This is a genomic window from Aquabacterium sp. T101 (assembly GCF_057219775.1).
Genome location: NZ_JBXVVZ010000006.1, coordinates 56442 through 169806, shown reverse-complemented (window position 1 = coordinate 169806; position 113365 = coordinate 56442). Strand labels below are relative to the sequence as shown.

Genomic DNA, 113365 nt, shown 5'->3' with positions numbered 1-113365 from the left:
CGGCGTCGCGCAGCACCGGCACCACCAGCCCGTTGGGCGTGTCGGCGGCGAAGCCGATATGGAAGTACTGCTTGTAGACGAGCTGGTCGCCGTCGAGGCTGGCGTTGAACTCGGGGAACTTCTTCAGCGCCGAGACCACCGCCTTGATCACGAAGGCCAGCATCGTGACCTTGACGCCGCTCTTCTCGTTGTCCTTGTTGGTCTGGACGCGGAACGCCTCCAGCTCGGTGATGTCGGCCTCGTCGTTGTTGGTGACGTGCGGGATCATCACCCAGTTGCGATGCAGGTTGGCGCCGCTGATCTTCTTGATGCGCGACAGGTCCTTGCGCTCGACCGGACCGAACTTGGTGAAGTCCACCTGCGGCCAGGGCAGCAGGCCGGGGATGCCGCCACCGGCGGCAGCCGGCGCGGGTGCCGGGGCCTTGGCCTTCTGCGCGGCGGTCTGCACGCTGCCGGCCATGACGCCCTTGACGAAGGCCTCGAGGTCGCCCTGCGTGATGCGTCCCTTGGGGCCGGTGCCCTGCACCTCGGCCAGCGGCACGCCCAGCTCGCGCGCGAAGCGCCGGATCGACGGCGACGCGTGCGGCAGCTTGCCGGCGGCGGCGGTGGGCTCGTGTGCGGGCATCGGCGCGCTGGCCGCTGCGGCCGGCGCAGCTGCTGCCACCGGCGCGGTTGCCGCCGGGGATGCGGCCGCGACGGGTGCCGCCGCGGGCGCGGCCGCCGGGGCGCCGGCGCCCTGGAGCAGCACCACCAGCGAGCCCTGGTTGACCTTGTCGCCGACCTTGACCTTGACCTCCTTCACCACGCCCGCGTGCGACGCCGGGATCTCCATCGACGCCTTGTCGCTCTCGACCGTGATCAGCGACTGCTCCACCTTGACGGTGTCGCCGGGCTTGACGAAGACCTCGATCACCGCGACGTCCTTGAAGTCGCCGATGTCGGGCACGCGCACCTCGACGGCCGCGCCGCCCGCGGCGGCGGGTGCCACGGCGGGCGCCGGTGCCGCAGGCGCGGCCGCGGGCGCGGGTGCCGCGGCCGCCGGTGCAGGCGCCGCAGCGGCCGCGCCGGCGGCCTCCAGCAGCAGCACCACCGAGCCTTCCTTGACCTTGTCGCCGAGCTTGACCTTCAGTTCCTTCACGACGCCGGCGGCCGACGAGGGGATCTCCATCGACGCCTTGTCGCTTTCCACCGTGATCAGGCTCTGTTCCGCGGCCACCGTGTCGCCGGGCTTGACCAGCAGCTCGATCACCGCGACCTCGCTGAAGTCGCCGATGTCCGGGACCTTGACTTCGACCAACGCCATGTTGCTTGTCTCCGTTCCTGTGGTGCTTATGCGTACAGCGGGTTGGTCTTGTCGGCGTCGATGCCGTACTTCTTGATCGCCTCGCCCACCTTGGTGGCGGGCAGCGTGCCCTCCTCGGCCAGCGCCTTGAGCGCGGCGACCACGATGTAGTGCCGGTTGATCTCGAAGTGCTCGCGCAGGCGGTTGCGGAAGTCGCTGCGCCCGAAGCCGTCGGTGCCCAGCACCTTGTAGGTGCGGCCCTTGGGCACGAAGGCGCGGATCTGCTCGGCGTAGTTCTTCATGTAGTCGGTGGACGCGATCACCGGGCCGTGGTGCTTGTCGAGCTGCTGCGCGACGAAGGGCACGCGCGGCTCGGCCTGCGGGTGCAGCAGGTTCCAGCGCTCGCAGTCCTGGCCGTCGCGCGCCAGTTCGTTGAAGCTCGGGCAGCTCCACACGTTGGCGGCCACGCCCCATTCCTTCTCGAGCAGTTCCTTGGCAGCCATGCTCTCGCGCAGGATGGTGCCGCTGCCCAGCAGGTTCACGCGCGGCGTCTTCTTGGCGCCTTCCTGCAGCAGGTACATGCCCTTGAGGATCTGCTCCTCGGTGCCGGTCTTCAGGCCGGGCATCGCGTAGTTCTCGTTGAGCAGCGTCAGGTAGAAGAAGACGTTCTCCTGCTTTTCCACCATGCGCTTGAGGCCGTGGTGCAGGATCACGCCCACCTCGTGCGCGAAGGTCGGGTCGTAGCTGATGCAGTTGGGGATCGTGCCGGCCAGGATGTGGCTGTGGCCGTCCTCGTGCTGCAGGCCCTCGCCATTGAGCGTGGTGCGGCCGGAGGTGCCGCCGAGCAGGAAGCCGCGCGCCTGCATGTCGCCGGCGGCCCAGGCCAGGTCGCCGATGCGCTGGAACCCGAACATCGAGTAGTAGATGTAGAACGGGATCATGATGCGGTTGTTCGTCGAGTACGACGTCGCCGCGGCGATCCAGCTCGCCATGCCACCGGCCTCGTTGATGCCTTCCTGCAGGATCTGGCCGGCCTTGTCCTCCTTGTAGTACATGACCTGGTCCTTGTCGACCGGCGTGTACTTCTGCCCCTCGGGGTTGTAGATGCCGATCTGGCGGAACAGGCCTTCCATGCCGAAGGTGCGTGCCTCGTCGACCAGGATCGGCACCACGCGCGGGCCCACTTCCTTGTCGCGCAGCAACTGGGTGAGGAAGCGCACGTAGGCCTGCGTCGTGCTGATCTCGCGGCCCTCGGCCGTGGGCTCGAGCACGGCCTTGAAGGTGTCCAGCGGCGGCACGGTGAACGACTCTTCCGCCTTCGGGCGCCGCTTGGGCAGGTAGCCGCCGAGGGCCTTGCGGCGCTCGTGCAGGTACTTCATCTCGGGCGTGTCGTCGGCCGGCTTGTAGAACGGGATCTTCGGCAGGTCGTGGTCGGGGATCGGGATGTTGAAGCGGTCGCGGATGTAGCGGATGTCGTCGTCCGTGAGCTTCTTGGTCTGGTGCGCGGTGTTCTTGCCTTCGCCGGCACCGCCCATGCCCCAGCCCTTGACCGTCTTGACCAGCAGCACGGTGGGCTGGCCCTGGTGGCCGTTGGCGGCGTGGAAGGCGGCGTACACCTTGGCGGCGTCATGGCCGCCGCGGCGCAGGGCCCAGATGTCGTCGTCGCTCATCTTGGACACCATCTCCAGCGTGCGCGGGTCGCGGCCGAAGAAGTTCTTGCGGACGAAGGCGCCGTCGTTGGCCTTGAAGGCCTGGTAGTCGCCGTCCAGCGTGTCCATCATGATCTTGCGCAGCGCGCCGTCCTTGTCGCGCGCCAGCAGGCCGTCCCAGTTGCTGCCCCAGATCAGCTTGAGGACGTTCCAGCCCGCGCCGCGGAACTCGCCTTCGAGCTCCTGGATGATCTTGCCGTTGCCGCGCACCGGGCCGTCCAGGCGCTGCAGGTTGCAGTTGACGACGAACACCAGGTTGTCGAGCTTCTCGCGGGCGGCCAGGCCGATCGCGCCCAGGCTCTCGGGCTCGTCCATCTCGCCGTCGCCGCAGAAGACCCACACCTTGCGCTTGGCCGTGTCGGCGATGCCGCGCGCGTGCAGGTACTTCAGGAAGCGCGCCTGGTAGATCGCCATCAGCGGGCCCAGGCCCATGCTCACCGTGGGGAACTGCCAGAACTCGGGCATCAGCTTCGGGTGCGGATAGCTCGACAGGCCCTTGCCGCCCACTTCCTGGCGGAAGTTGAGCATCTGCTCCTCGGTGATGCGGCCCTCGAGGAAGGCGCGGGCGTAGATGCCGGGCGCGCTGTGGCCCTGGATGTAGAGCAGGTCGCCGCCATGCTCCGGGCTGTCGGCGTGCCAGAAGTGGTTGAAGCCCGCGGCGAACATGTGCGCGAGCGATGCGAACGAGCTGATGTGGCCGCCGAGGTCGCCGCCGTCTTCCGGGTTGAGGCGGTTGGCCTTGACCACCATCGCCATCGCGTTCCAGCGCATGTAGGCGCGCAGGCGGCCTTCGAGTTCGAGGTTGCCGGGGCTCTTGGCCTCGTCGGCGGGCTCGATGGTGTTGACGTAGCCCGTGTTGGCCGAGAACGGCCGGTCCACCCCGTGCTGGCGCGCTTCCTCGAGCAGGTGGTCGAGCAGGAAATGCGCGCGATCCTTGCCTTCGGCTTCGATCACCGCGGCGAGGGCGTCGAGCCACTCGCGGGTTTCCTGATGGTCGGTGTCGCCGCGGTCGGCGTCGGATTGGGGCAATGCGGACATCGTCGTCTCCTGGTTTTTCGGCCGGTCTCCGGCGCCGGCGCGCAGTGTCGCATCAATCCTCGATTTTTTCAAATCATGATTGGCCGTATCGCATAATGAAATTCAGAGGGTTCCGGAGGCCGCTCGCCCTCGATAATCCGCGTCCATGCAACCGCGTCCCGAGCCGTCCGGCGCCAGCGAAGCCACCCTGCCCCGCGCCCAGCGGCTGTTCGGCCGCTGGTGGCGGCGCCAGTCGCCGACCCGCCAGGACCGGTTCGCGACGATCGGGCCGCTGATCTCCGTGCTGCTGTTTCTCGCGGCGATCATCGCGGCCTTCTGGTACCTGCGCAACGAGGAAATCGAGCGCGAGGCGGACGCGGTCCAGCGCGACACCGAGATCTCGCAGCAGCAGGTGCGGCTGTACCTGTCGGACGACCTCGAGCAGCTGCTGCGCCTGGCGCGCGACATCAGCGACCGCTCGGTGGACGCCTCGTCGTTCGCCGCCGTGGCCGCCGACTTCGCGCGCGAGCGCACGGCCATCACGCACGTGTCGTGGATCGGGGCCAACCGGGCGCTGCGCGCCGGCCATGCCGCGGCGGTGTTCCATCCGGAAGTCAACCCCAGCGGCGGCGCGCTCGCGCCCAACCTGCCGGTGGCCAACCAGGACTCGCAGGCCGAGCGGGCCTTCATCAATGCGCGCACCCTGCGGACGCCGAACTACTCCGGCGCCTTCCGCACGGCCAACGGCACGGCGGTGTTCCAGCTCTATGTGCCGCTGTTCGACTCCGGCAGCTTCAACGGCGCCCTGGTGGTCGAGTACTCCATCGAGTCGATGCTGCGCCAGATGGTGCCGCCCGAGGTGACGCAGCGGCACACCGTGGCCGTGGTCGACGCCGACGGGCACGAACTCGCCGGCAGCGTGCTGCAGATGCCGGGCCAGACCACCAGCCGGCCCACGATCGTGGTCGACCTGCCGCTGGCACCGGCGGCCAACGGGCTGGCCCTGCGCGGCATGGGCTGGCGCACGTCGGTGGGCCTGGTCAGCAACACCCTGTTCTGGATGGTGCTGGCGCTGTCGGTGCTGACGGTGTGGATGCTGCTGGGGACGTGGCGCCACATGCGGCGGCGCGGCCAGATGCAGAACGCCCTGGTCCAGGAGACGAACTTCCGGCGCGCGATGGAGAACTCCATGCTCACCGGCATGCGCGCGATGGACACCGAAGGCCGCATCACCTACGTCAACCCCGCCTTCTGCGCCATGACGGGCTTCGCCGAGGCCGAACTCGTCGGCCGGCTGCCGCCCTTCCCCTACTGGCCGCTCGACCGCATCGAGGAGAACACGCGGCTGCTGCAGCAGGAACTGCAGGGCCGCAGCCCGGCCGGCGGCATCGAGGTCAAGGTGATGCGCAAGGACGGCGGCGTGTTCGACGCCCGCATGTATGTGTCGCCGCTGGTGGACTCGCGCGGCCAGCAGACGGGCTGGATGACGTCGATGACCAACATCACCGAGGCCAAGCGCATCCGCGACCAGCTCTCGGCGTCGCACGAGCGCTTCACCACCGTGCTGGAGGGCCTGGACGCGGCGGTGTCGGTGCTGTCGGTGCAGCAGGGCGAGCTGCTGTTCGCCAACCGCAGCTACCGGCTCTGGTTCGGCGCCGACCCCAAGGGCCATGCGCAGCTGGCCGGCCAGTCGCTGGCGCTGCCCTACCTGGCCGCGGGCGACGAGGGCGACGACGTCGACAGCCTGTCGGGCATGCCCGCCGAGTCGCTGACGGCGTCGGGGGCCGACCCGCGCGAGGTCTACATCGAGCCGCTGAAGAAGTGGTTCGACGTGCGCTCGCGCTATCTGCAGTGGACCGACGGCCGCCTGGCGCAGATGCTGATCGCCACCGACATCACGTCGCGCCGGCGCATCGAGGAGCAGGCCGCGCGCCAGGCCGAGCGCGCGCAGGTCACCAGCCGCCTGATGACGATGGGCGAGATGGCCAGTTCGGTGGCGCACGAGCTGAACCAGCCGCTGGCGGCGATCACCAACTACTGCAACGGCATGGTCTCGCGCGTGCGCGCCGAGTCGATCGGCAAGGACGACCTGATCGAGGCGCTGAACAAGACCTCGCGCCAGGCCGAGCGCGCGGCGCAGATCATCCAGCGCATCCGCAGCTTCGTGAAGCGCAGCGAGCCGCAGCGCCAGCAGGCCCAGGCGCGCGCCATCGTCGACGACGTGCTCGAACTGGCCGGCATCGAGCTGCGGCGCCGCAACGTGGCGCTGACCACCTACGTCGCGCAGCGCCTGCCGATGCTGTCGTGCGACCCGATCCTGATCCAGCAGGTGGTGCTCAACCTGCTGAAGAACGCCGCCGAGGCGATCGACGCCGCGCAGTTGCCGCCGTCGCGGCGCCACGTCGAGCTGCGCGTCGTGCCGCGGCACACGCCCGAGGAGGGCGGCGTGATCGAGTTCTCGGTCACCGACCAGGGCCCCGGCGTGCGCGAGGACGTGCTGGCCCGGCTCTACGAGGCCTTCTTCTCGACCAAGGCCGAGGGCCTGGGCATCGGCCTGGCGCTGTGCCGGTCGATCATCGAGTCGCACCGGGGCCGGATGAAGGCCCAGAACCTCTACAATGGAACCACTGTCGTGGGGTGCCGTTTCGCCTTCACGCTGCCGGTCGAACTGACCAGCCGCAGCGAGGCCCCGGGCCCCGCCCAACCCTCGCCCGCGCTCCTCGAGCGCGATGCCGCACCCGCCAACCCCACCACACCATGAGCCTGATCCCCAAGAAGGGCACCGTCTATGTCGTCGACGACGACGAGGCCGTGCGCGATTCGCTGCAGTGGCTGCTCGAAGGCAAGGACTACCGGGTCAAGTGCTTCGACTCGGCCGAATCCTTCCTGTCGCGCTTCGACCCGCGCGAGGTGGCCTGCCTGCTGGTGGACATCCGCATGGACGGCATGAGCGGCCTCGAACTGCAGGACCGCCTGATCGAGCGCAAGAGCCCGCTGCCCATCGTGTTCATCACCGGCCACGGCGACGTGCCGATGGCGGTCACCACGATGAAGAAGGGCGCGATGGACTTCATCGAGAAGCCGTTCAAGGAAGACGAGTTGCTCGGCCTGGTGGAGAAGATGCTCGACCAGGCTCGCAGCGCCTTCACGCACCACCAGGAGCAGGCCAGCCGCGACGCGCTGCTGTCGCGCCTGACCACGCGCGAGGCCCAGGTGCTGGAGCGCATCGTCGCCGGCCGGCTGAACAAGCAGATCGCCGACGACCTGGGCATCAGCATCAAGACGGTGGAGGCGCACCGCGCCAACATCATGGAAAAGCTCAACGCCAACACCGTGGCCGACCTGCTCAAGATCGCGCTCGGCGCGCAGACCGCCAAGGCTTGAGCGTCCGACGCCCTCCCGCCCAAGGCCGCCGCGAGCGGCCTTGTTCGCTCCAGGGCCCCGCCCTAGCCGCCGCACCGCTCACCCGGAGACCCGCTTGACAGCCCAGATCATCGACGGCGCCGCCATCGCGCGCCAGGTCCGTGCCGACGCCGCCCAGGCCGCCGCCCGCATGCTCGCCGACACCGGCCGGCGCCCCGGGCTGGCGGTGATCCTCGTCGGCGACGACCCCGCCAGCGCCGTGTACGTGCGCAACAAGGTCAAGGCCTGCGAGGAGGCCGGCTTCCACTCGGTGCTCGAGCGCTACGACGCGTCGATGTCGCAGACGGACCTGCTGGCGCGCGTCGCCGCCCTGAACGGGGACCCGGCCATCCACGGCATCCTGGTGCAGATGCCGCTGCCGCGCCACCTCGACCCCACCGCGGTGATCGAGGCCATCGTCCCGGCCAAGGACGTCGACGGCTTCTCGATCGCCAGCGCGGGCGAGCTGATGACCGGCCTGCCGGGCCTGCGGCCGGCCACGCCCTTCGGCTGCATGAAGCTGATCGAGTCCACCGGCGTGCCGCTGCGCGGCCGGCATGCGGTGGTCATCGGCCGCAGCAACACGGTGGGCAAGCCGATGGCCCTGCTGCTGCTGCAGGCGCATGCCACGGTCACCGTCTGCCACAGCGCCACCCCCGACCTCGCCGTGCACACCCGCCAGGCGGACGTGGTCGTGGCCGCCGTGGGGCGGCGCGGCACCCTTACCGCGGACATGGTCAAGCCCGGAGCCATCGTCGTCGACGTGGGCATCAATCGGGGCGACGACGGGAAACTCTGCGGCGATGTCGACTTCCAAGGCGTGCGCGAGGTCGCGGGCTGGATCACGCCGGTGCCCGGCGGCGTCGGCCCGATGACCATCGCAATGCTGCTGATGAACACCCTGCAGGCGGCGCAGCAAGCCGCCAAGGACCACCCATGACCAATCCCCTGCTCCAGTTCGACGCCCTGCCCGACTTCCGCGCCATCGGCCCGGACCACGTCACGCCCGCCATCGACACCCTGCTGCAGCAGGCCGAACAGGCGCTCGAGCGCGCCGTCGGCCCCGACGTGGCGCCCGACTACGACGCGATGTCGGCCGTGCTGGACGTGGCCACCGAACGCCTGGGCCGCGCCTGGGGCGTGGTGTCGCACCTGAATGCGGTGGCCGACACGCCGGCGATGCGCGAGGCCTACAACGCCAACCTGCCGCGCGTCACGGCCTTCCTGACCCGGCTCGGCGCCGACGAGCGTCTGTACGCCAAGTACAAGGCCATCGCGGCAAGCCCGTCCGCCGCCACGCTGAGCGCGCCGCGGCGCAAGGCGCTGTCCAACGCGCTGCGCGACTTCGTGCTGTCGGGGGCGGAGCTCACCGGCGCGGCCAAGACGCGCTTCGCCGAGATCCAGGAGCGCCAGGCCGAGCTGGGGCAGAAGTACCACGAGCATGTGCTCGACGCGACCGACGGCTTCGAGCTGTACGTTGACGCGGCCCAGCTCGACGGCGTGCCCGAGGACGTGCGCCAGGCCACGCTCGAGGCGGCGCAGGCCCAGGGCCGCAGCGACGGCACGCACCGGCTCACGCTGCACCAGCCCGTGTACCGGCCGGTGATCGAGTACGCGAGCCACCGCCCGCTGCGCGAGGCGCTCTACAAGGCCTACGTCACGCGGGCCAGCGAGTTCGGCCCGCCCGAGCGCGACAACGGCCCGCTGATGCGCGAGCTGGTGGAGCTGCGCCAGGAGGCCGCCGCGCTGCTGGGGCATCCCACCTTCGCCGACATGTCGCTGGTGCCCAAGATGGCGCGCTCACCGGCCGAGGTGGACGCCTTCCTGCAGAACCTGGCGGCCCGCGCCCGGCCCTTCGCCGAGCGCGACATGGCCGAGCTGCGCGAGTTCGCGGCCGCCGAACTGGGCCTGCCCCAGCTCGAGGCCTGGGACGTGGCCTATGCCAGCGAACGCCTGAAGGAGGTGCGCTACGCCTTCAGCGAGCAGGAGGTCAAGCGCTACTTCACCGAGCCCAAGGTGCTGGCCGGCCTGTTCGACATCGTGCAGACCGTGTTCGAGGTGCAGATCCGCCCCGACACCGCGCCGGTGTGGCACGACAGCGTGCGCTTCTACCGCGTCGAACGCGACGGCCGCCTGCTGGCGCAGTTCTACCTCGACGCCTACGCGCGCCCGGGCAAGCAGCCCGGCGCCTGGATGGGCGGCGTGCGCGAGCGCTGGGCGCGGCCGGACGGCACGCTGCAGACGCCCGTGGCGACGCTGCAGTGCAACTACGCCCCACCGGTGGGCGACGCGCCCTCGCTGCTGATGCACGACGACGTGATCACGCTGTTCCACGAGTTCGGCCACGGCCTGCACCTGATGCTCACGCAGGTGAACGACATGGGCGTGTCGGGCCTGCAGGGCGTGGAGTGGGACGCGGTGGAACTGCCCAGCCAGTTCATGGAGAACTTCTGCTGGGAATGGGACGTGCTGCAGCGCATGACCGCCCACGTGGACACCGGCGCCACGCTGCCGCGCGAGCTGTTCGACAAGATGGTCGCCGCCCGCAACTTCCAGAGCGGCATGGCGATGGTGCGCCAGCTCGAGTTCGGCCTGTTCGACATGCGCATCCACAGCGAGCCCGGCGCCAGCAGCCGGATGCAGCGCGTGCTCGACGAGGTGCGCTCGCAGGTCGCCGTGGTGCAGCCGCCGTCCTACAACCGCTTCGCGCACAGCTTCTCGCACATCTTCGGCGGCGGCTACGCCGCGGGCTACTACAGCTACAAGTGGGCCGAGGTGCTGTCGGCCGACGCCTGGAGCGCGTTCGAGGAGACCGGGACGCTGTCGGTGGCCACCGGGCGCCGGCTTCGTGAACAAGTTCTCGAAGCGGGGGGCAGCCGCACCGCGCTCGAGAACTTCGTCGCCTTCCGCGGTCGTGAACCCCGTATCGATGCGCTGCTGCGCCATCAAGGCATGGCTTGAGCCGCGCCGCGTCAGGCGGTAGATTCGGGTCGATGAAATCCCATCGCCTCGTCCCTGCCCTGGCCGCCACGCTCGCGCTGGCCGCCACGAGCGCGCATGCGCTGTTCAAGGTGGTGGAACCCGACGGCCGCGTCACCTACACCGACCGCCCGCCGCAGGCCAGCGGCGGCAAGGTGGTGCCGGTCAACCGCGACGGCACCAGCACCGGCGACACCGCCGCACTGCCCTTCGCGCTGCGCCAGGTGGCCACGCGGTTTCCGGTCACGCTGTACACGGCCACCAACTGCAACCCCTGCACCCTGGCGCGCCAGATGCTCGTGCGCCGCGGCGTGCCGTTTTCCGAGCGCGTGGCCGACACGGCCGAGGACCGCGAGGCCTGGGAGCGCATCGTCGGCGGCCCGGAGGCGCCCGCGCTGCGCGTCGGCGGCCAGATGCTGCGCGGCTTCAACGCGGTGAACTGGGAAGAAACGCTCGACATCGCGGGCTACCCGCGACAGTCGGTGCTGCCGGCCAGCTACCAGGCCCCGGCCGCCGCGCCCCTGGTGGAGCGGCGGGCCGCCCCCGCCGCAGCGCCGCGCGACGAAACCCCGCAGGCCGCGCCGCAGGACACCGGCTCGCGGCCGTCCGGCTTCCGGTTCTGACCGGAACGGGCAGCGCGGGCCCCGGCGGCCCCGCGCGCTTCGCTAGCGGCCCAGCCGGTGCGCCGGCACCAGCGCCAGCAGCAGCGCCGCGCCCATCAGCCACATCGGCGCGGCACTCGACGTGGCCGCAGCCAGGAAGCCGAAGCCCAGCGGCATCGCGATCGTGGCCGCGTTGGTGAACAGCATGCGCAGGCCCAGCGCCTGCCCCTGACGGCCCTCGGGCGCGGCCTGGTGCAGCATCGACAGCACCATCGGCTGCACCGAGCCGAGCGCCAGCCCCAGCAGCGCCGACCCGGCCATCATGCCGGCCACCCCGGGCAGCCACGCATAGGCCAGCAGCGCCACGCTGGCCACCGCGATGGCGCTCAGCAGGGAGCGCCGCTCGTCGATGCGGTGCGCCAGGCTCGTGATCACGAGGCGGATCACCGTGGCCGCCACCGCGAACGACCCGAGCACCAGGCCGATGGCCGAGGCGCTGTACTCGCGTGCATGGCCCACCACCGGCACGGTAAAGCTGTGCGCGTCCCATGACGCGGCCATCGCCACGTTGACCAGCAGCAGGTTGCGCAGCGTGGGGATGCGCCACAGGTCCATCACGCTGCCGCCCACCGGCGCCTCGCGCAGCGTCGAGTCGCCCGGCGGCACGGCCCGCGGCACGCGCGCCGCGCAGGCTACCGCCAACAGCGGCAGCAGCGCACCGAAGGCGAAGGCCGCGCGGTAGCCGGCATGGTCGATCAGCAGCCCGGTGATCACCGGCGCGAACGTGTTGGACAGCGCCGGGCCGAGCGCCACCCAGCTGAACACGCGCTTGAGGTCGTCGGGGTCGCGCGCCATCTGGCCCGCCTCGCGCTGGATCGCCACCGCCGCGAACGCCACCGCCCCGCCGGTGAGCAGGCCCGACATCGCCAGGGCCGCGATGTGCTGCGTGATCACCGGCAGCACCGCACCGGACAGCGCCGCGATCACGGCCCAGCGCACCGGCCGGTGGAAACCGTAGCGGTCGGCCATGCGGCCCGCCCACATCGAGATGACGATCGGCGCCAGCCCGTACAGGCTGAGCAGCGCGCCCACGGTCCATTCCGGAAAGCCCTGCGCCAGCACCGCCAGCATCGCCGCCACGCGCGTGGCCGCCATGCAGGCATGCAGGCCCACCAGGGTGCTGACCACGAGCCAGAAGGCGCCGCGCGGCGTGACGCGGCCGGCAACGCTCATCGGGGACGCGACTCCTCGTCGTCGGGCAGGTCCAGGCCGAGCAGGTCCGGTACGCGCTCGGCCGGCAGCGCCTCGACGCTGCGCAGCTGCCGCGCCATCGCGCGCGTGCGCACCTCGGCCGCCTCGATCGACTTGCTCACCGCGTCGATCTTGTCCTTGGTGCGGGCCAGCACGTCGCCGAACTTGCCGAACTCGGTCTTCACCGCGCCCAGCACCTGCCACACCTCGGCGCTGCGCTTTTCCAGCGCCAGCGTGCGAAAGCCCATCTGCAGGCTGTTGAGCATGGCCATCAGCGTGGTCGGGCCGGCCAGCACCACGCGGTGCTCGCGCTGCAGCGCGTCCACCAGCCCGGGCCGGCGCAGCGCCTCGGCGTACAGGCCCTCGGTGGGCACGAACAGGATGCCGAAGTCGGTGGTGTGCGGCGCGGCGATGTACTTGTCGCGGATCGTGCGCGCCTCGGCCCGCAGCCGCGTCTCGATGGCCTTGCCGGCGGCGTCGGCGCCGTCCTTGTCGGCACGCTCCTGCGCGTCGAGAAGGCGCTCGTAGTCCTCGCGCGGGAACTTGGCGTCGATCGGCAGCCACAGCGGCGCCTCGCCGTCGCCCGGGCCGCCGCGGCCGGGCAGGCGCACGGCGAACTCCACGCGCTCGCGGCTGCCGGGCACCGTCTCCACGTTGGTGGCGTACTGGTCGGGCGTGAACACGTCGGCCAGCAGCGCGCCGAGCTGCACCTCGCCGAACACGCCGCGGTTCTTCACGCCGGCCAGCGTGCGGCTGAGCGAGCCCACGTCGCGCGCCAGCGTCTGCATCTCGCCCAGGCCCTTGTGCACCTGCTCCAGCCGCTCGGCCACCTGCTTGAAGCTCTCGCCCAGGCGCTGCTCCAGCGTGGCCGACAGCTTCTCGTCGACGGTGGCGCGCATCTGCTCCAGGCGCTGGCCGTTGTCGGCCTGGATCTGCGTCAGCCGCGCTTCCACCACCTGCCGCACCTCGGCCAGGCGCTTGTCGTTGGCGTCACCGAGCGCGCGCAGCTGCTCGGCCTGCGCCTGCCCGAACCGGTGCAGCGCCGCGTCCTGCGCCTCGCGCGCGGCACGCGTGTCGTCCGACACCCGCTGCTGCATCGCGGCCAGCTGGGTGCGGAAGGAATCGATCTGCTCGTTCTGCGTGCGCGCCACGTCGCCGCTCTGGGCCAGCAGCGACTGCTGGAACGCCGCCAGCGTGGCGGTCAGCTCCTGCCGCGTCGCCCGCGCGCTGTCCTGCACGTCCGCGCGCAGGTTGCGCTCCAGGTCCTCCACCCCCCGCCCGTCCCGCCGCAGCGCCAGCCACAGCAGCAGCACGACCACCACGACAAGCAGCCCAAGCTGCGCGATATCCGACCAAGACGCCATGCCCCCATTCTCGCCGCACCAAGCAAGACGGCCCCCAGGGGGCCGTCGAGCGCAGTTCAGCAGGCGCCGCGGGACCGGCTCCGCCGGCCCGCCGGCGCCGCCCCCCTGGGGGGAGCGCCGAAGGCGCAACGGGGGGGGGCCTATGACGGCAGGAAGTCCACCGGCCAGGTCACGACCATCGTGTCCACGTCCTTGGCCCCGAAGTCGAAGCCGCGGATGCGGGCCACGAGCTTGGTCTCCAGGTCGGGCGTCTTCAGCTCGGTGGAGACCACGCGGCAGCCGACCACCTCGCCCGACGGCGCGATCTTCAGCTCCACCACCACCTTGCCCTGCAGCGACGGGTCCTCGCGCAGCGCGCGGTTGTACAGCGCGTAGATCGCACCCTTGTTGCGCTCGAAGACGAGCTTGATCTCCTCGATCGAGCGCGACGCCTTGCCGCTGCCGCCCTTGGTGAGCACGCCGCCCTTGGCGCCCTTGACGCCGTCGCCGCTGCCCAGGCCGGTGCCGTCGCCCTTGCCGCCGCCACCGCCGCCGCCCGGGCCGCCACCGCCGCCACCCCCGGCGGCGCCGGCCACGAGTGTCGTGGCGCGGCCCGCCAGACCGCCGCCGCCGGTGTAGTTGCTGTAGGACGCGGTGTTGATGCCGCCGCTGCCGCCCTGGGCGTTGGACGTGATCATCGAGCGGATCGGGATGCCCTGCTCGTTGCCCGCGCCGACACCCACGCCGACGCCGGTGCCCACGCCGGGGCCCTGCTTGATGTCGGTGCGCAGCTGCACCGCCACCGGGGCGCCGCGCAGCTCGTTGAGGTCCTTGCTGTTGGCCAGCAGGCCGATGCCGGCCACGCGCCGGCGCGCCGCGTCGATCTCGCCCGGCGGACGCCCGGCGATCGGGTTGCGTGCCTCGGGCACCGGGGCGCCCTTGGCGGCCTCGCGCTTGGGCTCGGGCCGCTTGGGCTCGGGCGTCGCGGTGCTGTCGTTCTCGGCCTTGCGCTGCTGCGCCGGGTCGGCCTTGGGCGGCACCGGCTTGACGGCCGGCGGCGGCACGTTGTCGCGCTCGAGCAGCAGCTTGGCCAGCCGCGGCGGCACCTCCTGCACGACGCGCTCCTCCTTGGGCCGCGGCAGCAGCGTGAAGGCCACGCAGGCGATCAGCGCACCCAGGAGGATGCGCCCCAGCACCTTGCGGAATCGCTGCTCGTCCTGCGGCGCATACGACCACGCGAGGTACGGCGTGCGGAACGAGACGCCGCCGGCACCGGCGGCCATCGCTGCAGCGCTCATCGGACAACCCTCCGCGCGTTGCGCTTCGGGGCGAGCGCTTGGGAACGGCCCGGCGCGCTCATGCTTTCGCCTTCTTCGTGACCGCGAAGGACACGTCGCTGAAGTCGGCGCGGGCCGCGGTGGCCATCACCTTGCGCAGCAGGCGGTAGGGGATGTCCTTGTCGCCCATGATGGTGACGGCCTTGCCCTGCGCCTTGTTCTCGGCGCGCACCACCTGCTTGGCCGAGTGCAGCGCCAGCTCGGCCTTCAGCGGCGCGATCTCGTCGCCCGCGGTGGCCAGGGCCTCGTCCACGGTGGTGACCTTGCGGCCCTCGACCAGGATGTCCTGCCCCGCCACCACGATGACCACCGTCTCGCGCGGCATCTTGTCGGTGTGCGACTGCGGCAGCTGCACGGCCTTGCTGGTGCTGAGCACCTCGACGCCGGCGGCGCTGGTCATCAGGAAGAAGATCAGGATGGTGAAGATGTCGATCAGGGACACGAGGTTCATGTCCAGACCCATCTTGTTGCGCTCCTTGCGTTCGGCGCGCTTCTGGATGCCGGTGAGCTTGCTCATGTCTTCTTCGCCAGAGGCGCGTCGCCGATGGAGATGTCCGGGAACAGCGGCACCGCGTCACCCTTGCCCGACGGCGGCACGGGCCGCTCGCGCACAGCATCCATCACCTGGATCAGCGCGTCGTAGGACGTGTCGGGCAGCGCCAGCACGGTGGCGTTGGCCTGGGTCGGGAAACGGGCCTTGAGCTGCTCGATCACCTGGGCCAGCGCCACGGTGTCGTGGCCGGTGGGCGTGTTGGGGATGCGAGAGATCAGGCCGCCGATCTTGTCGCCGACCTCGATCGAGTCTGGACGGATCACGACCTCGAGCTTGAGGTCGTCGACCTTGAGCTGCTCGACGCCAGAGTTCTGCGCCGGCAGCGACAGGTCGATGACCGACAGGCGCGTGAACACCGCGGTCGACAGCAGGAACGGCACCAGCACCACGATCAGGTTGATGAAGGCCGTGACGTCGAGCTCGGCCGCCTGGCGGCGGATGCGACTGGAGCGCATGTGGGAAGTCCTCCCTGGACTCTTGTTCTCAGCGCGCGGCGGCGGCCGACTCGGCCTTCAGTCGCTGGGTCGCGTTCAGGAAGCTGATCTTGGCGGCTTCGAGGCCGTCGACGATCTCGCTGGTGCGCGCCTGCAGGAAGGCGTGGATCAGCAGGAACGGGATCGCGACCGTCAGCGCGAAGGCGGTGTTGTTCATCGCGATCGAGATCGACGCCGACAGCATCTCGGCCTTCTCGGCCGGGTTCACCGCGGACACCGCCGTGAAGCCCTTGATCAGGCCGATGATGGTGCCCAGCAGGCCCACCAGGGTGATCACGTTGGCGAAGGTGGCGATGTAGTGCGTGCGCTTCTCCAGGCGCGGCACGATCTCCATCATGCCCTCCTCCATCGCGGCGTCCACGTCTTCGCGGCGGCCGGGGCTCTGCATGCGCTGCAGGCCGTAGGCGACGATCTTGCCGACGGCGGCGTCGGAGTTGCTCGCGATCTGGTGCACTTCCTTGAGCTTGCCGCTCTGCAGCTGGGGCTGGATCTTGTCCCACAGCGCGCGGTTCGCGGCCCGGGCCTTGGCCAGGAACACGAAGCGCTCCACCGCGATCGCCATGCCGATGGCCATGATCAGGATGCTGGGGTAGATGGCCAGGCCGCTGTCCTGGAAGAACTTGATCGCGAACTCGATGATGCTCATGGGGCTTCTCCTTCGATCGGGGCACCTGCGAGGGCGGCAGGCACGGGGGTCTCTAGCGTGATGACGTTTCGGATGGGGGGAATCAGGGCTGCTTGCCTGCCGGGGCGACCTTCGCGGCGACCTGTCCGTGGTAGTTCACCTGGCGGCGAAACACGTCCCGGTCGACCGGCGCAAGCGCCTCGTCGAGCACACTCACCAATGGTCGTCCTGCCAGATCCCCGGGCAAGGGCTTTTTCCACGGCACGATGTAGAGTACTTTTGGTAACTCGCGATTGCCGAGGATCTGCGTGCGGTCGATGTCGGCGCGGTCCTGCGCCACGGCCTGCAGCGATGCGGCAGCGAGCACGACGGCAATGAGTCGCTTCATCGTCATGGCACCTTCTTCGTGTTCTTGGCGTCGGCCTGCGCGACGCTCGCGGTCTTGCGAGTCTTGAGGTCGGCCACCCACTTGCCCACGCCGGCGTCGCCGCCCGGCACGAGCGCGAGATAGCGTTCGTAGTGCACCAGCGCGAGCGCAGGCTCGGCCATGTACAGGTCCAGCAGCACGCCCAGGTTCAGGTGCGCGTCGGCATAGCCGGGGTCGAGCGCGATCGCCGCCTCGTAGGCTTCGCGCGCCTTGGCGAACTTGCCTGCATGGCGCAGGCTCAGGCCGAGCTGGTTCTGGAACACCGGCTGCGACGGGCTGGCCTTCACGGCCTTTTCCATCGCAGCCACCGACTCGTCGTGCTTGCCGGCATTGCGCAGGATCAGCCCGAGATTGGCATGTGCGCCGCCGAGCTCCGGATGGCGCGTGGCCAGGTCGCGGAACGCGCGCTCGGCGTCCGCGGTGCGGCCGGCGCGCAGCGCGGCCTTGGCGGTTTCGAAGGCGCGCTGGGCGTCGGCGCTCACCGCCACCGGGGCTGGCGCCGCCTTCGCGGGCGGCGCCGCCGGGGCCGATGCGGCCGCGGCCGGCGCTGCAGCGATCGCCTGCTGCACCGCCTCCACCGGCTTCTTCACCACTTCGGTGACGCTGGCGCAGCCGGACAGCGCCAGCAGCGCCAGGGCGGCCAGCAGCGCCGATCCGCGCGACTCAACGGATCTCATTGACGACTCCTTCGCTGCGCTCGACGCGCGCGTAGCGGCCCGGCTTGAGCGTGCGCAGCGCGGTGAAGCTCTTCTGCACCCATTCGTCGTACACACCCTGCGCGGTGCGGCGGGCGTTCACCTCGTGCAGCTCGATGGCCTTCTCCTCGAACGGGAAGGCCTGCTCCTCCAGCAGCACGTTGTACTGCTCCAGCTCGAGCTTCTTGAGGCCACGCGGGCGCTGCGAGGCCATCATGGCCTTGCCGAAGTCCTGGTACAGCGCGGCGGTGTGGAAGGTGGCCGCGGTGATCGCGTCGGCCACGCCGTAGTCGGCCACCGCCGAGAAGCCCTTGAGCGCCGTCTCGAACTTCGCCTTCTTGTTCTTCATGCTGCGCGCCAGCGGTTCCACCAGTGCCACCTTGCGGTAGTCGTCCACCGCGGGCTGCGCCATCGCCAGCGCCGCCATCGCGCCGAGGTAGCGCGTGCGGTCGGTGCGCGCCGCGCCGCCACGCTGGTCGGCGGCCAGGATCTCGCGCTGCAGCTCGAACTCGCGCTTGGCGTTGCCGTCGGCCCTGGCGATCAAGGCCAGGCGGTGACGCGTTTCCACGGCACGCTCGAACGGCTCGGGGTACTGCTTCAGGTAGCGCTCGTAGGCCCTGGCCGACGCCACGCGGTTGTTGCCCTTGCCGTGCAGCTCGGCCGCCTGCCACAGCGCTTCCTGCGCGAGCTTGGGGTCCTTGCCCGACGCGGCCACGCGCTCGAACTCGCCGGCGGCCTCGCTCCAGCGGCCGCGCTCCAGGTAGGCCACCGCCAGCTTGGCCGACGCGTCGTCCACCAGGGGGTGCTTCGGGAAGCGCTGGCGGAAGTCCTCCAGCGTGCGGGCGGCGGCGTCCCAGTCCTTGATGCCGATCAGCGCCGCGGCGGCGTCGTACTGCGCCGTGGCATGGATGGTGGACTGCGGCGCCACGGCCGCCACACGGCTGAAGTGCCCCACCGCGTCGCGCGCGTTGCCGGCCTTCTGCGCCGCCTCGCCCTGCTTGTAGATCGCCGCGGCCTGGCGCTCGACCAGGTCCTTGCGCGCGGTGTCGCGCTCGGGCACCAGGGCCAGCACCTCGCCATAGCGCTTCTCGGCGCGGGCGAAGTCGCCGGCCTCGAACGCGGTGTGCGCGATCACGGTCGTGGCCACGCGGCGCTGCTCGGCGGTGGCCGGCGGGTCCAGCGCCAGCACGCGCTCGGCCACGCTCTGCGCCTGCTCCGGGTCCTTCAGCGCATACAGGCGGTCGGCGGCGTTGGTCAGCACCGGTGCGACGCGCGGGTCCTTGTCGAAGGCCTTGGCGAAGCGCAGCGAGCTGTCCACGCCCTGGCGCTGCAGCGCGGGCTTGTCGGTCGCGGCGGCGCGCTTGTCCAGCTCGGCATAGGCCAGCAGCGCGGCGTAGCCGGCGTCGGCGCTCTTGTCGTGCTTGGCGTAGCCGTAGGCCACCTTCTCGTACTCGACCGCGGCCTCGCTCCAGCGCGAATCCTCGTACAGCAGTTCGCCGAGCAGGAAGTGGTTGCGCGCGGTGTCGGGCTCGCCGGGGAAGCCGGTGATGATGTCGCGGTACCAGCGCACCGCCTCCTGGTAGTCGGCGCTGGCCTTGGTCTTCTGGGCGCTGGCGTGGTAGTGGCGCGCCAGCTCGGCCAGACGCGTCTTCACCAGCGGCTGGGCCTTGTTCCAGCCCTCGGGGTTGGCCTTGCGGAAGTCGCTGTTCACGCCGTAGCGGCCGACGTACTCGCGCTTGGCGTCCAGCGCCAGCGTGGGCAGGCCGCCGGCCTCGTAGATGTCGATCACCTTGGCCTGCAGCACCGGCGCCTGCGCATGCATCGGGTTGCGCTTGACGAAGGCGGCGTAGGTGTCGGCCGCGTCCTTGACGCGGTCCTGCTTGATGTAGAGCTCGCCCAGCTGCTCGTAGACGCGGAATTCGTAGCCCTTGCGGCGCTCGTCCTTCACGTAGGCGGGGATCGCATCGGCGCCCTGCAGGTTGGTCAGCGAGATGCTCATCACGCGGAAGGTGTCTTCCACCAGCTCGCGGTCGCCGCGCGTCAGGCCGGGCAGCGTCTCCAGCGGCTGGTCGCCGCGGCCGGCGAGCTTGCCGTCGAGCACGCCGAAGAAGGACTGCAGGCCCTCTTCCAGCTTGCCCTGCTTGAAGCGGGCCCAGCCCTGCATGTAGAGCGCCCGATCCTTGAACACCGTGCCGGCGTTCTGCGCCAGCACGGCGTCGTAGGCCTGTTCGGACGCCGGATAGCTGCGCAGCGTGAACAGCAGTTCGCCGCGGCGGAACTGCGCCTCCTCGCGGTAGGCCGTGTTCGGGTACGTGGCCACGAGCTGGTCGAGCGTCTTCAGCGCGGTCTCCAGCTCGCCGCCCTGCTCCTGGGCACGGGCCAGCTGGTACAGCACGCGGTCGTTGCCGGGGTCCTTCGGGAAGTTGCGCAGGAACTCCTGGTAGCGAGCGACGGCGGCCTTGTAGTCCGGCGCGCCGGCATTGGCGCCGGTGACGCTGCGGTTGTCGGCGACGTCCATCTCCAGGTCGCCCAGGCGGCGCATCGCCTCGGCGCGCTGCGGTGCGTCCTTGGCCTGCGGCGCGGTGTCGAGGAAGCGGCGGTAGGCGGCGATGGCCTGCGTCTCGTCGGACGCGACGCGGCGCTCCTTGTCCACCGCCACGCTGCGCGAACCCAGGCTGGCCAGCGTGGGTGCATCGTCGCCCGGCGGGGCCTTGGGGCTGCTGCCGCAGCCCGCCAGCACCAGGGCGCAGGCGGCTGCGACGAGCGAGGGACGACTAACGACGCGGCGCATCGCCCGTCTCCTTGGTGGTGGCGTTGGTGGCGAGGCTGGCCCGGTCGTAGAGCTGGGCCAGCGCGAAGCGGGCCTGCGTCTGGTACTCGGCCAGGCGCTGCTGGGCGCGCGTGAGCTCGGCCACGGCGATGCCCTGCACCGCCTGCTGCTGCTCGGTGGTGAGCGCCGCCACGCGCGGGATCAGTGCGTTCAGGCTCGCTTCGAGCGCGTCGATGCGGCGCGCGAAGGCGTCGAACTTTGCCGGCTCCTCGGTGCGCGCGCGCGCCAGCGTCTGGTCATGCGCCTCGGCCTCGACCAGCGTGGCGTCGGCGTCGCGCAGCGCCTTCTGCGCTGTCCACACGCGGCCCGGGAAGTCCTGCGCAAGGTCCCAGGCCAGGCGGCCCGCCATCAGTCGCACGCGGTCGGCATGACGCGCCAGCTCCGGGTCCTTGTCGTTGGCCTTGAGCGCGGCCTGCACCGAGGCCAGGCGCTGCAGCAGGTCGTCCTGCTTCGCGTCGGCGAACGCCACCACGTCCGTCTCGCGCTGCGCGCGGTCCAGTTCGGCGGCCAGCGTGGTACGGCGCTGCTTCAGCGCGGCCAGCGCGGCACTGCGGTCTTGCGCACCGGTCTGCGTGGCGGGCAGGCGCTCGGCGAAGGCCTTGCGGCGCTCGGCCAGCATGTCGCGGAAGGCGCCCAGGCTGTCGCGCCACTGCGCCAGGTTGCGGCCCAGGAACAGCAGGTCGCGGTAGTTCTTGAACGACTCCTGGAACTCGTGCTGTGCCAGCACCTGGGTCAGGTGGCCGGCATGCGGCATCTCGGGCAGCGACTGCAGCGCCCAGAACCAGCCCATCTCCTCGCCGGGGTTGGCCTTGTCCAGCCCTTCCACCAGCTTGCCGCCGCGGATCGCCTCGATCGACTCGCGCAGCGCACCCTGCTCGGTGTCGAACTGGCTCACCGCGCTCTCGTAGCCTTCGAGCGACTGGCCGTAGGCGCCCAGTTCGGCATAGGCGTAGGGCAGCGCGATCTTGGCTTCCAGCACGGCGGCGTCGCCGACGCTGCGGCCGGCGAGTTCGGTCCAGGGCACGAGGGCCTTGTCCGGCTGCTTCGCCGCCGCGGCGGCCCAGCCGAAGCCCAGCAGCGCCTTGTTGGCATGCAGGCCCTGCAGCCGCACGCGCTCCAGCACGCGGCGCGCGTCGGCGGCGCGGTTGTCCTGCAGCGCGGCGAAGCCCAGCGCCACGTTGGCGCGGTCGCGCAGGCTGCGCTGCTCCTCGGTGGCCGACGGCATGCGGCCCACCTCGTCCAGCAGCGCGCTGCCGCCGGCCACGTCGCCGGCCTTCACCAGGGCCACGCCCAGGTTGTAGCGGGCGAAGTAGCTCACCTGCGACGGATTCTTGACGTCGGTCATGCCGCGCAGCACCTCGGCCGCGCCGGCGAACTCGCCGCGCGCCATCAGCAGATTGGCCTGCAGCAGCCCGCGGTCCTCTTCCAGCGGCGCCGGCAGCTTGCCGGCGATGCGCCCGATGGCCTCCTCGGCCTCGGCCTGCAGCCCGCGCTGCCAGCGGATCTTGGCCAGGAAGTACCACGCCCGGTCGCGCACGGAAGGCGGCGCGCCGCGCTCGATCAGCTGCGCGAAGATCTGCCCCGCCTCGCGGTGCATGCCGTACGACAGCAGCAGGCCGCCGCGCAGGATCTCGCTGTCGTCGTCGTGCGGCGACACCCGCTTGAAGTGCTGCGACACCATCAGCCCGGTGACCGCGCTGAAGTACTTGTCCTGGTAGAAGTGGAACAGCGTGTCGCCATAGTGAGGCGCCATCACCGGCCGCTTGACCTCGGGAGCACCGGACGCAGACGGCGCCGCGCCCGAAGCCGAGGACTGCGCCGAAGGCGAAGCCGAGGACTGCGCCGACGCGCCGCCCACAGCCAATGCACACGCCAACGCCACCAGGCCAGGCACGGCACACAAGCGCCCAAGCAGGCGCAGCGGACCCGGCTCCGCCGGTCCGCCTGCGCCGCCCCCCTGGGGGGGAGCGGCGAAGCCGCAACGGGGGGGGGTCACCATACCTTCACATCGAACTCAGGTTGCAGCTTGCCCGCGGAGTCCTTGATGCGCAGCTCGATGTACTTCGGCTCGGCGCCCTTGTCGAACTTGATCGTCGTGGCGCGCTTGTAGTCGCGCACGTGCGGGCCCTTGCCGGTGAAGAACGCGGTGACCTCGTGCGTGCCGCTCTTGAGGTTGCCCACGTAGGCGCGCTGCACGCCGCCGCGGTGCAGTGCCTGCACCTCGTTGGGCGTGTAGAGGTAGTTCGTGACCAGCTTGTCGTTGAGCTTGATCTGCACCGAGTCCAGCTCGAACAGCTTGCCCACGTCCATCGACACGAACAGCGCCACCTGCGTGTTGGCCGGGAACAGCAGTTCCTCCTCCAGCACCAGCAGGTCGCGGTTGAGCTTGATGACGTCGGACTTGAGGTCCTGCACGCGGCTGTCCAGGCTGGCGGCCGGAGCGGCGGGCGCCGCCGGCGCCGCAGGGGCCGCGGCGGCCACGGCCGGCTGCGCGGCCTGGGCCGACGGGGGAGCGGCCGGCGCGGCGGGGGCGCTCTGCGCCCGCGCGGCCAGGGTGGCCAGGGCGATCGCGGCGCCGAGCGCCAGGTGGCGAAGGAGGGCTTGCATGGTCATGCTCGCTTCTAGTAGTTGGCCGTGACGTAGAGCTGGAGCACCGTGGCCGACAGGCTGTAGGGGCGCCCGGTGCGCAGGTCGGTGTAGTCGCTGTACTGGTATCGCAGCACCTCGAGGGCGCCGTTGAACTTGATCTCGTATTGCCCCGGCACCTTGCGCCAGCTGTAGGTCACCTTGCCGCCCAGCGTGTTGCCGTCGTAGGTGCCGAGCTGGCGGTTGCGCGTGACGTAGGTGGCCTGGCTCTGCGCGTTGTCGCTGTAGAACGACGCGCCGTCCTGCCGGTAGTGGCGCAGAAAACCGTCGAGCAGGAAAGACTCGCCGACGTAACGGCTGTATCCCCCTTCGATCGTGTGCGACTTGACCTGCCAGTTGTCCCAGAAGTAGCGGTACGAGCCGCGCACCGCGTCGCGGCTGCCCAGGTCGCCGATGGCGCGCAGGTTGATCGCCCGCGAGCTGCGCGTGCGCGGCAGGTTCTCCGGCACGGCGGCGCCGAACACGCGCGCGGCGCGGTACGGGTTGCCGAGATAGCCGCTGTCGGAGATGGCCTCGAGGTTGAGGCTGGCCAGCCACTTGGGCGTCAGGATCTGCGTCACGCCGACGCGGTACTGCCAGTGCTTGGCCTGGTCGAAGAAGCCCAGGTTCTTCGCGCCCACCTTGTCGGCCGCACGCGTGAAGCCCAGGTTCACGGTGGTCATGCCGCCGAAGGTCTCCTGCGACACGTCCACCGACAGCGCGTCGGCCTTGTAGTCGGGCTCGTCGCTGCGCGACAGGCCGAGCGTGAGGTTGGAGTCGCGCACCACGTAGTCCAGCCCGAGGCTCAGCTCGTTGCGGCGCTCCTTGTAGGGGCTGGCGGTGGTGACCACGTCGACCGACGCATTGCTCACCGCGTCCACGTAGACCTGCCCCGACAGCGAGATGCGGTCGCCCAGGCTCTTGCGCAGGAACAGCGCCGGCCCGTCGGAGGTGAGGCCGCCGCCGCTGTAGCGGTGGTACATGGCTTCGGCGCGGTCGGCGGGCAGCGGCGCGGCCTTGGCGCTGCCGCCCACGGCCAGGCTGCCGCCCAGCAGCGCGCCCACGGCGCGCAGCCAGCGCGCGAGCAGGTTCCTACTTGCAGCCACAGCCGCCTCCCTGCACGCCGTTGGCGCCGCGCGCACCCTCGCGGATGTCGCGCACGTGCTGGCTGTTCTTGGACGCCAGCACGTCGCCCTGCCATTGCATGATCGGGTCGGCCAGGCGCTCTCGCTCGTGCGGCTTGACCCAGGGCTGCGGCATCGCGCAGCCGCCCAGCGTGCCCGCCAGCGCGAGCATCACCCAGAGGAATCGGCGTTGCATGGCGTCTACTCCCGAAGCAGTTCGCGGACCTGCTGCTCGTAGGTCTGCTCCACGCCTTCGCGATAGCCGCGGTGCAGGTAACGCACGCGGCCATCCTTGTCGATCAGCACGGTGGCCGGCATGGCGTTGAGGTCGTAGCTGCCGACCACCTTCTTGTCGGTGTCCAGCAGCACCGGGAACTTCAGGCCCATCTTGCCCACCAGGGCGCGCGCGGCGTTCGGGTCCTCGTCGATGTTGACGCCCAGCAGCGTGAAGCCCGAGCCGCGGTACTTGTCGTGCAGGCGCGCCAGATGCGGCAGCTCGACACGGCACGGGCCGCACCACGTGGCCCAGAAGTTCACCATCACCACGCGGCCGCGCTGCTCGCCCAGGCGCAGGTTGGGGCCGTCGATCTGGCGCAGCGTGAAGTCGGGCGCCATCGCGCGCGGTGACACGGACGCGCCGGCGGCATGCGCCGCGGCCAGCAGGGCCAGGCCGAGCAACGAGCGGCGCGGCAGGCGGTGCGGGTGGGTCATGAAGGGTCCTTCCTCTTTCGGATCCATCGGTCAGAAATAGAAGCCGAAGCCGCCGGTCAGCTCCACGTTGTGCGTGCTCTGCTTCGGACCGAGCAGGTCGGTGGAGAACACGTGGTCACGCAGCTCGACGTGCACGCCCCAGCGGTCGGCCAGCAGCATGCGCAGGCCGATGCCGAAGTTGATCGTCTGGCGGCGCCGCTCCACCAGCTTGGTGCTGCCCACGCCGGCCAGCACGTACAGCGCCGTGGCCTTGGCGCGGTTGGCGCCGATGAAGCCCTCGCCCGGCAGCAGGTTCCAGCCCGCGCTCAGGTTGTAGTAGGACAGCGTCTCCTTCGGGTTCGGGAAGATGCCCCCACCCGGCAGCAGCTGGCGGAAGGCCTCGTCCCTGACCTTCGTCTGCGCCAGGTTGCCCTGCACGAAGAAGTCCTCGGTGATGTGGTAGCCCACGCGCAGGCCGGCGATGCCGCTGGCGCCGAAGTTCTCGGTGGAGTAGATGCCGCCGAAGGCGCCGACCTCGAAGTCCTTGGACGGGAACTTCGGCAGCTTCACGTCGCGCCGCTCCACCTGCGGTACCACCACCTGCTCGTTGGACGGGCGGGGCTGCTGCGTGGACGGCGCGGTCTGCGCGAAGGCGGGGGCGGCCAGGGCCAGGGTCAGGAGCGCAAGGGTCTTGTTCATGTTGTGGACCTCGGGGCGGTTTCAGTAGAAGAAGAACGAGATGCCGGCGGTGACGGCGCGGAACTCCTGGCTGCGCTGGTCCGACACGAAGGCCGTGTACAGGCTGTAGTCGGCGCGCACGACGAAGCGCTCGGTGAGGTACCAGCGCACGCCGATCGTCGCGTTGGACAGGTTGGCGTTGGTGTCGGTGGCGCCCACCAGGGTCTGGTTGGGGAAGTTGTTGAAGCGGCCCACGCCCACGCCGAGGAAGGGCGACAGGCGCTGGTCGCTCCAGGGCTCGGCCAGCAGGTTCACGTGCCAGAAGTCGGTGCCGGAGAACACGCCCTGCACCTGGCCGATCGTGCCTTCCAGGCTCAGCGTGTCGGACAGGCGGTAGCTCGACCACACCTTGAGCATCGGCTCGGACTTGAACCGGCCCACCGCCGCGCCGAGCTGCACGCGCCGCGTCAGGTAGTCGTCCAGCGCGATGTCGCGGAAGGTCTTGGGCACGCCCGCCACGGTGAGCGTGGCTTCGAGCTGGCGCCGGTGCACCCAGCCGATCTTGGAGTTGCCGGTGTCGCTGTCGGTGCGTACCTTGTACCAGTCGGTCGACCGCATCTCGATCGTCACCCACTCGTCGCGCGCGGCGACGTGGTGCACCGGGAAGCCGCGACCGGGGCCGGTGCGCATCTCCAGATAGGGGTCGGCCACCTTCACGCGTTCGGTGACCTGGGCGCGCGCGGGCGCCTGGGCGAACAGCAGCAGGGCGATCAGGACGAGCAGCGTGGAGCAGGCTCGCAGGGCATTCTTTATTGCGTGTTGCATGTACCGGTTTGAGGGTCGGCAGGCGTGAACATCGATGCCGCCGCGCTACTGAACTCGTCCTGCCCCTGGGGCATGGGACGACTGATCCAGTACTGCAGCAGCCGGACATTGGGATCGTTGGTGTCCGCGAAGATCAGCCCGCCACCGTGCAGGGTGCCCTGCACCAGCGGCTTGTTGAGCAGCCGGCTCGACGACGGGGCACCGATCACGGTGGAACCCTGCGCCGAGAAGAAATTCCGGTACATCTCGGTCTGACGGATCACGTCCGGCGTGTTGGCCGGGTTGGTCAGGTCGACCGCGGCAGCCGTGCCCACGGTGCGGAACGCGCCGCCGGTGCCGTTGGTGTTGTCGTGGCAGCCCGCGCTGGCGCAGCTGCCGGTGCCGCCACCGGGCAGGCTCAGCTGCGCCACCATCACCGGGTTGATGCAGCGCTGGTAGTACACGAAGGACAGCGACTGCCCGCTGCCCCCCGGAGGGTTCAGCACGTCGGGCGGATTGCCCAGCGGGTTGTCGCCGCCCCCGCCGCAGGCCGCGACGAGCGCGGTCACCACGGCGGCGGCCGCGCCGCCCCGCCATCCGCCCGCGCGCAACCTCATGGCGTGCACCCCGCGCTGATCCAGTTCAGGATCGCCTGGTAGCCCGAGCTGCCCACCGGCAGCGGCGGTGTCGTCTGGCCCGTGGCACCGGTCGGATGCGGCGCGGTGGACGGCCGTGCCAGCAGCGCGTTGGACGCTGCGGCGCAGGTGTTGGACACCATCGTCAGGCTCACGTTGTAGTCCCCCTCGGGGCTGCCGGTCAGGATGAAGCGGTTGCCGGTGAAGCCCAGGCCCGGCTGGTGGCAGGCCACGCACTGGTTGCGCAGCACCGGCAGCACGGTGTTGTTGAACACCGTCTCCGACAGCGCGGTCGCGCGCCGGGCCGGGCTGTTGCTGGCCATCACGTTGTTGAAGTACTGGCCACCCAGGTCCATCCACTCGCTGACCAGGCGCTTCTCCGCCGCGTTGAGCAGCGTGGCGTGGTTGGGCGCCGTGCTCGGCGGGTTCGGGTGCGCGGTGCGCGCCGCCGAGCCGGCCTTGAGGGTCTCGCCGAACAGGATCTCGCCCAGGCGGCTCGACCGCGTCAGGCCCTCGGCGCCGCCGGCCATGGTTTCCACCAGCGCCGGGCCGCGCACCACCTCGGGCACGCCGTCGCGGATGCGGGTGACGGGCTGGCCGTTGCCGTCCAGCACCGGGTCGCCGAGCAGCAGCTCCTGGTACGACGTCAGGCGGCCGGCGCCCGAGATCGTGGCCCGCAGGTCCAGGCGCGTCGGGTCGGTGTGGCAGGCGGTGCAGGTGTTGGCGCCGCGGTCACGGCTCCAGATCGGCTGGATGTGGTCCGGGTAGTTGATGATGCCGTTGACCGGTGCCGGCGTGGCCAGGTCGTCGGCCGGGTTGGCATTGCCGGTGTAGCGCACCGCGATCGCCGGACGCGCGGTGACGCCGTTGCGGCTGGTGTCGGCCCAGATGTCGGAGAACATCATGTCCGACAGCAGGTTCAGCGCCGCCGGGTCCACGCGGGTGCGCAGCGACGCCATCGTCTCGCCCTGCTGGTGCTGGCCGGCCAGCGCCGGCTGCAGCGCGGCGGGCATGGTGTTGACCGTGGAGCCGGCGTTGATCGACGCGCCACGGCGCGGGCTGTGGCAGCCGTCGCAGGTGCGGCGCTCGCCCGGGCGCACCTGGATCCAGTTCAGGTGGGTCTGCAGCGCGCGGCCCTTGTGGTCGATGATCGACAGCGCCAGCGGCGTGTCCGCGGGCACCGACAGCTTGAACGAGCCGTCCGGCTCGATCGGCGCGTAGCCGAGGATCTGCTGCGGCTCGAAGTCGGTCTCGCCGATGGCCTCGCGCATGCCGGTCATGCCCTGCTGCGGCGCCACCGCGCGCGTGGCCCGCACGAAGCGCGCCGGCGAGCAGTGGTAGGCCGAGTTGGCCGGGTCCTTCATCGCCACCAGGTCGGCGATCGACGAGCGGGTGTCACCGGCTTCGATCGGCGCCCGTTGCGCGATGGCGCGGGAGCAGCCGGCGGGCAGGTCGGACGCCGCGATCACCGCTTCGGCCATGCGGTTCAGGCCGTCGGTGTCGTAGATGCTGCGCACTTCGATCAGCGCACGGCCCTGGGCGGCCAGCGCCGGGTCGATCGTGGTCGGCGTGGGCGCGGCCGGTTCCGGACGCGGCTGGATCGCCACCGGGTCGGTGTACATGAAGCCGGCCGGCGGCGCGGCCACGATCAGCCAGGTCTGGTTGGCCGGGTTGTACATGTAGACCGAGTAGATCGGGGGCACGTTGTCCTGCACCGGATCGGCGGCCTCGTCCTCCATGGTGCGGTCGCTGTTCAGGCGCTCGATCTCGGCCTGCGTCAGGCGCGAGCACGGGATCACCACGCCGTCGCGCGTGACCTCGCAGGTGCGGAACGACACCAGGATGCGGTCGGTGCCGTCCCACAGCGGGTAGGGCGTCGTGGCGCGACCCACCAGCGACAGGCCGCGGCCGTCGGGAATCTGCAGGTTGGTCAGATGGCGCTGGCCGGCGCTGGCGACGACCGCGCGGTTGGCCGGCATGGTGTTCTCGCTGAAGTTCTCGATGTCGATCAGCATCAGCGCCCCGCCCTCGCGGGTGCCCGACAGCGACATCAACGACGACGCCACCTGGCCGCGGTAGCGGCCGTTGGGGTCCATCTCGCGCGGGTGCAGGAAGCTGTTGCCCGGGCTGTGCGCGCCGTACAGCACGAACATGTCGGTGCCGTCCTGCTTGGACTTGAAGATGGCGAAGCGGTTGCGCGGGCCCACGTGCTCCCAGCGCGAGAACATGATTTCGCCGTTGGAGCGCACCACCGGGTTGCGGTCGTGGCTCTGGTTCACCGAGATCTGCGTGATGGCGCCGCCCTCGGCGGTCATCGTGTGCAGGTTGAGCACGCGCTCGCGCTCGTACTCGTCCACCGCGAACACGGCCTGGCCGTTGATCAGCGAGCGCGACTGGGTCTGGCGGTTGCTCGAGAACACGAAGCCGCGGCCGGCCGGCAGGTAGGCCGGGTCCACGTCGTCGTCGGAGGTGGACGCCGTGACACGGCGCAGCGTGCCGCCGGCCAGGCCGCCGGTGGTCATGTCGTATTCCCAGATGTTCCAGCGGCCGGTGCAGGCCGGGCCGCCGTCGATCGTCGACGTGTTGGCCGTCGGGCAGCGCATCGAGAACACGATCTTGCGGCCGTCGTACGACACCTCGGGATCGGACACGTCGCCCACGCCCTGGGTGATCGACGCGGTGACGTTGATCTCGTTGGCGCTCGGCGAGGACTGCTCGCGGATGATGAGGTCACCGCCGGGCGCCGTGGGCGTGCCGTCGGTCGGGTTCATGTTCAGCGTGTTCGCCCGCTTGGCGTAGGCGATCGCCACGTCCCCGTTCACCGTGACGGTGTCCGAGCCTCCCGAACCGCTGCCGCAACCGGCCAGCAGCGCGGCCAGTGCGGCCAAGGCCGGCACGATCTTCCATTGCCTCGTGATCATGTTCATGGTCAACCCCCTGTGCACGTCTGTGTGTTGTCAATGCCGTGCGGGCGTGCGCCCCGCCGACATTCCGCTCGAAGCATGCAAGGCGCCGGTGGCGTCGACGCAGATCGCGTCCACGCCCTCCAGCGTCTCGACGAGTTCCAGTCCGCGCTCGATGCCGAGCACGAAGACCGTCTTGCTCAGGGCCTCGCAGGTGAGGCCGTCGGCCGCCAGCACGGTGACGCTGCGCAGGCTGCGCGGCGACTCGCCCGTGGCGGGGTCGACGATGTGGTGGTGGCGCACGCCGTCGCGCTCGAAGAAGCGCTCGTAGTCGCCCGAGGTGGAGACGGCGGTGTCCACCAGCGGCAGCACCGCCACCAGCGCGTCGGCGCGGCGCGGGTCGCGCACGCCGATGTGCCAGGGCCGGCCGCGCCGGTCGCCGATGACGCGGCTGTCGCCGCCGGCGGCCACATGCGCGTGGTGGATGCCGTGCCGCGACAGGATCGCCGCGGCGTTGTCCACCGCATGGCCCTTGGCGAAGCCGCCGAGGTCGACGCGCATGCCGTCGCGCGTGAAGCGAACGCTGCGCGTGCGCGCGTCGAGTTCCATGCCGCGCCAGCCGATGGCCGCACGGCCGCGGGCCAGGGCCTGCGCGTCGGGCGCGGTGCCCTCGCGGTAGTCGTACAGGTTGCCGACGCTGGCGAAGGTGATGTCGAACGCGCCGTGCGACAGCTGCGAGAAGCGTTGCGCCTGCACCAGCAGCAGGAACATCTCGGCCGACAGCTCCACCGGCTGCCGGTGCGCGTCGCGGTTGATGCGCGACAGCTCGGAGTCCGGCTTGTGCGGGCTCATCGTGCGGTCGATGCGGTGCATCTCGGCCATCACCGCGTCGGCGGCAGCGCTACCGCGCGCGGCGTCGTCGCACCACAGCTCGACGCGGATCGCCGTGCCCATGACCGCTTCCTCGCGCACCAGCCACTGCCCTGCGTCGGCCGCGCACGCGGCCGCCGCCGCCGGGTGGGCGGTCTTGGGCTGGGTCCAGGGCCAGAGGTTCCTCATCGCAGTCGCGTCGGTGGTCGTCGGTTCTCGTGCAGTCCGGTGATCGAAAGCAGTCGCAGCAGGCCGAAAGACCCTTTGCGGCGCCGCATATTGCGGGCAGGCCGAAGCGCGAACCGGTGAATTTGTTTGCAAACCACCATGGCCTTACACCCTGTCGCCAATCGCGGTTCGGCCACCACGCCGGCGCGCGCGAACACGTGCGAGAAGCTGCGTCGAATGTTTGCAATCGCAACAGGCGGGTGACCAAAAGCGTCACTTCGGCGGCGCACAATGGCCGCGAGGAGAGCCCCGATGCGCGATCACGACACCCGCCCTGCCCTGCGCCGCGCCACCGCCTGGCAAGGCCTCGCCCTTGCTGCGGCCCTGCTGTCGGCCAGCGCCGTGGCGCAGACGCCAGGGCCGGGCCCGGCGGGTGGCACCGCCCCGGCCGCTGCGAGCGCAGGCCGCAGCATCGACCTGCAGGGCCACCGCGGCGCGCGTGCGCTGTGGCCGGAGAACACGCTGGCCGGCTTTGCGCGCACGCTGGCACTGGGCGTCACCACGCTCGAGCTGGACATCGCCATCACGCGCGACGGCGTGCCCGTGATCTCGCACGATCCGCGGCTCAACCCCGACCTCACCCGCGGGCCGGACGGCCGCTTCATCGACGCGCCGGGCCCGCGCATCCGCGACCTGACGCTCGATGAGCTGCAGCGCTACGACGTGGGCCGCATCAAGCCTGGCACGCGTTACGCCACGCTGTATCCGCAGCAGCAGCCGGTGGACGGCGCCCGCATCCCGCGCCTGGACGAGCTGCTGGCGATGGTGCAGCGCGCCGGCGACGATCGCGTGCGCCTGGCCATCGAGACCAAGGTGCATCCGGCCTTCCCCGAGGACACGCTGGCGCCCGAGGCCTTTACGCGCACCGTGATCGCGGCCGTGCGCGGCGCCGGGCTGGCGCGGCGCAGCAGCATCCTCAGCTTCGACTGGCGCACGCTGGCCGTGGTGCAGAAGGAAGCGCCCGAGATCGCCACCGTGTACATCACCGCGCGGCAGCGCTGGATCGACAACGTCGGCGCCGACCGGCCCGAAGGCTCGGCCTGGACGGCCGGCGTGCAATGGCGCGACCACGGCAGCGTGCCGCGCATGGTGCATGCGGCCGGTGGGCGCTACTGGTCGTCCTACTTCGGCGACCTCGACGCGGCCCAGGTGCGCGAGGCCCAGGCGCTGGGCATCCAGGTGCTGGCGTGGACCGTGAACGAGCCGCGCGACATCGAGCGCATGCTCGACCTGGGCGTGGACGGCATCGTGAGCGACCGGCCCGACCGCGTGCGCGAGGCGATGGCGCGGCGCGGCCTGGCGCTGCCTGCCCCCGTGCGGGTCAAAGAGCCGTAGAAGCGGCACGAAAAGGCTACTTTTTGGTACAAGTTCGGCTCACGCCGACTTGAGCCAGGGAGACGCCATGCCCCAGCCCCACGCCAGCATGACCGCCCGATGCTGGCGGACACGCCTTGCCCGGGGGCTGGCGGTGCTGCTGCTGATGGGGGTGTTGCCCTGGGGCCTGATGCCGGCGCGGGCCCAGTCGCCGTTCGACCTTCGCCCGGCGCTCGACCAGATGTCGGGCAACATGCCCGCGGTGCTGGCCGCCGCGCCCGACGAGTTCAATCGCGGCTGGGCCTCGCCCGACCCGATGGTGCGGCTGTCGGCGCTGCGCACGCTGGCGGTACGGGCCCTGTTCCGGATCGAGGCGCTGCGGCTGCTGCGCCCGCGCCTGGACGACGGCCTGCTGCTGGCCGAGCAGCAGGGCGACAAGGCGCTGCACGGTCTGCTTCACACCCTGAAGGCCGCCACGGACTTTCTGGCCAACCGCACGGCCGAGGGCAGCCGGCAGAAGCGCGACGATCACCTCGCCCGGGCCGCCCGCCTGCTGGAACAGGCCGGCGACCCCACGGCGCGCTGCCTGGGCAAGTACCTGCACGGCAACCTCGTCAAGTACGAGGTCTCCGACGCGCGGCGGATGGAGCCGTTCCTGTCCGCCCTGACGCTGCAGGACGCGTCCGCCACCTGCCGCGCCTGGATCGTGGCGATGATCAACACGTCCAACGGCCGCTTCATCACCACGCAGGACCCGTCCAAGGCCGACGAGGCCGCCGCCGAGACCCGCGAGGCCCTGGCGTGGACGCCGCCCGAGAAGTTCCCCGCGCTGGGCGGCCGGCTGCTGATCGCGCTGGGCACCGTGTACCACCGCGCCGGCAGGTTCGCCGAGGCCGAAGCCCCGCTGCGGCGCGCCATCGCCGTGGCCCAGGGGGTGCGCGACGACCACCTGGAGGTCGGTGCACTCGATGCGCTGCAGTACGTGTACACGGGGCTGAACCGCCCGCGCGACGTGCTGGCCCTGCTGGCGCGCGACGCGGCCCTCAGCACCGGCGAGACGCCGGACGACGCGGGCCTGCGCGCCATCCGGGTGGCCGAGGTGAACGCCATGCTCACCCCGCCCGACCGGGGTGCCGCGCTGGCCGCGCTGCGCCAGGCCGAGCAGCTGTTCGCCGGCAAGACGGACGACAAGCTCTCGCGCCGCATGGCCGAGGTGCGCGCCTATGTGTACGAGCGCGTCGGCGACCATGCCCAGGCGCTGGCCGAGACCAAGCAGCTCTACGAGATGAGCCAGCGCCGCATCGTCGAGAACCACACCCGGCAACTGGCCGAGCTGCAGGTGCAGCACGAGGTGAAGGTGCGCGCCCTGGAAAGCGAGCGGCTGCAGCTGAGCGTGGACGCGCTCACCGCGCGCCGCAACCTGCTGGGCTTCGGCCTGGTGGCCACGGTGCTGGTGCTGGGCGCGCTGGCGCTGCTGTACCGGCGGCAGGTGCAGCAGAAGCGGCGGCTGGCCGAGCTGTATGGCCAGCTGGAGTCGCTGAACGCGTCGCGCAGCACCTTCCTGGCCGCGGCCTGCCACGACCTGCGCCAACCGGCGCACTCGCTCGAACTGCTGGCCGAGGTGGCCGCGGGCGACGCCAGGCCCGACGCCGCGGTGGTGCAGGACATCCGGCGCAATTCCAACGTGCTGGGCGGCATGCTGTCGTCGCTGCTGGACATGGCCCAGCTCGAGTCCGCGCAGCCCCAGGTGAACCTGCAGCCGGTGTCGCTGGACATGCTGTTCGACGAGGCCACGCTGCAGTTCAGGGCCCAGGCCGCGCGCAAGGGCCTGGCCTTCGAGCGCAGCGGCCACGGCTTGTGGGTGCGCAGCGACCCGCAGCTGCTGCGCCGCATCGTCTTCAACCTCGTGGGCAACGCCTGCAAGTACACGGTGCGCGGCGCGGTGCACCTGGAGATGGCGCCCGGCGCCGACGGTGGCGTGCAGGTGCGCGTGCGCGACACCGGGCCGGGCATCCCCAAGGACCGCATCCCCGACATGCTGCGCCCCTACGCGCGGCTGGACCACGGCGCCAAGGAGCAGGGCCTGGGGCTGGGCCTGTCGGTGGTGCAGCGCGCCACGCAGGCGCTGGGCCATGCGCTGCGCATCGATTCCACCGTGGGCAGCGGCACCACCGTCACGGTGGAACTGCCGCGCGTCGATGCACCGGCGGTCGTGGCGAACGCACCCGCCGGCACCGGCGCGTCCGGGCCTGCCGGGCCGGCTGACGCCGCCACGCCGGCCGCGCACCCGGCCCTGGTGGCCGTGCTGGAGGACAACGACGAGGTGCGCTCCGCCCTGCTGCGCCTGCTGGACCGGTGGGGTCTGCGCACGGTGGAAGGGGCCACCAGCGCCGAGTTGCTGGCCCGGCTGGCGGGCGACGGCGCACCCGTGGTGCCCGACCTGCTGCTGGTGGACCACGACCTGGGCCCGGAAGACGGCATCGAGGTCACGCGCGCGATCCGCGCCCGCCCGGGGCTGGGCGGCCTGCGCGCGGTGCTGGTCACCGGCTCGATCGACACCGACACCGAGCGCCTGGCGCACGACGCCGGCATGGCCGTGCTGCTCAAGCCCACGCGGCCGAGCGTGCTGCGACGCACGCTCGACCGCGAACTGGCTGCGGCCCGCGAAGGCGCGCTACACCAGTAGGCCCGCCGAGTCCGGCGTGCGCCAGTAGTGGAACGGGTCCGGGTACACCGCTTCGGAGCCGGGGTCCGGCGTATGCAGGGACGACGACGACGGTTCGGCCGCGGCCAGGGCCACGAGCAGGTCGTCGATGCGGGTGCCTGCATCCGAGGCGCTGCTTCCGTCGGTCGTGGCCGAGGCGCCCGCCTCGTCGGAGGCGGGTTGGGCTGCCGCGGGATCGGGCTGCGCGACGCCTTCTGCCGCCGCCATCTCAGGCGCTTCCAGCGGCGAGGCGGTTGCCACCGATGCGGCTACCGTGACGACGAATGCCGACCCGCCGTGGCTCGTGACCACGGTTGTCTGTGGCGTGAGGGAGCCTCCTGGCGCATCCGTCACCTCGATCTGAAACACACGGTCCCCTGCGGCAGCCCCGGGTTGCGAGCGCAGAGCGACGAGTGAAAGCACCGTGCCCCAGTCGCTGTAATTGATGGTGGCACCTGGCTTGGTCTCAATGAGCAGCTCACCCGGCCCAACCAGATTGGTCTCTGCATCGGGGTCGTACACCGTGATGTTGAAGTTGTCGACGATGCTCAGAGTAGGGATGTCGCCATTGATGAACGCCGCAGTAACCTCCAGCGTGTCGTTCTCCGAATCCAGACCGGACGTGATAGAGATCTTGATGCGGGTGATGCTGTTGTTTTCGGGGTCCCCGGGATACGCCCCACCCGACATCAGGTAGGCCACCGGGTTGCCTGCGATGGCCGGGTCGGTGGGGTCGTAGGGGGTTGTGGAGTAGTCGTCCCAGAACACAAGGCTCATGCTCGGAGCATCGTTGACTGACGCCAGATTGGCCTGCAGCTGAACGAGGCTGGACGTTGCGCCCTCGTTGTCCACGGCTCGCACGGTGAACATGTTGCGCGTGCCGTTGTGGTTGCTACCCGGGGTCCAGTACGCGTTCAAGTCGGCGGTGATGGCATTGTTGGTGCTGCTGTTGAAGGCTGTCGCCGTCTCCGCCGTCGCGCCGATCCGCAAGGTTCCAGAGGCCGTGTTCACGGCACCCACCGTGAATCGGCTCACCGTCCCGTCCACATCGCTGGGCGAGAGCCGCGAGAGCAGGTCGGCCAGGGTCAGGGTCACCACGGTGTCCTCCGTACCGCTGACGATGACCGGCCCCGCCACCGTCGTCGGTGCATCGTTGACACCCGTGACCGTGAGCGCGATGGTCTGGCTCAGCCCATGGCCAAGATCGACTTCCACCGAGTCGTCGAAGGTGCCTGACGTCAGCGCCTGTGCCCGGCTGTCCAGCGTGTAGGTCCACTCGCCATTGGCCGCAATGCTGAACGTGCCATAGCGGGTGGTCTGGCTGCCGGCCACGATGGTCGGCTCCGAACCCGAAGGGGCGTCGGGATCGAACACGACCAGCGTGCCGCCGGTGGAGGCGGTGTCCTCGGTCACCGAGCCACTGGCACCGGTGACCACCATCGTGTCGTCGACGCCCGTCACGGCGATGGTGACGTTGAGCGTCTCGCCACTGCTCAAGGTGAGCGCGATCACGTCTGGTGCCGTCACCCCGGCCGCCAGGGTGTCCGCGTGGGCGTTGAGGGTGTAAGTCCAGTCGTAGGTCGCAGTGCCGGCCTGCCGCGTGAGGGTCAGCGCGCCGTAGGTGCCTTCGTAGGTGCGCGAGGTGTCCAGGGTGGGCGTCGCGTTGTCCGGGTCGGACAGCGTGAACGTGCCCGTCGTGAACAGGCCGGCGCTGGGCGCCGCGGTCTCGGTGATGGCACCGGTGTAGGTGCCCGTCACCACCGGCGCGTCGTCGGCGCCGTTGATGCGGATGGTGAGCCGGGCCGTGGCGCTGCCGTCGTGCCCGTCCCCCACGAGGTACTCGAACACGTCCTCCAACGCCTCGCTGGTGGTGTTCAGCGCGTTCACCGTGGGGTTGGCGTTGTCCAGCTCATACGTGTAGCTGCCGTCGGCGTACATCGTCAGCGAGCCGTAGGTGCCCTGCAAGCGGACCGGATCCTCGCTGCCGGCAGGGTTCACCGTGCCCGGCGTCGAGGTGCTCTCGTCATGGATGGCGGTGATTTCCAGCACGGTCAGCGTGTCGCCGTCGATGCTGTCGGTGTCCGCCCCCGCGCCGGTACCCGACGCGCCAAGGATCACGTTGCCTTCCACCGGCGTCGGCGACCAGGGGCTGGCCACTTCCTGCGTGGTGGCCGTGTCGTTCGCCGCCACCGGGTTGTGGTTCACGCCGGTGACGGTGATGCTGAGCGTGGCCTCGTCCGTGAGGCCGCCACCGTTGGTGTCGGCCACGGTGTAGGTGAACACGTCGGTGCGCTGCTGGCCGCGCGGCAAAGCTGCAGCGGCGGGGCCGGGCACGTAGACGTAGCCGCCGTCGGCGCCCAGGGTGAGCGTGCCGTAGGCGCCGGGCAGGCTCCCGCCCGGGCTGGCACTCACTGCGGAAGCGCCCTCGCCGAAGCGCACGCCGGCGATGCGCAGCGCGTCGGTGGCGTCCTCCACGTCGGTGTCCACCCCCACGCCGTCGCGGCCCGTGATCACGTTGCCGGCGATCTGCGACGCGTTGGCCGCGCCCGAGGCCGTGTCGTCGGCGGCGCGGGGCGCGTCGTTGTCGGCGGCCACGTCGACGCGCACGGCGGCGGCGGCCGACGCCAGGCCCGCCGTGTCCACCGCCTGCACGGTAAACGCGGTCAGCAGCCCGTTGGCGTCGTTGTCGGCGCCGGGGTGGATCCACTGCACGGTGCTGGCGGACGTGATGCGCAGGTCAGGCGGCAGCACGCTGCCAGCGGCGTAGTCGGTGTCGTCCACCCGCAGCGTGCCCAGGCCCACGGACACCACCCGCAGCGCGGCCAGCTCTTCGTCGCCGTCCACGTCGGTGGCGCCCACGGCGGCCAGCAGGGCCGCGTAGGTCAGCGTCACGGCGGTGGCATCGTTCTCGCGCACGCCGGTCGCCACGCTGTCGGTGGCCGTGCGGGCGACCTCCGGCGCGTCGTTCACGCCCACCAGGGTCCAGGTGCTGCGGGCGCGGGACACCTCGCCGACATGCGCGGCGTCGCCGAGTTCCTGGCGCATCCACAGGTCCACGTGTTGCGACAGGGTCTCGCCGGCCGCCAGGGACCGGTAGGCCCAGGCGTCGGCATTGAGCGTGACGCTCAGGGCGGGATAGCTGTCTCCCGACTTGGCAAGTGCCAAATGCAGCAGCGTCTCTTCCGCACCCTGGGCATCGGTCGCGCTCACCGCACCGGTCAGGGCCCAGGCCGGGAAGTCGGTTTCCCGGACCCCAGGGAAGTCGCCGTCTCCCTTGTCCTGCCAGCCCGCGGAGACATTGCGCACATCGTCCCAGGCCAGTGTGACGAGGTTCCCCCCAACGGGTTCGGCCTGGAAGTTCGCCGTGCCGCTGGGCGTCGATGCGGACAGCGGGGGCTGCTCCACTGGCTCGCCGGTCTCTGGATTCACGGGGCGCAGTGCCAACACCGGCCCGCGATTGGTCAGCGTCAGCGTGATCGTCTGGTCCACGTGCGCGTCCTCCGCGTCGGTGGCCCGCACGATCACCTCGAAGGTGTTGTCGCCGTCGGCGTCGGCATAGGCGTCGAAGTCCGGCAACGTGCCGGCCGGGCCGAAGGCGTCGGCCTTGAAGCGCAGGGTCTGCACACCGCCCTCATTGACCAGCTCGAACTTGCTGGCGTCCGCACCGCCCCAGATCTCCAGCGTGGGCGCCGTGCCGGCAGCGTTGGCGTCGGATCGGGCCGACAGCACCACGCCGTAGCCGGCCTCGTTCTCGCCCATCGTGGTGGCAAAGCCGTACGGGCTGTCCAGCGCCTCGATGAAGAACGCCGGGATCGTGATGGTCTGCGACGTGGCCGGGGCCGGGTTGCCGGCGAGATCGTCCACGCGGGGCGACACGGTGTAGCTGCCGCCGGGCAGGTCGGTGATGTCGACGCTGTAGCGACCGCCCTCGCCCACCGTGCCGGTGTACGAACGCGTGGTGCCGTCCGCAGCGTTGACCATGTCCACCGTGACGGTGGCCCCGGGCGCGCCGGTTACCGTGCCGGTGACGGCAAACTCGCTGGCGGCCAGGGTGTCGGGCAGGTCGTCCATCGTGAGGGCGGGCGCGTCCGTGTCGACGGTGAAGCGCACCGTGGTGCCCGTGGCCGGGCTCACCAAGACGCCGTCGCTGCCGGTGGCGTCAAATTCCACGCTCACGCCCGGTACCCACCCCTCCGAGCCGCTGACGTACACCGTGGAGGCCACCAGATGGGCCGCGTTCACGTTCACCGTAAAGCTGCCGTCGGCCTGCACGTCGCCGGAATAGCGGCCAAGGGTCGTGACCACATACACCTGGTCGCCCTCTCGGTACTCGCCGGTGACGGTGCCGCGCACGGCCAGCGTGGCGGTGGGGTTGGTGCGCAGCGCGTACTCCGCCGCGTTGATCAGGTTGGCGGGGTCGGTGACGTAGACGCTGGCGATGCCGGTGCCTTCGAGCTCGTTCTCGACGTTGATCGTCAGCGTCTGTTCGGCCGTGTTGCCGCTGGTGTCGGTGGCCCGCACCTTGACGGTGTAGCTCGACCGGCCTTCGTAGTCGGGCTGGGCACCGTCTCGCAACACGAGACGGTTGCCTTCCACCAGTTCGAAGAGGCCGCCCTGCGTGGCCGCATCGTCGACGATGGACCAGGAGACGCTCGTCACGTCGGCGGCAGACAGCACGTGCGAAAAGTCGGTGTTCTCCAGCCCCGGAACCGTGCTCTCGGACGTGATGACCGGCGGCGTGGTGTCCACCCGCACGCTGGTGGTGACCGTCGTGGCGGCATTGCCCGCCGCGTCGCTGGCGTTGACGCGCACGGTGTAGGCGCCGTCGCCCAGCGCAGCGGCGTCGACCGTGTAGCGGCCGTCCGCGCCGACGGTCGGCGTGAAGGTCTGCACCACGTCGCCCGCTGCATCGACCACCTCGATCGTCACGCTCGCACCCTCGGCCAGGCCGGTGGTCGTGCCGCTGATCGTGGGCGTGGTGTCGCGGGTGAGCGCGGCGGCGCTGACCGTCACGGTCGGCGGCGTGGCGTCCACTTCGATGCTGGCCGTGGCGGCCATGGCGGCATTGCCCGCCGCGTCGCTGGCGTTGACGCGCACCGTGTAGGCGCNTGATCGTGGGCGTGGTGTCGCGGGTGAGCGCAGCGGCGCTGACGGTCACGGTCGGCGGCGTGGCGTCCACTTCGATGCTGGTCGTGACCGTCGTGGCGGCGTTGCCCGCCGCGTCGCTGGCGTTGACGCGCACGGTGTAGGCGCCGTCGCCCAGCGCAGCGGCGTCGACCGTGTAACTGCCGTCCGCGCCGACGGTCGGCGTGAAGGTCTGCACCACGTCGCCCGCTGCATCGACCACCTCGATCGTCACGGTGGCACCCTCGGCCAGGCCGGTGGTCGTGCCGCTGATCGTGGGCGTGGTGTCGCGGGTGAGCGCGGCGGCGCTGACCGTCACGGTCGGCGCTTCGGTGTCCACCGTGAACGCGATGGACGTGGAGGTGCTGACGTTGCCCGCCAGGTCGGTCGCCTGCACGTTGATGGCATGCGTGCCATGGCTCAGGGCCGGCGTGGTGAAGCGCCACGACCCGTCGGCCGCCACGTCAGCGGTGCCAAGCAGCGTGGCGCCGTCGAAGACGCGCACGCTGGCCACGCCGCCGGCGTCGCTGACACTGCCGCTGACCACCACGGTGGTGTCTCGGGTGACGCCGCCCGGCCCCACGCTCGCGGCGTTGCCGCTGTCGGTGCCCAGCGTGCCGTCCACGGTCAGCGCGGGGGCGGTGGTGTCCTGCACCACGATCTGAACGACCTCGGTGAGCGCTTCCACGCTGGCGGGCAACTGCGCCACGCCCAGGTTGGCCAGGGCCTGCGCCACGATGTCGAGGTTGTCGGCGCTGACGCCCTCCACGCCGAGGGACTGCAGGTCCTGCACGGTCAGCTCGCCCTCGCCCTGGGCCGCAGCCACCACGTTGGCAGCCGCGCCGGCCAGAGCGTTCAGTGCCGCCACGGTGCCCACTTCGGCATCGCTGCGGCCCTGGATGGCGCTGACCACCAGGGCCAGCGCCTGCGGCGTGGCCGATGCCGTCACACCCAGCACGGCCAGGTCGGCTGCGGTGGGCGCAACGCCTTCGGTGCGCGTGGCGCCGATCACGGCGGACCAGGCCGACACGAGGGTGGTGGCGTCGGCGGCGTTCAGGCCGAGGGCGCTGCCCACGGCCGTGGCGTCGGCGTTGGCCACCACGGCGGCGCCCACCAGGCCGATGGCCGCGGCACTGCCGACGCTGCCGTCGCCCACCTCGGGCTGCAGGCCGGCCAGCACGCCGCCCACCGGCTGCCCCTGGGTGATCGACAGGCCCGAGATCGCGGCCAGCACCTGGCCGTACACGTTGGCCTGCGGGTTGGCGCTGCCGTCGGTGCGCACGGTGGGCACCACGGAGGCCGAGACGAAGTTGTCGGGCAGACCCAGCGCCGACTGCACGGCGCCCTGCGCGGCGCTCACCTGGGCCATGCTCACCTGGCCCAACTGGGCCGCCGCGTTGCCGCTGTCGCCGGCCGCGAGGCCCAGGCCCAGCACCACCAGCTCGGTGGCGGGGGTAACGTTGACGACAAGGTCCTGCGAGCCGTCGGCCTGCGCCACGGCGCGCAGGTCCACCGTGAGGTCCTGCGCCTGACCGCTGGCTTCGTCGCGATAGTCGGCGGCGGCGTTGGCGTCGGAGACGCGCACGAGCATCAGGCCGGCATAGGGCTGCTGCAGCACGATGCGATAGCTGCCGTCGGCCGCCACGGGCGCGCTGCCGAGCACGCTGCCGTCGGCCGCGTAGGCGGTCACGGTGAGGCCATGGCCTTCGACCACCGGGCCGGCGGTGACGGTGCCGCTGAGGGCCATCAGGTCCACGGTGCCGGTGTCGCTGGCCGTGGCGCGATTGCCGGCAGCGTCCACCGCGGTCGCGGTGACGGTGTAGCTGCCCTCGGGCAGCGCGGTGGGCACGGTCAGCGAGAACTGGCCGCCTCGCACCGTGACGGTGGAGTCGGTGGCCGAGCCATCGGCACGCTGCAGCCGGATCGAGACCGCGGCGCCGTCGGCCAGATCGGTGGTGCCGGTGACGGTGGGCGTGGCCGACACGGACCGCGACGGCGCGTCGATGCTCACGCGCGGCGGGGTGGTATCGACGGCCACGGTGGCCGTGACCACCGTGGCCGGGTTGCCCGCCGCGTCGCTGGCGCTCGCGCGCACGGTGTAGGTGCCGTCGCCCAGCGTGGCAGTGTCCACGGCGTAGCGGCCGTCGGCACCCACCTTGGGAGTGAGTGTCTGCACCACGGCACCCTGGGCGTTGACGACTTCGACCCTGACGGTTGCGCCATCGACCAGGCCGGTAGTCGTACCGCTGATCGCGGGCGTGGTGTCGCTGGTGAGTGCGGCAGCGCTGACCGTCACGGTCGGCGGCGTGGCGTCCACCTGCACACTGGCCGTGACCGGCGTGGCGGCATTGCCCGCGGCGTCGCTGGCACTCACGCGCACGGTGTAGGTGCCGTCGGCCAACGTGGCCGCGTCCACGGTGAAGCGGCCGTCGGCGCCCACCTTGGGGGTGAGCGTCTGAACCACGGCACCGGATGCGTTGACGACTTCGACCTTGACGGTGGCGCCATCGGCCAGGCCGGTGGTCGTACCGCTGATCGTGGGCGTGGTGTCGCGCGTGAGCGTGGCGGCGCTGACCGTCAGGGTCGGCGGCGTGGTGTCCGCATCGTCGGTATCCGACCCGGCGGCCGCAGCCACCAGGGCCAGCGGCACGGCGCCGAGCAGCACGTCCACGAGGCTCGGGCCGGAAGGTGCCGCGTCGGGGGCGTTCGAGCCGGCCGATGTCGGTGCCGCGGCTGCGGTGGACGGCACGGCCGCCTGCGCCAGCAGGTCGGACGCGGCCGGCAGCGAGCCCCAGTCACCCGTAGCAGCGCCGGACGCGGCAACCGAAGCGGTGTCTGTGCCGTCGGCAGCGGCCGCGTCGTCCTGGGCGCGCTCGGCGTCCGCCGCTTCGTCGTCGCGCTCCTTGCGGCGCCGGGCCGCGCCGGAGTGCCCGGCGGGCGCGGGCGCGGGTTCGGCTGCGGGCGACGGCACGGCGCCAGCTTCTGCGGCCGGTGCAGCCTGCGCGGCGGACTGCGCAGCGTCCTCGGCAGCGGCGGCGGCAAGGATGGCTTGGGCGGTGATGTCGTTCATGGGGCTCTCCTGGGGGAACGTGTTTGTCTGGGGGCAAGAAAGAGGGCGAGGGCGACGCTCAGCGCTCGCCCAGGGCCTCGCCGGTGGTCTTGATCAGCGGCTTGGCCAGGTACTGCAGGACGGTGTGTTCGCCGACGATGAACTCCACCGTGGCGAACATGCCGGCCTGCAGCTGGATGGGTTTGTTGCGCTCGTCGCGGTTGCGCTGTTCGAGGTGCGCGCGGTCCACTTCCACCAGCACGCGGTAGAAGCTCTGGTCGCCCTGGGCGGTGCGCTCCTGCAGCGCGTCGGGACTCACGTAGGCGACCGCGCCCTGCAGCACGCCGTGCACCGTGTAGTCGAACGCGTCGAGCTTGACGGCGGCGCGCGTGCCCTGGCGCACATGGGCGATGTCGGCCGGCAGCAGCTTGGCTTCCAGCACCTGCAGGCCCACCGTGGGCAGCAGTTCGAGGATGACCTCGCCGGGGCGCACGCGCGCGCCGGGCGTGGTGATCTGGATGTTGCGCACCAGGCCGTCGGCGGGCGCCAGCACCTGCATGCGGTCGAGCTGCACTTCGCGCTCGGCCAGCACCTGATGCTGGGTGGACAGGTCCTCCTCGGCCTTGGTCATGGCCTCCTGCGCGTCCTGGAAGAAGCGGTTGCGCCGCGTGTTGATCTGGCCGAGCAGCTCGGCCTCCTGCTTCTGCAGGCGCAGCACCTCGGCGCGGCCGATGTCGCCGCTGGTCAGCAGCCCGCTGGCGAGATGCAGCTCCTCGCGCGTGAGGGCGAGACTGCGCGACAGCGCGTCCACCTCGGCGTCGAGCGCGGCCTTGCGGCGCTGGAACAGCAGACGCTGGTTGTCGACGAAGGCGGGGTAGGCCCGGGCCAGCGCCGGAAACACGAGCGGCCGGCCCATCACCTCGGCCTGCAGCCGCGCCAGTGCGGCATGCAGGGCCGCCACCTTGGCCCGGCTGTCGGCCACGGCGGCCTCGGCCTCGGCGCGGTTGAGCTGCACCAGGCGCTGTCCGCGGGTGACGTGCTGGCCCTCGCGCACGGACACCTCGACGATCTGCCCGTCGGTGGCGGCCTGCACCACCTGCGTGCGGGCGCTGGCGATGACCTGCGCGCGCGCGCGGGCCACCTGCTCCAGCGGGGCCTGCGACGCCCAGGCCACCAGCCCGGCAAACAGCGCCACGCAGGCCACCAGCAGCCACGCCAGGCGGCGCGGGCTGGCCGAGGCACGGTCCATGGGGGTGGAGCGGGGGGTGTCAGGCGACATGGCGGGCTGCGGGCGCGGTGGGCCCGAGTGAGGGAGTGGCGGTCGACGCGGCATGGGCCGCGGCCGCTGTGGTGGCCGCTGTGGTGGCCGCCGGAGTCGCGACCCCAGTTCGCACCGGGGCGCCGCCTCGCGCGGGCGGCCGCAGCACCTCGTCGCGCGGGCCGACGACGAAGCGGCCGTCGGCGGTGACGACGATCACGCGCGACACCAGCGCCAGCCACGCCGGCCGGTGTGTGGCCACCACCAGCGTGTGGTCGGCGCCGAGCCGGACCCGCAGCGCCGCCACGGCACGCGCCTCGGCTGCGTCGTCCATCGACGCGCTGGGTTCGTCCAGCAGCCACGCCGTGGGCTGCAGCAGCAGCAGGCGTGTCAGCGCGGCGATCTGGCGCTGGCCGGCGGACAGGCCGCGCCCGCCCTCGCCGAGCGGGCGTTCCAGCCCGAGCGGATGGCCGGCTACCACGTGGTCCAGGCCGGTGAGGCGCAGCGTGTCGATGAGGCGCTGCTCGTCGGGCGCAGGCTCCAGGCCGTCCAGCAGATGGCTGCGCAGCGTGCCCGACAGCAGCCGCGTGTCCTGCGGCATGTAGGCCACGGCGCGGCGCAGCGCGTCGCGGTCGATCTGGTCGGAGGCCAGGCCGTCGATCAGCACATGGCCCTGCGTGGGCTGCACCATGCCGGCCAGCAGCCGCATCAGGGTGGACTTGCCGCTGCCCACCGGGCCCAGCACGGCCACGCGGTCGCCGGGGCGGATGTCGAGGTCGGGCACGTCCAGCGTGCGCAGCTGGCCCGGGTGGGCGAAGCGCAGGCCGGCAGTGCGCCAGTGGCCCGCCAGCCGCGCCGGCTGCAACAGGCGCTCGGCGCCCTGCCCTTCCACGGGCAAGGCGTGGAAGGCGTCTAGCGCCTTGAGCGCCACGCGCGCATAGGCCCACTGCACCAGCAGCGTGGGGATGCCGGCCACCGGGCCGAGCACGCGCGCCGACACGATGGAACAGGCGATAAGCGCCCCCATGGTGAGGCGCTCGCCCTGCGCCACCAGCAGCGCGCCGCTGGCCACCAGCAGCACGTAGCTCAGCTGCTGCATCCAGGCGCCCCACAGTTGCACGCCTTCGCTGCCGCGCCGCACGGCCGCGTCGGCGTCGGCACAGTCGGTGCTGAGCTGGCCCCAGCGCGCGGTGAAGTCGCGGCCGCGGCCGGAAGCGCGCAGGGTTTCCATGGCGGCGATGGCTTCGACCAGCAGGCCGGTGCGCGCGCTCTGCGCGCCGAAGCCGTCGGCCGCCTGCGCCTCGATCCGGTGCTTGCAGACCCAGCCCGACAGCAGCGCCAGCACCAGGAACCCGAGCGGCACCGCGGCCAGCGCCGGCCCGCCGATGGCGGCGATGAACAGCGCGAACATCAGCGCGAACGGCGCGTCGAAGATGGCGAACAGCACCATCGCGGTGGCGAAGCCGCGCACCTGGTCCATGCTGCGCAGGTGCGACGACAGCTGCCCGCTGCCCGGAGGCAGCGCCTCCAGGCGCGCAGCCAGCAGGCGCGAGAACATCGACTGCGCCAGGGCCTGGTCCACCCCGGTATTCAGCCGCTCCAGCAGCAGCGACCGCACGTGGCGCACGACCAGCTCGAACAGCGTGGCCAGCAGCGCGCCCACGGTGAGCACCACCAGCGTGGCCGAGCCCTGCGACGGGATCACGCGGTCGTACACCTGCATGCTGTAGAGCGACGTGCCGAGCGCCAGCAGGTTGGCCAGCAAGGCGGCCACGGCCACCTGCGCGAAGATGTCGCGACGCTGCAGCAGCGCGGCGAGCAGCTCGCGCCAGGGGCCGGGGCCCTGCGGTGCCGAAGTGCCGGTGGTCGGCGGCGTGTGCAGGCCGGTCACAACGCGGCCTCCGCGGCGGACCGAAGCTCCGCCAGCACGGCCAGGCGGGCCCACGCGGCACAAAGCTCCACCTGCAGCGTGGCAGCGCCCAACTCGGCCACGGTCAGCTCGCGCGCGGCATTGAGCACGTCGAGCCAGCTCTTGCGGCCGGCGTCGAACTGGCGCTCGAACGAGCGCAGCACGGCATCGGCCGAAGCCACCGCGGCCTGGTCGCTGGGCCAGCGGCCCGCCAGGCCGAGCAGCAGCTCGTGCTCGGACTCCAGGGTGCGCGTCAGCGTCTGCAGCGCAGCGTCCAGCGCGGACCGCGCAGCGGCCGCGCGCGACACCGCGGCGCGCGCCGTGTCGCCGCCGCCGCCCCAGGCCGCGGGCGCGTACTCCAGCGTGAGCAGCAGGCGCGACGACGACGCCGATCCCGACGACCCGTCGGCGCGCTGATGCGAAGCCACGGCGTTGACGACCGGGAAGCGCTCGGCCTGCGCCGCGCGTGCCAATGCGTCGGCCGACGCAGCCTCGGCGCGCAACCGCGCCAGCGTCGCCGAGTTCGACACCGCCTGCGCCATCAGCACGGCCAGCCGCGCGGCGTCGGGCGGCGCCGCCACGGCAGCGGCACGGCTATCGACCGGCACACCGGTGGGTCGGTCGCCAACGGCACCGTCTGCCGGGCGCGGACCAGCCTCCATCGCCGGAGGCGACGCCACGCCCAACCCGCGCAGGCGTGCGGCGGCGGCCGCCTGCGTCGCCAGGGCCGAGGCCTCGTCGCTGCGGGCCTGCACCACGCGCGACCGCACCAGTTCCACGTCGGCGTCGCTGCCGAAGCCCGCCTGCCCTCTTCGCTGCGCACGCTGCTCGTAGTCCACCAGCCGCACCAGGCCCGCGGCCTGCGCGCGGGCGCGCACGCCCGACGCCGCCCAGGCCCGCCAGGCCTCGATCACGTCGAGCGCGACGGCGCGCTCGTGCTCGCGCACGCCCTGCCCGGCGGCGCTCACCTGGGCGCCGGCTGCGTCGATGCGGGCCTGCGTGCCGCCCCAGTCGTGCAGCGTCTGCGTCAGGCGCGCCTCGGTGGAAGTGGTGCCCTGGCTGGTGGTCAAGGCCACCGACGGCCGCGGCAGGCGCCGACGCTCCGCGGCGGCCAGGTCGTGGGCCGCCGCCTGCGACTGCCACTGCGCGGCCTGCGTGCCCGGGTGGCGCCCCGCAGCGTCGCGGGCCGCGACGAGCAGCCGGTCGGCCACGACGACTTCCGCGGGCCCCATGCGCACCGCCGCCTGGGTGGCGAGCGGCAAGGCCATCGGCATCGCGAACACGACGACGAGCGCCAGGAAACGATGAGTCAGCATGTGTCCTCCATGACGGAGGTACATCGATCAACCGTGGCCTGCGCTGGATTGCCCGGAAGGCCCAACGGTGCACCGCCGAGCGTGCCGAAGTCGCACACGGCCCATGACGATCGTTCCTCAGAAGCGGAACGATCGATCACGCAAAGGCGACCTTCGCGGCAAGCGGCGCAGTGCGGCATAGGGGGCGCACTGTGACCATCGCGCTGCAGAACTGCGAACTTGGGAACGAAAGCTTGCTAAACGGTCATGCAAGGTCGAATGCAAGCACCCGCCCGATGGCGGGTTCGCAGGGACAATGCCGGCGCATGACGCCCGAGCGAAGCCCTCACTATCGAGCCGACATCGACGGCCTGCGAGCGTTGGCCGTGCTCGCGGTGGTGGGCTTTCATGCCTTCGCAAGCTGGGTGCCCGGCGGGTTCGCCGGAGTCGACGTCTTCTTCGTGGTGTCCGGGTTCCTGATCACGGGGATCGTGGTCGACGAGCTCGAGGCCGGGTCGTTCAGCCTGGGCAGCTTCTACGCCCGCCGTGTCCGGCGCATCCTTCCGGCCCTGGTGGTCGTGATCGCCGTGGTCTATACCGCGGGCTGGCTCGTCCTGCTGCCTTCGGAGTTCGAGGAACTGGGTCGACACGTGGTGGGCGCCGCGCTGTTCGCGTCGAATTTCCTGCTTTGGAGCGAGACCGGGTACTTCGACACGGCCGCCGAGGTCAAGCCGTTGCTGCACCTGTGGAGCCTCGGCATCGAAGAGCAGTTCTATCTCGTCTGGCCCCTGCTGCTGGCCGCCCTTCGGCGTTGGCGACTGCTTTGGGCAACGTTGTCGCTGATGGCGATGTCGCTGGTGTGGAACGCCCTTACGGTGTGGACAGACCCCGCCGCGGCGTTCTACCTGCCGCATCAGCGCGTCTGGGAACTGCTGGTCGGCGCACTGCTGGCACTGGTCGCCCGACGCCAAGGTGCGAGCACCGCGGTGCGCTCACCTGCTCTGATCTCGACGCTGGGCCTGCTGCTCATCGCCACCAGCATCGTCGGCCTCGACGCGCACCAGCGCTTCCCGGGCCTGGCGGCCGTTCCGGCGGTGTTGGGCACATCCCTCGTCATCCTGGCGGGGCCGCAGGCCTGGCCCAATCGCAGGATGCTCTCGACACCTGGCCTGGTGTGGATCGGGCTGATCAGCTACCCCCTCTACCTTTGGCACTGGCCCCTGCTGTCGTATGCCCGCATCCTAGAAGGGCGCGAGCCGGAGCTCGCCAATCGTTTCGCCCTGGTCGCGACGGCCTTCGTGCTGGCGTGGCTGACCTACCGCTTCGTGGAACATCCGATCCGTCATGGCAAGCTGCGCGCTTACTCGGTGCGCCTGCTGTTGCGGTCGCTGGCCCTGGTGGGTGCCCTGGGTCTGGCGGCGTTCGACGGTGACGGCATGCTGATGTCTGCACGCGGGGTGACGGGAGACCTGGGTCAACGGCGCTTCCACGAGCTCGTGGAGAAGACCTTTCATCCTTGTGCGGACCCGTCGCTCGCGGCCGAGGCCCCCAAGTGGCGCGGCTACGTCCGCTGCCGACAGAGCAAGCCGGGGCCAGACGTCGACCTTGCACTGGTGGGCGACAGCCACGCCGAACATCTGTTTCCGGGTCTGGCTGCGGCATTGCCCGATCTCAACGTCGCGTACTACCTCCGCACCCCCGCCGATGCACTTGACCCCCGCATCGTCGACCATCCCTCGGTGCGGACCATCGTCCTGGCCTTCCGGGGTGCCCAGCCCTGGGAACACCTGCAGCCCCGACTGGCCGACGTGGTGGCCCGACTGAACGCTTCAGGCAAGGCGGTCTACGCGGCTGACGACATACCGACGTTGGACAACCCGGTGGAAGCCTGTGTCAGGCACGCCCAGCTGTGCACCTTCCACCGCGACGCCAGAGAGCGACGCGCCGTGGTCGAGACGCTCGACTCGATCTCACGCAAGGTGCCGGCCCTGAGGCGGATCGACCTCTGGAGACACGTGTGCCCCGAGGGCCGCTGCCAGGCCATGCACGACGGCGTGCTGCTCTACCGGGACGATCACCACCTTGGTGTCTCCGGATCCCACTACATCGGCAGTCGAATCGCAGCCCAGATGCCCGAGACCCTCGGCCCCCGATAGCCGCGATCGAGTTCGGCCGTTCGATCGCCCCGACGCGCAAACGACAACGGCCTGGCATCACTGCCAGGCCGTCGAGGTGAATTGGTGGGCCCTGTAGGATTCGAACCTACGACCAACGGATTAAGAGTCCGCTGCTCTACCAACTGAGCTAAGAGCCCCAAGGGATGCCGGACTGCTCAATCCGGTGGTGGGTCGTGCAGGATTCGAACCTGCGACCAACGGATTAAAAGTCCGCTGCTCTACCGACTGAGCTAACGACCCCCCGGCAGAGCCCGGCATTATAGGGGCAGTTCGCGACCCGCGTTCAGCCCCCTGACTCCGTGGTTGCACCGAGCCACTGGCGCACCACTTCGGCTGCGGCCACCATGCCCGCCGTGGCCGTGACCATCACGCTCGAACCGTAGCCGTGGCAGGCGAGGTTGGCCTCCACGTCGGCGGCGCACTGCGCGGCCTCGGGCAGGCGTACCGGCTCGCGCGAGAACACGCAGCGCACGCCCATCGCCCCCTGGCGCGGCGCGCCCTCGTGCTTGCGCAGGCGCTGTCGCAGCGACGCCAGCAGCGGGTCGTGCGTCACCTGGGCCAGGTCGTCCACCTCGATGCGCGCCGGCTGCTGCTTGCCGCCGGCGGCCCCCGCACTGACGAAGGCCACGCGCTCGCGCAGCGCCCACGCGGCCAGCGCCTGCTTGGTGCGCACCTGGTCGCAGGCGTCGACCAGCGCGTCCACCGGCGCGGGCAGCAACGCCGGCCAGTTGTCGGGCGTGGCGAAGTCCTCCACCAGGCGCAGGCGGCACGCGGGGTGGATGTCGGCGACGCGCTCGGCCAGCGCCTGCACCTTGGCCTGGCCGAGCGTGCGCCCGAGCGCCTGCACCTGCCGGTTCACGTTGGACTCGGCCACGTGGTCGAGATCGATCAGCGTCAGCTCGGCCACGCCGCAGCGCGCCAGGGCCTCGGCCGCCCACGAGCCCACGCCGCCCACGCCCACCACGGCCACGCGGGCCCGGCGCAGGCGCTCGTAGCCAGCTTCGCCGTACAGCCGGCGCAGCCCGCCGAAGCGGCGTTCGGCGTCGGCCGCGTCGCCGGTCAAGCCATGCGCTCCAGCCGCCACACCTGGTAGCGCAGCGCGAGGATCGCCCCCACCACGATGCCGGCGATGGCGATGAAGCTGCCCAGCGCCAGCGTCGACACGCCGGACAGGCCCTGCCCCACGGTGCAGCCCATCGCGGTGACCCCGCCCACGCCCATCAGCACGGCGCCCACCAGGTGGTTGGCGGTGTCCTCGACGCCGGCAAAGCCTTCCCAGCGGAAGGTGCGCGTGGTCAGCGCCACCAACGCCGAGCCGATCACCACGCCCACGGTGGTGACGATGCCCAGCGTGAGCACCTTGCTCTTGTCGGAAAAGAACAGCAGCCAGTCCACCGTGTAGGCCACCGGTGCCACGAAGGACAGCGATTCCATGCGCTGCGAGTTGGTGGCCACGAAGGCCTCCTGCAGCGTGTTCGGGTCCTCGGCCACGTAGCCCAGGCGGCCGGACACCCACCACATCGCCACCACCACGGCGCCGATGCCCACGCCGCCCAGCAGCACGTCGCGCTGGCGCCCTTCGGCGCGTGCGAGCGACCACAGCACGAGGCCGCCGCCGATCACCGCACCGAGCACCAGCGCCGCCACGGCACGCGACAGGCCGAAGGCCCGCGCCGCCAGCGACGGCAGGTCGGTGGAGCCGGCGAACTCGATGAACACGCGGTCCACGGTGGACACGCGGGCCACGCCGGTGATGCCGCGCAGCGTGGCGAAGGCGGCGAACGCCAGCACCACGAACACCACCACCGACTTGAGGTTGCCGCCGCCGATGCGTACCAGCGTCTTGCTGCCGCAGCCCGAGGCCAGCACCATGCCGATGCCGAACAGCACGCCGCCCACGGCGGCCGACAGCCAGGTCAGGCGCGCGGCGGTGTAGAAGCTCTTGGACGCGTCCACCCAGCCGGCGGCGACCATGCCGTTGAAGCCGAGCATGGCCACGCCGATCGCCAGCGCCCACATGCGCATGCGCGACCAGTCGCCCACGTTGACGATGTCCGACACCGCCCCCATGGTGCAGAAGTGCGTGCGCTGCGCGATGGCCCCGAACACCACGCCCAGCGCCAGCGCGGCCCACAGCACCTGCGAGGCCAGGGCCCCCATGTCGACGTCTTGCATGGGGCGAAATTGTAGGTGCCGCCCCGCGACGGCGCCGCCGGCCGGGGGCCGGCCCTACTTCAGCGCGGCCAGGCGCTCCTTGCCGGCCTGCGCCGCCTCGGCCTGCGGGTACTTCTTGATCAGGTCGGACAGCGTGGCGCGCGCGCCGCGAACGTCCTTGGACTCGATCTGCGCGTTGGCGATGGCCAGCAGCGCCTCGGGCAGGCGGGGGTGGCCGTCCGGGGCGCGTTCGACGAAGGCGCGGAACGCCACGATCGACTCCTTCAGGTCCTTCTTGCCGTACAGCGCGCTGCCCAGCCAGAAGCGGGCCGCGTCGGCATAGCCGCTGTGCGGCCAGCGCTGCAGGAACCCGGTGAGCGACAGCGCGGCGGCATTGAAGTCGCTGCCACGCAGCAGGCCGAAGGCCTCCTCGTACTGGCGCTTCTCGTCGGGGTCGGCGATGAACTCGCGGCCCTCGAACGACACCTTCTGCGGCTCGAGCCGGCGCATGCGCTCGTCCACGCCCTGGGCGATGTCCTTGGCGCGGCGCTGCAGTTCGGCCACGTCGCGCGCCAGCTGCTCGTTGGCACCGCGCTGGCGCGCCAGCTCGCCGCGCAGCGCCTCGAGCTGGTTGTTCAGCTCCAGCAGGCTGCGCCGAAGCACGGCGATCTGCTCGCCCAGGTCGCGCGTCAGCTCGCGCATCTGCTCGGCCTGGGCCTTGGCCTGCTGCTCGGTGGCGGCGCGCAGGTCGACGATGGCCTTGCGCGCCTCGTTGTCGGGGAACAGCTGGGCCTGGGCCGCGCCGGCCGCCAGGGCCAGCGCGAGCACGGCGACGCGGGGCAGCGTCATGCTCACTTGTCCTTGATCTCGGCGCGGCGGTTCTTGGCCCAGGCGGCCTCGTCGCTGCCCTGGGCGGCGGGCCGCTCCTTGCCGAAGCTCACGGCTTCCATCTGGGCGTCGGTGGCGCCCAGCAGCGCCAGCGCGCGGGCCACGGCCTCGGCGCGCTTCTGGCCGAGGGCCAGGTTGTACTCGCGACCGCCGCGCTCGTCGGTGTGGCCCTCGATGGCGATGCGCTTGCTGCGGTTGGCAGCGAGCTGCCTGGCGTTGGCCTCGATCAGCGGCCGGTACTCGTCCTTGATCGCGAAGCTGTCGAAGTCGAAGTAGACGATGCGTGCGGCCGCCGCCGGGGCGGTCTTGCCCAGGTCCACCGTGGCCACCTGCGACTGGGCCGTGCCGGCGCCGCCGGCCCCGGCCGCACCCCCGGCCCCGGGGGCCGTGCCGGTGCGCGACTCCACCGGCACGTCCTTGTTCTCCTGCAGCGGCACGGGCGTGCTGCAGCCGGCGGCGAACAGGGCCAGGGCCGCGATGGCGGCAGCGGCTCGGAAGGTCTGGGTCATCTCGGGTTCTCCTAACGGTTGAACGGGCCCCACACCGGTTCGCGCACGTCGGCGCCGGTGGCGAGCAGGCGGGCCTTGATCCGGCCGTCCAGCGTGGTGGTCATCAGCACGTCGCGGCCCTGGGCGCGCGACGCGTAGATGATCAGCTTGCCGTTGGGCGCGAAGCTCGGGCTCTCGTCGTCGTTGGTGTCGGTCAGGGCCACCGGGGTTCCCCCGCCGGTGGACAAGTCGAGCGTGTGCAGGCGGAAAGCCCCGCTGCCCAGGCGCGAGATGTAGGCCATGGTCTTGCCGTCGGGGCTCAGCGCCGGGCTGATGTTGTAGGCGCCGGCGAAGGTGATGCGCTGCGCGTCGCCGCCCGTGGCCGCCACCCGGTAGACCTGCGGGCCGCCGCCGCGGTCGCTGACGAAGACGAGGCTCTTGCCGTCCGGCGCCCAGGCCGCCTCGGTGTCGATGGCGTTGCTCTGCGTCAGGCGGCGCGGCGCGCCGCCGTCGCGGCCGATCAGGAAGAGCTGCGAGCCGCCGTCGCGCGACAGCGTCACCGCGAGCTGGCGGCCGTCCGGCGACCACGCCGGGGCGCTGTTGCTGCCGCGGAAGTTGGCGATCGGGCGGCGCTGGCCGGTGGCCACGTCCTGCACCCACACCACGGCCTTCTGCGACTCGAACGACACGTAGGCCAGCTCGCGCCCGTCGGGCGACCAGGCCGGCGAGATGATCGGGTCGGGGCTGGACAAGGCCACCTGGCCGCCCTCGCCGTCGGCGTCGGCGATGCGCAGGGTGTAGCGCCCCGCGGCGCGCGTCACGTAGGCGATGCGCGTGGAGAACACGCCCTTGTCGCCGGTGAGGCGCTCGTACACGGCGTCGGCCACGCGGTGCGCGGCCAGGCGCATGTCGGCCAGCGGCACGGCCAGGCTCTGGCCGCCCAGGTCCTGCCCCTTGACCACGTCCCAGAGCTTGTAGCGCACGTCGAGCCGCCCGTCGGCCAGGCGCGACACCGAGCCGCCCACCAGCGCGTCCGCGCCGCGGCTGCGCCATTCGCTCATCGACGGCTGGGCGGTCTCTTCGACGACGCCGGGCACGTCCAGCAGGCGGAACAGGCCGCTGCGCTCGAGGTCGGCGCGCACGATGGCACTGGCCACCCCCAGCGAGGGCGCGGCCTTGTCGTCGTCGCGGAAGCGCGCCAAGGCCACGGGGATCTGCGTGGCCCCCACGCCGCTGATCTCGACCCGGAACTGCGCGCGGGCCGGCGGCAACGCGAGCGAGGCGGCTGTTCCGGCCAGGGCGGCGCACAGGTGGCGGCGGCGCAGGAGCGAGCGGGTCGTCGGGGTCATCGTAGCGCGGGGATTGTAAGGAGGTCGAAGTGCGGTTCGACGCGGAATGCACCGCGATAATGCGTCCGCTTGTCACCATGAGCACCCCGCTGCTGCAACGCCTGGCGCGCATCGCGCCCTACTTCCGAGCCAGCCGGGTCGGTTTCGCCGCGGCGTTCGGCGCCGCGATCGTGGCCGCGGCCACCGAGCCGCTGCTGCCCGCCCTGCTCAAGCGCCTGCTCGACGAAGGCTTCGGTGCCCAGCGCAGCTTCCCGCTGTGGGTGGTGCCGGTGTTCATCGTCGGCCTGTACGTCGTCCGGGGCATCGCGCACTTCCTGTCGGCCTATGCGCTGGCCTGGGCCGCCAACCGCGGCGTGCTCACGCTGCGCGAGGGCATGTTCGCGCGCCTGCTCGACGCCGAGCCGGCGCTGTTCACGCGCAGCAGCGCCAGCAGCCTGACCAACACCCTGGTCTACGAGGTGCAGACGGGCGCCCAGCAGCTGGCCAACGCGCTGATGATGGTGGTGCGCGACTCGCTGACCAGCCTGTTCCTGTTCGGCTACCTGCTGTGGCTGAACTGGAAGCTCACGCTGTTCATCGTGCTGCTGGCCCCGGCGGTGGCGTTCGTGATGCGGGCGGTGTCGCGCCGCCTGGACCGCCTCACCCGCGCCTGGCAGACGGCCACGGACGAGCTGGCCTACGTGGTGGAGGAGAACACGCTGGCCTGGCGCATCGTGCGGCTGCACGGCGCAGCGGCCCAGGAAAAGGCCCGCTTCGGCGCGCAGAGCAACCGGCTGCGCCAGCTGATGGTCAAGACCGCCGCCGCCGGTGCGATCAGCTCGCCGCTCACCCAGCTGATCGCGGCACTGGCGCTGTCGGCCGTGGTGGTGATGGCGTTGTGGCAGGGGGGCAGCGCCGGGCAGGTCACGGTGGGCGGCTTCGCGGCCTTCATCACCGCGATGCTGATGCTGGTGGCGCCGCTCAAGCACCTGTCGGACGCCGCGGCTCCGCTGCTGCGCGGCGTGCGCGCGCTGGAGCGCGGCATCGAGCTGATCGAGAACACGCCCGAGGAACGCGGCGGCCACCATGCGCCGGCCGCCGCCGACGGCCGGGCCCGGGGCGCGATCGAGCTGCAGGGCGTGTCGCTCGCCTACCGCTCGGACGAGGGCGCGCCGGCGCTGGACGACGTGAGCCTGTCCATCGCCGCCGGCCAGACCGTGGCCCTCGTGGGCCCGTCGGGCGCGGGCAAGACCTCGCTCGTGAACCTGTTGCCGCGGTTCTTCGAGCCCACCGCCGGCCGCGTGCTGCTCGACGGCGTGCCGCTGCCCGACTGGAACCTCGGCGCGCTGCGGCGCCAGTTCGCGCTGGTGAGCCAGGACGTGGTGCTGTTCAACGACAGCGTCGCGGCCAACGTGGCGCTCGGCGCCGCGGTGGACCGCGACCGCGTGCGCGAGGCACTGTCCAGCGCCCACCTGCTGGACTTCGTGCAGGGGCTGCCGCAGGGCCTTGACAGCCCGATCGGCCACAACGGCGCCGAGCTGTCGGGCGGGCAGCGCCAGCGCCTGGCCATCGCCCGCGCGCTGTACAAGGACGCGCCGGTGCTGATCCTCGACGAGGCCACCTCGGCGCTGGACAGCCAGAGCGAGCGCGCCGTGCAGGACGCCCTGGAGCGCCTGATGGCCGGCCGCACCACGCTGGTCATCGCGCACCGCCTGTCCACCATCGAGCATGCCGACCGCGTGGTGGCGATGGACCGGGGCCGCATCGTCGAACAGGGCACGCATGCGCAGCTGCTGGCCGCCGGCGGCCTGTACGCGCAGCTGCACGCCATGCAGTTCAGGAGCTGACCATGACCCGCAAGCCGATCTCCCGCTGGCCGGTGCCCGAGGTGGCCGACCTGCCCGAGGACCTGCGCGCGCGCATCCTGGAGGTGCAGGCCAAGGCCGGCTTCGTGCCCAACGTGTTCCTCGCGTTCGCGCACCGGCCGGTCGAGGCGCGCGCGTTCTTCGACTGGCACGACGCGCTGATGCTGCGCGAGAGCCCGACGCTCAGCCGCGCCGAGCGCGAGATGATCATCGTGGCCACCTCCGCGGCCAACGACTGCCTGTACTGCGTGGTGGCGCACGGCGCACTGCTGCGGGTGTACGCGAAGCAGCCGCTGCTGGCCGACCAGGTGGCCACCAACTACCTCAAGGCCGACCTCACCGAGCGCCAGCGCGCGATGCTGGCCTTCGCGCTCAAGGTGTGCAAGGACAGCGGCGCCCTGGTGGACGCCGACTACGCGGCCTTGCGCGGCCACGGCTTCAGCGACGACGACATCTGGGACATCGGCGCCATCACCGCGCTGTTCGGCCTGTCCAACCGCATGGCCAACCTGCTGTCGATGCCGCCCAACGACGAGTTCTACCTGCTCGGCCGCCTGCCGCGCGAGAAGAAGGCCTGAACCTGCGCCGCGCCGGTCACACCGGCGTGAAGCCGATCGTGATGAGCGAGGGCACGCGGCCGTCGGTGTCTCGCGGCAGCGTCTCGGTGCGGTCGATCGCACGCAGCACGGCGTCGTCCCAGTCCTTGTTGCCGCTGGACTTGACCAGGCGCCGTCCGAGGATGGTGCCGTCCGGCGCGGCACGCACCTCCACCTCGGCGCGCAGCGTGGCCGGCACCGACTCGGTCAGCACGATGTTGGGCTTGACCTTGGCCACGATGCGGCCGGCGTAGCTGGCCGACGGGCCGGCGTCGCGCTGCGCCGTGCCGGTGGACTGCGGCGCCCCCGTGGCGCCGGCCTGGCCCATCAGGCGCTTGAGGTTGTCCTCGCGCAGCCGGGCCACGCGCTCGGCCTCGGCCTTCTCGGCCTGCGCCTGCTTCGCCGCCTTCTCGCGCTCGGCCTTGTCGCGCTCCGCCTTCTCGGCGAGCTCGCGCTTCTTCTGCGCCTCGGCCTTCTCGGCCTTCTCGCGCGCTTCCTTCTCCTCGCGCTCGCGGCGCGCCTTCTCGACCTTGGCCTTCTCGAGCGCGATGTCGGCCTCGTTCACCTCGGGCTTGGGCGGCGGCGGCGGCGTGCGCGGCTCGGGCGGTGCCACCGGCTTGGGCTCGGGGCGCGGCTCGGGCGGGGGCGGCGCAGCCCCGGCCGGCGCGGCCACCTCGGGCACGGCGGCCCACAGCTCGGCCGTCACGCCGGCCGGGTCGCTGGAGCGCCAGTTCACGCCGAAGGCCAGCGCCAGCACCAGGCCGGCATGCACCAGCAGCGCCATCATGGCGCCGCGGCCCATGCCGCCGGGCCGGCGCGGACGCAACGGATCGGCCGCCTTCATGACCCCTGCTTGACCGACAGCCCCACGCGCTGCACGCCGGCCTTCTGCAGCGTGTCCATCACCCGCACCACGGCGTCGTAGCTCACCTTGCGCTCGGCGGAGATGACCACCGGCGTGTCCGCCTGGCCGCGCTGCGCCTGCTTCACGCGCGCGGCCAGCTGCGGCAGCGTCACCGGCTGCGGCTCGGCCTGGCCGTCGACCTTGATCTTCACGCGCTCGTCCAGGCCGACGACCAGTTCCACCACCGACTGCGGCCGCGACTTGCTCTGGCCGACGCTGGGCAGGTCCACCACGCCGGTGGCGATCAGCGGCGCGCTGACCATGAAGATGATCAGCAGCACCAGCATCACGTCGATGAACGGGACCATGTTGATCTCGTTCATCGTGCGCCGGCGGCGCGTGCCGCCACCGTGGCCCATCAGCTGCGGCATCTAGTGGCTCGCCACGTTGCGCTGCAGGATGTTGGAGAACTCCTCGATGAAGGTCTCCAGCTGGATCGCGATGCGGTCGATGTCGCGCGCGAAGCGGTTGTAGGCGATGACGGCGGGGATGGCCGCGAACAGGCCGATGGCCGTGGCCACCAGCGCCTCGGCGATGCCCGGCGCCACCGTGGCCAGCGTCACCTGCTGCAGGTTGGACAGGCCAACGAACGCATGCATGATCCCCCACACCGTGCCGAACAGGCCCACGTAGGGGCTGACCGAGCCCACCGAGCCCAGGAACGACAGGTGGCTCTCGATCACGTCGAGCTCGCGCTGGAAGCTCGCCCGCATGGCGCGCCGCGCGCCGTCGAGCTGCGCCCCGGCGTCGAGCCGCTTCTCGCGCAGCTTGAGGAACTCGCGCATGCCCGACGCGAAGATGCGCTCGATCGGCGCACCGCGGTGGGTGGGCGGCTTGGACGCCACGGCCTGGTACAGGTCGTTGAGCTGGCGGCCGGACCAGAAGTCGCGCTCGAACTCGTCGTTGCGCACGCGCACCTGCTTCAGGCCGATGAGCTTGCCGAAGATGACGGTCCAGCTGATCAGCGACGTGATCAGCAGGCCCGCCATCACGAGCTGCACCACGAAGCTGGCCTGCAGCACGAGGGTGACGATGGAGAGGTCCTGGTTCATGCGGCGATCAGTTCGAGTACGGGTTTGGGAATGCGGCGCGGACGCAAGGTTCCCGCGTCCACGCAGGCCAGCGTGATGCGGCTGTCCACCAGGGGCGTGTCGCCGCGCCAGGCCTGCTGCGCCAGCGCGATCGACGCACCGCGCGGCGCATCGGGCTGCACCGTGATGCGCAGCGCGTCGTCCAGCCGGGACGGCGCCAGGAACTTCACCTGCGTGTCGGCCACCATGAACAGCACGCCGTGGCGGTCGCGCAGGGCCTGCTGCCCCAGGCCCGCCGCGCGCAGCCACTCGGTGCGGGCGCGCTCGAAGAACTTCAGGTAGTTGGCGAAGAACACGATGCCGCCGGCATCGGTGTCCTCCAAGTAGACGCGCACCTCGTGCGAAAACGCAGCAGCCATGCTGCGGGCGATTATGTATCCCGGCTCAGCGGCCGGCGGTCACACGCCGATACACGGGGCCCCACAGCGGATGGCCCGCCTCGGCCTTGCCGAGCGCGAACTCCGGGTCGGCCGCGATCGCGTCGCGGAAGGCCTTGTCGCAGGCCGGCACGCGGTTGCTGGTGCAGTACACGAAGGCCAGGTGCTTGTGGGCCATCGCGCGGTCCTTCGGGCTGGCCAGGCCGAGCGCCAGGGCACGCTGCAGGTCGCGTTCGGCGTCGGCGTACTGGGCGTCCTCATAGGCACGCAGGCCGGCCAGCAGCGTGCGCTCGGCCGGACGCTCCATCACGTCGCTCAGGCCCGGGCTGGTGGTCACGCAGCCGGCCAGCGCCAGGGCCATGGCCAGCGGCGCGAGCAGGCGACGCGCGGTGCTCATGACCCGAAGCGGTGGCGCAGCACCACCGGCTTGTCCTCGGTGACGGTGACGCTGGTGCTGTAGGCGGGGAAGTCGTCGTTGCGCACGACGATCTGGTGCGTGCCCACCGGCAACTGCAGGCGCGCCAGCGGCGGCGTGGTGCCCGCGGGCTTGCCGTCCACTTCCACCTGGCCCCAGGGGCTGACGGCGATGGTGACGGTGCCCATGGCCGGCGGGGCGGCCGGGGCGGTGACCGGCAGCGGGGCCGGCACGGGTGCCGGGGTGTCCTTGGCGGTGGCCTTGGGGCGCGGCGCCGGGCGCGCCGGGGCGGTGGTCGACGGGGCTGGCGGGCGGGTGGCCGCTTCGGCCGGCGCAACGGGTGTCGCCGGTGCGGCAGCCACCGTGGCCGCCGGCGGCGCCTGCACGGCCGCGGTGGCCGGCGTGGGCGCGGGGGCGACCACCGCGGACACGGCGTCCACCGTGGCCTGGGTCGATGCCGGCGGCGGGGCGGCGGGGCGCGCGACGACGGCGTCGCCACCGCGCGGCACGAGCATCCACGCGGCCACGCTGAGCACCAGGGCCACGGTGCCACCGGCGGCCCACAGGTAGCCGGCATGCGAGCCGCGCGGCTTGTGGCCCAGGCCGTTGGTCTCGTCGCTGATCCAGGTGCGCAGCGCGCGCGACAGCTGGCGCGCCGAACGATAGCGGTCGCCCGGGTTGCGCGCCATCGCCCGCGCCACGATGCCCGACAGCGCCGCGTCGACCTTCGGGTTGACGGTGTGGGCCGGCGCCACCGGGGCTTCCAGCACGGCCTGGCGGATCGACTCGAGCGAGTCGCCGTCGAAGGCGCGGCGGCCGGTCACCAGCTCGTACAGCACGACGCCGACGCCGTACACATCGGCCCGGGCATCCAGCGGCTCGCCGCGCAGGTGCTCCGGCGACACGTAGTAGGGCGAGCCCAGCTCGGGCGGCGGCACGGTGGAGGTCTCGGCGCTGATGTCCAGCGGCGAGGCCGCGGCGTCGTAGCGGCCGGCGGTCACGCGGGCGATGCCGAAGTCCAGCAGCTTGGGCTGGGTGCGGCCGGTCATGAACACGTTGGCCGGCTTGATGTCGCAATGCACCACGCCATGGCCGTGGGCATAGGCCAGCGCGTCGGCCAGGCGCTTGGCGATGCGGGCGGCCTGCACCGCGTCGGGCCGCCAGCCGTCGGCCAGCAGCTGGCGCAGGTCGCGGCCCTGCAGCCGCTCCATCGCGATGTAGACGCCCTCCTCGGCGAGGCCCGCGTCGTACACGGTGACGATGTGCTGGTGGTTCAGGCCGGCGGCGGCGCGCGCCTCGGCCAGCAGCTGCTGCTCGAGCGATTCGCGCTGCGCGGCGCCCAGCTCGGCCACGCGCAGCATCTTCACGGCGATGGGGCGCGACAGCAGCGGGTCGAGCGCGGCGTACACCGCGCCCAGGCCGCCGGTGCCGAGCTGGTGCTTCAGCGCGTAGCGGCCCACATGCCCGATGGTGGGCATGCTCATCAGCTTGCGCTCGTCGACCGCGGTGGAGCCCGGGACGCTGTCGGACTCCTCCCCGTCGTACATCTCCTCGACCACGGTGGCCGCGAAGGCTTCGTCGTTGGCCGTTCGGGACCGGTGGTCCGGCAAGGGGGTCGGGGACGGGTCTGCGCTCATGGTCGAATGCACGGGAAGCTTAACGGCCTTCCCCCGCGTTATCGGCCGCGGCGGGCCCGCGCAGCGCACAAACCCGTCTCAAAGCGTGTCAACGGTCGCAGGGTTAACGCTTTGTCACGGGCCGCGGGGCGGCTCGGGACGCCGCTGCGCCGCGACCGCGGGGCCGCTTCAGCGAGCCAGCGCGCCCTGCAGCCGGCCGACCGCCTCGCGCAGCTCGTCCATCGAGCGCGCGAAGGACAGGCGCAGGTAGCGCTCGCCGGCGTCGCGGCCGAAGTCGCGGCCAGGCGTCAGGGCCACCTGGGCGCGGCGCATCAGGTCGAAGCACAGGTCCCAGCTGCTGGCGGCATGGGCGCGCACGTCGGCATAGGCGTAGAACGCGCCGTCGGGCACCACCGGCACCGGCAGGCCCAGCCCTTCCAGGGCCGGCACGATGTAGTCGCGGCGGGCGCGCAGTTCGGCACGGCGGCGCTCGTACTCGGCCAGCGATTCGGGCTCGAAGCAGGCCAGCGCCGCCTGCTGCGCCGGCGTGGACGGGCAGATGAACAGGTTCTGTGCCAGCTTCTCCACCGGGGCCACCAGCGCCTCGGGCAGCACCAGCCAGCCCAGGCGCCATCCGGTCATGCCGAAGTACTTGGAGAAGCTGTTGATCGACACCACGTCGTCGCCGTGGCCCACGCCATGCTCCAGCGCGCTGTGGCCGAAGGCGTCGTCGTAGGACAGGCCGAGGTAGATCTCGTCGACCAGCGTGAAGCCACCGCGCTCGCGCACCGCCTCGACGATGCGGCGCATCTCGGCACGCTCGATCGAGGTGCCGGTGGGGTTGGACGGCGACGCCAGCAGCATGCCGCGGGTGCGCGCGCCCCAGGCTGCGCGCACCGCGGCGGCGTCGAGCTGGAAGCGCTGTGCCGGCGACGCCGGCAGCATCACCGCCCGGCCCCCGGCAGCAGCCACGAAGTGGCGGTTGCACGGGTAGCTCGGGTCGGGCATCAGCACCTCGTCGCCCTCGTCGAGCAGGGCCAGCGTGACGAGCTGCAGCGCCGCCGACGCGCCGGCCGTGACCACGATGCGCTCGGGCGCCACCTCCAGGCCGAAGCGCGAGCCGTACCAGCGCGCGATGGCGCGCCGCAGCGACGGCAGGCCCGTGGCATGGGTGTACTGCGTGCGGCCCTCGGCCAGGCAGCGCTGCGCCGCCTGCACCACGAGGGGCGCCGCGGTGAAGTCGGGCTCGCCGATGTTCAGGTAGATCATGGGCCGGCCGCCCTGCGCCGGGTCGCACAGCGGCCCGCGGGCGATCTCGTCGGCCGCCTTGGCGCACTCCATCACGTAGAACGGCTCGATGTGATCGAGCCGCGAGGCGAGCTTCACGTCGCCTGCCGCGCCGCGCCGACCTCGACCGGGCGCAGGTCGGCGGCCACCTTGTCCAGCACGCCGTTGACGTAGCGGTGGCCGTCGGTGCCGCCGAAGGCCTTGGCCAGTTCCACCGCCTCGTTGATCGCCACCTTGTAGGGGATGTCCAGGCAGTGGGCCAGCTCGTAGGTGCCCAGCATCAGCACCGCATGCTCCACCGGCGACAGCTCGCTGGTCTTGCGGTCCACGTGGCGCGCCAGCGCGGCGTCCAGCGTGGCGGCGGACTCGATCGACCCGCGCAGCAGCGCGTCGAAGTGCACGCTGTCGCACTTGTCGTAGCCCTCGTGCTCGCGCAGCTGGGCGTCGATCGCCTGCGCCTCGCCGCCGGCGATGAGCCACTGGTAGACGCCCTGCAACGCCAGTTCGCGCGAACGGCGGCGCTGGGACTTGGCGGCCGTGGGCCTGCGGGTGGTGGCCACGTCAGAGGTCTTCCAGCAGGTTGGCCATCTCGACGGCCACGCGCGCCGCGTCGCGGCCCTTGTCCGCGGCACGGGCCCAGGCCTGGGCCTCGTTCTCGACCGTGAGGATCGCGTTGGCGATGGGGATCTGGTGGTCCAGCCCGACGCGCGTGACGCCGGCGCCGCTTTCGTTGGCCACCAGCTCGAAGTGGTAGGTCTCGCCGCGGATGATGCAGCCCAGGGCCACCAGCGCGTCGTAGTCCTCGCTGTCGGCCATGGCCTTGAGCGCCAGCGGCACCTCGAGCGCGCCGGGCACGTCCACCCGGGTGACATGCTTGTCCTGCACGCCCAGCGCCGTCAGCTCGGCCAGGCAGCTGGCTTCGAGCGCGCGCGTGATCGCGTCGTTGAAGCGCGCCCGCACGATGCCGATGCGCAGGCCGGTGCCGTCGATCTGGGGGGTCTCGCCCGTGTCTGCGTCGAGCATGGTCAGCCCTTCCCCGGTGCGGCCACGAAGCCCGTGACCTCGAGGCCGTAGCCGGTCATGCTGGGCATGCGGCGCGGATGGCCCAGCAGCTTCATGCGGCGCACGCCCTGGTGACGCAGGATCTGCGCACCCACGCCGTAGGTGCGAAGGTCCATGTTGCCGGCCTCGGCCGGTGCCGACTTCACCTGCGGCAGCACGCGGCCGATCAGCGCCTGCGCGTCGGCCCCGGCGTTGAGCAGCACCGCCACGCCGCGACCGGCCTGCTGCAGCGCGGACAGCGCCGCCGGCAGCGGCCACGAGTGCGTGCTGCCCTGGGCGTCGAGCAGGTCCATCACCGACAGCGGCTCGTGCACGCGCACCGGCACTTCGTCGGTGTCGCCCCAGCGGCCCACGGCCAGGCCGAGGTGGACGCTGCCGACGCTGGTGTCGCGGTAGGCAGTGCAGCGGAACACGCCCTGCGCCGTGGCCAGCTCGCGCGTGCCCAGCGGCTCGATCAGGGTCTCGTTGTGACTGCGGTGCTGGATCAGCGCGGCGATGGTGCCGATCTTCAAGCCGTGCTCGCGGGCGAAGACCTCCAGGTCCGGCAGGCGGGCCATCTCGCCGTCGTCCTTCATCACCTCGCAGATCACGGCCGCGGGGGTCAGGCCGGCCATCGCGGCCAGGTCGCAGCCGGCCTCGGTATGGCCGGCGCGCATCAGCACGCCGCCGTCCTGGGCCTGGATCGGGAAGATATGGCCGGGCTGGACGATGTCCTCGGGCCGTGCGTCGCGCGCCACCGCCGCCTTGACGGTGCGGGCGCGGTCGGCCGCCGAGATGCCGGTGGTCACGCCGGTGGCGGCCTCGATCGACACGGTGAAGGCGGTGCCGAACTTGGTGCCGTTGTTGCGCGCCATCATCGGCAGGCGCAGGCGCTCGCAGCGCTCGCGCGTGAGCGTCAGGCAGATCAGGCCGCGGCCGTGCTTGGCCATGAAGTTGATGGCTTCGGGCGTAACGTGGTCGGCGGCGATGACGAGGTCGCCCTCGTTTTCGCGGTCTTCCTCGTCCACCAGCACCACCATGCGGCCGGCGGCGAGTTCGGCGACGAGTTCGGGAACAGGGGCGATCGGCATAGGGGCGTGATTGTAGGTGCCACCCCCCTGCGCCGCTGTCGCGCAGGTGTCTGGCCCCGGGGCGCGGGGGCCGTGCCGGGTCAGGCCGCGCGGGGCCGCAGCCGCAGCCGCAGGTCGGCGCCCACGCGCTCGCAGTCGATCCAGTCGAAATCGATGCTGTCGGCCAGGCGTGCCAGCGGGCCGATGGCCGCGAGGCCCCGGCCGCTGCCGAGCAGCCGCGGCGCCACGTACAGCAGCAGTTCGTCGACGAGACCGGCCTGCAGCAGCGACGCATTGAGCTTCTCGCCGGACTCGACATGCAGTTCGTTGATCTCGCGCCGGCCAAGGTCGGCCAGCAGCGCGGCGAGATCGGTCTTGCCGCGCGCATCGCCGGGCACCTGGGCCACCTCCACCGTGTCGTTGCACAGGGCGGCGCGCCGGGACGAGTCGGCGCTGGCGGTGTAGACGAGCACGCGGCCCGGCGGCTGCAGCAGGCGCGCCGCGGGGGCCACCTCGAGACGCGAGTCCACCAGCACGCGCAACGGCTGGCACGCCGTGGGCACGAGCCGCACGTCCAGCCGCGGGTCGTCGTCGCGCACGGTGCCGATGCCGGTGAGCACCGCGCCGGCCCGGCGCCGCCACGCATGGCCGTCGGCGCGGGCCGCCTCGCCGGTGATCCACTGGCTGGTGCCGTCGTCGAGCGCGGTGCGGCCGTCCAGCGACGCGGCGATCTTCATGCGCAGCCACGGCCGACCGCGCTGCATGCGCGAGAAGAAGCCGATGTTCAGGTCGCGCGACGCGTCGGCCCAGCCGCCACCGGTGACTTCCACCGCGATGCCGGCCTCGCGCAGGCGCGCGAAGCCGCGGCCGGCCACGCGGGGGTTCGGGTCTTCCAGCGGCGCGACGACGCGGGCGATGCCGGCCTGCACCAGCGCGTCGCAGCACGGCGGCGTGCGCCCGTGGTGCGAGCAGGGTTCGAGCGTGACCACGGCGGTGGCGCCGCGCACGTCGCGGCCGGCCTGCCGCGCCTGCTGCAGCGCATGCACCTCGGCATGGGCACCGCCGGCCTGCTGCGTGTGGCCGGTGGCGATCAAGTCGCCACCCGGCGACAGCAGCACGCAGCCGACGCGCGGATTGGGCTCGCTCAGGCCGACGGCGCGCGCGGCGGCCTGCAAGGCGATCTCGCGCGCAGCGGCTTCGGCGGCAGGAACGGACACGGCGTGGGCAGGCTCGTCACGGCTGGTGCGGCGCCGTGGTGGCGTCAGTGTAGTGGCCGGCCTCCGGCACCTTGGTGGCCACCGGGCAGGCAAGGTCGCCGCGCACCAGCAGGAAGTTCTGGTGCGCGAGCGTGGTCGTGGCGTCGAGCCAGGCGTAAGGGTGCTCGTCGTTGTCGATGGCCGTGACGCGCGGGCCGTCGGTCACGACCACCGCGCCGTCGCGGTCGTGGTCGGCCGAGTAGCGGCACACGCGCCAGGCGTCGGGCGTGGTGCCGAGGGCCCAGCCGGCCAGGGGCCACAGCGTCAGGCGCGCGTTGAAGGCCGGCGGTGTCGACGGATCGCCGTCCAGGTCGACCACCGGCACCAGGCAGGCGTAGGCGAGGCCCTGCGACGACTTCAGCGCCCCGTCGCCGGTGTCGACGCTGCATTCGACCGCCGGATACACCGCCATGCCCCGGCCGAAGCTGCGGCCGGCCGGGCCGTCCACGGCCGGCCAGTACGGCGCGGCAAGCTGGGCCGCGAACCCTCGCGCGCCCGCCGGGGGCGGCGTGTTGTCGAGGTCGATCCGCAGCGCCAGCGGCCCCGGCAGCGGCCCGGCCGGCGCGCGCGGGTCCGGCACCTTGGCGCCGTCGGCGCGGATCACGCCACGGACGAGCCGGGCCTGCACCGCGTCGCAGCGCACGCCGGGGGCCGACAGCGCGGCGGTCGCACTCGCCGCGCCGCCGCCGCCAGTGCCCGCAGTACCGCCGCCCGACACGCCCGTGCAGCGACGGACCACGGCAGCGCTGGCGTTGTCCATCACGTAGGCGACGCTGCCCGCCGCCGTCGGCTTGAACAGGCTGGTGCCGTCGCCGAGGTCGGAGGCCGACAGCGGCGTCCGCCCCGCGCGCCCACCCCAGGGCAGGCCGGCCGGCCGCAGCCCCAGCGAGGCCGGCAGGGCCGGGTCGGCCCGCGCCAGCTGGGTGCGCAGCACCACGGCCTGCCCCTGGCCGGCACGGTCGCGCCAGCTCACGGTCACGGTCACGTCGCGCAGCGTCGCGGGTGCCGAGGCCAGGGTGCCGGGCACCGGCGCCACGCCGCGCTCGACGGTGTAGCCGGCCGTGCCGGGCGAGCCCACGGCCCCGCGTGCCGGGCCGAGGGTGTCGAAGGCGGCCAGGCCCGGCGCCGTGCGCAGCACTTCCAGATCGGCCTGGGCCAGTTGCAGCGCCTCGGCGCGCTGGCGGGCGAGTTCGGCCCCCAGCCGCAGCTTCACCTGCAGCGCGACGAAGGTCAGCAGGCCCAGCCCGAGGACCAGCAGCGCCACCATCGCCTCGACGAGGCCGACGCCGCGTGCGTGCCGGCGACTCACGGCGCCACCGCATCGTCGCGCCAGCTGCCGGGCACGCGGACGAAGGTGCCCGGCATGGACCGCAGCCGGGCGATCACCTGCGGGTCGAACACCAGGTCCGGCGCCGCGCCGCCACGCCAGTGGCCTTCCGACACCACCGCGCCGTCGACGCGCGCCGGTGCCGACGCGACCACCGCCGAGGCCGGGCCGTCGATGTCGCCGGCATACAGCAGGCCGTGCAGGCGCAGCGGCCCTTGCAGCCGCGCGGTGCCGTCGACGACGACGATCGCCGGCGCCGCGTCGTCGCCCAGCACCAGCGCGGCGTCGACGACGAGATCGCCGCGCAGCCACAGCTTGCGCGCTCCCCTCGCCTGCGCCGCGAGGACCGTCGCGCTGTCGCAGGGGCAGTGCAGCACCACGTCGGCGAATGACTCGCGCCAGGTGTCGCGCGGCACGCCGAACAAGGCCAGGAACAGGCGCGTCGGGTCCAGGGCCGCGAGCGCATCGTCGCGCGCCACCACGGCCGCGGTGGACGGCGTGCCGGCCGGTGCGGACACGCGCAGGGCCGGTGCGTCCACGCCAGCCCCGGCCCGCAGCGCCACGCCGCCGGAGGCCGCGTCCTCGTTGTGCACCCCGAGCGCGGCCGCGCCCGCCGCCAGCGTTCCCCGCACCGTGAGGGCCGCACCAGGCGACGCTGCCAGCGCGGGCCGCAGGGCCAGCGTGACGCGCAGCCCGGCCCGGGCGTCGGCGCTGCAGTCGGCGCCGGGAACGCCACGCACGCAGGCGTGCGACACGACATCGACCGCGAGCGCGCCCGCGCGCGGCGCGAACTCGACCGTGAAGCCCGGTCCCGTGCCGGGCGGCGCCGGCGGCGCCTCGCCCGCACGGGCGCAGCGGCAGACCCAGCCCGCGCCGTCGGCCGGGGCGATGCAGGCTGCGACCGGCACGCCGGGCGCACGGGGCCGCAGGCTGGCGCCGTCCGGCGCGACCGACAGGTGCGTGTCGAGGAAACGCAGACCGGCGCCGGCGGGCTGGCAATCGGCCGCCAGCGGCGTGGCATCGCGCAACCGCACCGTGGCCCACTCGAGGCCGGCTTCGGCCACCTCGTGCGCGATCGCGGCACGCACCTGGTTGGCGGCGGCACGCTGCTCGAACACCAGGCTGCGATGGACGAACACCACCGCGATGGCCAGCGCCGCATACAGCAGCACGACGACAGCCAGCGCCATCGCACCACGCTGCGCCGGCCGGCCGCGGCGGGCCGCGCCGGCAAGGGGCCGACGGTTCGTCATGGCGCGGGGCACGGGCCGGTGAGCAGGTCGTTGCGCACGCGCACCGTGCCGGTCAGGCGGCGCTCGACGCGCGGGGCGTCGGGCAGCGCGGCGTGCAGTTCGACGACCACGGCGCGCAGCGCCGCGCGCGGGCAGCGGTCGCCGCACGGCAGGCCGCAGAACGCGCCGAGCGTCACGTCGCTTCCGGCCGATGTGACCGTGAAGCGCCGAACGCTGGTCGCGCCCGGGTCGGTCAGCGCCTGCGGCGACCCGCCCTGCAGCACGGCGTGGAGCGCGCCCCGGCTGAGGTGGAAACCCGAGCGCGACGGTGCCGGGTCGTCGTCCGCGGCGGTGAGGTGGCAGGCGTGCGACGCCACTGCAGGTGGCATGGCCGCGGGCACGGCCGAGGTGCCCGCGGTCGGCGCGTTGCAGGGGACGGGGAGGAACGCGCCATACGGATTGACGGCGGGCCCATCCGGCGGCACGCCCGACGCCGGCCATGCCGCCACCCACACCCCGGCCGTCGCGTCGGGCCATTGGCCGGACCGTCGAAGCTCGCGCGCCACGATGTCCATTGCTGCTCGCAGGTCCTGCTGCAGCCGCGCTTCGGCCAGCAGGCGCCGCTGCTCGCCGCTGGCCAGGGCCACCAGCGCCAGCGCGGCTGCCGTGACCAGCAGGCCCAGCGTCAGGCCGACCAGCAGTTCGGGCAGCGAGAGCCCGGCGGCCCGGCGCCGCGCGGCGGCGCTTGGCCACCCGCACCGGCGCAAGCGGGGCGTCACTGCCGGAAGCATGCGGCCGGCTCGTAGCGGAAGTGGCCGGGCACGACCACCAGCCGCAACACCGTGCAGGACTGGCCCGCGGCACGGTCCCGGGCCTGGTCGCCCGTGGCCCGGGCCTGCACGGTGAAGGCGTCGGGTGCGGCCGGCGTCGGCAGCGCGACCAGCTCGTACACGTAGCGCGGGCTGGACAGCGCCAGGCCCAGGCCGTGCGCCGGGTCGCAGTCCGCCGGTGGGCAACCGCCGGGCAGCGTGGCGTGCGGCGGCGCGGCGAGGCTGGCGGCGTAGCAGGCACATTGCGCGCGCCAGCGCTCCTGGGCCTGCTGCACCTGCAGCAGCGCGGCGATGGCCTCGGCCCGCCGCGCCGCGCGGATCTGCGCCGCCAGGCCCGGCAGCGCCACCACTGCGAGGAGGGCGGCGACAAGCACGGCCACCAGCGCCTCGACGAGGGTGAAGCCGGCGGCGGGACGCGTCAGCACGCAGGCACCCCGGCCAGCGCCCCACCGACGCTGCAGCTGCGCACGCGGCCGGTGAGGTTGACGACGTGATGCACCGCTGCGCCCCCGGCGGTGGACACGCGCAGCGTGCCCGAAGGCGTGGCGGTGCCCAGGCGCGGATCGAACCGCAGGGCCGACACGCTGGACGACACCGCCAGCCCCGAGCGGGCCTCGACGAAGCGGTACGACACCAGCACCGCGCCGACCTCGCACACCGGGTCGGCGCTGCCGTTGCAGCGGCAGCCTTCGGCCGCGCCGGCGAACGCGAGCCAGCAGCTGCCGCCGTCGACGGCGCGCACTTCCACGCGCACGCCCTGGCGCCTCGCCACGGCCTCGCTGCGGGCGCGCTGCAGGTCGGCGCGCAGTTCGGCCGACAGGCCCGCCAGCGCACGGCGTTGCAGCAGATCGGCCAGCGGCGGCCACGCGGCCAGGGCCACCAGCGCCACGATGGTCAGCGTGACGGCAAGTTCGACCAGCGTCAGGCCGAGCTGAGGGGACCTGCAGACGTTGTGGACCATCGGTGCGCCACCCGGAACGGGGCGGTGACACCGGCAAAAGCCCCCGGGAACGCACCCGGGACGGCTCCGGCGGCCAGGCCGTCGAGCCGGCCCGTGCGGCGGCGGCGCACCGCCCACCGCGCCGACCCGCGACTCAAATGTCGCGGATCAACTGGCGGAACTCGTCGACGTCCTCGAAGCTGCGATACACGGACGCGAATCGCACGTAAGCCACCTTGTCGATGCGCTTGAGCTCGCGCATCACCAGCTCGCCCAGGCGCGTGGACGGCACCTCCTTGGCGCCGCTGGTGAGCAGCTTGTCCTGGATGCGCTCGAGCGCGGCGTCGACCTGCTCCACGCTCACCGGGCGCTTGCGCAGCGCCAGCAGCATCGACGCGCGCAGCTTGGCCGGGTCGAACTCGGCGCGCGCGCCGTCCTTCTTGACCACCTGCGGCAGCGCGATCTCGGGCCGCTCGTAGGTGGTGAAGCGCTTGTCGCAGGCGGTGCAGCGACGGCGCCGCCGGATGACGTCGCCCTCGTCGGACTCGCGGGTCTCGACGACCTGCGTTTCCTCGTGGGCGCAGAACGGGCAGCGCAAGCGGGTCGACTCCGGCGGCCGGGGTGCTAGCGGTAGACCGGGAAGTCGCGCGCCAGCGCGGCCACCTTGGCGCGCACCTGCGCGATGGCGGCCTCGTCCTGCGGCCGCTCCAGCACGTCGGCGATCAGGTGCGCGGTCTGGCGCGCCTGCTCTTCCTTGAAGCCGCGCGTGGTCATCGCCGGCGAGCCCAGGCGGATGCCGCTGGTGACCATCGGCTTCTGCGGGTCGTTCGGGATGCCGTTCTTGTTGCAGGTGATGTGGGCGCGGCCGAGCACGGCCTCGGCGTCCTTGCCGGTGATGCCCTTGGGGCGCAGGTCCACCAGCATCACGTGGCTCTGCGTGCCGCCGGAGACGATGCGCAGGCCGCGCGCCATCAGCGTCTCGGCCATCGCGCGCGCGTTCACCAGCACCTGCTGCTGGTAGACCTTGAACGACGGCTCCAGCGCCTCCTTGAAGGCCACCGCCTTGCCGGCGATGACGTGCATCAGCGGGCCGCCCTGGATGCCGGGGAAGATGGCGCTGTTGATCTTCTTGGCGATGTCGTCGTCGTTGCACACCACGATGCCGCCGCGCGGACCGCGCAGGCTCTTGTGGGTGGTGGACGTGACCACGTCGGCGTGCGGCACCGGGTTGGGGTACACGCCCGCGGCGATCAGGCCGGCGTAGTGGGCCATGTCCACCATCAGCAGCGCACCCACGGCCTTGGCCACGCGGGCGAAGCGCTCGAAGTCGATGTGCAGGCTGTAGGCCGACGCGCCGGCGATGATGATCTTCGGCCGCGCCTCGTGGGCGAGCTTTTCCATCGCGGCGTAGTCGATGGCCTCGTTGGCGTCCAGGCCGTAGCTGACGACCTTGAACCACTTGCCGCTCATGTTCAGCGCCATGCCGTGCGTGAGGTGTCCGCCCTCGGCCAGGCTCATGCCCATGATGGTGTCGCCCGGCTGCAGCAGGCCGAAGAACACCGCCTGGTTGGCCTGCGAGCCGGAGTTGGCCTGCACGTTGGCGTGGCGCGCGCCGAACAGCTGCTTGCAGCGCTCGATGGCCAGGGTCTCGACCACGTCGACATGCTCGCAGCCGCCGTAATAGCGCTTGCCGGGGTAGCCCTCGGCGTACTTGTTGGTGAGCTGCGAGCCCTGGGCGGCCATCACGGCCGGCGAGGTGTAGTTCTCGCTGGCGATCAGCTCGATGTGCTCTTCCTGGCGGCGGTTCTCGGCCTGGATGGCGGCATGGATCTCGGGGTCGATCGCGGCCAGGGTGTGGGTGGAACGGTCGAACATGGCAGTCCTCATCGGAACGACGGGCCTTCACGGGCGCACTGCGACGCGGCGCAGAACGAACGGAGGGCTGCCCAGGCGCACGGCGGACACCACGGCCGGCCGGGGGCCGTCCGCGTCTGCGCTTCCCGGTGGTGTCCCACCTCGGGCCGCGGGCCGGGGGCCCGCAAGGCCGTTATCGCCAGTCGCGCAGGAAAACGAGTGTAGCCGCGCCGCCGCGGCCCCTTTAACGGGCCAGCGCGACGCGCTGCAGCCCGGCGGCCGACGCCTGCGGCGCCGGGTCGGGCTTGTCGGCGCCGGTGGCCTCGGCGGCGGGCGCTGGCTCCTCGGCACGCACCACCACCGGCGCCTGCGGCACCGTCAGCGGCACGCTGCGGCCCGACGCCACCAGGCGCAGATGGGCCTGTTCGCCCAGCACCTTGGCCACGTAGCCGCCGTCTTCGGGCAGGTTGGCCGCGCCGACATAGAAGCGCAGGCCGCCTTCCAGGCTGCCGGCCCGGGCGATGCACTCCTTGAGCACCTGCACACCCACGCGCAGGTTGGTCAGCGGGTCGAAAGCCGCATGCTGACCGCCGAAGGCCTCGTACTTGTCGTCGTGGACGCGGGTCATCACCTGCATCAGCCCCTGGGCACCCACGGGGCTCTGGGCGAACGGGTTGAAGCTCGACTCCACGGCCATGATGGCCAGGATCAGGGTCGGGTCGATCTGGGCGCGCTGACCGAGGGCCCAGGCTTCCTGGACCAGCCGGCTCAGCGGCTCGGGCGCGACCTTGTAGCGGCGCGACAGCCAGGTGGCCACGGCGGCCTGCTGGCGCGGCAGCTCGCGCGGGTCGGCGGCCGTGGCACGGTTCACGGCCACGGGCTCCGCCAGGGCCACCAGCAGATTGCCGTCGCGCTCGGCGCGCTGCTCGTGGCGCTCCTGCAGCCAGCCCAGGGTGGTCAGTTCCATCTGGTGACGCACGTCGGGGTGGCCGGCGACGAACACGCCGGCCGCCGCCACGGCCAGGCCGAGCAGGGCCAGGCCGTTGTGGCTCACCTCCAGCAGGCCATTGCCCACGTCGCGCAGGAACACGTTGCACGACGAACCGATCGACTTCAAGAAACTCAGCGCTGTCACGAGGGTCCTTTCCGGCCGCCGATCGGCTCCGGCACCGGAGGCGCCCGAGGGGTCGACAGTCATAATGGGCCGCGAAGGGTCGCGGCGGGCAGCGTTCCCGGATCGCTGCTCTCGCAAGGCGTCACGGGTTAACCCTGGTTTCTGTCAGGGCGGGCGGATTCTAGGAAGCCCGCTAATAACCAGTCAACAATGTATTGAAGACTCTTCATTCCAATTGAGCATGAAATATCGGGACCTGCGCGACTTCATCCGGCAGCTCGAAGCCCAAGGCGAGCTGGTACGCCTCGCGGAGCCTGTATCGGCGCGGCTCGAAATGACAGCGCTCGCTGACCAGGTGCTGCGGGCCGAAGGGCCGGCAATACTGGTTACAAATCCAGTGGGTTACAAAATTCCCGCCCTGATCAACCTGTTCGGGGTGCCTCGCCGGGTGGCCCTGGGCATGGGCGCGGACCAGGTCGAGGACCTGCGCGACGTCGGCCGGGTGCTGGCCAGCCTCAAGGAACCCGAGCCGCCGAAGGGCCTGAAGGACGCCGGCAAGCTGCTGACGCTGGTGCGGGCGCTGTGGGACATGAAGCCCGAGCGGGTGCGTTCGGCGCCCTGCCAGGAGGTGGTCCTGGAGGGCGACGACGTGGACCTGGGCCGGTTGCCGGTGCAGACCTGCTGGCCCGGCGACGCCGGCCCGCTGATCACCTGGGGCCTCGTCGTGACGCGCGGCCCGCAGACGGTGGCGTCGCCGCGCCTGCGCCAGAACCTGGGCATCTACCGCCAGCAGGTCATCGGCCGGCGCGAGGTGATCATGCGCTGGCTCGCTCACCGCGGCGGCGCGCTCGACTTCCGCGACTTCGCCCGCGCCAACCCCGGGCGCCCGTTTCCGATCGCGGTGGCGCTGGGGGCCGACCCGGCCACGATCCTGGGCGCCGTGACGCCGGTGCCCGACACGCTGAGCGAGTACCAGTTCGCCGGCCTGCTGCGCGGTGGCCGCACCGAGGTGGTGGACACCTCGGTGGGCGAAGGCGAACTGCGCCTGCAGGCGCCGGCCAGCGCCGAGTTCGTGCTCGAAGGCCACATCCCGACCGCCGAGCCCGGCTTCCAGGGTGAAAGCGAGCACGGCGTGAAGCTGTGCGAGCGCGGCGGCTACCTGCACGCGCTGGAGGGCCCCTTCGGCGACCACACCGGCTACTACAACGAGCAGGACTGGTTCCCGGTGTTTCGCATCGACCGGCTGACGCACCGGCGCGACCCGATCTACCACTCCACCTACACCGGCAAGCCGCCGGACGAGCCGGCCGTGCTGGGCGTCGCGCTCAACGAGGTGTTCGTGCCGATCCTGCAGAAGCAGTTTCCGGAGATCGTCGACTTCTACCTGCCGCCCGAAGGCTGCAGCTACCGCATGGCGGTCATCTCGATCCGCAAGGCCTATGCCGGCCATGCCAAGCGGGTGATGTTCGGCCTGTGGAGCTTCCTGCGCCAGTTCATGTACACGAAGTTCATCGTCGTCACCGACGACGACGTCGACATCCGCGACTGGAAGGAGGTGGTCTGGGCCGTGACCACCCGGGTCGACCCGGTGCGCGACACCACGCTGGTGGACCAGACCCCGATCGACTACCTGGACTTCGCCTCGCCGGTGAGCGGGCTGGGCGGCAAGATGGGCATCGACGCCACCCACAAGTGGCCCGGCGAGACGCAGCGCGAGTGGGGCCGCGTGATCGACATGCCGCAGGCCACGCGCGACGCGGTGCAGCAGGCGTTCGCCAAGGTGATGTCGGGCCGCTGACACGCGCGACCGCCTGTCAAGCGTGTTCAGGCAATGGTGCCGGGCCGCCCGATTGCCAGACTTGCCTTGTGCCGCGGCCCGCATCGTCCTATCGTGGGCTGGCCCGCTGCGGCGGGTTCAAAGAGCGGCGCAGTCTTCTGCGCCCAAGGGGCCCGGGACATCCTCCCTCCCGATCCCCGAACGGTGGCGCGAGCCACCCGCCCCTCCCCGCTTCGGCGCGGAGGGGTTTGTTCTTTCAGGGCCCGGGTTCGGTCAGGGCAGGGGGCGGCGCCTCAGGCGCCCAGCCACAGGGCGAGCTTCTCGCGCAGCACGGCGCGCACGAGGAACTGGCCCTCGGACGACGGCATCCAGCGCAGCACCGGGCGCTCGACGCGCGGGCTCAACCCCATCGGCGCGGCCACGATCTCCCACCTGGCTTCCTTGACGAACGCGGCGTCGCGGAAGGCCCGCAGCGCGCGCGGCATGTGCCAGCCGTGGGTGACCAGCACCACCTGCTGGACGCCCTGGTCGGCCAGCATCGTGGTGGTGAACAGCGCGTTCTCGCGCGTGTCGCGGGCCTTCGGTTCGGTCCAACGCAGCGGGCGCACGAACTCGCGCGACGCGATCGCAGCGGCCACCTCGGCCTCCGTGACGCCGGGTTCGGACTGGTGTCCCAGCCCGCCCGAAAACAGCACCGGGGCGCCGGTCTCGCGGCTCAGCCACAGGCCGTAGCGCAACCGCTCCAGCGACCAGGGCGACAGGCTGGCCACACCGTACTCGGGCGCCTTGGCCTCGCGGCCGCCGCCGAGCACGACCACGGCCACGCCACCCGGCTTGGCCACGTTGCGGCGCAGTTCGGCCACGCGCTCGGAGGTCAGGGCCGGCGGCGTTGCCAGCAGCGAGCCCTGAAGCCACTCGCCCACCGCGCTGCAGGCGCCGAACCACAGGCCCAGCACCGAGAGAAGCACGACGAGCCAGCCGAGGCCGCGGCGCCAGAGGATCATCCGGGCGCCCACCAGCGTCAGCAGCAGCAGCGGTACCGGCGGCAGCAACAGCGCGCTGAGCACCGGCTTCCAGGACTCGATGCCCAGCGACAGGAAGATTTCGTTCAAGAGGGCGGCCCTGCGCGGTTTGCCAAGGCCGGCGATTGTGCCGCAGGCCCTGCCGGTTGCCGGCCCGCGGCGGCTCGGGCAGGATGATCCGATGACCGACGCCACGAAATCCGCCGTCCCGGCCCGTTCGCGCTGGGCTCGCCGCCTCTTCGTGGCGGTCGCCGTGCTGCTGGCCCTGTGGGCGGTGGCGTGGCTGGCCGTGCCGCCGCTGGTCAAGAGCCAGGCCGAGCAACGGCTGTCGGCGCTGCTCGGCCGGCCGGTCACGATCGGCCGGGTGGCGTTCGCTCCGTGGTCGCTGGCGCTGACGGTAGAGCAGTTGCGCATCGGTGCGGCGGACCCCGCCGCACCGCCGCAGTTCGAGCTGGCGCGGCTGCACGTGGACGCCGAACTGAGCTCGCTGCTGCGCCTGGCGCCGGTGGTGCAGGCCGTGGAAGTCCAGTCCCCGCACCTGCGCCTGGCCCGGCTCGCCGACGGCCGCTACGACATCGACGACGTGATCGCGAAGCTGCGCCCGGCCTCGCCCCCGCCGGCCGATGCCTCGCCGGCGCGATTCGCGCTCTACAACCTGCGCCTGACCGACGGGCAGTTGCTGTTCGACGACCGTCCGGTGCAGCGCCAGCACCGCCTCGACGGCCTGCAGGTGGCACTGCCGTTCGTGTCCAACCTGCCAGCGCATGTGGACGTGCATGTCGAGCCTCGCGTGGCGTTCCGGCTCGACGGTGCAGCGTTCGACAGTGGCGCCCAGGCGCAGCCGTTCACCGCCGACCGCAAGGGCACGCTGCGCATGACCGTCGCCGGCCTGGACCTGGCGAACTGGCTGCCCTACCTGCCCGCCACGCTGCCCGTGCGGCCGCTGCGCGGCGTGTTCGCCACCGAACTGGCGGTCGACTTTGCCGCCGCCACGGGGGGGCGCCCCACGGTGGCCGTGTCGGGCCGCGCGTCGCTGGCCGACGCCGCCTTCGCGCCCGGCACGCGGGCCGAGCCTGCCCTGTCGTGGAAGCGCCTGGGCATCGAGTTGAAGGACGTCCAGCCGCTGGTCGGGCGCATCGCGCTGGGCACGGTGCGCGTCGAAGGCGCGTCCGCGGTGGTGCGGCGCGACGCGCGCGGCCGGCTCGACGTGCTGCCGCAGGCCGATGGCGAGGCCGCGGCACCGCGGCCGGGCGGCGCCGCGTCCGCGTCGGCGGCGGCCCCGGCGGCCGGCGCTGCCGCGCCGTGGCAGGTCTCGGTGGACCGGATCGAGCTGGCGGACCTGCAGCTCGACTGGCAGGACGCGACCACGCGGCCCGCGGCGGCCCTGCGGGTGGACGGCGTGACGCTGCAGGCCGGCCCGCTGCGCTGGCCCTTCGCCGAAGCGGCGGCGACGCCGGCCGCTTCGGGTGCCTCGGCGGCGTCGTCGCCCGCGGCGCCCGCGTCGGCGGCGGTCGCCGGCGGGGCCCCCTTCAAGATCACGGGCCGGCTCGCACCGCCCGCAGGCGCGGCCAGCGCGGCCACGTTCTCGGTGTCCGGCCAGGCCAGCGACCGCGCGGCCGACGTGTCGCTCGATCTCGCCGGCCTCGAACTGCGCTGGCTCGCGCCCTACCTCGCCCAGGCGCTCGACGCGTCGGTCGAGGCGCGGCTGGGCACTGCGGCTCGGCTCGAATGGGCCGCGGGTGACGCGGGCCGACTGACGCTGTCGGACGTGTCGGCGCGGCTGGACGGGCTGCGCGTGCGCGACCCGGGTGCGCCCGCGAGGGCCGCGCCCGCCGCGGCCGTGGCGTCGGTGGCGGTGGCCGACACCCGGGTGGACCTGCTCGCGCGCAAGCTGTCATTGGGCAGCGTGCGCATCGACCGCCCGGTGCTGCGCGGTGCACGCGATGCACAGGGCCGGATCAACTTGCAGGCCTGGGCCCGCCCGTCCGCCACGGGCGACGCCTCGGCATCACCCCGGCCCGACAGCGGCCCGGCGTGGCAACTGCTGCTGGCCGACGCGCAGGTCGTCGGCGGCGATCTGTCCTGGACCGACGAGCGCCCCACGCCGTCGGCGCAGCAGCCGCTGCGCGTGCAGGCTGGCGCGGTGCAGGCCAGCGTGCGAGGCCTGGCCTGGCCGTCCGGGCCGGGCACGCCGCCGGCGCGCGTGCAGTTGTCGATGCGGCTGTCGGACGGCGAAGCACGCACGTCGCGTCTGCCGGCCGATGCCGGCCGCGTCGAATGGGCGGGACAGGTCAGCCCTGCGCCGCTGTCGCTGCGCGGGACGCTGCGGGCCGAACGCGTGCCGGTGCACGCGGTAGCGCCCTATGTCGACGGCGAACTGCCGATCGAGCTGCTGCGCGCCGAGGCGAGCTGGCGCGGCGACATCGCGTTCGCACAGCGTGGCGACGCGATCGAGGCCGGCGCACGCGGTGATGCCCGCATCGGCGACCTGCGCCTGCATGAGCGCGCGTCGGCCGGCGCATCGCGCAGCGGGGGCGAGCTGCTCACCTGGCAGGCGTTCGCACTCACCGGTGTCGATCTGCGCATGACGCCCGGCCGCAAACCGACGCTGGCCATCGCCGAGGCCGCGCTGACGGACTTCTACTCGCGCCTGGTGATCACCGAGGACGGCCGCTTCAACCTGCGCGACGTCGCCGCGGCGCCGAAGGGCGGCGGCACGGCGGCCGCGCAGGCGTCCGCCACGGTCCCTGCGCCCACGCCCACGCCTGCAGCGGCGCCCGCCACGGCCCCACCCGCCGCGGCCGGCCTGCCGATCGACATCAGCGTGGGCGGCGTGCGCCTGGTCAACGGCAAGGTCGACTTCACCGACCGCTTCATCCGGCCGAACTACAGCGCCGCGCTGACCGAGCTGAACGGCCGCCTGGGCGCCTTCAGCTCCAGCACGCGCGACATGGCCACGCTGGAGCTGCGCGGCCGCGCCGCCGGCACGGCGCAGCTGGAGATCGTCGGTTCGCTGAACCCGACCGCGCAGCCGCTGGCGCTGGACATCCAGGCCCGCGCCACCGCCCTGGAACTGGCGCCCTTCTCGCCCTACGCGGGCCGCTACGCGGGCTACGCCATCGAGCGCGGCAAGCTGAGCATGGACGTGGCCTACAAGATCGACGCCGACGGCAAGCTCGACGCGAAGAACCAGGTCGTGCTCAACCAGCTCACCTTCGGCGACAAGGTCGACTCGCCCGACGCGACCAAGCTGCCGGTGCTGCTGGCCGTGGCGCTGCTGAAGGACCGCAACGGCGTGATCGACATCAACCTGCCGATCAGCGGGTCGATCAATGACCCGCAGTTCAGCGTGTTCGGCATCGTGCTCAAGATCATCGGCAACCTGCTGGTCAAGGCGCTGACGGCCCCGTTCGCGCTGCTGGCCGGCGGCGGCAGCGAGGACCTCAGCTTCGTCGGCTTCGAGCCCGGCACCGCGCGCTTCACCGACGCCGGCCGCGCCGTCGTCGACAAGGTGGCCAAGGCGCTGGCCGACCGGCCGGCGCTGAGGATGACCGTCACCGGCGCGAGCGACCCGCAGAGCGAGCGCGAGGCGATGCAGCGCGCGGCGCTGGACGCACGCATCGCCGCCGAGCAGCGGCGCGAGGCACTGCGCGCCGGGGCCGCGGCCGACGCGCCGCTGCCGCCGCTGAGCACTGCGCAGCGCGACGCGCTGGTGCGGCGCCTGTATGCCGACACCCGCCTGCCCGACAAGCCGCGCAATGCGATCGGGATGGTGCGTGACATTCCGGTGCCCGAGATGGAAGCGCTGCTGCGGCGTGCCGTGCTGGTGTCGTCGGACACCGCGCGCGAGCTGGCACTGCAGCGCGGGCTGGCGGTGCGCGACGCGCTGGTGGCCAAGGGGCTGCCCGGCGATCGGCTCTTCCTCGCGGCGCCGCGCCTGCGCGCGTCGGGCGAGGACGACGCGGCGTGGTCGCCGCGCGTGCAGCTCGCGCTGTCGACGCAGTAGCCCGGGCGGCGCTCAGCCGCCGCCGCGCTGCGTGTACAGGTCGAAGTGGCGCATGAAGGCGTGCCATGCCGCGGCGTCCACGCCCTCGGCCCGGAAGCGCACCGCCAGGCGCGGCAAGGTCACCAGGGCGATGCGGCGCGGCGCAAGCTCGCTCCATTCGATGGCGACCGTGCCGCCGTGCAGCGCCAGCCGCGCGCCGTTCGGCTGCCATTCGATCGACGCGCCGCGGCTCGCACCCGGCAGCCAGCCGCGCAGCTCGCCGGCGGTGCAGCCCATCTCGCGCTCGAAGGCGAACGGGTAGTGCGACTGCATCGGCCCGGCGGCCCTAGCCGCCGGCGATCGGCGGCCAGATGGCGAGCACGTCGCCGTCCTTCGGCACGAAGGTCAGGCGTTCCTCGGGCGGCACGTACACGCCGTTGACGAGCACGAGGTGCACCAGCTTCTCGGGCATGCCGAACGGCTCGATGATCTTGGCGATCGGCGTGCCCTCGGCGATCTCCAGGCTGACCTGGTTGCTGCGCTGGGCCTCGGCCGGCAGGTGCTGCGTCAGGCTGGCGTAGAGCTTGAACGTGATGCGCATCGTGTCGTGCCGGACCGCCTGCTCAGCCCTTGACCAGCGCGCGCTCGGCCTGCGCCTGCGCGCTGGCCAGGTAGGCCGGCATCAGCTGGGTCGGGTCGTCCAGCAGGCGCTGCTTCCAGCCCGGGGCCAGGCGCACCTGGCCCTCGACGAGGCCGCGCATCGCGCCCACGTGCTCGGTCCAGCCGACGCTGTTGCAGCCCACCAGGCGCTCGCCGTTGAACTGCAGGCTCAGGTGGCGGCCCGCGGCGCGGTCGGTCAGCTCCACGTGCTCGCCGCCGGGCACGCCCTGCCAGTCGCCGAAGCTGGCGCTGATGAGGCCGAGCGTGTCGAGCACGTTGATCTGCGTCACGCCGCGCAGCTCGGCGCGCTGGCCGACCATGTTCAGCGCCGCCACGCGCGCCTGCTCGGCCGCATTGGGCTGGATCGCACTGACGATGGTCTTGCCGCTGACCTTGTCGAAGGCCTCGGCGCAGTCGCCCGCGGCATAGACCCCGGGCACGTTGGTCTGCAGGTGCTCGTCGGTGAGCACGCCCACCAGGCAGCGCACGCCGCTGTTCTCCAGGAAACCGATGTTCGGCCGCACGCCGGTGGCGTTGATGACGAGGTCGCAGCCCAGGTGCTGGCCGTCGGACAGGCGCGCGCGCAGCGGCGCATGGGACTCGATCGCCTCGACGCGGGTGCCGGTGAGCACGCGCACGCCCTTGCCTTCGCACCACGACTTGATCATGCCGCCGGCCGTGGGGCCCATCATGCGCGGCACCATGCGGTCGCCCATCTCCACCACGGTGAGCTGCACGCCGCGCGCGGCCAGCGCCTCCAGGATGATGCAGCCGATGAAGCCCGCGCCCATCTGCAGCACGCGCGCGCCCTGGGTGGCCCGCTGCGCGATGGCGCGCGCGTCCTTCAGGGTCCAGCAGTGCAGTACGCCGGCGGTGTGGATGCCGGGGATCGGCGGGTTGGCCGGCTGCGAGCCGGTGGCGATCAGCAGCCGGTCGTAGCCGAGGCTCGAGCCGTCGTCGAACGACACCGAGCGCGCGACGGTGTCCACCGCCTTGGCGCGAACGCCGCGCTTGACGTGGATGCGCAGCTTTGCATAGTGGTCGGCGCCGTGGCGCAGGTGGGTGCCCTCCTCGCCGATGTTGCCCATCAGCAGGTAGGGGATCGCCATGCGCGAGTACGGCGCCTCGGGCTCGTCGCCCACGAGCGTGATCTCGTCGTGCGGCGCGTGCTTGCGCAGGGTCTCGGCCGCGATGACGCCGGCCGGGCCGGCGCCGAGGATCAGGTGCTTCATGTTCGTCCTTCGCAAAGAAAGAAGGCGGTCCGAGAACCGCCTTCTTCGGGCCTGCGGCCGTCTAGAGCCCCAGGCGCGTGCGGGTCTCCGGCTTGAGCGTGCCGTCGGCGTTCCAGCCGCGCACGTCGTAGTACTTCGGCAGCATCTCGGGCAGCTTGCTGACCAGGCCCTTGGCCGGGCCGGTCTTGGCCTGCTCCTTGAGCAGCCGCGGCGGCAGCGTGTCGTCCTTGGCGGTGAAGCCGGCGCGGTTGTTGAAGTCGCGCTCCATGTTCCAGATGCGCTCGCCGATCTTCTGCATGTTCTCGAGCGTGAACTCGGGGCCGCAGGCGGCGGCTACCTGCGGCGCGACGTCGGCCAGGCCCCAGGCGAAGCTGGTGAAGATGCAGATGCCGGCGGAGTCGAAGGCGGCGGTGGCGTCCTGGAACGCCATCACCAGTTCGGGCTTGCCGTCGGCGGTGAGCGGGTCGGTCTTGACCGGGATGCCGAGCACCTCGCTGGCCACGGTGTAGCTGCGCAGGTGGCAGGCGCCGCGGTTGCTGGTGGCATAGGTGAGGCCCATGCCCTGGATGCCGCGCGCGTCGTAGGCCGGGAACTCCTGGCCCTTGACGCTCATGCTCAGCTCCGGGTGGCCGTACTTGGCGCACAGCCGCTTGCTGCCCTGGCCGATCTCCTTGCCGAAGCCCACGCCCTTGGCGGTCATGTCGGCCAGCTCGCACAGCGCGCGCGCCGAGCCGAACGGTGCCTCGATGCCGATCTGCTCCTTCTTGAGCACGCCCATCTCGTACAGCTCCATCACCGCGCCCACGGTGGCGCCGAAGCTGATGGGGTCCATGCCCTGCTCGTTGCAGATCAGGTTGGCGTACTGCAGCGCCTCCAGGTCGTTGACACCGTTGGCCGCGCCCAGCGCCCAGGCCGCCTCGTACTCCAGGCCGCCGGAGGCGCCCATGTACTGCGGCTTGTTCTGCACTGAGAAGTGGGTCGGGTCGATCTTGCTGATGCGGCCGCAGGCGATGGTGCAGCCGAAGCAGGCCTGGTTGGTGACCAGCTGCGCCTTGCCGTCGCCCTTGCGCGGCGTGGCCATCGCCTCGGCGGAGATGTCCTTGGCGCCCTCGAACTGGCTGTCGCGGTGGTTGCGCGTGGGCAGCGCGCCGATCTCGTTGATCACGTTCATCAGCACCTGGGTGCCGTAGGTCGGCAGGCCCTGGCCCGTGACCGCGTTGTCGGCCAGGATCTTCTTCTTCTCCTTGGTGACCTGCATGAAGCCCTTGGGGTCGTGCAGGTTGCCCACGCCGCGCGTGCCGCGCACCGCGATGGCCTTGAGGTTCTTGCTGCCCATCACGGCGCCCACGCCCGAGCGGCCGGCGGCGCGGTGCAGGTCGTTGACGACGGCGGCGAACAGCACCTGGTTCTCGCCGGCCTGGCCGATCGAGGACACGCGGATCAGCGGGTCCTGGTGCTGCTTCTTGATCGTCTCCTCGGTGTGCCAGACGCTCTGGCCCCAGAGGTGCGCCGCGTCGCGCAGCTCGGCCTTGTCGTCCTCGACGAACAGGTACACCGGCTTGGCCGAGCGGCCCTCGAAGATGACCATGTCCCAGCCCGCCATCTTCAGCTCGGCGCCCCAGTAGCCGCCCGAGTTGGAGCAGGCGATGGCGCCGGTGAGCGGGCCCTTGGTGACGACGGTGTAGCGGCCGCCGGTGGAGGCCATCGTGCCGGTCAGCGGGCCGGTGGCCCAGATCAGCTTGTTGGCCGGCGACAGCGGGTCGACCTTGGGGTCGACCTCGTCGACGATGTACTTGGTGGCCAGGCCGCGCGAGCCCAGATAGGCGCGCGCCCAGTCCATGTTGAGCGCTTCGCTCTTGACGGTGCCGGCGGTGAGGTCGACGCGGAGGATCTTTCCTGCCCAGGACATGTGTCGTTCTCCTTCAGGCGGCGGGTTGGTTGCCGAGCTTGTCGGCCCAGGCCTGCATCTTGCCGAGGCCGGTCCAGTTGGCGTCGACATACGTGATCGCGCCGGTGGGGCAGGCGTCGGCGCAGGCCGGCTCGCCACCGCACAGGTCGCACTTCTGGACCTTGCCGGTCTCCTGCACGTAGTTGATCGTGCCGAAGGGGCAGCTGATCGTGCAGACCTTGCAGCCCACGCAGGTGGTCTCGTTGACGACCTTGGCGCCGGTGAGCTTGTCGAGCGTGATCGCCTCCACCGGGCAGGCGTGCAGGCACCACGCCTCGTCGCACTGCGTGCAGGTGTAGGGCACCTTGCGCCCGGTGTGATGGAAGTCGAACACCTTGATCCGCGACTTGGCCGGCGCGTAGGTGGCGTAGTTCTCGAACGAACACGCCATCTCGCACTGCAGACACCCGGTGCATTTTTCCGGGTTGATGTGGAGCGTCTTCTGCACGTCGGGTCTCCTGCTGTGAAGCGTCGTTGCGGCGCACCTGTGCACGCCGATGCATAGACCATTGTTCGGATCGGGCATCGCCCGCACCCTAGGGTCAACCCTGATCGCCACGAAAATTCTCAGATTGAGACGGCAACCCGCCGCCGAAGGACCGGTTGCTGGCACGATGTCGCCCAGAGCGCATGCAGCCCACCACCCCCGCCCCGACCGACCGCCAAGGCGCCATCGCGCAGGCACGGCGTGCGCTGCTCCACGGCGCGGCCGACACGCCCGGCGCCCTGATCCAGCCCTGGATCGCGCAGTCGTGGCAGCGCTGCGTCGAGCGCGGCCAGCAGCCCGGCGACCGGGTCGGCTTCGACGTCGTCACCCGCGCGGCGGTGCGGCAGGCGCGCGAGCGCCATCGCAGCCTGCTCAGCGCCGCGTCGCCGGTGCTGGCCGAACTGGACCGCGCCATCGCCGCGAGCCGCTACTTCAGCCTGCTCACCGACGAGCGCGGCGTGGTGCTGGCCGTGGGGTCCACCGCCGACGCCGCCGTGCCGGCGGTCCACACCATCGCGCGAGAGGGCGTCGACCTGTCCGAGCCCAGCGTGGGCACCACCGCCATCGGCGCGGCCCTGGGCGAACTGCAGCCGGTGTGGCTGCACCGCGGCGAACACTTCTTCGAGGCAACCTCGGTCTACAGCTGTGCCGGCGCGCCGATCCTCGGGCCCGACGGCCAGCTCGCCGGCATGCTCGACCTCACCGGCGTGCTGGTCGACGAGCGGCCGGAGCTGCGCCACCTCGCCGCGCAAATGGCGCACCGCATCGAGACCGCCCTGCTGCTGGCGCTGCCGCGCCACCGGCTGCTGCGGGTGCAGTGGCCCGGCGCGCCGACGCCCGAGTCCGGCGGCCTGCTGGCGGTGGACGCCGACGGCGTGATCGTTGGCGCCGACCGCCATGCGCGCGCCATCCTCGGCCTGCGCTGGGACGGCCCGGTGGCGCGCTTCGGCGCGCTCGACGCCTGGTTCGCCACGCCCGTGGGGGCCCTGCTCGGCCTGCGCGCCGATGCACCCGCGCAGCCGGTGCCGCTGTGGTCGGGCCTGCAGGCGCTGGTGGGCGCGGTGGACGCCGCCTGCGACGCCGACGCCCCCGGCCGCTGGCACGAGGCCCAGGCCCGGCTGGTGCGCGACGCCATCGACGCCGCCCGCGGCAACGTGGCGCGGGCCGCAGCCCAGCTCGGCATCAGCCGCGCCACGCTCTATCGCCGGCTGGCGGCGCTGCGCCGCCGCTGAGCACCGCAAGGCATGGCCGGAGCGCCCGGGCGGCGCGGTCGAGCGCGATCGACGCCACCCTGAGACAATGTGCGGGTGAACCCTGATCGACCGTCGACGGCGGCACCGCCGCTGTCCCACCTGACCAACGCCGACCTGCACTGCCACTCGACCGTGTCGGACGGCACGCTGGAGCCCGAGGCGATCGCCGACCGGGCCGCCGCCAACGGCGTGCAGCTGTGGGCCCTGACCGACCACGACGAGGTCGGCGGCCAGCACCGTGCGCGTGCCGCCGCCCACGCGCGCGGCATGGCCTACCTCACCGGCACCGAGGTGTCGGTGACCTTCGCCGACGAGACGGTGCACATCATCGGCCTGGGCTTCGACCCCGACGACGCGGCCCTGCGCGAGGGCCTGGCCCGCACGCGCGGCGGCCGCGAGGAGCGTGCGCGCGAGATGGCCGAGGGCCTAGCGCGCGTGGGCATCCACGGCGCCTTCGAGGGCGCGCTGCAGTACGTGAGCAACCCCGAGCTGATCTCGCGCACCCATTTCGCCCGCTTCCTCGTCGAGCGCGGCCACTGCGCCGACACCGGCGAGGTGTTCCGCCGCTTCCTCACCAACGGCAAGCCGGGCTACGTGCCGCACAAGTGGGCGCGCCTGGGCGAGGCGGTGTCGTGGATCCGCAATGCGGGCGGGGTGGCGGTGATCGCGCACCCGGCGCGCTACACGCGCTTCACGCCGACGATGGAGTACGCGCTGTTCACCGAGTTCGTCGCGCACGGCGGCCAGGGCGTGGAGGTCGTCACCGGCAGCCACACCGCCGCGGACAGCCTGAAGTACGCCGACATGGCGCTGGAGTTCGAACTGTTCGCATCGCGCGGCAGCGACTTCCACTCGCCCGAGGAAAGCCGCACCGACCTCGGCACGCTGCCCGACCTGCCGGGCCGCCTGACCCCGGTGTGGCAGGCGCTGGCCGGCCGCGTGCAGTGGCCTGAGGCCGCGCCGGCCGAGCGCCCGACCGCGTGAACGCACCGCGTTCGCACCCGCTGCTGGGCATCGCGCTGGTGATCGGCGCGGCCAGCTGCTTCGCCACGATGGACACCACGGTGCGCTACATCGGCGCGTTCTTCAGCGTGGCCATCGTGCTGTGGGTGCGCTATGCGCTGCATGCGGTGGCGATGACGGCCTGGATCGCGCTGTCGCCGGACAAGACCTTCCGCACCGCCAACCCGCTGTTCCAGATCGCGCGCGGCGCGCTGCTCGCGTTCTCGTCGGCGATGGCCTTCGCCGCGCTGCGCCGCATGCCGGTGGCCGAGTTCACCGCCATCGTGATGCTCACGCCGCTGGCCGCCACGCTGCTGGCCCGGGTGTGGCTGCACGAGCGCATCTCGCGGCTGCGCTGGTCGCTGGTGATCGGCGGCTTCATCGGGGCGCTGATCGTGATCCGGCCCGGCAGCGGCGCCATCGGCTGGGCCGCGCTGCTGCCGCTGGCCGCCGCCGGCTCCAACGCGGCGTTCCAGATCCTCACCAGCCGCTACGCCCCGCACGAGAACCCGTTCACCACCAACTTCTACACCGGCGCCACCGGCATGGCGATCGCCACGCCGATCCTGCTGGCCAGCGTCACCGACCCGATCGAAGTGCTGGCCGCCGCGCCGACGGTGCAGCTGGCCGCGCTGGCCGCCGTGGCCGCGCTGGGCACCACCGGCCACCTGCTGCTGATCATGGCGCTGGGCAAGGCGCCGGCCTCCACGCTGATGCCCTTCCAGTACACGCAGATCGCGGTGGCCGCGCTGGCGGGCTGGCTGGCCTTCGGCGCCACGCCCGACGGCTGGGGCTGGGTGGGCATGGTCGTCATCGCGGTGTGCGGCGCCGCCACGGCGTGGCTCAACATGCGCGACGCCGCCGCGCGCCAGCGCCCCGTCTCTCCGGTGGCCGCGGACACCGTGGTGGATTGAGGCCGCAGCCGAGCGCGCGATGAGCCAGTACTTCGAGGTGCACCCGGACAACCCGCAGCCGCGGCTGCTGAAGCAGGCCGCGCAGATCCTGCACGCCGGCGGCATCGCGGCCGTCCCCACCGACTCGAGCTACGCGCTGGTGTGCCACCTCGACGACAAGACCGCGGCCGAGGCGCTGCGCCGCATCCGCGGCGTGGACGACCGGCACCACCTGACGCTGCTGTGCCGCGACCTGAGCGAGCTGGCCAACTACGCGCGGGTGGACAACCGCCAGTACCGCCTGCTCAAGCTCGGCACGCCCGGGCCCTACACCTTCATCCTGCAGGCCACCAAGGAAGTGCCGCGCCGCGTGAGCCATCCGCAGCGCCGCACCATCGGCCTGCGCGTGCCCGACCACCGCGTGGCGCAGGCCCTGTTGGCCGAGTTCGGCCAGCCGCTGCTGGCCACCACGCTGATCCCGCCCGGCGAGGACGAGCCGATGAACGACCCGCAGGCGATCCGCGAGCGCTTCCAGAAGCAGCTGCAGGCCGTGGTCGACGCCGGCGCCTGCCCGATGCAGCCGACCACCGTGGTCGACTGCACCGACGACGACCCCGTGCTCGTGCGCGTCGGCCGCGGCGACCCCGCCGCCCTCGGTCTGCAACCGCGCGACGAGTAGTCGCGTTCCGGGATAGCGCGAAGGTCTCAGGCCGGGCGCAAGTCCAGCAGGCGCTGCGGATCCGGCTCCGCCGGTCCGCCAGCGCCGCCCCCCTGGGGGGGAGCGGCGAAGCCGCAACGAGGGGGGCGTCTTACCGCGCCGCGGTGACGACGATCTCGACCTTCCACTCGGGCCGCGCCAGCGCGGCCTGCACGGTGGCGCGCGGCGGCGTGTGGCCGGGCACGACCCAGGTGTCCCACACCGCGTTCATGCCGGGGAAGTCGGCGATGTCGGCGAGATAGATCTGCGCCATCAGGATCTTCGACTTGTCGCTGCCGGCACGCGCCAGCAGCGCGTCGATCGCGGCCAGCACCTGGCGCGTCTGGCCGCCGATGTCCTGCGAGCCGTCGCCGGCCACCTGGCCGGCCAGGAACACGCGGTCGCCGTGCACGGCCATCTCGGACATGCGCGCGCCGACGTCGAATCGTTGGAGGGGGGTCGTGGTCATGGGGTACGGGCCTTCTGGCCGAGCCTGGATTCGGTGCCGGCGATGAGCCGGCGGATGTTGGCCTCGTGGCGCCAGACGAGCAGCAGGCCCATCACCGCGAGCGCCACGGCCTGGGCATCGGCGTCCCAGATCAGCACCTGGTAGAACGGCGCGAACAACGCCGCCACCATCGAGGCCAGCGACACGTAGCGGAAGAACGCCACGAAGATGACGAAGGTGACCAGCGTGGCCACCCCGAGCAGCGGGTTGAGGGCGAACACCACGCCGGCCGCGGTGGCCACGCCCTTGCCGCCCTTGAAGCCGAAGAACACCGGCCAGACATGGCCGACGAAGGCCGCCAGCCCCGTGGCGGCCACGGTGCGCTCGCCCCAGCCGAAGCGCTCGGCCAGCAGCAGCGCCACCACCACCGGCACGTAGCCCTTGAGCGCGTCCAGCGCCAGCGTGGCGATGGCCGCGACCTTGTGGCCCGACCGCAGCACGTTGGTCGCGCCGGGGTTGCCCGAGCCGTAGGTGCGCGGATCGGCCAGGCCCACGAGGCGGCTGACGATGACGGCGAAGGACAGCGACCCCACGAGGTAGCCCGCGAGGATCATCGCCAGGGAGGCAAGCGTCGACATGCGGTCAGTTTAAGGCGCAGTCCACGGTCGTCGCGCCGAGCGGGCCGGTCAGCACCGCCGGGTCGATGCCGACCAGGAACCCGCGCCGGCCGCCGTTGATGTAGATGCGCGGCAGCGCCAGCACGCTGCGCTGCACGCACACGCGCACGCCTTCGCGCCGGAAGCCGAACGGCGAGGTGCCGCCCACGAGGTAGCCGCTGTGGCGCTGCGCCACGTCGGGCCGGCACGGCTCGACGCTCTTGACGCCGATCTCGCGCGCGAGGTTCTTGGTGCTCACCTGCCGGTCGCCGTGCATCAGCACCACCAGCGGCTGCGCGCGCTCGTCCTGCATCACCAGCGTCTTGACCACCGCATGCTCGTCCACGCCGAGCTGGCGCGCGGACTCGGCCGTGCCGCCATGCTCGACGTAGTCGTACGGATGATCGGTGAAGTCCACGCCGTGCCGGCGCAGCCACTGCGTGGCCGGCGTCTCGCTGACGTGCCTGTCCCTGCGTGCCATGTCGCGCCCGCTCCGGCCGGCCCTACTGCGCCGGGTCGCGCACTTCCCAGCGGACGCGGTCGATCGCGGCCAGCAGCTCCGGCGACAGCACGGTGCCCCAGGCGTCGAGGCACTCGTCGAGCTGGGCCAGGCTGGTGCAGCCGATGATCGTGCTGGCCACGCGCCAGTTGCCATAGCAGAAGGCCAGCGCCAGCCGCGTGGGCGTCAGGCCATGCTCGCGCGCCAGCGCGTTGTAGCGCCGCGCGGTCGCCAGCGCCTCGGGCCGACCCCAGCGCTGGGTGCGGAAGCGCTCGAAGCGCGCGATGCGGCCCGGGTTGGACGGGTCGTCGGTGCCGCGCTCGTCGTACTTGCCGGTGAGCGCGCCGAAGGCCAGCGGCGAATACGCCAGCAGGCCCACGCCGGTGCGGTGCAGCACCTCGTCCAGGCCGTTGTCGACCACGCGGTTGGTCAGGCAGTACGGGTTCTGCACCGACACCACGCGCGGCAGGCCGTGCTGCTCGGCCACGCGCACGAACTCCGCCAGGCCCCAGGGTGTCTCGTTGGACAGGCCGATCGCGCGCACCTTGCCGGCCTTCACCAGCCCGGCCAGCGCCTGCAGCTGGTCGTGCACCGAAGTCTGCGGCTGGTCCTTCGCGGGGTCGAAGTACAGCGTGCCGAACGACGGCGCATTGCGGTTGGGCCAGTGGATCTGGTAGAGGTCGATCGTGTCGGTGCGCAGCCGCTTCAGGCTCGCGTCGCAGGCCTGCACCATGCCCTCGGGCGTCACGTCGGGGCAGCCGCCGCGCACCCAGGGCATGCCGCGCGCCGGCCCGGCCACCTTGGTGGCCAGCACCACCCGCGAGCGCATGCCGGGCCGCGCCGCCAGCCATCGGCCGATGATCTCCTCGGTGCGGCCATAGGTCTCGGCGCCCGGAGGCACGGGGTACATCTCGGCGGTGTCGAGGAAGTTGACGCCGCGCCCGACGGCGCGGTCGAGGATGGCGTACGAGTCGGGCTCGGACACCTGCTCGCCGAAAGTCATGGTGCCCAGGCAGATCGGGGTCACCTGGAACGGGCCCAGCGGAACGGTCTTCATGCTTGGTGGGTCGGTGGCTGTGCGGATAGCATCGAGTGTGCCTCAGTGACACGGAGGGGACAGGATGACGATCCTGGTCGTCGGTGCGACCGGCGTGCTGGGCCGCGCCACGACACTGGCGCTGCTGAAGGACGGCAAGCGCGTGCGCGCGATGGTGCGCGACCGTGCGCGGGCCGCCGACCTGTCCGAGGCCGGCGCCGAGCTGGTGGACGGCGACCTCACCGACGCCGCCTCGCTGGAGCGGGCCTGCGACGGCGCGCTGCGCGTGTTCGCCGCGGCCCATTCGCTGCTGGGCCGCGGCCGCCAGTCCAGCGCCCAGGTGGACCATGTCGGCCACAGCGCCCTGATCGCCGCGGCCCGCGCCGCCGGCGTGGCGCGCTTCGTCTACACCTCGGCGATGGGCGCGCGCGAGGACCACCCGATCGACTTCTGGCGCACCAAGTTCGAGATCGAGGAGACGCTGCGCGAGAGCGGCCTGTCGCACACGATCCTGCGCCCCTCGTCCTTCATGGAATGGCACGTGCACCGCCTCAACGGCCAGATGCTGCTCGACCGCGGCACCACGTTCATCGTCGGCCCCGGCACCAAGCCGCGCAACTTCGTGTCGGTGCGCGACATCGTGCCGATCGCGCTGCAGGCGCTGGAACTCGACGCGCTGGCCGGTCGCACGATCGACATCGGCGGCCCCGACAACCTGAGCAACAAGGACGTGGCGCTGATGTACCTGGTGCGCATGCGCCAGGAACACGGCAAGGTGCGCCATCTGCCGCTGTCGGTGGCGCGCGTGCTCGCCACGCTGATCCGGCCCTTCCACGAGGGCATCGCCCGCGTGCTGGACATCGCCCTCGTGCCCGACGCCGACTGGGCCGAGGAGTTCGACCCGCGCGCGCTGCTGGCCGAGTTTCCGCTCGAGTTGCTCACGGCGGACCGCTTCGTCGACGAGCGCGTCCGCGAATGGCGGCGTGCGCGGGCCGGGCGGCGCTGAGCCCGGCCCTTGCAGGCGGCCAGCCTGCGTGTTTTAATGTTTTGCGTAAAACACTTTTCGCAAGACATGGACACTGCTTCGCCCCCTTCCGGCAGCCCGGCCCTCGGGCGCATCGTCTCGCTGGTCCGGGGCCTGTGCCTCTTGGGCGTTGTCGTGCTGCTGTGGGTGCCGGTGTCGGTGCTGATCGCACCCGATGGCGTGCAGCCCCAGGGCCTGGCCAACCAGCTCGGACTCCACGGGGCGGTGCCCACCGAGGCGGCGCGCTGGCGTGCCGCGGGCGCGAGCCTGCTGCCCGTGGCCGCGGGCCTGTTCGCGCTGTGGCAGCTGTGGCGGCTGTTCTCCCTCTATCGGCAAGGCGACGTGCTCAGCGCCCGCGCGGCGGCGGTGCTGGGTCGATTCGCCTGGGGCGTGGTCGGGCTGGCGCCGGCCCAGGTGCTGGGCCGCGCGCTGATGTCGGTGGCCCTGACGCTGGACAACGCGCCCGGCCAGCGCATGCTGCGCGTGACCTTCGGCTCCGACGACTTCGTGCTGCTGCTGCTCGGGGCGGTGCTCGTGGCCGTGGCCCGCGTGATGGTGGTGGCCGCGCGCGCCGCCGAGGAAAACCGGGCCTTCGTCTGACCATGGCCATCGTCGTGCGACTCGACGTGATGCTCGCGCGCCGCAAGATGCGCTCGCGCGAGCTCGCCGAGCGCGTGGGCATCAGCGAAGTGAACATCTCGCTGCTCAAGAGCGGCAAGGTGCGCGGCGTGCGCTTCGAGACGCTCGAGCGCATCTGCGAGGTGTTGCAGTGCCAGCCCGGCGACCTGCTCGAGTGGCGCCCCGGGGAGCCCGCCGATGACGGCCCGGCGACGGACTGAGGGGCCGCGGGCGGCGGCGCTGGCACTGGTGCTGGCGCTGCACGGGCTGCTGCTGTGGCACGGGCCCGAGGTGCGGCCCGACGCGCGCTTCGAGTCGCGCGTGCCCGCGCCGATGGTCGTGGCGGTGCGCATCCTGCCGCCACCGCCTGAGCGCGAGGCTCCGCCGCCAACGTCCGTCGAGTCCGGGCCCCGACGTGCCTCGCCGCGCGCCACTGCGGCGACCGCAGCGCAGCCCCTCACAGTGGCATCGACAGCGACAAGCGCCGAGCCGGCGCCACCTCGGACCTCCGGGGCCCGGCCCGACAGCGCGGCCGAACCGGCGGTCGCGCCCGGGCCGGCGGCCGAAGCGGTCGCGCCGCCGCCCGCCGACCGGCCGCTGAACCTCGTGCTGCCGCGCGGCGCGGGCGCCGAACGCGGCGCCCTGACCGAGCCGCCGGGCAGCATGCGCCGCGCCGCGCTGAACGACCCGCGCAGCAACATCGCGCCCGACCCGACACGCGTGCTGCCCGACGCGGTGGCCGCGTCGGCCAAGGGCGACTGCATGAAGGGCGACTTCGCCGGCGGCGGCATGGGCCTGCTCAGCCTGCCCTTCCTGGCCGTCGCCGCGCTGCGCGGCGACTGCAAGCCCGTGCGCTAGGCCGGCGGGCCGGCTCGCCGCGCCCGCTCCTCCTCCTGCAGGCGCAGCACGCGCCGCTGCACCTTGCCGGTGGTGGTCATCGGCAGCGCGTCGATGAACTCGATCTCCTTCGGGTACTCGTAGGGCGCGAGCCGCCCGCGCACGTGCTGCTGGAGCTGCTCCACCAGCGCCGCGCCGCCGGCGTGGCCGGGCGCCAGCACCACGTAGGCCTTGACCACCGCGCCGCGCTCGGCGTCGGGCTTGGGCACCACCGCCGCATTGGCCACGGCCGGATGCTTGACGAGGCAGTTCTCCACCTCGCTGGGCCCGATGCGGTAGCCCGCGGCCTTGAACATGTCGTCGCTGCGGCCCTGATACCAGAGGTAGCCGTCGGCGTCGCGCAGCGCCGTGTCGCCGGTGCGGCACCACGAGTCGGACGGGTCGCCGGTGAACTTGGCGCGCGTGGCGTCGTCGCGGCGCCAGTAGCCGAGGAAGAACACCGGGTCGGGGTGGCCGTGGATGTCGCGCCGGTGCACCGCCACGTCGCCCGCCTCGCCGGGCGGCAGCTCGCGGCCGGCGTCGTCGATCACCGCGATGCGGTGGCCGGGGTAGGCGCGTCCCATGCTGCCGGGCCGCGCCGGCCAGCCGGCGCGCTCGCGCCCGCCGCGGTCGACGTACAGCCCGCCGTTGCCGACGATGTAGTTGATCTCGGTCTGGCCGAACATCTCGTTGACCGTGACGCCCAGGTGCTCGCGCGTGTAGGCGAACACCGCGTCGCCCACCGCCTCGCCGGCGCTCATCACCGCGCGCAGCGCCAGGCCGGGAAAGCGCGCGCGGCCCTCGGGCACGGCCTTCATCATGGCCTTGAGCGCGGTGGGGAACAGGAACGAGTGCGTGACGCCGTGGCGCACCATCAGCTCGAACGCGCGCTCGGGCGCGAAGCGGCCGTTGAAGCCGACGATGCGACCGCCGAAGTACAGCGTGGGCAGCAGCGCGTCCATCAGGCCGCCGGTCCAGGCCCAGTCGGCCGGCGACCAGAATGCGCCGGCCCGGTGCGGGTACCAGTTCTGGCTGCAGACGAAGCCGGTCAGGTTGCCGATCAGCGCGCGCTGCGGCATCAGCGCGCCCTTGGGCGGGCCGGTGGTGCCGCTGGTGTAGATCAGCACCGCCGGGTCGTCGGCCGCGGTGTCGGCCGGCGCGGTGGCCGGCGCGGGACGCGACAGCGCGGCGTCCCAGTCGAGGCTGCCGCGGCCGGCCGCGCCGCCCACGGCGATCACGTGGGCCAGGTCCGGGCAGGCGGTGGCGGCGCTGCGCAACGCATCGATCGCGCTCTCGTCGACGATGGCCACGCGGGCCTGGCTGTCCACCAGCCGGTACTGCAGCGCGTCCGGGCCGAACAGCATCGACAGCGGCATCGCCACGGCACCGAGCCGCGCCACCGCCATGTGGGCCACCGCGGTCTCGAAGCGCTGCGGCATCACGATGGCCACGCGGTCGCCGCGCGCCACGCCCAGGCCGGCCAGCGCGCCGGCCAGGCGGCACGCCGCGGCGTCCAGCGCGGAATACGTGTGGTTCACCACCCCGCCGGACTCGGCCTCGCACACCAGGGCCACGGCCTGCGGCGTGGCCCGGGCCCAGCGTGCGCAGCAGGCCTCGTAGAGGTTGAATCGCGCCGGCACCTGCCAGCGGAAGTCGCGGTACAGCCTGGCGTAGGCGTCGGCGCTCATCGGTTGCTCCGTGTCGGCGCGACGCGGCCTCGCAGCGCCTGTTCCATCGCGAAGCGCCTGACGCGCAGCCGGTGCAGGAAGTGCCACCAAGCGCAGCCGCCGGCCACCACCAGCACGCCGACGATCTCCAGCGCGCGGTGCACCGGCGTGGCGCCGAGCTCGGTGCGCAGCACCATGTCGACGTGGTGGAAGCTCGCCGCGCGCACGACGATGAAGAACAGCAGCACGCACACGCCGACGAAGGCGGCACGGTACTCATGCCAGAGGGTGTGCCACTGCCGGCGCGCCCACACCACCACGCCGACGGCCCCGGCCGCGAGCAGCGCGATGAACACCGCCTGCACCGCGCGCCGCTGCTCCCACCAGCCCTGCGCGATGGCGAGGTCGCGCCCGGCCTGGCTGAGCCAGGTCTGCAGGTCGAGCTGCTTGTTCAGGCCCAGGGCCAGCATCAGCAAGGTCAGCGCGATCCAGAAGTCGTGCGGCACCGCGGTGCGGCGGGCGGCGCCCACGTTGCGCCAGGCCAGCAGCGCCGCGGCGGCGTAGGCGGCCACGGTGACCCAGCCCAGCAGCGTGGGGTCGCCGATGCCAACCTGCCAGCGGCCGTCAGGGCCGGCGGCCATCGCGAAGCTCCGTGGCCCGGCGGCGCGCCTGCGCGGCGGCATCGGCCTGACCGCGCGCGGCCTGCAGCAGCGCCAGTTCGTCGTAGACGTACGGGTCGGGCGTGCCGGCGGCCACCGTGTCCCGCTCGAGCGCGGTCTGCATCGCCAGCGCCTCGTCGACGCGGCCGAGCAGCCGCAGCACGTTGGCCACCTGCCAGCGCGCCATGAAGCGCCCTTGCGGGCGGCCGCTGCGCTCGTAGGCCACCTGCGCCTCGCGGAACGAGGCCAGGCTGTCCTCCAGGCGGCCGGCCTCGCGCAGGTCGCTGCCGATGTTGTTCAGCGCCGCCGCCTGCCAGCCCTGCGCGCGCGGGTCGCTGGCGCGCCGCGCGTAGTCCACCGTGCGCCGGTTCCAGGCGATGCGGTCGTCGAGCGCCGGCTCGGCCAGCGCCAGCATGTGCAGCGCGTCGGCGGCCAGCGCCTCCAGGCGCGCCGCGTCGGCGGTGACGAAGGCGCGCATGAACAACGGCCGGCCTTCGAGCGGCTTGCCCGACGAGCGCAGCGTGCGGCCGCGCTCCAGCCAGGCGCGCACGCGCGGCGCCACGCCGGCCGTGGCCAGCGCGGGCTCGATCGCGTCGAGCTCGCGGTGCGCGTCTTCGAAGCGCCCGCGCAGGCCCAGCGTGCGGGCGATCTGCGTGCGCAGCACCAGCGCGTCGTCGCCGGTGGCCGTTGCGAGCGCCTCCCGGAAGCGCGCTTCCGACGCGGCCGGGTCGGCGTAGTTCCACAGGGCGTCCACGTCCACCGCGGCATGCGCCGTGCCCGCCAGCAGCGTGGCGGCGAGCACGAGCGCGCGCCCGGCGTTCATGCGCCCGGGTCCTCGCCGAAGCGGGCCAGCCGCTCCCCGGTGATGCGGCAGATGCGCCAGTCCGGCATCACGGTGGCGCCCAGGCCTTCGTAGAAGCGGATCGCGTTCTCGTTCCAGTCGAGCACGCTCCACTCGAAGCGACCGCAGCCGCGCTCGGCGGCGATACGGCCCAGGCGCTCGAGCAGCGCGCGACCCAGGCCGGTGCCGCGATGCGCCGGCCGGACATACAGGTCCTCGAGATACAGCCCCGGGCGTGCCAGGAAGGTGGAGAAGTTGGTGAAGAACAGCGCGAAGGCCACCACCTCGCCGTCGACCTCGCCCACCAGGCATTCGGCCACCGGGCGCTCGCCGAACAGGTGCGGCGCGAGCTTGTCGGGTGTCACCTCCAGCAGATGCGTCAGGCGCTCGAACTCGGCCAGCTCGCCGATCAGGGCGACGATGGCTTGCAGATCGCGCGGCTCGGCAGCGCGCAGGGCATGGGCAGCGGGCATGGCGGCATTGTCCATGCGCCCCGCGGCCTGCGTCACCGCTGGCCATCCCCTACAGTGCGGGGCATGACCGGCGCCTACCGACCGCTTCGCGAGGCCCGCGACCTGGCCCTGCCCGTGCGCGGACTCACCTATCACGTCAACGCCTGGGGCGATGCGTCGCTGGCCACGCCGGAACGCCCGCCGCTGCTGATGCTGCACGGCTGGATGGACGTGGGCGCGTCGTTCCAGTTCGTCGTCGACGCGCTGGCGCGGGCCGAGGGTGCGCAGCGCTATGTGCTGGCGCCGGACTGGCGCGGCTTCGGCGGCTCGTCCAACGGCGGCAGCGACAGCTACTGGTTCCCCGACTACCTGGGCGACCTCGACGCGCTGGCCGACGCGCTGGCCCCCGGGCAGCCGTTCGACCTGCTGGGTCACAGCATGGGCGGCAACGTCGTGATGAGCTATGCCGGCATCCGGCCCTCGCGCATCCGCCGTCTGGTCAACCTCGAAGGCTTCGGCCTGCCGGACATGGCGCCGGAACAGGCCCCGGGCCGCGCCGCCAAGTGGCTCGACGAGCTGAAGGCGCCGCAGGCGTTCGCGCCCTATGCCGATGCGCAGGCGGTGGCGGCGCGGCTGCGCAAGACCAATCCGCGCCTGCCTGCCGACAAGGCGGCGTGGCTGGCCACGCACTGGGCCGAACCGCGCGACGACGGCCAGTGGCACCTGCGGGCCGACCCGGCGCACAAGCGGGTCAATCCGGTGCCCTACCGGGCGGCCGAGGCGGTGGCCGCCTGGCGCGCCATCGAGGCGCCGGTGCTGTGGGTCGAGGGTGCGCAGACCGACATGCGCAAGTGGTGGGGCGACCGCTATCCGCGCGCCGACTTCGACGCCCGCCTGGCCCAGGTGCGCCGGGTGGATCGCGTGCTGCTCGACGACGCCGGGCACATGCTGCACCACGACCAGCCCGAGGCGCTGGCGGCGGCGCTGCAGCGCTTCCTCGGCTGAGGCCTCAGCCGGGCGCGGCGGCGTCACCGCGCAGCGCCCGCTGCAACGACCAGCGCGAGCCGAAGCCGCTGGCGGCCAGCAGGGCCGCGGTGTCGGTCTCGCCGCCGGCCAGGGCGCGCCGTGCCGCTTCCAGGCGCCTTTGCCGCAGATAGTCGGCGGGTGTCATGCCGTGCAGCTCGACGAAGGCACGCAGGAAGTGGAACTTGGACAGGTGGGCGGCCGACGCCATCCGCGCCAGGTCGACCGGGTCGCGGTAATGGCCTTCGATGAAGTCCGTCGCCCATCCGATGCGGCGCACCAGTTCGTCGCGCGTGGTCGAGCGCACCGCGGACAGCCGCGCCAGCGCCCGGAACCCGGCGCGGCACTCGCGAGCCAGCAGCAGCGACACCAGCTCGACGAAGTCCTCCTCGTGCTCGCCCGGCGCCGGCCCGGCCACGCGGGCGCGGATGCGCCCGAGCAGCGCGGCCACGGCAGCGTCGTCGTCGCGGTGGATCTGCTCGCGCCACAGCGGCTCGGCACCGCCCTCGCGCCCGTCGGATGCCGCGTCGAGCGCGTCGTCCCAGCCGAGGCCGTGACTGGTGGCCACCTGGCGCACGAGGGCGGGGCTGAAGTGCAGGCTGAAGCAGGTGGAGGCCGCGCCGATGCGCGCCGAGTAGCGCCGGCCGGGATGCACCAGCAGGTAGCGGCCCGGCTCGATGCGCAGGTGGCGCCGGTCGAGCCACAGCTCGGCCGACCCGTCGAGCACGGCCTTGAGCGACCAGGACGACGGCAGCGGACCGGTCTCGACGTGCGACGCGCGGGTCAGGAACACCGAGTCCACGCGGCCCCAGCGGGCCCGGAAGCGGGCCCGGAAACCGGCGTTGGCCGCGGTCTCGGGTCCGGGCGGCAGGTCCGGGAATCGCGTGGTCACGATCATCGCGCCCGATTGTGGGCCGATCCGCCCGAGCAGAAGTTGCGAAGTCGTCGCCGGCCGCGATGCGCCATGCGTCGGTGGCGTCGGCACTGCCGACAATCGCCCCATGCGCGCCCCCATCGAGGCTCCTTCGCATCCGCATCGCACCGAGGTCCCGGAGCCGGCCCGGTGCCGTGGCCGCCGGGCCGCCCTGGCGCTGGCCGCCGTCCTGGCGGCCGGGGTGCTGGCGGCCTGCGCCGCGGCGCCGCCGCCGGCCGCCGCCGATCCCGTGCTGCAGCCGCTGGGCCACGGTCTGTGGCTGCTGCCGGGGCGGTTCCCCAGGGACCGCCAGCCCGACGGCAACAGCGTCGTGATCGAGGCCCCATCCGGGCTCGCCGTGGTCGACACCGGCCGCCACGCGGAGCATGCCCAGGCCCTGCTGGACTTCGCCGCGCGGCAGGGCCGGCCCATCGCCGCCGTGGCCAACACCCACTGGCACCTCGACCACCTGGGCGGCAACGCCCGGCTGCGCGAGCGCTTCGCCCGGCTCGACGCGGTGGCGGCCCCGGCGGTGGACCAGGCCATCACGCAGCAGTTCCCCGGCTTCCGGCGCGATCTCGAAGGCATGCTGGCCGACCCGGCCACGCCGCCGGACGTCCTGCAGATGGTGCGCGTGGACATCGCGCTGTACGACCGGGCCGCGGCGCTGCGCCCGACGCGCGCCTTCGACCGCGCCGATGCTCCCCTGGTGCTGGCCGGACGCACGCTGCGCGCGGGGGTGGTGCGGGCGGCCAGCGACGGCGACCTGTGGCTGTTCGACCCGCCGAGCCGGGTGCTGATGCTGGGCGACCTGGTCACCCTGCCCGCCCCCTTCCTCGACACCGCCTGCCCCGCCACGTGGCGCGAGGCGCTCGGCACGGTGCAGGCGCTGCCGTTCGAGCGCGCCGTGCCCGGACACGGCCCGGTGCTCGACCGCGACGGGTTCGGGCGCTGGCGGCGGGCCTTCGAGGCCCTGCTCGATTGCGCGGCGACTGACCGCGCGCCGCGCGTGTGCTCGGCCGCCTGGGTCGCGGACCTGGGGCCCCTGCTGGCGCCGCAGGACCACGCCGCCGCCCACGGCATGATCGCGCACTACTTCGCACAGCGCCTGCGATCGCCCGATCGCGACAGCCACTGCGGCCGTCGCTGAAGGCCGCCGCGCACCGCGTCGGCGGCCCCGGGTTCGTCAACCCTTGCACGGAAAACGCCGCCGGCCGCAGCGGCGGCGCCGGGATGGGCCACTAGTATCTGCAACCGGACGGCCGTCCCCGGCCGCACGCACAGAGGCTGCGCATGAAGAAGACGATTCCCATGACCCTGGTCGGCGTGGCGCTGGCCGCATTGGCCCTTGCGCCGGCCCATGCCTGGGAGCCCAGCGCCCCGGTGGAACTGGTGGTGCCCGCCGGCACCGGCGGCGGCGCCGACCAGATGGCCCGCTTCGTGGCGCAGATGGTCACCAAGCACAAGCTGATGAACCAGCCGCTCACGGTGGTCAACAAGGCCGGCAACTCGGGCATCGAGGGCCTGCTGGACGTGAAGGCGGCCAAGGGCAACCCGCACAAGCTGATCATCACGCTGTCCAACCTGTTCACCACGCCGATGGCCACCGGCACCGACTTCTCCTGGCGCGACATCACGCCGGTGCAGATGCTGGCGCTGGACCAGTTCGTGCTGTGGGTCAACGCCGAGTCGCCGCACAAGTCGGCCAAGGAACTGATGGACGCGCTGCGCGCCGCGCCGCCCGGCAGCGTCAAGCTCGGCGGCACCGGCAGCAAGCAGGAGGACCAGCTCATCAGCGTGCTGCTGGAGACGGCCGCCTCCACCCGCCTGTCGTACCAGGCGCTGCGCGGCGGCGGCGATGTCGCCCGGGCACTGGCCGCCAAGGAGGTGGACCTCACCGTCAACAACCCGATCGAGGCCGCCAAGCTCTGGTCCGAGGGCAAGGTGCGGCCGCTGTGCGTGTTCGACGGCAACAAGCTCGACTACCAGGCCAAGATCACCGCCACGCAGGCCTGGAGCGACCTGCCCACCTGCATGTCGTTCGGCATCCCGGTGCAGTACCTGATGATGCGCGGCATCTTCATGGCGCCCGGCGTGGCGCCGGACCAGGTGGCCTACTACAACCAGTTGCTCGACCGCGTGCGCGCGCTGCCCGAGTGGAGGGAGTTCATGGCCCAGGGCGCGTTCAAGCAGTCGGTGATGACCGGCGAGCCCTTTGCCAACTGGCTCGACCGCACGGAGAACTTCCACAAGGTGCTGATGCGCGAGGCCAAGCTCACCTTCGCGGCCAGCAACGCGGCCGGCGCCAACCGGCCCGGCGCACCCGCGGCCGCGCCCGCCGCGCCGCGGCCGGCGGACAAGAAGTAGCCGCAGCGCGCGGCAACGAGCCGCAGCGGCGGCTGTGGCCGCCGCGGTCGGTGCAGCACTAGCCGCCCGAGCCGAGCCAGCGCTGCTGGCGCGCCAGCGTCTGCAGCTTGCCGAACGACGCGCAGCGCTGCGCGCGCGCGGCGGGCCACAGGCGCAGCAGCAACTCGGCCGTGGCCAGCGTGTCGGCGGCGGCCTGGTGGCGCACGGCGCATTCGATGCCGAAGTGGTCGAGCCAGTCGTCCAGCGCCTGGCCGGGCACCCCGGGGTGCAGCGCGCTGGCCACCGGCGCCAGGTCGAGCCAGCGCGCGCCCAGCCCGCGCCCGCGCACCGCGCGCGACGCCCGCTCGATCATTGCCTCGTCGAACGACGCGTGGTAGCCCAGCAGCGGCGCCCCGTCGAGCCAGCGCTCGAACGCGTCGAGCGCCTGCGCCGGCGGCACGCCGCCACGCTGCGCGCCCACGCCGATGCCGTGCAGCAGGATGTTGTCCTTGTCGGTGCTCGCGCTGTGGTGGTGCAGCACGGCCTCGAAGCTGTCGGCCAGCGCCACGCCCGGGCGCCCCGCGTCGTCGAAGTGCACCGCGATGGCCGCGATGGCCAGCAGATGGTCGTGGTCGACGTCCAGGCCGGTGGTCTCCACGTCCACCACCGCCCAGCGGCCGGGCTCGCGCGGCGCGGCGCCCGACGGCGCCAGCCAGCGCGACAGCAGGCCGAGCGGGTTCAACGCAGGTAGTCCAGCTGGATGCGCTGCTGCAGGCGCCGCGCGACGCGCAGGCTCTCCTTGAGCACGCGGCGGTCGATGTCGTTGAGGGCGGACACGTCCACGAGGTTCGGGTTGCCGTCGGGCGCGTCGACGGCCTCGCGGCTGTCGCGATCGAGCTGCACCTGCAGTCGCAGCAGCTGGAGCACCTCGAAGCCGGCGATCCAGGCCTCGGACTCCTGCGCAGGCACGCCCAGGGCCTGCGCCGCGGCGGCGAAGCGCTCGCGGGTGGAAGTGGCGGCGACGCCATGTGCCAGCGCATACAGGCGTGCGGCGTCGACATAGATCGCCGTGCCGTGCAGCTTGAGGTCCATCACCTTCTGGCCGCCCTGGGCCTGGGTGTCGATGCCGCCCGCCCAGGTCAGCGCCGGCGCGTGTCGCAGCGCGTTCTCGGCCATCTGCTTCATGAAGCGCGCGTTCCGGGCGGACTCCCGCACGAGGGTCTCCTTCAGCGCCGCGGCCAGGCCGCTCGCCCCGGCCAGCGGGCGCAGGTCGAAGTAGATGCTGGCGTTGAGCAGGTCCTCCGGTGCGCCGTGGTCGATCCAGTCGGAGAAGCGCAGCAGCCACTCGCGCTGCGTCAGGCAGCATTCGGGGTTGCTGGCCATCACGTTGCCCTTGCACAGCGGGTAGCCGCACACGTCGAGCGCCTCGTTGACCTCGCGCGCGAACGCCAGCAGCGCGGGGCGCTCGCGCGCCGGATCGTCGGCCAGGAAGACGATGCCGTTGTCCTGGTCGGTGGCGATGGTCTGCTCGCTGCGGCCCTCGGAGCCGAAGGCCAGCCAGCACACGCGCGACAGGTCCACCCCGTGCTGTGCCGCCAGCAGACCGACCAGGCGTTCGGCCAGCACGTCATTGAGGTGGCTGATCAGCTCGGTGAGCTGGCGTGCGCGCACGCCCTGCCCCAGCAGGCTGCGCGCGAAGCGGCGGATGTCCGCCGCCACGAGGCGCAGCGTGTCCACGTCCGGCGCGGCGCGGATCGCGGTGCTGACCTGCTTGAGCGAGAGGCGCTGCAGCGCGAACAGGTCGCGCTCGGACAGGATGCCCACGACGCGGCCGCCGGCATCGTCGGCGTCGGTGACCGGCACGTGGCGCACGCCGTGGCGCGACATCAGCAGTGCCGCGTCCTGCGCCGTGTGGCGGGTGGACAGCACGTGCACGGGCGCGCTCATCACGTCGCCGATGGGCCGCTGCAGCGACAGGCCCGGCAGCGTCACGCGGCCGAGAATGTCGTGCCGCGTCAGGATGCCGCGCGCCGCGCCGCTGGCTTCGTCGAGCACCAGCACCGAGCCGATGCGCTTGTCGTGCATGGCCTGCAGCGCCTGCGCCAGAGGCGTGGCCTCGCCGACGCCGAAGGCGGCCCGGCGCACCAGCTGCCCGAGCGGGGTCTCCAGGGTCTGCTCGGCCAGCGACTGCTGTGCATAGGCCACCTGCACCGCGCGGCGCGACAGCTCGAGGAACTGCTGCACCCGACGGTTGAGGAAGTCGGCGAACGGCGCGCTGTCCTGCGCCAGCGCGCGCATCGCGGCCAGGGGCAGCTGCAGGCAGAAGGTGTCGTCGTTGGCGGTGTAGGTGGCGGTCACGGCCCGCTCGGCCATTGCCGCGCCGATCGGGAACAGGTCGCCGGCCTCGTACTCGAAGCCGCCACCGTTCTCGCCGGCCAGGCGGGCGAGGCCGTCGCGGCCGCTGATGCGGCCGCGGCGCACGAACAGCAGCGCGCGCACCTCGCCGTGGGCCGGCTCGAGCACCACCTCGCCGGGCTCGAAGTAGCACTGGGTGCTCGCCGCCACGAAGCGGTCGACGTGCGCCGGCGCCATCTGCGCAAAGGGCGGATGGCGCATCAGCTCGGTGCGCAGGTTGGCCAGGAGGCTTGGCGACGGGCTCGTCGAGTTCATCGGCCGAGTGTGCCAGCGCGCCCAAGAAAAAGGGCCCCTTGCGGGGCCCTTGGAACGCTCAGACTTGGACGCGGATCAAGCGCGCGCCGCGCCGGCCTTCAGGTTCGGGTAGCGGACATGCTCGACCAGTTCCTGCGTCTCCTTGCTCGGGGCCGGAGTGAACAGGCTGACCAGGATGATCACCGCGAAGCCGACCGGCACGCCGAACACGCCGGCGGAGATCGGCTGGATGCCCCACCACAGGCTGATCGGGCTGTCGACGCCGAACATGGTGCGCATCCACGGGTGGTTCATGATCATGTAGTACGCCGTGATGCCCAGGCCCGCAGCGATGCCGCAGCAGGCACCGATGGACGACGCGCGCTTCCAGAAGATGCCGAGCACCAGGGCCGGGAAGAACGACGCCGCCGCGAACGAGAACGCCGCGCTGACCAGGAACAGGATGTCCGCCTGCTTGGTGACGAACACCATGTAGGCCACCCAGGCCGCGGCCAGTGCAACGACGAGCAGCAGGGCCTTGGAGATGGCCACGCGGCGCGAGGTCGGCGCGTTCGGGTCGATCATCTTGTAGTACAGGTCGTGCGACAGCGCGTTGGCGATCGTCAGCAGCAGGCCGTCCGCAGTGGACAGCGCAGCCGCCAGGCCGCCAGCGGCCACCATGCCCGAGATCACGTACGGCAGGCCACCGATTTCCGGCGTGGCCAGCACGATGATGTCGCCACCGATGCGCATTTCGCCGAGCTGGAAGATGCCGTCGCCGTTGATGTCGGCCACCGACAGCAGCGCCGGGTCGACCTTCTGCCAGTTGGCGATCCACGCCGGCAGCTTGTCGAACGGCGTGCCCACCAGCACGTTGAAGACCTCGTACTTGACCAGCACCGCCAGGGCCGGCGCGGTGAAGTACAGCAGGAAGATGAAGAACAGCGACCAGGTCACCGACTCCCGTGCTTCCTTCACCGACGGCGTGGTGTAGTAGCGCATCAGGATGTGCGGCAGCGCGGCCGTGCCCACCATCAGGCAGAACACCAGGGCCAGGAAGTTGCGGCGCGAGGTGTCGAAGGCGGTCTGGGCCTTCTCGTCACCCTTGGGGTCGCCGGCGAAGATCTGGCCATGCGAGGGCATGCCGGCCAGCGGTGCGGCCCGTGCCGTGTTGGCCGCCTTGGCGGCCGTGTAGGCCTTCTTGGCGTCCTCCAGCGTCTTGGGCAGCGCGGCCAGGGCCTTCTCGGCGTCCTGGATCTGCTTGACCGGCGCGTTGGCGGCCTTCAGGTCGTCCAGCTTCTTCTGCGCGGCGGCCTGGTCGGCAGCCATCGCGGCGGGAACGTCCTTCAGCTTGGCGTCGGCCGCGTCGGCACGCTCCTTGAAGATCTTGATGACCTCCTGCTCCTTCGGGTCGGCGCGCAGTTGCTTCTCGCGCTCCGTCACCTTGGCCAGCTGCTGACCGTAGATGAGCTGCGGAACCGGCACGCCGGTCTGCTTCACCGACAGCCACACCACCGGGATCATGTAGGCCACGATCAGGATGATGTACTGGGCCACCTGGGTCCAGGTGACCGCGCGCATGCCGCCCAGGAACGAGCACACCAGGATGCCGCCCAGGCCGACGAAGATACCGACCGCGAAGTCGAAGCCGGTCAGGCGCGTGGTGATCAGGCCCACGCCGTAGATCTGCGCCACCACGTAGACGAAGGAGCACAGGATCGCGGCGAAGATGCCCAGGAAGCGCGCCATGTTGCCGCCGTAGCGGGCGCCCAGGAAGTCCGGGATCGTGAACTGGCCGAACTTGCGCAGGTACGGCGCCAGGAACAGCGCCACCAGGCAGTAGCCGCCGGTCCAGCCCATGATGAAGGCCAGGCCGCCGTAGCCGGTGAGGTACAGCGTGCCGGCCATGCCGATGAACGACGCGGCGGACATCCAGTCGGCGCCGGTGGCCATGCCGTTGTAGATCGCGGGCACCCGCCGGCCGGCCACGTAGTACTCGGCCGCGTCGGAGGTGCGGCTCATCACGCCGATGCCGGCGTAGAGCAGCACGGTGGCGATCAGGAAGATGAAGCCGATCCACTGGCGCGACAGGCCCATCTGCTCCAGGATCGCCAGCACGACCACGAAGGCGAGGAAGCCGCCCGTGTACCAGCCGTAGACCTTGTTCAGTTGTGCCTTGAACGCCTTGTTGGCGGCCGCGGAACTGGTGCCGCTTGCTGCGGTTTCGAACATGCCAGCCATGTCATTCCTCCTCGGCGACGCCGTGTTCCTGGTCCAGCTTGTTCATGCAACGAGCGTAGTACCAGATCAGAAATACATAGACGGCCAGCGAGCCCTGGGCCCCGACCCAGAAGCTGAACGGCCAGCCGAAAAAGTTGAAGTTCAGGTCGCGGGCGAAGAACGCCACGACGAAGGTCACGAAGAACCAGATGAACAGAAGTACACCTGTGATTCGCAGGTTCTTCTGCCAGTAACTGCGTTGGGAGTCTGTCAATTGCATCGCTGTCTTCTCCTGTCGCTCGCTTTACCGGGGGAAGCCCGGCCCCTTGGAAAAAAACGTCATGGTGCGAGACCCGTCTCGCGCTGGAGTTGCTCGGCCACCTTGGGCTCGAACCCCTTGAGATGGCGGATGATCTTTCGAGCCTCCTCGGGCTCGTCCCGGTCGACCTGCACCCGTGCCAGCTGGTACCAGGCATAAGGGCTCATCGGCTGCAGTTCGGTGTTGCGCTTGAGCACGGCCACCGCCTCGTCCAGCCGCTGCTGGCGGATCAGCACCAGGCCCAGGCCGTACCAGGCGCGGTCGAGCTTGGGATCGATCGCGACCGCGCGGCGGAAGGCCGCCTCGGCCGACTCGTGCTGCTCGGCCTCGTCCAGCAGGAAGGCCAGGTTGAACCAGTCGGCGGCACTGCGGTCGGGATGCCGGTCGACCAGGCGCTGCAGGTCGGCGATGGCCTGGCTGCGCCGACCGGCCTGGGCGCGCAGGTGCCCCCGGCTGGCCAATGCGTAGCCGTCGTCCGGCCACTGCTCGAGCATGCGGGTGAACACGTCCTCGGCCGCGCTGTCGCGCGCGAAGACCAGCAGCACCATGGCGCGCCAGCGCAGCAGGTGGTAGCCCAGGCCCTTGGCGGCGCTCATGCGGCGCACCCCTGACGGCCCAGCGCCACGCAGTACAGGTAGCCGCGCTCGGCGAAGACCCACAGCGACAGGGCCACCAGCAAGCCGAAGGTGATGAACGCCACCTGCTTGTCGCTCAGCGCGGCGGGCGTGATGCGCCGCACCGGCCAGGTGAACGGCACCGACAGCTTGCGCAGCGTCTGGTAGAAGAAGTTGCTCTCGTGCTTGCCGCCCGCCAGCACGAACAGCAGCCCCTGGCCCATCATCGCGAGCAGGGGGATGTACAGCAGCAACTGGACGGTGTTGAGGATTTGCAGCACGGCTTCAATGCGCAGCCCGCACCCGGGCGCTTGGCGAGGCCTGTACTGTCGTTTCCGACCACTTACGGCTTTCTGACAAAGCTGTCAGGGTCGCTGGCAAACCCCCTGCGGACAAACCCTGAGCCTGTTGTCGATGAGACAATCCGCGCCAACTCGAAAACCCGGAACAGCGACATGGACATCGAACGCATCAACCAGATCGGCGCGACCCTGGCGGACCTGGCGGCCCGCACGGAAGCGCTTCGGGGGTATCTTTGACTACGAGCGCAAGTCGCTGCGCCTGAACGAGGTCAACGCCGCCCTCGAGAACCCCGACGTCTGGAGCGAGCCCAAGCGGGCCCAGGAACTCGGGCGCGAGAAGAAGTCGCTCGAGACGGTGGTCGGCACGATCGACCACCTGGCCGGCAACCTGGCGGACAACGCCGAGCTGTACGAGATGTCCAAGGCCGACGGCGACTTCGACTCGCTGGCGGCGATCGAGGCCGACGCCGCCACCCTGGCGGCCAGCGTCGAGGAGCTCGAGTTCCGGCGCATGTTCAACAACCCGGCCGACCCGCTGAACTGCTTCATCGACATCCAGGCCGGCGCCGGCGGCACCGAAGCCTGCGACTGGGCCAGCATGCTGCTGCGCCAGTACCTCAAGTACTGCGAGCGCAAGGGCTTCAAGGCCGAGGTGATGGAGGAGACCGAGGGCGACGTGGCCGGCATCCGCTCGGCCACGATCAAGGTCGAGGGCGACTACGCCTTCGGCCACCTGCGCACCGAGACCGGCGTGCACCGCCTGGTGCGCAAGAGCCCGTTCGACAGCTCGGGCGGCCGCCACACGTCGTTCGCGTCGCTGTTCGTCTACCCCGAGGTGGACGACTCGATCGAGATCGAGATCAACCCGGCCGACGTGCGCACCGACACCTTCCGCGCCAGCGGCGCCGGTGGCCAGCACATCAACAAGACCGACTCCGCGGTGCGGCTGACGCACATCCCCACCGGCATCGTGGTGCAGTGCCAGAACGACCGCAGCCAGCACCGCAACCGCGACGAGGCCTGGCAGATGCTGAAGAGCCGCCTGTACGAGCACGAGATGCGCAAGCAGCGCGAGCAGCAGCAGAAGCTCGAGGACAGCAAGACCGACGTCGGCTGGGGCCACCAGATCCGCAGCTACGTGCTGGACCAGAGCCGCATCAAGGACCTGCGCACCAACGTCGAGATCAGCAACACGCAGAAGGTGCTCGACGGCGACCTGGACCCGTTCATCCACGAGAGCCTGAAGCAGGGGGTCTGAGGTGACGCGTCGAGTGCCCGTGCGGGCCCTGGTCTTCGACATGGACGGCACGATGATCGACTCGATGGGCCACCATCGCGAGTCGTGGATCGCCTTCGCGCGCCATCACGGCCTGGGCATGGACATCGACGAGCTGATGCGCCGCACCACCGGCCGCAACGGCGCGGAATGCATGAGCGAGCTGTTCGGCCGCCCGGTGCCAGCGCCCGAGGCCTGGGACCTGGTGCGCCACAAGGAGGCGATGTACCGCGAGATGTTCGGCCCGGTGTTCCGCGAGGTGGCGGGCTTCCGCGACTTCCACGCTCACGCCCTCGGCCGCGGCCTGAGGACCGGCGTGGGCACCGCCGGCGACCAGCACAACATCGCCTTCGCGATGCATCACCTGGCGCTGTCCGAGCCGCCGCACGCGGTGGTGGGCGGCGACGAGGGCCTGCCCGGCAAGCCCGAGCCGGCGATCTTCCTGGAGGTGGCACGCCGGCTGGGCGTGGCGCCCGAGCACTGCGTGGTGTTCGAGGACGCGCCGCTGGGCATCGAGGCGGCGCGCCGCGCCGGCATGCGCGCGGTGGCGGTATGCACCACCCACCGCGCCGACGAACTGGACGGCCCGCACGTGCTGGCCGCGATCGACCACTACCACGGCCTGCCGCAGGCGGCCTGGTTCGAGACCCTGTTGGAGGACCCCCATGCTGCAGACCCAGCGTCTTCGTGAAGGCCCGGCACCGCTCGTGCGGCGCCAGGACTACGCCGAGCCGGCGTTCTGGATCCGCCGCGCCGACCTGACCTTCGACCTCGACGGCGCCAAGACCATCGTGGCCAGCCGGCTGGCCATCGAGCGCAACCCGCGCCAGCCGCGCGGCCCGCTGGTGCTCGACGGCGAGGACATCACGCTGCTGCGCTGCATGGCCGACGGCCAGAGCGTGTCGTTCCGCCACGGCGACGCCGGCGAGCTGATCATCGACAACCCGCCCGAGGCCGACGCGTTCACGCTCGAGCTGCGCAACACCTGCGCGCCCGACCGCAACACCCATCTGTCGGGCCTGTACACGTCGGGCTCGGGCCTGTTCACGCAGTGCGAGGCGCAGGGCTTCCGGCGCATCACCTACTTCCTGGACCGCCCCGACGTGATGGCGGTGTTCAGCGTGACGCTGCGCGCCGACAAGTCGAAGTACCCGGTGCTGCTGTCCAACGGCAACCTCGTGTCGCAGTCCGACCTCGACGGCGGCCGCCACCAGGCCACCTGGCATGACCCCTTCCCCAAGCCGAGCTACCTGTTCGCGCTGGTGGCCGGGCGGCTGTCGGTGCGGCGCCAGCAGATCCGCACCCGCGCCGGCAAGGAGCACCTGCTGGAGATCTACACCCATCGCGACGACCTCGACAAGACCGAGCACGCGATGAACTCGCTGGTGGCCTCCATCGTGTGGGACGAGCACCGCTTCGGCCTGCCGCTCGACCTGGACCGCTTCATGATCGTCGCCGTGGGCGACTTCAACATGGGCGCGATGGAGAACAAGGGCCTGAACATCTTCAACACGAAGTACGTCCTGACCAGCCCCGCCACCGCCACCGACGACGACTACGCCGGCATCGAGAGCGTGGTCGGTCACGAGTACTTCCACAACTGGACCGGCAACCGCATCACCTGCCGCGACTGGTTCCAGCTCTCGCTCAAGGAGGGCCTCACGGTCTTCCGCGACCAGGAGTTCTCGATGGACATGGCCGGCAGCGCCAGCGCGCGCGCGGTCAAGCGCATCGACGACGTGAAACGCCTGCGCGCGATGCAGTTCCCCGAGGACGCCGGATCGATGGCGCACCCGGTGCGACCCGACGCCTACGTGGAGATCGACAACTTCTACACCCCCACGGTGTACGAGAAGGGTGCCGAGGTCGTGCGCATGATGCAGACGCTGGTGGGCCGCGACGGCTTCCGGCGCGGCATGGACCTGTACTTCCAGCGCCATGACGGCCAGGCCGTCACCTGCGACGACTTCGCGCAGGCCATCGCCGACGCCAACCCGGGCAGCCCGCTGGCCACCCGGCTGGCGCAGTTCAAGCGCTGGTACTCGCAGGCCGGCACGCCGCGCATCACCGCGCGCGGCCGCTACGACGCGCCCACCCGCACCTACACGCTCGGCCTCGAGCAGCAGGGCCACCCCACCCCGGGGCAGCCCGACAAGGAGCCCTTCGTCATCCCGCTGGCACTCGGGCTGCTCGCGCGCGACGGCCGCGCCCTGCCGCTGCAGGTGGAAGGCGAGGCCGCGCCGATCGGCACCGAGCGCGTGCTGGTGCTGGACGAGGCGAAGAACTTCTTCACCTTCGTCAACGTCGACGAGGAACCGGTGCCGTCGCTGCTGCGCGGGTTCTCGGCCCCGGTGATCCTGACCGAGCCGCTGTCCGACGCCGACCTGCTGGTGCTGCTGCGCCATGACACCGACCCGTTCAACCGCTGGGAGGCCGGCCAGCGCCTGGCGCTGGACCGCCTGCTCGGCGCGATCCGCGGCGAGCGCGATCCGCTGCTGGACGACGCCTTCGTCGGCGCCATGCGCGACGTGCTGCGCGACCCGGCCCTGGACGCGGCCTTCAAGGCCCAGGTGCTGACCCTGCCCGACGAGAGCACGCTGGCCGAGCAGCTCGACCCGGTGAACCCGCAGCGCGTGCACGGCGTGCGCGAGGTGATGCTGGCGCAGCTGGCGCGTGCGCTGCACGACGACTGGGTCTGGGCCTTCGAGACGCATCAGGTGCAGGGCAGCTACGTGCCCGAGCCGGTGACCGCCGGCCGGCGTGCGCTGGCCAACCTGGCGCTGGCGATGCTGTGCCTGGACGCCGCCAAGAGCGGCGACGCGGTATGGCCGGGCAAGGCCTACCAGCGCGTCAAGGACGCCGGCAACATGACCGAGCGCCTGGGGGCGCTGGCGGCGCTGGTGGACTCGCATGCCGAGCTGGCCGAGCGCGCGCTGGCCCTGTTCCATGCGCGCTTCCGCCACGAGGCGCTGGTGGTGGACAAGTGGTTCGCGCTGCAGGCCACGGCGCCCGAGCGCGGCGACGGCCGGGTGTTCCAGCGCGTCAAGCAGCTGCTGCAGCACGCCGACTTCTCGCTCAAGAACCCGAACCGGGCGCGCAGCCTGGTGCAGGCGTTCTGCATGAACAACCCGGCGGCCTTCCACCGCAGCGACGCCGGCGGCTACGTGCTGTGGGCCGACATGGTGCGCGAGGTCGACGGCTTCAATGCCCAGCTCGCCGCGCGCCTGGCGCGCACGATGGACCGCTGGAACCACCTCGCCGAACCGTGGCGCAGCGCGGCGCGCGAGGCCGTCGCCCGCGTGGCCGCCAAGACCGACCTGTCCCCCGGCGTGCGCGAGATCGTCGAGCGCGCGCTGGCGCAGGGCTGACACCGACACCTCACTTCCGGAGCCCCCCGATGGCCGGCAAACGCATCAGCCTCACCCAGTACCTCGTCGAGCAGCAGCGCGAACACGGGCGCATCCCCGGCCAGCTGCGCCTGCTGATCGAGGTGGTGGCCCGCGCCTGCAAGGCGATCGCGATCTCGGTCAACAAGGGCGCGCTCGGCGACGTGCTGGGCAGCGCCCACACCGAAAACGTGCAGGGCGAGATCCAGAAGAAGCTCGACGTCATCAGCAACGAGGTGCTGATCGAGGCCAACGAATGGGGCGGTCACCTCGCGGCCATGGCCAGCGAGGAGATGGACAGCATCCACGCCGTGCCCAACCGCTGGCCGCAGGGCGAGTACCTGCTGCTGTTCGACCCGCTCGACGGCTCGTCCAACATCGACGTCAACGTCAGCATCGGCACCATCTTCTCGGTGCTGCGCAAGGTGGGGCACCACCACGGCGTCAGCGAGGACGACTTCCTGCAGCCCGGCAAGTTCCAGGCGGCCGCCGGCTACTGCCTGTACGGCCCGCAGACCACGCTGGTGCTGACCGTGGGCAACGGCGTGGCCATGTTCACGCTCGACCGCGAGATGGGCTCCTGGGTGCTGACCAGCGAGAACATCCGCATCCCCGAGGACACGAAGGAATTCGCGATCAACATGTCGAACATGCGCCACTGGGGCCCGCCGGTGAAGCGCTACATCGACGAGTGCCTGGCCGGCAAGGAAGGCCCGCGCGGCAAGGACTTCAACATGCGCTGGATCGCCAGCATGGTGGCCGACGTGCACCGCATCCTCACGCGCGGCGGCATCTTCATGTACCCGTGGGACAAGCGCGAGCCGGACAAGCCGGGCAAGCTGCGTCTGATGTACGAGGCCAACCCGATGTCCTTCATCGTCGAGCAGGCCGGTGGCGCCGCCACCAACGGCCGGCAGCGCATCCTGGAGCTGATGCCCGGCAAGCTGCACGAGCGCGTCAGCGTGATCCTCGGCTCGAA

General features: G+C 72.0%; 97 protein-coding genes, 2 tRNA genes and 1 pseudogene (2 of these 100 only partly in view). 27 read left to right on the top strand and 73 right to left on the bottom strand.

Annotated features, from left to right (window positions below):
• Together aceF and aceE are read right to left on the bottom strand one after the other, a co-directional pair.
• Positions 1-1303, bottom strand: partial view of a dihydrolipoyllysine-residue acetyltransferase gene (gene aceF, locus AC2EAQ_RS15355; protein WP_484645215.1) — the 5' portion only. Its footprint begins 350 nt before the window's first position; 1303 of the gene's 1653 nt are visible here — the first part of the coding sequence; it begins with the start codon at positions 1301-1303; the stop codon falls past the left edge of the window.
• 26 nt (positions 1304-1329) lie between these two features.
• A complete protein-coding gene (gene aceE, locus AC2EAQ_RS15350; protein ID WP_484645214.1) occupies positions 1330-4029 on the bottom strand; it encodes a pyruvate dehydrogenase (acetyl-transferring), homodimeric type in 2700 nt (899 codons plus the stop codon).
• Between the two features lie 145 nt (positions 4030-4174).
• On the opposite strand from aceE, the gene AC2EAQ_RS15345 reads away from it, so the two are divergent.
• The 5 genes from AC2EAQ_RS15345 (at position 4175) to AC2EAQ_RS15325 (ending at position 11012) form a co-directional block, all read left to right on the top strand.
• Entirely contained in the window at positions 4175-6769 is a 2595-nt protein-coding gene (locus tag AC2EAQ_RS15345) for a PAS domain-containing sensor histidine kinase (protein WP_484645213.1), read from the top strand.
• Positions 6766-7392, top strand: coding sequence for a response regulator transcription factor (locus AC2EAQ_RS15340; protein ID WP_484645212.1), 627 nt, complete (start codon positions 6766-6768; stop codon positions 7390-7392). Before AC2EAQ_RS15345 ends, AC2EAQ_RS15340 begins: the two co-directional genes overlap by 4 nt.
• A 94-nt stretch (positions 7393-7486) precedes the next feature.
• Positions 7487-8350, top strand: coding sequence for a bifunctional methylenetetrahydrofolate dehydrogenase/methenyltetrahydrofolate cyclohydrolase FolD (gene folD / locus AC2EAQ_RS15335; RefSeq protein ID WP_484645211.1), 864 nt, complete (start codon positions 7487-7489; stop codon positions 8348-8350).
• Positions 8347-10371, top strand: coding sequence for a M3 family metallopeptidase (locus tag AC2EAQ_RS15330; RefSeq protein WP_484645210.1), 2025 nt, complete (start codon positions 8347-8349; stop codon positions 10369-10371). The genes folD and AC2EAQ_RS15330 overlap by 4 nt, the downstream gene beginning before the upstream one ends.
• A gap of 32 nt (positions 10372-10403) precedes the next feature.
• Positions 10404-11012, top strand: a complete 609-nt coding sequence (locus tag AC2EAQ_RS15325) for a glutaredoxin family protein (RefSeq protein ID WP_484645209.1) — start codon at positions 10404-10406, stop codon at positions 11010-11012.
• A 42-nt stretch (positions 11013-11054) separates the two neighbouring features.
• Here AC2EAQ_RS15325 and AC2EAQ_RS15320 read toward each other — a convergent pair whose 3' ends face one another.
• The 19 genes from AC2EAQ_RS15320 to AC2EAQ_RS15230 form a co-directional block, all read right to left on the bottom strand.
• Entirely contained in the window at positions 11055-12224 is a 1170-nt protein-coding gene (locus AC2EAQ_RS15320) for an MFS transporter (RefSeq protein WP_484645208.1), read from the bottom strand.
• Positions 12221-13606 carry a DNA recombination protein RmuC gene (locus AC2EAQ_RS15315; protein ID WP_484645207.1) on the bottom strand — a complete coding sequence of 462 codons (1386 nt, stop codon included), beginning with the start codon at positions 13604-13606 and terminating at the stop codon, positions 12221-12223. The genes AC2EAQ_RS15320 and AC2EAQ_RS15315 overlap by 4 nt, the downstream gene beginning before the upstream one ends.
• Before the next feature lie 140 nt (positions 13607-13746).
• Positions 13747-14883, bottom strand: coding sequence for an AgmX/PglI C-terminal domain-containing protein (locus AC2EAQ_RS15310; protein WP_484645206.1), 1137 nt, complete (start codon positions 14881-14883; stop codon positions 13747-13749).
• A gap of 58 nt (positions 14884-14941) precedes the next feature.
• Positions 14942-15439: an ExbD/TolR family protein gene (locus tag AC2EAQ_RS15305; RefSeq protein ID WP_484645205.1), complete on the bottom strand. Its 498-nt coding sequence runs from the start codon at positions 15437-15439 to the stop codon at positions 14942-14944.
• Positions 15436-15930, bottom strand: a complete 495-nt coding sequence (locus tag AC2EAQ_RS15300) for an ExbD/TolR family protein (protein ID WP_484645204.1) — start codon at positions 15928-15930, stop codon at positions 15436-15438. The genes AC2EAQ_RS15305 and AC2EAQ_RS15300 overlap by 4 nt, the downstream gene beginning before the upstream one ends.
• Before the next feature lie 28 nt (positions 15931-15958).
• Complete coding sequence (locus AC2EAQ_RS15295) at positions 15959-16615, bottom strand: MotA/TolQ/ExbB proton channel family protein (RefSeq protein ID WP_484645203.1); 657 nt, start codon at positions 16613-16615, stop codon at positions 15959-15961.
• Between the two features lie 82 nt (positions 16616-16697).
• A complete protein-coding gene (locus AC2EAQ_RS15290; RefSeq protein WP_484645202.1) occupies positions 16698-16988 on the bottom strand; it encodes a hypothetical protein in 291 nt (96 codons plus the stop codon).
• Positions 16985-17698, bottom strand: coding sequence for a tetratricopeptide repeat protein (locus AC2EAQ_RS15285; protein ID WP_484645201.1), 714 nt, complete (start codon positions 17696-17698; stop codon positions 16985-16987). Before AC2EAQ_RS15285 ends, AC2EAQ_RS15290 begins: the two co-directional genes overlap by 4 nt.
• Positions 17685-20507, bottom strand: coding sequence for a tetratricopeptide repeat protein (locus tag AC2EAQ_RS15280; protein ID WP_484645200.1), 2823 nt, complete (start codon positions 20505-20507; stop codon positions 17685-17687). Before AC2EAQ_RS15280 ends, AC2EAQ_RS15285 begins: the two co-directional genes overlap by 14 nt.
• Complete coding sequence (locus tag AC2EAQ_RS15275; RefSeq protein WP_484645239.1) at positions 20491-22299, bottom strand: tetratricopeptide repeat protein; 1809 nt, start codon at positions 22297-22299, stop codon at positions 20491-20493. The genes AC2EAQ_RS15280 and AC2EAQ_RS15275 overlap by 17 nt, the downstream gene beginning before the upstream one ends.
• A 239-nt stretch (positions 22300-22538) precedes the next feature.
• Positions 22539-23153: an AraC family transcriptional regulator gene (locus AC2EAQ_RS15270; protein WP_484645199.1), complete on the bottom strand. Its 615-nt coding sequence runs from the start codon at positions 23151-23153 to the stop codon at positions 22539-22541.
• Positions 23154-23167: 14 nt separating this feature from the next.
• Positions 23168-24277, bottom strand: coding sequence for a DUF3570 domain-containing protein (locus AC2EAQ_RS15265; protein ID WP_484645198.1), 1110 nt, complete (start codon positions 24275-24277; stop codon positions 23168-23170).
• Positions 24264-24491, bottom strand: a complete 228-nt coding sequence (locus AC2EAQ_RS15260) for a DUF4266 domain-containing protein (protein WP_484645197.1) — start codon at positions 24489-24491, stop codon at positions 24264-24266. The genes AC2EAQ_RS15265 and AC2EAQ_RS15260 overlap by 14 nt, the downstream gene beginning before the upstream one ends.
• A 5-nt stretch (positions 24492-24496) precedes the next feature.
• Positions 24497-25006, bottom strand: a complete 510-nt coding sequence (locus AC2EAQ_RS15255) for a TlpA family protein disulfide reductase (RefSeq protein WP_484645196.1) — start codon at positions 25004-25006, stop codon at positions 24497-24499.
• 30 nt (positions 25007-25036) lie between these two features.
• Complete coding sequence (locus AC2EAQ_RS15250) at positions 25037-25684, bottom strand: outer membrane beta-barrel domain-containing protein (protein ID WP_484645195.1); 648 nt, start codon at positions 25682-25684, stop codon at positions 25037-25039.
• A gap of 21 nt (positions 25685-25705) precedes the next feature.
• Positions 25706-26488, bottom strand: coding sequence for an SH3 domain-containing protein (locus AC2EAQ_RS15245; protein ID WP_484645194.1), 783 nt, complete (start codon positions 26486-26488; stop codon positions 25706-25708).
• Positions 26473-27084, bottom strand: a complete 612-nt coding sequence (locus AC2EAQ_RS15240) for a hypothetical protein (protein WP_484645193.1) — start codon at positions 27082-27084, stop codon at positions 26473-26475. The genes AC2EAQ_RS15245 and AC2EAQ_RS15240 overlap by 16 nt, the downstream gene beginning before the upstream one ends.
• Entirely contained in the window at positions 27081-30029 is a 2949-nt protein-coding gene (locus AC2EAQ_RS15235) for an HzsA-related protein (protein ID WP_484645192.1), read from the bottom strand. Before AC2EAQ_RS15235 ends, AC2EAQ_RS15240 begins: the two co-directional genes overlap by 4 nt.
• Before the next feature lie 30 nt (positions 30030-30059).
• Positions 30060-31064 carry an FAD:protein FMN transferase gene (locus tag AC2EAQ_RS15230; RefSeq protein ID WP_484645191.1) on the bottom strand — a complete coding sequence of 335 codons (1005 nt, stop codon included), beginning with the start codon at positions 31062-31064 and terminating at the stop codon, positions 30060-30062.
• Positions 31065-31355: 291 nt separating this feature from the next.
• Between AC2EAQ_RS15230 and AC2EAQ_RS15225 the strand changes: the two genes are divergently transcribed.
• On the top strand, positions 31356-32438 hold the full coding sequence (locus tag AC2EAQ_RS15225; RefSeq protein WP_484645190.1) for a glycerophosphodiester phosphodiesterase: 1083 nt from the start codon (positions 31356-31358) through the stop codon (positions 32436-32438).
• A 67-nt stretch (positions 32439-32505) separates the two neighbouring features.
• On the top strand, positions 32506-35103 hold the full coding sequence (locus tag AC2EAQ_RS15220; protein WP_484645189.1) for a hybrid sensor histidine kinase/response regulator: 2598 nt from the start codon (positions 32506-32508) through the stop codon (positions 35101-35103).
• On the opposite strand, the gene AC2EAQ_RS15215 is transcribed toward AC2EAQ_RS15220, so the two are convergent.
• The 5 genes and pseudogenes from AC2EAQ_RS15215 to AC2EAQ_RS15195 form a co-directional block, all read right to left on the bottom strand.
• Entirely contained in the window at positions 35092-40179 is a 5088-nt protein-coding gene (locus AC2EAQ_RS15215) for a VCBS domain-containing protein (protein ID WP_484645188.1), read from the bottom strand. The genes AC2EAQ_RS15220 and AC2EAQ_RS15215 overlap by 12 nt on opposite strands.
• A gap of 79 nt (positions 40180-40258) precedes the next feature.
• Positions 40259-43315: pseudogene (locus AC2EAQ_RS15210) on the bottom strand (beta strand repeat-containing protein); the annotation flags it as partial.
• Between the two features lie 58 nt (positions 43316-43373).
• The gene (locus AC2EAQ_RS15205) at positions 43374-44543 is read right to left on the bottom strand and encodes a beta-barrel domain-containing protein (RefSeq protein WP_484645187.1); all 1170 of its coding nucleotides are present in this window, start codon (positions 44541-44543) and stop codon (positions 43374-43376) included.
• A gap of 19 nt (positions 44544-44562) precedes the next feature.
• Positions 44563-46443, bottom strand: coding sequence for an ATP-binding cassette domain-containing protein (locus AC2EAQ_RS15200; RefSeq protein WP_484645186.1), 1881 nt, complete (start codon positions 46441-46443; stop codon positions 44563-44565).
• A complete protein-coding gene (locus AC2EAQ_RS15195; protein WP_484645185.1) occupies positions 46440-47777 on the bottom strand; it encodes a TolC family protein in 1338 nt (445 codons plus the stop codon). The genes AC2EAQ_RS15200 and AC2EAQ_RS15195 overlap by 4 nt, the downstream gene beginning before the upstream one ends.
• A gap of 305 nt (positions 47778-48082) precedes the next feature.
• Between AC2EAQ_RS15195 and AC2EAQ_RS15190 the strand changes: the two genes are divergently transcribed.
• Positions 48083-49912 carry an acyltransferase family protein gene (locus tag AC2EAQ_RS15190; RefSeq protein WP_484645184.1) on the top strand — a complete coding sequence of 610 codons (1830 nt, stop codon included), beginning with the start codon at positions 48083-48085 and terminating at the stop codon, positions 49910-49912.
• Between the two features lie 82 nt (positions 49913-49994).
• Here AC2EAQ_RS15190 and AC2EAQ_RS15185 read toward each other — a convergent pair.
• From AC2EAQ_RS15185 to tolB, 7 genes are all read right to left on the bottom strand, one after another.
• Positions 49995-50070, bottom strand: a tRNA-Lys gene (locus tag AC2EAQ_RS15185).
• A 27-nt stretch (positions 50071-50097) separates the two neighbouring features.
• A tRNA-Lys gene (locus tag AC2EAQ_RS15180) sits at positions 50098-50173 on the bottom strand.
• Positions 50174-50216: 43 nt separating this feature from the next.
• The gene (locus tag AC2EAQ_RS15175) at positions 50217-50996 is read right to left on the bottom strand and encodes a tRNA threonylcarbamoyladenosine dehydratase (RefSeq protein ID WP_484645183.1); all 780 of its coding nucleotides are present in this window, start codon (positions 50994-50996) and stop codon (positions 50217-50219) included.
• On the bottom strand, positions 50993-52108 hold the full coding sequence (locus AC2EAQ_RS15170; RefSeq protein ID WP_484645182.1) for a YeeE/YedE family protein: 1116 nt from the start codon (positions 52106-52108) through the stop codon (positions 50993-50995). The genes AC2EAQ_RS15175 and AC2EAQ_RS15170 overlap by 4 nt, the downstream gene beginning before the upstream one ends.
• Before the next feature lie 54 nt (positions 52109-52162).
• Positions 52163-52936, bottom strand: a complete 774-nt coding sequence (gene ybgF / locus AC2EAQ_RS15165) for a tol-pal system protein YbgF (protein ID WP_484645181.1) — start codon at positions 52934-52936, stop codon at positions 52163-52165.
• 2 nt (positions 52937-52938) lie between these two features.
• Positions 52939-53484 carry a peptidoglycan-associated lipoprotein Pal gene (gene pal, locus AC2EAQ_RS15160; protein WP_484645180.1) on the bottom strand — a complete coding sequence of 182 codons (546 nt, stop codon included), beginning with the start codon at positions 53482-53484 and terminating at the stop codon, positions 52939-52941.
• A gap of 11 nt (positions 53485-53495) precedes the next feature.
• Positions 53496-54812, bottom strand: a complete 1317-nt coding sequence (gene tolB / locus AC2EAQ_RS15155) for a Tol-Pal system beta propeller repeat protein TolB (RefSeq protein ID WP_484645179.1) — start codon at positions 54810-54812, stop codon at positions 53496-53498.
• A 77-nt stretch (positions 54813-54889) separates the two neighbouring features.
• On the opposite strand from tolB, the gene msbA reads away from it, so the two are divergent.
• Positions 54890-56638 carry a lipid A export permease/ATP-binding protein MsbA gene (gene msbA, locus AC2EAQ_RS15150; RefSeq protein WP_484645178.1) on the top strand — a complete coding sequence of 583 codons (1749 nt, stop codon included), beginning with the start codon at positions 54890-54892 and terminating at the stop codon, positions 56636-56638.
• A 2-nt stretch (positions 56639-56640) separates the two neighbouring features.
• Positions 56641-57234 carry a peroxidase-related enzyme gene (locus tag AC2EAQ_RS15145; protein ID WP_484645177.1) on the top strand — a complete coding sequence of 198 codons (594 nt, stop codon included), beginning with the start codon at positions 56641-56643 and terminating at the stop codon, positions 57232-57234.
• Between the two features lie 16 nt (positions 57235-57250).
• Here AC2EAQ_RS15145 and tolA read toward each other — a convergent pair whose 3' ends face one another.
• From tolA to AC2EAQ_RS15050, 19 genes are all read right to left on the bottom strand, one after another.
• On the bottom strand, positions 57251-58096 hold the full coding sequence (tolA, locus tag AC2EAQ_RS15140) for a cell envelope integrity protein TolA (RefSeq protein WP_484645176.1): 846 nt from the start codon (positions 58094-58096) through the stop codon (positions 57251-57253).
• Positions 58093-58527: a biopolymer transporter ExbD gene (locus AC2EAQ_RS15135; protein ID WP_484645175.1), complete on the bottom strand. Its 435-nt coding sequence runs from the start codon at positions 58525-58527 to the stop codon at positions 58093-58095. Before AC2EAQ_RS15135 ends, tolA begins: the two co-directional genes overlap by 4 nt.
• Positions 58528-59208, bottom strand: a complete 681-nt coding sequence (tolQ, locus tag AC2EAQ_RS15130) for a protein TolQ (protein ID WP_484645174.1) — start codon at positions 59206-59208, stop codon at positions 58528-58530.
• Complete coding sequence (ybgC, locus tag AC2EAQ_RS15125) at positions 59205-59606, bottom strand: tol-pal system-associated acyl-CoA thioesterase (RefSeq protein WP_484645173.1); 402 nt, start codon at positions 59604-59606, stop codon at positions 59205-59207. Before ybgC ends, tolQ begins: the two co-directional genes overlap by 4 nt.
• 25 nt (positions 59607-59631) lie before the next feature.
• Positions 59632-60021, bottom strand: a complete 390-nt coding sequence (locus AC2EAQ_RS15120; RefSeq protein ID WP_484645172.1) for a TssQ family T6SS-associated lipoprotein — start codon at positions 60019-60021, stop codon at positions 59632-59634.
• Positions 60018-61676 carry a serine/threonine-protein kinase gene (locus AC2EAQ_RS15115; protein WP_484645171.1) on the bottom strand — a complete coding sequence of 553 codons (1659 nt, stop codon included), beginning with the start codon at positions 61674-61676 and terminating at the stop codon, positions 60018-60020. Before AC2EAQ_RS15115 ends, AC2EAQ_RS15120 begins: the two co-directional genes overlap by 4 nt.
• A 168-nt stretch (positions 61677-61844) precedes the next feature.
• Positions 61845-63041, bottom strand: a complete 1197-nt coding sequence (locus tag AC2EAQ_RS15110) for a pyridoxal phosphate-dependent aminotransferase (RefSeq protein ID WP_484645170.1) — start codon at positions 63039-63041, stop codon at positions 61845-61847.
• A complete protein-coding gene (nusB, locus tag AC2EAQ_RS15105; protein WP_484645169.1) occupies positions 63038-63502 on the bottom strand; it encodes a transcription antitermination factor NusB in 465 nt (154 codons plus the stop codon). Before nusB ends, AC2EAQ_RS15110 begins: the two co-directional genes overlap by 4 nt.
• A 1-nt stretch (position 63503) precedes the next feature.
• Positions 63504-63965, bottom strand: a complete 462-nt coding sequence (gene ribH, locus AC2EAQ_RS15100; protein ID WP_484645168.1) for a 6,7-dimethyl-8-ribityllumazine synthase — start codon at positions 63963-63965, stop codon at positions 63504-63506.
• Positions 63966-63967: 2 nt separating this feature from the next.
• Positions 63968-65074 carry a bifunctional 3,4-dihydroxy-2-butanone-4-phosphate synthase/GTP cyclohydrolase II gene (ribBA, locus tag AC2EAQ_RS15095; RefSeq protein WP_484645167.1) on the bottom strand — a complete coding sequence of 369 codons (1107 nt, stop codon included), beginning with the start codon at positions 65072-65074 and terminating at the stop codon, positions 63968-63970.
• Positions 65075-65154: 80 nt separating this feature from the next.
• Positions 65155-66270 carry a bifunctional diaminohydroxyphosphoribosylaminopyrimidine deaminase/5-amino-6-(5-phosphoribosylamino)uracil reductase RibD gene (gene ribD / locus AC2EAQ_RS15090; RefSeq protein WP_484645166.1) on the bottom strand — a complete coding sequence of 372 codons (1116 nt, stop codon included), beginning with the start codon at positions 66268-66270 and terminating at the stop codon, positions 65155-65157.
• A gap of 16 nt (positions 66271-66286) precedes the next feature.
• Positions 66287-67618 carry a type IV pilus modification PilV family protein gene (locus AC2EAQ_RS15085; RefSeq protein ID WP_484645165.1) on the bottom strand — a complete coding sequence of 444 codons (1332 nt, stop codon included), beginning with the start codon at positions 67616-67618 and terminating at the stop codon, positions 66287-66289.
• Positions 67615-68826: a hypothetical protein gene (locus AC2EAQ_RS15080; protein ID WP_484645164.1), complete on the bottom strand. Its 1212-nt coding sequence runs from the start codon at positions 68824-68826 to the stop codon at positions 67615-67617. Before AC2EAQ_RS15080 ends, AC2EAQ_RS15085 begins: the two co-directional genes overlap by 4 nt.
• Positions 68827-68885: 59 nt before the next feature.
• Complete coding sequence (locus tag AC2EAQ_RS15075; RefSeq protein WP_484645163.1) at positions 68886-69635, bottom strand: hypothetical protein; 750 nt, start codon at positions 69633-69635, stop codon at positions 68886-68888.
• 8 nt (positions 69636-69643) lie between these two features.
• Positions 69644-70123, bottom strand: a complete 480-nt coding sequence (locus AC2EAQ_RS15070; RefSeq protein ID WP_484645162.1) for a type IV pilin protein — start codon at positions 70121-70123, stop codon at positions 69644-69646.
• Positions 70117-70659: a GspH/FimT family pseudopilin gene (locus AC2EAQ_RS15065; protein ID WP_484645161.1), complete on the bottom strand. Its 543-nt coding sequence runs from the start codon at positions 70657-70659 to the stop codon at positions 70117-70119. Before AC2EAQ_RS15065 ends, AC2EAQ_RS15070 begins: the two co-directional genes overlap by 7 nt.
• Positions 70660-70792: 133 nt before the next feature.
• Positions 70793-71236 carry a transcriptional regulator NrdR gene (gene nrdR / locus AC2EAQ_RS15060; RefSeq protein WP_484645160.1) on the bottom strand — a complete coding sequence of 148 codons (444 nt, stop codon included), beginning with the start codon at positions 71234-71236 and terminating at the stop codon, positions 70793-70795.
• A gap of 26 nt (positions 71237-71262) precedes the next feature.
• Positions 71263-72513: a serine hydroxymethyltransferase gene (gene glyA, locus AC2EAQ_RS15055; protein WP_484645159.1), complete on the bottom strand. Its 1251-nt coding sequence runs from the start codon at positions 72511-72513 to the stop codon at positions 71263-71265.
• 223 nt (positions 72514-72736) lie between these two features.
• On the bottom strand, positions 72737-73609 hold the full coding sequence (locus AC2EAQ_RS15050; protein ID WP_484645158.1) for a lytic transglycosylase domain-containing protein: 873 nt from the start codon (positions 73607-73609) through the stop codon (positions 72737-72739).
• Between the two features lie 238 nt (positions 73610-73847).
• On the opposite strand from AC2EAQ_RS15050, the gene AC2EAQ_RS15045 reads away from it, so the two are divergent.
• Positions 73848-75404 (top strand): UbiD family decarboxylase, encoded by a 1557-nt coding sequence (locus tag AC2EAQ_RS15045; protein ID WP_484645157.1) that lies wholly within the window; start codon positions 73848-73850, stop codon positions 75402-75404.
• 272 nt (positions 75405-75676) lie between these two features.
• On the opposite strand, the gene AC2EAQ_RS15040 is transcribed toward AC2EAQ_RS15045, so the two are convergent.
• Positions 75677-76495 (bottom strand): YdcF family protein, encoded by an 819-nt coding sequence (locus tag AC2EAQ_RS15040; RefSeq protein WP_484645156.1) that lies wholly within the window; start codon positions 76493-76495, stop codon positions 75677-75679.
• 91 nt (positions 76496-76586) lie between these two features.
• Here AC2EAQ_RS15040 and AC2EAQ_RS15035 point away from each other — a divergent pair, with 91 nt between their 5' ends.
• Positions 76587-80411: a DUF748 domain-containing protein gene (locus tag AC2EAQ_RS15035; RefSeq protein WP_484645155.1), complete on the top strand. Its 3825-nt coding sequence runs from the start codon at positions 76587-76589 to the stop codon at positions 80409-80411.
• Positions 80412-80423: 12 nt separating this feature from the next.
• Here AC2EAQ_RS15035 and AC2EAQ_RS15030 read toward each other — a convergent pair whose 3' ends face one another.
• The 5 genes from AC2EAQ_RS15030 to AC2EAQ_RS15010 form a co-directional block, all read right to left on the bottom strand.
• Complete coding sequence (locus tag AC2EAQ_RS15030) at positions 80424-80723, bottom strand: hypothetical protein (protein ID WP_484645154.1); 300 nt, start codon at positions 80721-80723, stop codon at positions 80424-80426.
• Positions 80724-80736: 13 nt separating this feature from the next.
• A complete protein-coding gene (thiS, locus tag AC2EAQ_RS15025) occupies positions 80737-80991 on the bottom strand; it encodes a sulfur carrier protein ThiS (protein WP_484645153.1) in 255 nt (84 codons plus the stop codon).
• Between the two features lie 22 nt (positions 80992-81013).
• Entirely contained in the window at positions 81014-82282 is a 1269-nt protein-coding gene (locus tag AC2EAQ_RS15020; protein WP_484645152.1) for an NAD(P)/FAD-dependent oxidoreductase, read from the bottom strand.
• 61 nt (positions 82283-82343) lie between these two features.
• Positions 82344-84191: an aldehyde ferredoxin oxidoreductase family protein gene (locus AC2EAQ_RS15015; protein WP_484645151.1), complete on the bottom strand. Its 1848-nt coding sequence runs from the start codon at positions 84189-84191 to the stop codon at positions 82344-82346.
• Between the two features lie 13 nt (positions 84192-84204).
• Positions 84205-84678 carry a 4Fe-4S dicluster domain-containing protein gene (locus tag AC2EAQ_RS15010; protein WP_484645150.1) on the bottom strand — a complete coding sequence of 158 codons (474 nt, stop codon included), beginning with the start codon at positions 84676-84678 and terminating at the stop codon, positions 84205-84207.
• A 182-nt stretch (positions 84679-84860) separates the two neighbouring features.
• Here AC2EAQ_RS15010 and AC2EAQ_RS15005 point away from each other — a divergent pair, with 182 nt between their 5' ends.
• The 4 genes from AC2EAQ_RS15005 (at position 84861) to AC2EAQ_RS14990 (ending at position 88544) form a co-directional block, all read left to right on the top strand.
• Positions 84861-85949 (top strand): helix-turn-helix domain-containing protein, encoded by a 1089-nt coding sequence (locus AC2EAQ_RS15005; protein WP_484645149.1) that lies wholly within the window; start codon positions 84861-84863, stop codon positions 85947-85949.
• A gap of 111 nt (positions 85950-86060) precedes the next feature.
• A complete protein-coding gene (locus AC2EAQ_RS15000) occupies positions 86061-86954 on the top strand; it encodes a 3',5'-nucleoside bisphosphate phosphatase (RefSeq protein WP_484645238.1) in 894 nt (297 codons plus the stop codon).
• The gene (locus AC2EAQ_RS14995; protein WP_484645148.1) at positions 86951-87886 is read left to right on the top strand and encodes a DMT family transporter; all 936 of its coding nucleotides are present in this window, start codon (positions 86951-86953) and stop codon (positions 87884-87886) included. Before AC2EAQ_RS15000 ends, AC2EAQ_RS14995 begins: the two co-directional genes overlap by 4 nt.
• Positions 87887-87905: 19 nt before the next feature.
• On the top strand, positions 87906-88544 hold the full coding sequence (locus AC2EAQ_RS14990; RefSeq protein ID WP_484645147.1) for an L-threonylcarbamoyladenylate synthase: 639 nt from the start codon (positions 87906-87908) through the stop codon (positions 88542-88544).
• 130 nt (positions 88545-88674) lie between these two features.
• Here the strand turns inward: AC2EAQ_RS14990 and AC2EAQ_RS14985 are convergent, their stop codons facing one another.
• Genes AC2EAQ_RS14985 through AC2EAQ_RS14970 form a run of 4 tightly spaced genes read right to left on the bottom strand, consistent with a single transcriptional unit; the run spans position 88675 to position 91222 of the window.
• Positions 88675-89031, bottom strand: coding sequence for a RidA family protein (locus tag AC2EAQ_RS14985; protein ID WP_484645146.1), 357 nt, complete (start codon positions 89029-89031; stop codon positions 88675-88677).
• Complete coding sequence (plsY, locus tag AC2EAQ_RS14980; protein ID WP_484645145.1) at positions 89028-89648, bottom strand: glycerol-3-phosphate 1-O-acyltransferase PlsY; 621 nt, start codon at positions 89646-89648, stop codon at positions 89028-89030. The genes AC2EAQ_RS14985 and plsY overlap by 4 nt, the downstream gene beginning before the upstream one ends.
• Positions 89649-89652: 4 nt before the next feature.
• Positions 89653-90147, bottom strand: coding sequence for an aminoacyl-tRNA deacylase (locus tag AC2EAQ_RS14975; RefSeq protein WP_484645144.1), 495 nt, complete (start codon positions 90145-90147; stop codon positions 89653-89655).
• A gap of 22 nt (positions 90148-90169) precedes the next feature.
• Complete coding sequence (locus AC2EAQ_RS14970; protein WP_484645143.1) at positions 90170-91222, bottom strand: aldo/keto reductase; 1053 nt, start codon at positions 91220-91222, stop codon at positions 90170-90172.
• A gap of 64 nt (positions 91223-91286) precedes the next feature.
• Here AC2EAQ_RS14970 and AC2EAQ_RS14965 point away from each other — a divergent pair, with 64 nt between their 5' ends.
• The 4 genes from AC2EAQ_RS14965 to AC2EAQ_RS14950 all read left to right on the top strand — a co-directional run bounded on the left by AC2EAQ_RS14965 (position 91287) and on the right by AC2EAQ_RS14950 (position 93701).
• Entirely contained in the window at positions 91287-92207 is a 921-nt protein-coding gene (locus AC2EAQ_RS14965; RefSeq protein ID WP_484645142.1) for an SDR family oxidoreductase, read from the top strand.
• Between the two features lie 66 nt (positions 92208-92273).
• Positions 92274-92825, top strand: coding sequence for a DUF2975 domain-containing protein (locus AC2EAQ_RS14960; RefSeq protein ID WP_484645141.1), 552 nt, complete (start codon positions 92274-92276; stop codon positions 92823-92825).
• A gap of 2 nt (positions 92826-92827) precedes the next feature.
• A complete protein-coding gene (locus tag AC2EAQ_RS14955; protein ID WP_484645140.1) occupies positions 92828-93064 on the top strand; it encodes a helix-turn-helix domain-containing protein in 237 nt (78 codons plus the stop codon).
• A complete protein-coding gene (locus AC2EAQ_RS14950) occupies positions 93042-93701 on the top strand; it encodes a hypothetical protein (protein WP_484645139.1) in 660 nt (219 codons plus the stop codon). The genes AC2EAQ_RS14955 and AC2EAQ_RS14950 overlap by 23 nt, the downstream gene beginning before the upstream one ends.
• Here the strand turns inward: AC2EAQ_RS14950 and AC2EAQ_RS14945 are convergent.
• From AC2EAQ_RS14945 to AC2EAQ_RS14930, 4 genes are read right to left on the bottom strand one after another with little or no spacing between them, the layout of a single operon-like run.
• Positions 93698-95407: an acetate--CoA ligase gene (locus tag AC2EAQ_RS14945; protein WP_484645138.1), complete on the bottom strand. Its 1710-nt coding sequence runs from the start codon at positions 95405-95407 to the stop codon at positions 93698-93700. The two genes, AC2EAQ_RS14950 and AC2EAQ_RS14945, sit on opposite strands and share 4 nt — an antisense overlap.
• Positions 95404-96027 carry a hypothetical protein gene (locus tag AC2EAQ_RS14940; protein ID WP_484645137.1) on the bottom strand — a complete coding sequence of 208 codons (624 nt, stop codon included), beginning with the start codon at positions 96025-96027 and terminating at the stop codon, positions 95404-95406. Before AC2EAQ_RS14940 ends, AC2EAQ_RS14945 begins: the two co-directional genes overlap by 4 nt.
• Complete coding sequence (locus AC2EAQ_RS14935; protein WP_484645136.1) at positions 96011-96868, bottom strand: tetratricopeptide repeat-containing protein; 858 nt, start codon at positions 96866-96868, stop codon at positions 96011-96013. Before AC2EAQ_RS14935 ends, AC2EAQ_RS14940 begins: the two co-directional genes overlap by 17 nt.
• Positions 96865-97359, bottom strand: coding sequence for a GNAT family N-acetyltransferase (locus AC2EAQ_RS14930; RefSeq protein ID WP_484645135.1), 495 nt, complete (start codon positions 97357-97359; stop codon positions 96865-96867). Before AC2EAQ_RS14930 ends, AC2EAQ_RS14935 begins: the two co-directional genes overlap by 4 nt.
• 63 nt (positions 97360-97422) lie before the next feature.
• On the opposite strand from AC2EAQ_RS14930, the gene AC2EAQ_RS14925 reads away from it, so the two are divergent.
• The gene (locus AC2EAQ_RS14925) at positions 97423-98343 is read left to right on the top strand and encodes an alpha/beta fold hydrolase (protein WP_484645134.1); all 921 of its coding nucleotides are present in this window, start codon (positions 97423-97425) and stop codon (positions 98341-98343) included.
• Between the two features lie 4 nt (positions 98344-98347).
• Here the strand turns inward: AC2EAQ_RS14925 and AC2EAQ_RS14920 are convergent, their stop codons facing one another.
• Complete coding sequence (locus AC2EAQ_RS14920; protein ID WP_484645133.1) at positions 98348-99259, bottom strand: helix-turn-helix domain-containing protein; 912 nt, start codon at positions 99257-99259, stop codon at positions 98348-98350.
• A 103-nt stretch (positions 99260-99362) separates the two neighbouring features.
• Here AC2EAQ_RS14920 and AC2EAQ_RS14915 point away from each other — a divergent pair, with 103 nt between their 5' ends.
• Together AC2EAQ_RS14915 and AC2EAQ_RS14910 are read left to right on the top strand one after the other, a co-directional pair.
• Entirely contained in the window at positions 99363-100424 is a 1062-nt protein-coding gene (locus AC2EAQ_RS14915; RefSeq protein WP_484645132.1) for an MBL fold metallo-hydrolase, read from the top strand.
• A 143-nt stretch (positions 100425-100567) separates the two neighbouring features.
• Complete coding sequence (locus AC2EAQ_RS14910; RefSeq protein WP_484645131.1) at positions 100568-101641, top strand: tripartite tricarboxylate transporter substrate binding protein; 1074 nt, start codon at positions 100568-100570, stop codon at positions 101639-101641.
• Positions 101642-101699: 58 nt separating this feature from the next.
• On the opposite strand, the gene AC2EAQ_RS14905 is transcribed toward AC2EAQ_RS14910, so the two are convergent.
• From AC2EAQ_RS14905 to AC2EAQ_RS14880, 6 genes are all read right to left on the bottom strand, one after another.
• A complete protein-coding gene (locus AC2EAQ_RS14905) occupies positions 101700-102362 on the bottom strand; it encodes a 3'-5' exonuclease (protein ID WP_484645130.1) in 663 nt (220 codons plus the stop codon).
• Entirely contained in the window at positions 102359-104290 is a 1932-nt protein-coding gene (locus AC2EAQ_RS14900) for a DUF294 nucleotidyltransferase-like domain-containing protein (protein ID WP_484645129.1), read from the bottom strand. The genes AC2EAQ_RS14905 and AC2EAQ_RS14900 overlap by 4 nt, the downstream gene beginning before the upstream one ends.
• Before the next feature lie 75 nt (positions 104291-104365).
• Positions 104366-106510 carry a sodium:solute symporter family protein gene (locus AC2EAQ_RS14895; RefSeq protein ID WP_484645128.1) on the bottom strand — a complete coding sequence of 715 codons (2145 nt, stop codon included), beginning with the start codon at positions 106508-106510 and terminating at the stop codon, positions 104366-104368.
• Between the two features lies 1 nt (position 106511).
• Positions 106512-106769 (bottom strand): DUF4212 domain-containing protein, encoded by a 258-nt coding sequence (locus AC2EAQ_RS14890; protein WP_484645127.1) that lies wholly within the window; start codon positions 106767-106769, stop codon positions 106512-106514.
• Positions 106770-106828: 59 nt separating this feature from the next.
• The gene (locus tag AC2EAQ_RS14885) at positions 106829-107404 is read right to left on the bottom strand and encodes a tetratricopeptide repeat protein (protein WP_484645126.1); all 576 of its coding nucleotides are present in this window, start codon (positions 107402-107404) and stop codon (positions 106829-106831) included.
• Positions 107401-107703, bottom strand: a complete 303-nt coding sequence (locus AC2EAQ_RS14880; protein WP_484645125.1) for a hypothetical protein — start codon at positions 107701-107703, stop codon at positions 107401-107403. The genes AC2EAQ_RS14885 and AC2EAQ_RS14880 overlap by 4 nt, the downstream gene beginning before the upstream one ends.
• 376 nt (positions 107704-108079) lie before the next feature.
• Here AC2EAQ_RS14880 and prfB point away from each other — a divergent pair, with 376 nt between their 5' ends.
• The 4 genes in view from prfB to AC2EAQ_RS14860 are tightly spaced (at most 40 nt apart) and all read left to right on the top strand, a layout consistent with a single transcriptional unit that may run on beyond the window.
• Positions 108080-108982 carry a peptide chain release factor 2 gene (prfB, locus tag AC2EAQ_RS14875; RefSeq protein ID WP_484645241.1) on the top strand — a complete coding sequence of 301 codons (903 nt, stop codon included), beginning with the start codon at positions 108080-108082 and terminating at the stop codon, positions 108980-108982.
• Positions 108983-109022: 40 nt separating this feature from the next.
• A complete protein-coding gene (locus AC2EAQ_RS14870; protein ID WP_484645237.1) occupies positions 109023-109691 on the top strand; it encodes an HAD family hydrolase in 669 nt (222 codons plus the stop codon).
• Positions 109666-112368, top strand: a complete 2703-nt coding sequence (gene pepN / locus AC2EAQ_RS14865) for an aminopeptidase N (protein ID WP_484645124.1) — start codon at positions 109666-109668, stop codon at positions 112366-112368. Before AC2EAQ_RS14870 ends, pepN begins: the two co-directional genes overlap by 26 nt.
• A gap of 29 nt (positions 112369-112397) precedes the next feature.
• Positions 112398-113365, top strand: partial view of a class 1 fructose-bisphosphatase gene (locus AC2EAQ_RS14860; protein WP_484645123.1) — the 5' portion only. 49 nt of this gene lie beyond the right edge of the window; 968 of the gene's 1017 nt are visible here — the first part of the coding sequence; it begins with the start codon at positions 112398-112400; its stop codon lies beyond the right edge, outside the window.

Bases quoted from the DNA above. Each gene is read 5' to 3' on its own strand.
- AC2EAQ_RS14955 (WP_484645140.1), top strand. From the start codon at position 92,828: ATGGCCATCGTCGTGCGACTCGACGTGATGCTCGCGCGCCGCAAGATG.
- AC2EAQ_RS15005 (WP_484645149.1), top strand. From the start codon at position 84,861: ATGCAGCCCACCACCCCCGCCCCGACCGACCGCCAAGGCGCCATCGCG.
- tolB (WP_484645179.1), bottom strand. From the start codon at position 54,812: ATGACCCCGACGACCCGCTCGCTCCTGCGCCGCCGCCACCTGTGCGCC.
- AC2EAQ_RS15280 (WP_484645200.1), bottom strand. From the start codon at position 20,507: ATGCGCCGCGTCGTTAGTCGTCCCTCGCTCGTCGCAGCCGCCTGCGCC.
- AC2EAQ_RS15240 (WP_484645193.1), bottom strand. From the start codon at position 27,084: ATGAGGTTGCGCGCGGGCGGATGGCGGGGCGGCGCGGCCGCCGCCGTG.
- aceE (WP_484645214.1), bottom strand. From the start codon at position 4,029: ATGTCCGCATTGCCCCAATCCGACGCCGACCGCGGCGACACCGACCAT.
- AC2EAQ_RS14925 (WP_484645134.1), top strand. From the start codon at position 97,423: ATGACCGGCGCCTACCGACCGCTTCGCGAGGCCCGCGACCTGGCCCTG.
- AC2EAQ_RS15215 (WP_484645188.1), bottom strand. From the start codon at position 40,179: ATGGCCGCCACGGCCAGCATCGAAGTGGACGCCACGCCGCCGACCGTG.
- AC2EAQ_RS15320 (WP_484645208.1), bottom strand. From the start codon at position 12,224: ATGAGCGTTGCCGGCCGCGTCACGCCGCGCGGCGCCTTCTGGCTCGTG.
- AC2EAQ_RS15340 (WP_484645212.1), top strand. From the start codon at position 6,766: ATGAGCCTGATCCCCAAGAAGGGCACCGTCTATGTCGTCGACGACGAC.
- AC2EAQ_RS15270 (WP_484645199.1), bottom strand. From the start codon at position 23,153: ATGCAAGCCCTCCTTCGCCACCTGGCGCTCGGCGCCGCGATCGCCCTG.
- ribH (WP_484645168.1), bottom strand. From the start codon at position 63,965: ATGCTCGACGCAGACACGGGCGAGACCCCCCAGATCGACGGCACCGGC.
- AC2EAQ_RS15235 (WP_484645192.1), bottom strand. From the start codon at position 30,029: ATGAACATGATCACGAGGCAATGGAAGATCGTGCCGGCCTTGGCCGCA.
- AC2EAQ_RS15020 (WP_484645152.1), bottom strand. From the start codon at position 82,282: ATGAAGCACCTGATCCTCGGCGCCGGCCCGGCCGGCGTCATCGCGGCC.
- AC2EAQ_RS15250 (WP_484645195.1), bottom strand. From the start codon at position 25,684: ATGAACAAGACCCTTGCGCTCCTGACCCTGGCCCTGGCCGCCCCCGCC.
- AC2EAQ_RS15045 (WP_484645157.1), top strand. From the start codon at position 73,848: ATGAAATATCGGGACCTGCGCGACTTCATCCGGCAGCTCGAAGCCCAA.
- tolQ (WP_484645174.1), bottom strand. From the start codon at position 59,208: ATGAACCAGGACCTCTCCATCGTCACCCTCGTGCTGCAGGCCAGCTTC.
- glyA (WP_484645159.1), bottom strand. From the start codon at position 72,513: ATGTTCGACCGTTCCACCCACACCCTGGCCGCGATCGACCCCGAGATC.
- AC2EAQ_RS15145 (WP_484645177.1), top strand. From the start codon at position 56,641: ATGACCCGCAAGCCGATCTCCCGCTGGCCGGTGCCCGAGGTGGCCGAC.
- AC2EAQ_RS15115 (WP_484645171.1), bottom strand. From the start codon at position 61,676: ATGAGCGCAGACCCGTCCCCGACCCCCTTGCCGGACCACCGGTCCCGA.
- AC2EAQ_RS14950 (WP_484645139.1), top strand. From the start codon at position 93,042: ATGACGGCCCGGCGACGGACTGAGGGGCCGCGGGCGGCGGCGCTGGCA.
- AC2EAQ_RS15325 (WP_484645209.1), top strand. From the start codon at position 10,404: ATGAAATCCCATCGCCTCGTCCCTGCCCTGGCCGCCACGCTCGCGCTG.
- AC2EAQ_RS15135 (WP_484645175.1), bottom strand. From the start codon at position 58,527: ATGCCGCAGCTGATGGGCCACGGTGGCGGCACGCGCCGCCGGCGCACG.
- AC2EAQ_RS15285 (WP_484645201.1), bottom strand. From the start codon at position 17,698: ATGAGATCCGTTGAGTCGCGCGGATCGGCGCTGCTGGCCGCCCTGGCG.
- AC2EAQ_RS15295 (WP_484645203.1), bottom strand. From the start codon at position 16,615: ATGAGCATCATCGAGTTCGCGATCAAGTTCTTCCAGGACAGCGGCCTG.
- AC2EAQ_RS15255 (WP_484645196.1), bottom strand. From the start codon at position 25,006: ATGACCCACCCGCACCGCCTGCCGCGCCGCTCGTTGCTCGGCCTGGCC.
- AC2EAQ_RS14990 (WP_484645147.1), top strand. From the start codon at position 87,906: ATGAGCCAGTACTTCGAGGTGCACCCGGACAACCCGCAGCCGCGGCTG.
- AC2EAQ_RS15080 (WP_484645164.1), bottom strand. From the start codon at position 68,826: ATGGCGCTGGCTGTCGTCGTGCTGCTGTATGCGGCGCTGGCCATCGCG.
- AC2EAQ_RS15290 (WP_484645202.1), bottom strand. From the start codon at position 16,988: ATGACGATGAAGCGACTCATTGCCGTCGTGCTCGCTGCCGCATCGCTG.
- AC2EAQ_RS15300 (WP_484645204.1), bottom strand. From the start codon at position 15,930: ATGCGCTCCAGTCGCATCCGCCGCCAGGCGGCCGAGCTCGACGTCACG.
- ybgC (WP_484645173.1), bottom strand. From the start codon at position 59,606: ATGGCTGCTGCGTTTTCGCACGAGGTGCGCGTCTACTTGGAGGACACC.
- AC2EAQ_RS14915 (WP_484645132.1), top strand. From the start codon at position 99,363: ATGCGCGCCCCCATCGAGGCTCCTTCGCATCCGCATCGCACCGAGGTC.
- AC2EAQ_RS14885 (WP_484645126.1), bottom strand. From the start codon at position 107,404: ATGAGCGCCGCCAAGGGCCTGGGCTACCACCTGCTGCGCTGGCGCGCC.
- thiS (WP_484645153.1), bottom strand. From the start codon at position 80,991: ATGCGCATCACGTTCAAGCTCTACGCCAGCCTGACGCAGCACCTGCCG.
- AC2EAQ_RS15220 (WP_484645189.1), top strand. From the start codon at position 32,506: ATGCCCCAGCCCCACGCCAGCATGACCGCCCGATGCTGGCGGACACGC.
- AC2EAQ_RS14985 (WP_484645146.1), bottom strand. From the start codon at position 89,031: ATGACCACGACCCCCCTCCAACGATTCGACGTCGGCGCGCGCATGTCC.
- AC2EAQ_RS15030 (WP_484645154.1), bottom strand. From the start codon at position 80,723: ATGCAGTCGCACTACCCGTTCGCCTTCGAGCGCGAGATGGGCTGCACC.
- AC2EAQ_RS15190 (WP_484645184.1), top strand. From the start codon at position 48,083: ATGACGCCCGAGCGAAGCCCTCACTATCGAGCCGACATCGACGGCCTG.
- plsY (WP_484645145.1), bottom strand. From the start codon at position 89,648: ATGTCGACGCTTGCCTCCCTGGCGATGATCCTCGCGGGCTACCTCGTG.
- AC2EAQ_RS15315 (WP_484645207.1), bottom strand. From the start codon at position 13,606: ATGGCGTCTTGGTCGGATATCGCGCAGCTTGGGCTGCTTGTCGTGGTG.
- AC2EAQ_RS15120 (WP_484645172.1), bottom strand. From the start codon at position 60,021: ATGAGCACCGCGCGTCGCCTGCTCGCGCCGCTGGCCATGGCCCTGGCG.
- AC2EAQ_RS14935 (WP_484645136.1), bottom strand. From the start codon at position 96,868: ATGAACGCCGGGCGCGCGCTCGTGCTCGCCGCCACGCTGCTGGCGGGC.
- AC2EAQ_RS15245 (WP_484645194.1), bottom strand. From the start codon at position 26,488: ATGCAACACGCAATAAAGAATGCCCTGCGAGCCTGCTCCACGCTGCTC.
- AC2EAQ_RS14890 (WP_484645127.1), bottom strand. From the start codon at position 106,769: ATGCAATTGACAGACTCCCAACGCAGTTACTGGCAGAAGAACCTGCGA.
- AC2EAQ_RS14960 (WP_484645141.1), top strand. From the start codon at position 92,274: ATGGACACTGCTTCGCCCCCTTCCGGCAGCCCGGCCCTCGGGCGCATC.
- AC2EAQ_RS15065 (WP_484645161.1), bottom strand. From the start codon at position 70,659: ATGGTCCACAACGTCTGCAGGTCCCCTCAGCTCGGCCTGACGCTGGTC.
- pepN (WP_484645124.1), top strand. From the start codon at position 109,666: ATGCTGCAGACCCAGCGTCTTCGTGAAGGCCCGGCACCGCTCGTGCGG.
- AC2EAQ_RS14965 (WP_484645142.1), top strand. From the start codon at position 91,287: ATGACGATCCTGGTCGTCGGTGCGACCGGCGTGCTGGGCCGCGCCACG.
- AC2EAQ_RS15205 (WP_484645187.1), bottom strand. From the start codon at position 44,543: ATGGACCGTGCCTCGGCCAGCCCGCGCCGCCTGGCGTGGCTGCTGGTG.
- AC2EAQ_RS15345 (WP_484645213.1), top strand. From the start codon at position 4,175: ATGCAACCGCGTCCCGAGCCGTCCGGCGCCAGCGAAGCCACCCTGCCC.
- AC2EAQ_RS14930 (WP_484645135.1), bottom strand. From the start codon at position 97,359: ATGCCCGCTGCCCATGCCCTGCGCGCTGCCGAGCCGCGCGATCTGCAA.
- AC2EAQ_RS15230 (WP_484645191.1), bottom strand. From the start codon at position 31,064: ATGAGGAACCTCTGGCCCTGGACCCAGCCCAAGACCGCCCACCCGGCG.
- AC2EAQ_RS15305 (WP_484645205.1), bottom strand. From the start codon at position 15,439: ATGAGCAAGCTCACCGGCATCCAGAAGCGCGCCGAACGCAAGGAGCGC.
- AC2EAQ_RS14910 (WP_484645131.1), top strand. From the start codon at position 100,568: ATGAAGAAGACGATTCCCATGACCCTGGTCGGCGTGGCGCTGGCCGCA.
- ybgF (WP_484645181.1), bottom strand. From the start codon at position 52,936: ATGACGCTGCCCCGCGTCGCCGTGCTCGCGCTGGCCCTGGCGGCCGGC.
- AC2EAQ_RS15015 (WP_484645151.1), bottom strand. From the start codon at position 84,191: ATGTCCTGGGCAGGAAAGATCCTCCGCGTCGACCTCACCGCCGGCACC.
- tolA (WP_484645176.1), bottom strand. From the start codon at position 58,096: ATGAAGGCGGCCGATCCGTTGCGTCCGCGCCGGCCCGGCGGCATGGGC.
- AC2EAQ_RS15195 (WP_484645185.1), bottom strand. From the start codon at position 47,777: ATGCTGACTCATCGTTTCCTGGCGCTCGTCGTCGTGTTCGCGATGCCG.
- AC2EAQ_RS14975 (WP_484645144.1), bottom strand. From the start codon at position 90,147: ATGGCACGCAGGGACAGGCACGTCAGCGAGACGCCGGCCACGCAGTGG.
- AC2EAQ_RS14945 (WP_484645138.1), bottom strand. From the start codon at position 95,407: ATGAGCGCCGACGCCTACGCCAGGCTGTACCGCGACTTCCGCTGGCAG.
- AC2EAQ_RS14970 (WP_484645143.1), bottom strand. From the start codon at position 91,222: ATGAAGACCGTTCCGCTGGGCCCGTTCCAGGTGACCCCGATCTGCCTG.
- AC2EAQ_RS14920 (WP_484645133.1), bottom strand. From the start codon at position 99,259: ATGATCGTGACCACGCGATTCCCGGACCTGCCGCCCGGACCCGAGACC.
- AC2EAQ_RS14870 (WP_484645237.1), top strand. From the start codon at position 109,023: ATGGACGGCACGATGATCGACTCGATGGGCCACCATCGCGAGTCGTGG.
- AC2EAQ_RS15170 (WP_484645182.1), bottom strand. From the start codon at position 52,108: ATGCAAGACGTCGACATGGGGGCCCTGGCCTCGCAGGTGCTGTGGGCC.
- AC2EAQ_RS15310 (WP_484645206.1), bottom strand. From the start codon at position 14,883: ATGAGCGCTGCAGCGATGGCCGCCGGTGCCGGCGGCGTCTCGTTCCGC.
- AC2EAQ_RS15225 (WP_484645190.1), top strand. From the start codon at position 31,356: ATGCGCGATCACGACACCCGCCCTGCCCTGCGCCGCGCCACCGCCTGG.
- msbA (WP_484645178.1), top strand. From the start codon at position 54,890: ATGAGCACCCCGCTGCTGCAACGCCTGGCGCGCATCGCGCCCTACTTC.
- AC2EAQ_RS14900 (WP_484645129.1), bottom strand. From the start codon at position 104,290: ATGAACTCGACGAGCCCGTCGCCAAGCCTCCTGGCCAACCTGCGCACC.
- AC2EAQ_RS14940 (WP_484645137.1), bottom strand. From the start codon at position 96,027: ATGGCCGCCGGCCCTGACGGCCGCTGGCAGGTTGGCATCGGCGACCCC.
- ribBA (WP_484645167.1), bottom strand. From the start codon at position 65,074: ATGCCGATCGCCCCTGTTCCCGAACTCGTCGCCGAACTCGCCGCCGGC.
- AC2EAQ_RS15260 (WP_484645197.1), bottom strand. From the start codon at position 24,491: ATGCAACGCCGATTCCTCTGGGTGATGCTCGCGCTGGCGGGCACGCTG.
- pal (WP_484645180.1), bottom strand. From the start codon at position 53,484: ATGACCCAGACCTTCCGAGCCGCTGCCGCCATCGCGGCCCTGGCCCTG.
- AC2EAQ_RS15330 (WP_484645210.1), top strand. From the start codon at position 8,347: ATGACCAATCCCCTGCTCCAGTTCGACGCCCTGCCCGACTTCCGCGCC.
- AC2EAQ_RS15275 (WP_484645239.1), bottom strand. From the start codon at position 22,299: ATGGCGCCTCACTATGGCGACACGCTGTTCCACTTCTACCAGGACAAG.
- AC2EAQ_RS15035 (WP_484645155.1), top strand. From the start codon at position 76,587: ATGACCGACGCCACGAAATCCGCCGTCCCGGCCCGTTCGCGCTGGGCT.
- AC2EAQ_RS14895 (WP_484645128.1), bottom strand. From the start codon at position 106,510: ATGGCTGGCATGTTCGAAACCGCAGCAAGCGGCACCAGTTCCGCGGCC.